Origin of the sequence: Cobetia sp. 29-18-1 (genome assembly GCF_029846405.1) — a bacterium.
Classification (GTDB): domain Bacteria; phylum Pseudomonadota; class Gammaproteobacteria; order Pseudomonadales; family Halomonadaceae; genus Cobetia; species Cobetia amphilecti.
On record NZ_JARWKS010000009.1, the window covers coordinates 57672 to 172638 of the forward strand.

Here is a 114967-nt window from a genome sequence, read left to right on the forward strand (position 1 = left end):
CTCCATCAGGCTGGCTTCGCGCTTGAGCGGCGAGCTGAGCTTGTCGCTCAACGGGGCCAGCTCCGGGCTCTTCGGCGTCAGCCAGGTGCTCTCGAGACGCGCGGTCTCGCGGGCGATGGCTTCACGCTTGCGATCGAAGGCTTCCCAGCGGGCGTCATCGATCAGGCCCAGCTCGCGACCCTTGGCGGTCAGACGCAGATCGGCATTGTCCTCACGCAGCAGCAGGCGATATTCGGCACGCGAGGTGAACATGCGGTACGGCTCGCGCGTGCCGAGGGTGATCAGGTCATCGACCATCACCCCGGTGTAGGCCTCGTCACGCAGCGGATGCCAGGACTCGTCGTCAGTGGCGCGCAAGGCGGCATTGACGCCCGCCAGCAGCCCCTGGGCACCGGCTTCTTCATAGCCGGTGGTGCCGTTGATCTGACCGGCGAAGTACAGGTTCTTGATGAAACGCGTCTCCAGGGAGTGATGCAGGTCCTGGGGATTGAAGAAATCGTACTCGATGGCGTAGCCGGGACGCGTGATGTGCGCGTTCTCCATGCCACGGATCGAGCGCACCACCTCGAGCTGCGTATCGAAGGGCAGTGAGGTGGAGATGCCGTTGGGATACAGCTCATGGGTATTCAGGCCTTCCGGCTCGATGAAGACCTGGTGGCTGTTCTTGTCGGCGAAGCGATGCACCTTGTCCTCGATGGACGGGCAGTAACGCGGCCCGATGCCATCGATGACGCCGGAGTACATCGGCGAGCGATCGAGATTGGCGAAGATGATCTCGTGAGTGCGCTCGTTGGTGTGCGTGATGTAGCAGTTGACCTGCTCCGGCTGCATCTCACGGCTGCCCATGTAGGACATCACCGGACGCGGAGTGTCGCCCGGCTGGGCTTCCATCTTGCTGAAGTCGACGCTCTTGGCATCGATGCGCGGCGGGGTGCCGGTCTTGAGGCGATCGACCCGGAACGGCAGTTCACGCAGACGAGATGCCAGGCCATTGGCGGGCGGATCACCGGCACGGCCACCGGCATGGTTGTCCAGACCGATGTGGATCACGCCACCGAGGAAGGTCCCGGTCGCCAGCACCACCGTGGTGGCGTGGAAGCGGATCCCGGTCTGGGTGACGACACCCCGCACGGTCTCGCCTTCGACGATCAGGTCTTCCGCACCCTGCTGGAACAGCGTCAGGTTCGGCTGGTTTTCCAGCACGTTGCGGATCGCGGCCTTGTACAGCGCCCGGTCAGCCTGTGCGCGAGTGGCACGCACTGCCGGCCCCTTGCGGGCATTCAGGGTACGGAACTGGATACCCGCCATGTCGGTGGCCAGGCCCATGGCACCGCCCAGCGCATCGATCTCCTTGACCAGATGGCTCTTGCCGATCCCGCCGATGGCGGGATTGCAGGACATCTGGCCCAGCGTCTCGATGTTATGGGTCAGCAGCAGGGTCTGACGGCCCATGCGGGCAGCAGCCAGTGCGGCTTCCGTACCGGCATGACCGCCGCCGATGACGATCACGTCAAAGCGGTTCGGGTAATCCACGTTGGCACCTCGGGGTATCACGAAACTTGGGTGAAGCGCTGTTCGCTGGTTGGCGAAGCAGGCAAATCGGCCAGACAGGGCGATGAATCGATGCCTGGATGAATCAAGAACTGCCAGACGGCATGGCGAATGATGTCCGTCGCCGAAGGCATGTGCTCGACCGGTGAGGGAGCTTGCAAGCCAGCAGGATGACGTCCGGGCCGCACAGTATAAACCGCCTGTGGGTAAGCGTCAGGAGTTTTCCACAGCGCCTTGCCCTGGCAGCCCATGAGCGAATGCCCGGGTTGTTTCTTCTGGGGCATCAATCCACGCCGCGGCGATTCACGAGTCTTGCGGATACGACGCGTCGATTTTCCGGCGAGGGATGCGCTACCCAGACAGCCGTTCGTTATCCCGAACACTTCGGATTCGGCGAGTTCACGTCAGGTCGATCGTGAGGTCTCGGTCCGTCCTTCGGGTTTCCGGATAACAAGATTATATAAAGAAAAGAAAAAGGGGTTCTGTTGATGTTGTAACTACTGTTGTGGACAAAATCAGTGGGAAATCGACTTTATCTGTTACAAATCAAAAGCTTACGATGTTGATATAGTTGGGGAGAAAATGCGGAGTACCTGAGGACGCCACCGGTCGCTTCCTGTGGATGAAATGCGCCCTTGTCCACAGCCCCGATTATCCCCTGATTCATACCGAGCTGGTACCCGACTTTTCTGCCCTGCTGTGCACAAGTGGCGTTGTTACCCACAACCCCTAGTGCTGCATGGCCTGACGGCAAGAAGGCCGCGGATAATGCCGGAAAATGTCCACAGAGGCAAATGTCGATTTCCTGCGCTGCCCAAGGCTGTAGACAGTCATGGGATAAGTGGTGCGTGAATGGCTACAGCCCTCGCCAATGGTGCCAATGACGCTACATGCCCCAGCCTGTGGATACTTTTTCGCATGTTTTGCCCGTGTCGGCCGCTGAGACTGCCTGAACGCTGTCCCAGCGGCTCACGGTGCACGTTATCCTCGTGTGGTTTTCCGGCTAGGCCCCTGATTTATCCCTGTTTTTCACACGCTAAAGCGACGCCTCAGCGAGGACTGCCAGGCGGGGAAAGCGTCATTCCTTCGAGCGCCAAGGCGTGTTTGCGTGACCTGGCAAGGGGGTGGCCGGGGCCAGAAAAATTCGTTTTTTTCTTCTCGAAATGCCGACAGATGGCGTGGAGGGAGAAGATTTTTCATCGTTTGGCGATCCGCAGGGCTCGCGAGGCTCTCTGAGGACAAAAAAATGCCCCGACCTGACGGTCGGGGCATGCCCGCTGCACGCATGGCAGCGGGTAGGGGCATCACGTGCTCAACGCTTGTCTGACCAGTGGCTCAGCGAGCCTTGTGGAAGGCGCTCAGCGGGACAGTACGCGGGCCAGGAAGCTCTGGGTGCGTGGATGTTGCGGCGTATCGAAGACCTGCTCTGGCGTGCCTTCCTCGACGATGCTGCCCTGATGGATGAACACCACCCGGTCTGCCACTTCACGGGCAAAACTCATTTCATGGGTGACGATCATCATCGTCATGCCTTCGCGGGCCAGCTTGCGCATGACATCTAGCACCTCGCCGATCATTTCCGGGTCCAGCGCCGAGGTGGGCTCATCGAACAGCATCAGGCGCGGTTCCATCGCCAGTGAGCGGGCAATGGCCACGCGTTGCTGCTGGCCGCCGGAGAGTTGCCCCGGGTACTTGTCGGCCTGCTCGAGGATATTGACCCGCTCGAGCAGCGTATCGGCTTGCTGCTCGGCCGCCGGTCGTGAGGTGCCGCGGACCTTGATGGGGGCCAGGCTGACGTTGTCACGCACGCTCATGTGCGGGAAGAGGTTGAACTGCTGGAAGACCATGCCGACTTCGGTGCGTATCGCCTTGAGCGCCCGGTGGCTCTTGCCGTGGGGGATCAGCGAATGCCCATCCACCTCGATGTTACCGTCCTGAAACTCCTCCAGGCCGTTCACGCAGCGAATCAGTGTCGACTTGCCGGAACCACTGGCGCCGATGATCACCACCACCTCCCCCTGGGCGACCTCGAGCTCGATGTCCTTGAGGACATGCAGGCTGCCGAAATGCTTGTTGAGCTTGTGCATCTTCACGATGGCAGTCATGGGGCGCTCCGAACCGGCGCTGCATGCCGGAAGGTCGTCAGAGAAATGAGATCAGGCAGAAGGAGAGATGGCGCGGCTTTATCCGTCGCGTGTGGGGGGGCAGAGAGACATCATTGGCCCACCAACCCGCGGCGCTCGAGCATCCGCAAGCCAAATGACAGGCTGAGGGTGATCACCAGATACAGCAGCGCGACCATGAAGTAGGTTTCCAGCGCATTGAAGGTCGTGGCGATGTAGATCTGCCCCTGACGCACCAGCTCACCGACGCCGATCACCGAGAACAGCGAGGTGTCCTTGATCGAGACGATGCCCTGGTTACCCAGCGCGGGAATCATGCGGCGCAGCGCCTGAGGCCAGATGACATAGCGGAAGGTCTGCGGGGTGGAAAGGCCGAGTGACAGGCCGGCTTCCCGCTGGCCACGAGCGATGGACTGCACGCCACCGCGCACGATTTCCGAGATATAGGCCGCCGAGTTCAAGGCGATCGCGGCGATGCCGGCGGTCAGGGCATCGATGGGGCCACCGATGATCTGCGGCAGGCCATAGAAGATGAAGAGCACCTGGACGAGCACCGGGGTGCCACGGAAGATCTCGATATAGGCGGTGGCGACCCAGCGCAGGATGCGGCTGGGAGACAGGCTCAGCAGTCCGAACAGGATGCCGAGCACGAAGCCGATGGCGAGGCCACCGAAGGAAATGGCGAGGGTCCAGGGAATGCCCTCGAGCAGGTAGGGCACCGAATTGAGGGCGGCCTGCCAATCAAACTGGAACTGAACGTCCACGGGGGGCTCCTTGGCACGAACCTCTCACGCGCCGCTGGGCGCGCCGGAGGTTCGAGACGACCGACATTCCGGCAGGCTGTCGCTGCCGAAATGTCGTGATGATGATCTGCACTACGCGACGTGGGGCGTCTGAGACGAGTCGAAAGCGGCTTACTGGCTGTCGCCGGGCATGGCGCCGAACCACTTCTGGTAGATCTCGGCATAGCTGCCATCGGACTTCATCTCGGCCAGCGCCTTGTTGGCGGCCTCGGTCCACTCGCTGCCTTCGGTGAAGGCGATGCCGTATTGCTGGCCTTCATAGAGCGGCCCCACCGTCTTGACGCGGCCATTGCCCTTGGTCTTGGCGAAGTAGCCGACGTTGGGGGCATCGTAGAAGACGGCATCGACGCTGCCGGACATCAGGGCCATGTACATGTCGGCGCTGCCCGGATAAGGCGTGATGGTGGAATCATCAAGGTTGGCGGTCAGATAGTCGTAACTGGTGGAGCCGATCTTGGTGCCGATCTTCTTGCCTTCCAGGCCCTCGATATCCTCGATGTCGCCGTTGTTGGCCGAGGTCAGGATCTGCAGGCCGGAGTCATAGTAGGGATCGGTGAAGTCGACGATCTTCTCGCGCGCCTCGGTGATGGTGATGCCGGCGATGGCGACATCGACACTACCGGTCTGCACGGCCGGGATGATGCCATTGAAGTCCATGGTCTTGAGGTCGATATCGAAGCCGGCACGCTCGCCGATGGCATTGAGGATGTCGATATCGAAGCCGACCATCTCGCCGCTTTCCTGGTCGAGCATCTCGAAGGGCACGAAGCTCGGGTCGGTCGCCGCCTTGAGGGTGACGGCATGGGCAGCGCTGGCCATGAAGGTGGCGGCCGCGAGGCCAGAGAGGGAGGCCAGCAGGTGAGATCTGCGCATTTTACATTCCTCTTTATATTTAGATTTTAGGATGTATAGCGTTTTTAGATTGACGAGCACACCGGACCCCGTCAAGTCTCCCGCTGCTGCCATGCGGCGAAGGGAAACTCGCAAGCCACTGAGATGACGAAAAAAAATCGCCCCCTACCGGTTCCCGGTAGGGGGCGATCAGGCGCCAGCAAGGCGCCAATGTCGTGCGCGGGCCTGTCAGCCCTGACGGTCAGACACACTCTGGTCAGACCCTCAATGATCAGACCATGAAGGAAGACCCGCAGCCACAGGTGCTGGTGGCATTGGGGTTCTGGATCATGAAGCGGGCGCCCGCCAGACCTTCCTCATAATCGATCGTCGAGCCGACCAGATACTGGTAGGACAGCGGGTCGATCACGATGGCGGCTTCGCCCAGCTCGACCACGGTGTCGTCATCGGCCAGATCGGTGGCGATATCGAAACCGTACTGGAAGCCGGAACAGCCGCCGCCAGTGACGTAGACCCTGAGACGCAGCTCCGGGTTGGCTTCTTCCGCGCGCAGCGCTGCAATCCGGGCACTGGCGCGCTCGGACAGGTACAACGGCGTGGGGATGAAGCTTTGTGCTTCGCTCATGCGGGCCTCCTGGAAGGAGTCGGAGGCCGGACGCTGGAGACAGCGCCCGGCACGGTATAGAGAACGGAATGACGCCTATTATCCCTATATCCGAGCAAAAGGGTCAACTTTGTCTGACGTGCTGCCTTGCGGGCGTACGCTGGCGGTTCAGGGCATCATCGCCGGCGCACCGATGCCCATCATCTCATCGAGACCGAACATCAGGTTGAGGTTCTGGATGGCCTGGCCTGACGCGCCCTTGACCAGGTTGTCGATCACCGACAGCACCACCAGGGTGTCGCCGTTGCCCGGACGATGCAGGGCGATGCGGCACAGGTTGGTGCCTCGCACGCTGCGCGTCTCCGGATGGCTGCCCAGCGGCATGACATCGACGGCGGGATGATCGGCGTAGCGCTGCTCGAACAGCGCCTGCAGATCTTCCAGCGTGCCGCTGAAGCCGCTCAGACGCGGATAGAGGGTGGAGTGGATGCCGCGGATCATCGGCGTCAGGTGCGGGACGAAGGTCAGACCGACCGCGCTGCCGGCTGCCAGGTCCAGCCCCTGGGTGATTTCCGGCAGGTGACGATGGCCGGAGGCGCCGTAGGCCTTCATGGACTCGCCGGCTTCACACAGCAGTGAGCCGACCTTGGCACCGCGACCCGCGCCGGAGACGGCGGACTTGCAGTCGGCGATGATGTTGTCGGTCTCGATCAGGCCGGCTTCCAGCAGCGGGATCAGGCCCAGCTGCACGGAGGTCGGGTAGCAACCCGGCACCGCGATCAGGCGCGCTTCGCGGATGGCATCGCGATTGACTTCCGGCAGGCCGTAGACGGCCTCGCCGAGCAGCTCCGGCGCGCCATGCGGCTGGCCATACCACTCGGCCCAGACGTCGGCGTCCTTGATGCGGAAGTCCGCGGACAGGTCGATGACACGCGTTCCGCGTTCCAGCAGATCGCCGGCCAGGGCGTGAGCGACACCGTGAGGCGTGGCGAAGAATACGGCGTCACAGGCGGCCAGCACCTCGGCATCCGGCTCGCTGAACGCGAGGGTGTCGTAGTGGCCGCGCAGATTGGGGTACATCTCGTCGACACGCACGCCCTTCTCGCTTCGCGAGGTGATCACGGTCACTTCCACCTGCGGGTGGCTGGCCAGGAGCCTGAGGAGTTCCACTCCGGTGTAACCGGTGCCGCCGACGATACCTACCTTGATCATGCTGCCTCCCCGCCTTCGGGCGGTGTCCTGTTGATGCGAGATGTAATCTTGTGTCCGATCTGCTGCTGCGACCTTTGGTGGCCTGTGCGCGAGACAGGCGTTGCGCCATGCTGTGCCGAGGTTGTCGGATTGCGCACGGTCGCGACGGTTCGCAATCGATATGATACACAGGTGTCAGGCGGGCAGTAATGCGCTGCCGACATGGATGTCCTCTGTCATTGCCAGTGCCTTCAAGGAGTCGTGAGTGTCACGCCTGACGCGTCCGCATCTGCCTCGTCCCAGTCTCGACAATTTTCGGCGCAAGCTGGCGGCGGTCGATGCACTCCCGCAACTGTGTCTGTTGGGGCTGGTGGCAGGGCTGCTGACCGGCTCATTGATGGTCGGCTTCCGCCTGCTGTTGAGCGCCGGTGCCCTGGGCTTCATGCCCGATGACAACCCGGAGAACTTCGAGGGACTTGCCCCCTGGGTGCGCGCCTCGCTGCCGCTGCTGGCGGTGCTGGTGATCGGCATCGTGCTGGGGCGACAGCATCCGGCGCAGCGCAAGCTGGGCATCGGTCATGTCATCGAGCGCCTGACCTACCATCAGGGCAAGATGCCGCTGCGTGCCTGGCTCAATCAGGTCGTGGTCGGGGTCGTGAGCGTGCTCGGCGGCCTGTCGGCCGGGCGTGAGGGCCCGGCGATCCACCTGGGGGCCGGCGCCTCGAGCTGGATCGGCGAGCGTCTCAAGCTGCCCAACAACAGTCTGCGCGTGCTGGTCGCCTGCGGCACGGCGGCGGGCATCTCTGCCTCCTTCAATACGCCGATCGCGGGAGTCATCTTCGCCATGGAAGTGGTGATGATGGAGTACACCCTGATGGGCTTCATGCCGGTGATTCTGGCCTCGACCACCGGCGCGGTGGTCACGCAGATGGTCTACGGCTCGGCGCCGGCCTTCGCGGTGCCGTCTCTGCTGCTGCATTCCCTGCTCGACCTGCCCTGGGTCATCGTCACGGCGCTGGTCATCGGCCTGCTGGCGGGGGGCTTCGTGCATCTGGCACGTCAGCAGGCGCGCGTGGCACACCTGTCATGGGGGATGCGCATGGCGCTGGTCGGGGTCTCGACGGCCGCCGTGGCGTGGTGGTATCCCCAGGTGCAAGGCATCGGCTATGACAGCCTGGCCCAGTTGCTCGACGGCCAGCTGGCGCTGGATATCCTGTTGGCGCTGGTGATCGGCAAGCTGGTGCTGTCGGCACTGTGCGTGGCCTGTGGCGTGCCGATCGGCATCATCGGCCCGGTGGTGGTGGCGGGTGCCGCTGCCGGGGCCTTGATGGGCATGCTGGGCGGCTGGCTGTTGCCGGATCAGGCCTCGGACATCGCGCTTTACGCCCTGCTCGGCATGGCGGCGATGATGGGCGCGGTGCTTCAGGCGCCACTGGCCGCCCTGATGGCACTGCTCGAATTGACGCATTCGCCGAATATCATCCTGCCCGGCATGCTGGCGGTGGTGGTGGCAGGCCTGACCTGTCGCCAGCTGTGTCACTGCCAGGGCTTCTTCATCTCGACGCTGACGGCGCAGGGCCTGCATCCGCTCCAGCAGCCATTGATGCAGGCGCTGTCGCGGGTGGCGGTGCCGGCGGTGATGGAACGCTCGCTGGTCAGCGTGCCGCGCCGCATCACGCGTGAGCGTGCTCGCGCCCTGCTCGACAGCAAGCCGGTCTGGCTGGTGGTCACGCGCTCGACGCCGGAAAAGCCGATGGTCGCGCTGCCGGCGGCGGATCTGGTGCGTGTGCTGATGGATGAGCACTGGCGGGAGCAGGAGGAGCTCGACCTGCTCGAGATCCCCGCTCAGCGTCTGGATCTCGCGCCCATCCACCTGCAGGCTACCTTGTCCGAGGCCTATGAGCGGCTGCTGCCCAGCGATGTCGATGCCCTCTATGTCGAGCACACCACGGCACCGATGATTCGCAAGATTTCAGGTATCATCACGCGGGATGCAATAGAGAGCTACTATCGCTATACGCCCTGAAGCGTGGCGTGGCACCTGCTTCTCAGGCGTGAATTCGCTCTGCGCGCGCCTGCCGCGACCGCATACCGCATGGGCCTTGGCGGTGTCACATGCCATCGTGGCGATCCGATTGCATCATCCGCGCGTCCACTTTCTGACCTTCCCGACCCTGACTGACGGAGCTCCCTCATGTATCTGTGGATCAAGGCTTTCCATCTGATTGCCGTAGTGTGCTGGTTTGCTGCCCTCTTCTATCTGCCGCGCCTGTACGTCTATCACGCCCAGGCGCGTGATGCCGGCGACCACAAGGCCATCGAGTACTTCAAGACCATGGAGCGCAAGCTCTATCGCGGCATCATGATGCCGTCGATGATAGCGACCCTGGTGCTGGGGATCTGGCTGCTGGCGCTGGTGCCGAGCTTCATGAGCATGGGCTGGATGCACCTCAAGCTGACCATGGTCGTGCTGCTGGTCGGCTATCACCATGCCTGCGGCCTGTATCTGAAGCAGTTCGCCGCCGATACCTGCAAGAGAACCTCGCGCTACTTCCGCTTCTTCAATGAAGTGCCGGTGCTGATGCTGGTGGTGATCGTCATCTGCGTCATCGTCAAACCGTTCTGAGGGATGGTTCAGCCATGACCGAGTGCTCAGCGCAACTGCCCTACGTGCTGGTATTGGCGGGGCATGATCCCAGTGGCGGCGCGGGTCTGGTCGCCGACAGCGAGGCGATCCGCGCCGGTGGCGGCTGGGCGCTGACGGTGCCGACGGCACTGACGGTGCAGAACTCCTGCAATGTGCAGGCGGTGATCCCGCAATCGGGCGAGTCGATGCTCGCCATGGCCCGCACCCTGTGTGAGGACTTCCGCCCGGGCGCGCTCAAGATCGGTCTGCTCGCCAGCGAAGCGGCGCTCACGGCCTGCGTGACTCTGATCGAGGAACTCCGGCAGCGCTGGCCGAGGCTACCCGTGGTATGGGACCCGGTGCTCAAGGCGGGCGGCGGGCTGGAGCTTTCCACCGAGTCGCTGATCCATCAGGCGCGTGAGAGCTTGCTGCCGCACGTGGATGTGCTCACGCCCAACCGCGCGGAGCTTGCGCGGCTGGCGGCCTGCCCCACGGGGGCGGGCGACGGCCGACTCGCCGAGTATCTGCTGGCGGCAGGCGCCGGGGCCGTGCTGGTCACCGGTACCGATCCTGTCGAGCGCGATGCTGATTCGCTGGGACACGGCGCTGATTCGCTGACTGAGCCGTCGGTGATCCATCGTCTGTATCGCCGTGACCACGCCACGCTCGCACTGGACTGCCCGCGACTGACAGGCAGCTTCCATGGCAGCGGCTGCACGCTGGCCTCGCACCTGGCGGTGCGTCTGGCACGCGGCATGACGTTGCCATCGGCATGGCAGGCTGCCCAGCAGGCCACCTGGCAGAGTCTCGTCGATGGCCAGCAGCGTGGGCGGAAAGGCGCGCTGCCCGAGGCCCAATTTCTGCCCTGGCGATAGCGCTATTGCCCCTTTCGATGCCGGCACCCCTTGCGCTCACGCGGCTGCAACTCACCCGTGAGTCGCGTTAAGCTGTCGCCATCGATGGCATTCGGGTTATCCACACCCCCTTGCCGCCCCGAGGCTGTCGGGCCGTTTCATCGGCTGTGGGCAAGCTGCATTCACGTTATCCACAGCGTCTTTATGTCTGATCACCCTTTTCTCCATTTTCGCGGCCGATGTGCCGCTCGCCGCTTATCAAGAGGTATGTCATGACCACGTCCGCTGCCCAGTTCGAACGCGCTAGCCGTCATATTCCCGGTGGCGTCAACTCGCCGGTCCGCGCCTTCAAGGGACTGCATCGTCCGCCGGTGTTCATCGACCATGCCAAGGGTGCGTATCTGTTCGATGTGGAGAACACGCGCTATATCGATTACGTCGGTTCCTGGGGCCCGATGATCACCGGTCACGCCGATGAAGATGTGCTCAGCGCCGTGCGCGAGCGTCTCGAAAGTGGCCTGTCCTTCGGCGCACCCACCGAGATCGAATCCGAGATGGCCGAGCTGATCTGCGAGATGCTGCCGAGCCTCGACATGGTGCGCATGACCAACTCCGGCACCGAAGCCACCATGTCGGCGATCCGCCTGGCGCGGGGCTTCGCCGGTCGCGACAAGATCGTCAAGTTCGAGGGCAACTATCACGGTCACTCCGACTCGCTGCTGGTCAAGGCCGGCTCCGGCGCGCTGACCCATGGCGAGCCCAGCTCCCCGGGCGTGCCGGCCTCGCTGGCCGAGCACACCATCACGCTGGACTACAACGACGCCGAGGGTGTGCGCCGTTGCTTCGCCGAGCTGGGTGACGAGATCGCCTGCATCATCGTCGAGCCGGTCGCCGGCAACATGAACTGCATTCCGCCGGTTCCGGGCTTCCTCGAAAGCCTGCGTGAAGTGTGCGATGCCCACGGCAGCGTGCTGATCCTCGATGAGGTGATGACGGGCTTCCGCGTCGCCCTGGGCGGCGCTCAGGCGCATTACGGCATCACGCCGGACCTGACCTGCCTGGGCAAGATCGTCGGCGGCGGCATGCCGGTGGGTGCTTTCGGCGGCAAGCGCGAGATCATGCACCACCTCTCGCCGCTGGGGCCGGTCTACCAGGCCGGGACGCTGGCAGGCAATCCGCTGGCGATGGCCGCTGGCGTCGCGCTGCTGCGCAAGCTCAAGGCGCCCGGCTTCCACGCCGAGCTTTCACGCAAGGTCGAGATGCTGTGTGAGGGTCTGGAAAGCCGTGCCAAGGCGGCAGGCATCCGTCTGATCACCCAGCATGCCGGTGGCATGTTCGGTGTCTTCTTCACCGATGACGCAGAGGTCAGCAATTTCGCCTCCGCCACGCGCTGTCGTCAGCAGGATTTCGTGACCTTCTTCAACGCGATGCTCGCCGAAGGCGTCTATCTGGCGCCGTCCGCCTATGAAGCCGGCTTCATGTCCGCGGCGCACACCGATGCTGATATCCAGGCCACGCTGGATGCGGCTGAGCGGGTCTTTGCGCAGATGTCCGCATCGAACTGAGTGAGACGCGAGACAGTACCTGAGTCCGCGGGTTGGCCAACGCAGACAGGAACCCGCTCGGCAGGCTGCCGGGCGGGCTGCCATCCGGTACACTTGTCGCCAACGATAGCGATTGCGCTAATGACCTTATAGCCAGCTTGCCTTAGCGGAGACGACCTTGAGCCAGGCCTTGATTCGAGCCCTTCACACAGCCGATTGCTTCGATCACCCCGTGAAGGATATCGAAGTGCACGAGACGCATATCTCGTGGATCGTGCTGACCGGCGACTACGCCTACAAGATCAAGAAGCCGCTGGATTTCGGCAGCTTCCTGGATTTCTCGACCCTTGAGCGCCGCAAGCTCCTGTGTGAACAGGAAGTGCGCCTCAACCGCCGTCTGGCACCGACGCTGTACCTGGATACCGTGGCGATCTCGGGCACGCCCGAAGCTCCGCGCATCGGAGACGACAGTGCTGTCTTCGAGTACGCGGTCAAGATGCGCCAGTTCTCTAATCGCCATCTGTTCAGTGCCCTGCAGGCCAGTGGCGAGCTGTCGCTGGAATTGCTGGACGATCTGGTCGACCAGCTGGTGGCCTTCCACGAGCAGGCCGAGCGCATCCAGGGCGATAGCGAGCTGGGTAGCCCGCAGATGGTCAGTCGTACCATCGACAACGAGTTCGAGCTGATTCGTCCGCGCCTCGGGGATGATGCCGAGGCCATCAAGCGACTCGCGCTGCTCAAGCAGTGGACCGAAGAGACCTTCCAGCGCCTCAATCCCGAGTTCGAGCGTCGCTGGCAGGAAGGCTTCGTGCGTGAGACTCACGGCGATATCCACTTGGGTAACGCCGTGCGCCATGAAGGCCGTGCCCTGTTGTTTGACGGCATCGAGTTCAATGAAGAGTTGCGCTGGAATGATGTCGGTTGTGATCTGGCCTTCCTGGTGATGGATCTCGAAGCGCGTGATGAGCAGGCCTTTGCCCATCATGCGCTCAACCGTTATCTCGAGCTCTCCGGCGATTACTCGCTGGTGCGCCTGCTGCCGTACTACAAGATCTATCGCGCACTGATCCGGGCCAAGGTGGCGATGATTCGCTATCACCAGCCGGACCTGTGTGAAGCGGATCGCGCCGATGTGCTGGCCGAGTACGAGCGCTATATCGGGCTGGCGGAGCGCTATAGCGAGATCCGCTTCCCTTACATGATCATCGGTGTGGGTGTCTCCGGCAGCGGCAAGAGTCGCTTCACCGAAGAGATGGTGCGCGAGCTGGGCGGTGTACGCATTCGCAGCGATGTCGAGCGCAAGCGCCTGTATGGCTTTGCGGCGGATGCCGATACCGAGTCCGGGCTCAATGGCGGCATCTATACCCCCCAGGCCACCCATGCGACCTACGAGCGACTCTCGAATCTGTCCGCCACGCTGCTGGAATCGGGTATCCCCGTCTGCATCGATGCCACCTGCCTGAAGAAGGTGCAGCGTGATCGCCTGCGTCATGAGGCAGAAGCCCGTGGCCTGCCGGTGCTGATGATCAGCTTCGAGGCCGATGACGAGACGCTGCGCAAGCGCATCATCAAGCGTAGTCAGCGCAGTGGCGAGGCTTCCGAAGCGGGTCTGGAAGTGCTCGACAAGCAATTGGCCAATCGCGAACCATTTGCGCCAGAAGAGCATGGTCAGCTGGTCCATATCGACACGACAGCGCCCAACGCCAATGTCACCTTGGCTCGCCTGATTCGTGAGCAGCTCAGGCTGCATTGAGACGAGCGATCGTTGTCATGGGGCATGGCGGAATGACCGCCATGCCCTTTTTTGTATTGCATAGTGCGCTCCCAAGTGAGCCTTGGCTTTGGTTGGGAAGCTATGCATCTGGAAAGGAAATATCATGCGCCAACAATGGGTAAATACCGCCGCCGCTGCCATCAGTCTGGCACTGCTCGCGGGCTGCTCCAGCCAGCCGACAACCGCTGATCTCATGCGCGGTCAGGCTGAGGAAGCCAAGGCCGTCGCCAAGGTGCGTGATCAGCTGGCCGATAATTGGGAGAGCGGCAAGTCTCTGGTGGCCGCGGGTGAGAAGCAGATCGTCAGTGGTGAGAATCTGGTCAATGATGGCGAATCCAATGTCGCCAAGGGCCAGGCACTGATCGACAAGGGCAATAGTCAGATCAAGAAGGGCAAGGCGCGGATCGCCAGCGGTAACAAGCAGGTCAGCAAGGGCCGCCAGATGGTGGATGAAAGCCTTGAGAGTTATCGCAAGTCCTTCCCGGAGAATTCCGTGACACCGCCAAAGAAGTAACTTGCCGCTGCGATAGACGTTTCGCAGCTGGTACTGGAAGGCCGCTGACAACCCTGTCAGCGGCCTTTTTCATGATATGGATCCACCGGGTGGAAAAACGAAAAACCCCGCTTGCGCGGGGTTCTGTAAGACATCTTGGCTGGGGCGTGATCAGTACTGCATCACGTTGGCTACGTTGCCACCGCCAGTCTGGGTCACGCTGGAGGTATTCATCGCACCTGACTGTGTCACGTGGGCACTATTGGTCGCGAAGCTCAGGAAGCCTCCACCCTGTTGGAGAATTTCTGAACGATGGCCACTGCCTGACTGAATGACGTGGGCATGATCATAGGCGCCGCTCTGGGTGATCAGAGAATCGCTGTTGCTGCCAGTTTGAACAACGATGGCCGCATTTTTATAGCCACTCTGAACATTAATGGCCAGGTTGTTTTCTCCGCTCTGACTGATATCGGAGTACTGCAGCATATCGGACTGTGTCACTAGTGCGGTGTTTTGCATCCCGCTCTGATTGATCAGAGAGTCGTGTGAGCTACCCTCCTGAGTCACACGTGCGACCTGTAAATCACCTGCTTGAGTAACGGTAGAGTCACTGCGCGAACCGGCCTGGTCGATGACGGCAATACCCATAGTGCCTGTCTGTGTCACGGTCGAGTTATGGAAGCGCCCATCCTGGGTGACACGAGCGCGGTTATATTCTCCTACCTGCAGGACATCAGAATCATGCTGGTAGCCTGTCTGAGTGACACGTGCGATGGCATGGCTGCCCTGCTGGGTAGCGCTGGATTTGTTGAACACGCCCTCTTGTGACACGACTAGCAAGTTTTCACGCCCAGCCGGCGAGCCACTGGCGCCCTGCCAAGAGGAAGATTTGTTTGCAAGGCCTTGCTGCGTGATACGCGCGGTATGCTTGTAACTTTTCTGGTTCATATCGACAGTGTTACGGATACCCTTTTGATCCACGATGCCAGTATTTGTGCTGCTATATTGGGTGGTTTTTGCGCGGTTTCCACCACCGACCTGATTGATGCGGATAACATGATTGACACCGTTCTGATAGGTCTTGGCCTTGTTGAAAGCACCTGTCTGATCGATATCACTGTTGTGGTTGCTATCGAGAGGCCCGCCATTACGTGATGTCTGGTCAACATTGGCCATGTTCATGAAGCCAGTCTGATCGACATCTGCGGTGTTGTTGTCTGCCATCGCCTGAGAGGTAAAAGCAATCGCGATAGCCAGCAAGCTCATTTGAATTTTCATGGTTTGTTCCCTTGTGTAGATCATTTTTTGAGTTGTGTTTTTATTATTGACTTGCTTCTGGTCATGCATCCCCTGACATGATGGCGGTCTGGTTTTCGTGATCCGCGACATCATGTTGTACTGCTACTGCTCTTTTATGGCCTTGCCAGAAGGTTGTATTCGTCATGCAGGACTCTTGACTACATGAAAGCGAGAACACCTCCTGGCTAAGCAAAACCCGTCTTGGTAATTCGACGAAAGCGGATATTCAGCCACCACCTTCACAAGCATCATCGTCATATAGCGATGTCATGTGAGCCATCGTGGTAAAGATCACTGTTGTATGACCTGGACACGCATATGGCCCCGTGAATATTGAGTGATACTTGCCGGTACCTGACTACTGGCCTGTTGTAGAAGCGTGGCGCTTCCCCCGATGCCTGTCTGCTGAATGCTGGCGCTTTGCCCAACGCCTTGCTGAATGATCAACGCATCATGATATTGGCCATGCTGAAGAATGCTTGCCTCATGCAGGGCACCCTCTTGCAGTGTGTATGCCATGTTTCCATTGCCATATTGGTCGACCCCTGCTTCATTCAGGACACCGCTCTGGTCAATCAATGAGGCGTTGCCATTGCCATGCTGAACGATCATCGCCGAGTTATAAGCGCCAGATTGCTCGATGACCGCCACTGAGTGGCTGCTCCCCAATTCGGAGGTGATCGCCAGGTCATTGGCCAACACCCACAAGCTGAGTGTCAGTGATGAAAAGAAAAGGCAGGCCTGTAGCATTCTTCTTTGTTGATGCTTTGCCGAAGCCATGGCGTGAGTCCATCCAGGTGACCGTCTAAGTGCACTAACTATTGGTCTTTATCGAGGCCATCACCATCAGTCCTTTTCGGGTTTATGAGGGCTAGAGATTGCTACTCATAATGTCTTGGCCAATAGCGGTGAGTAATGACAAAGGGTGGCCAGATTTTCAGCACCGTTCAGGGAGGTATTACTGTTGACGGTATTAGGCGCATGATATTTCATGCTTTGTTGTTTTATTTGTTTCTTATGTTTTGCGCAGACACGAAAAAAGCAGCCACCTCTTGTGAGGTGACTGCCTTTTAAGGAAGAGATAAACACCGCGAATACCACGATGCTCTCTACGGGGTCTTGAATGTGGGCTGGCTCTACAACATCGGGGTCGGGGCTTGCAGGTAATCCATCAGCTCTGATGTCTGAAGGCTGTCCGGATCCTGGAGAACCCAGAGCTGGCGTTCGACGCCTTGCGCAATCAAGTGAATCACGGCAGATTCGATGGCGGACATGACTGCCATCTGTACGGGTTCATTGCTGGTATACCCCGCCTCCATCTCCAGCAAGCGACTGAAATCGATGAAGCGATAGACGCCCGCCCTCAGCTCGCGTGAGTAGATCGTCTTGCTGGTATTGACGTTGGCGATGACCTGCCCCGTGGTGATATCGACAGCACGCAGATTGACCGTCACCTGGTCTACCTGATATTGACCAGAGGCGCCGATCCCGAAGTATTCCGCGCCCGCCCCGCCTGTTCTGACATTGGAGTCGAAGGCGATGATGCCACCCTCGAACAGCAGGTTGGCGGCTTGCAATGCGGCAAGATCATTCTGTCCCGTGCGTTCCATGTTGGCGCGGATGATCTTGCGCTCTGTCAGCAGGTTCTGCAGTCCCACGCGCTCGAGGGGGATGAACCAGCCGGAGTCCGACAATGCGGCGCTCAGCATGGCGGCGCCGCCCTGGGTGACCGCCGTAGAGAAGGTACTGGCAGGGGCAGGCCGGTACTGCCCCGTCTGGTCACGGAAGTCATAGATGGCGACCGGAATACGTCCGGCGGGAGGCGGCAGACTGATCAGATCCTGATAGGTGGCGGTTCTTGGCATCAAGGTGCTGGGCACCCCTTCAAGACCCTGGGTATTGGCGACCATCGGCGCACAGCCAGCAAGCGCCAGGCTGGCAACGGCCAGCATGGAGGTGAGTGTCTTCATTGAGCGAACCCTTCATCAGTAGCGGATCAGAATGTATTGCCTGATGTGCCGAGGTTGATGACGGTGGTTTCACCTGTGGCGCGGTCAAGCACCTGCATGGAGAAACCGCCATTGCCGTTACTGATGACTTCGACACGCAGCTGAGCGCTGTCGATCACGCTGGAACGGCCGGGCTCTGTGGAATCGACAGCATCGGTGATGGCATCGGATACCAGGCTATTGCGCAGGTCGCTGATGAAAAGTTCTGTTTCGGAAAGACTATCGAAGGAGTAGGCATCAGGATCCTCGTGGGTGTCCTGGGCCTGGGCCTTGCCAAGCAGGTAGCTGCCATTGAGAGGGTTGCCACCAAAACTCGGGTTGATGGGCTGATAGATGAGTTCACCGGCATATAGCGGCATCGCCGATAACAGCAACGACACCGCGAGTGTCTGATGCTTCATGATGTTCCCCTGTTCCCTTGCGTATTGTCAGGGTCTCCGTGTCCGGAGCCCATTTATTATGTCGGTCTTCAATACATCAGAATTCGTCACCGGCCATGTCCGGGTCATTGCGCAGGGCTTCCATCACCTTGCGACGCAGGAACTGGTCGGAGACGCTTGATACGGCGGCGCTGGCGTACATATCCACGTCATTCAGGCGCGGAGGGAGCGTCGCTTCATACAGAACGTTGTTGCCTTCGGTGATCCAGATGAGGCTGCCCCAGCGTGCTGAGGGGCGTTCATGGATGCTGAGGGATGTGTTGCGGATGGCTGGGCTATCGAGGCGTTGCTGGCTGAACTGGCGGAAGAAGGTCTTGCCGATCATGGTCATGGTGCGATCGATCATCACGCCGCTGAGACCGTCGGAGAGCGTGGGGCGCGCGCGCTGGATAGCGACCCCATCTTCCCCCTGACGGCGAGCCTGCTGCTCTTCACTGGCAACGGATACCTCGGGTCGCACCGCCTCCGGCGCGGATTGCGCGAAGGCGGGCGACAGACTGAAGCATGTCAGTCCCCAGGCGACCACCTGGCGGCTTGTCATGCCCCGACCGTTCACGACATCTGTGCTCTGCGAGCGATGCGTGGGGTGCGCGAGACAGGCATTGCCAGGTTCTGACGTGCCCAGTTCATGGCCTGAATGCGGTTATGCACCTTGATCTTGCGGAAGATGTTGTAGAGATGTGACTTGACCGTGTGTTCACTGACGAACAGCTGGTCAGCAATCTCGGTATTCGAGGCACCCGTGCCCAGCAAGCCGATGATTTCCACCTCACGCTGGGTCAGACCACAGACCGGGCGATAGGCGTTGAGCTGCTGACGGCGATAGAAATCCAGCAGGCGGGTCATCAGCGGTCGGGACATCCACATGTCGCCTTCCAGCAATTTCGCGATGCCCTTGCTGATCAGTGAGAGGCTGTCCTGTCGGTAGAACACGCCTTGAAGATGGGTGCTGACCAGCAGGCTGGCAGCTTCCTCTTCATCACTGATGTTGATAGCGGCCAGCTCTGCGCTGGCATCCTGGCTGGCATCTGCATCCCAGCGTTGCATCGTGCCTTCATCGACGTGGTCGGTGTCCAGCAGCACTATCGTTCTTTCTGCCTGCCCGGGTGTGTAATCCTCGTCGGGGCTTGCGGAAGCCACCTGACACTCAAGCTGCTGGCGAATGTAATCCATGAAAAGCGCTGACTGCGGATTGCAGTCAGTCACCAGCAGCACCATTGCGTTCCCTGTAATCATGGTGCGAGACCTCTGAGTTGTCGTACCGATTCTTCTTGGCGGAGCCATATCTGAAGTGTGGTTGGGTGAGTCGTGTAGCACTGCACTCATTCACGTCGGGCATTACGCGCTGAGCACCTTTATAGGATTGCGCGATAGTGGGGATAAGGCAACCTCTAATCAGTACTTGCTAAAATAACCAGTTTATCCTTCCCCTCCAGTCCTGATTAGACCCAGAAAAAGAATAGGAAAAACAGTACGTAAACCTGATGAAATTAGCGCTGGTCATGATGGCCCTTCTCGAGAGTGCAATGAAAACCAGACCTTTGCGCTTTTTTTACCAAGCTTTCCACTGGTTCAAAGGTACCATAGATCTAATGCTGGAAAGCTTCTCTTCAATGTCATTATGTAACCGGGGTTGTCTTTTTGTATCCCTGTATTCGAGGGGTGTCAGGAATGCGACGCAGTACTGCGCATGAGTCATTTCACTCTTGAAAAGTGAAGCGCTTACTACGCGTAGCCGGCGTGAGACATGCTCTGTCGCTATGGTGACATCACAGATCCACCTGCTGGAAGAGATGCTCGTCCAGCGTCACCTGAGCCTCAGGATTCCGGCTCCGTCGTGCGCTTGGGGATGTAAAGGTTGAGATGCTCGTGGGCCCATTGGATCGCCTGATGGCGGTTGTGGACTCTGATCTTGCGAAAGATGTTATATAAATGAGACTTCACGGTGTGCTGGCTCAACATCAATCTATGCGCGATATCTGCATTACTTTGCTGTGACGCAATGAGTGACAATATTTCCAGTTCCCGTTGTGTCAGTCCCATGACAGGCTGGAAGGCAATTTGTTGTTGTTGCCGATAATGACGAATCAATGTCTGCATGATATTGCGAGTCAGCCAGTTTTCATTCTCGAGTATCTTGCCGATACCCTTGCTGATTTGTTCAAGGCTGTCCTGGCGATAGAAGATTCCGCTGAAAGGAATATTCAGAAGTAGTGAGATGGCATCGTCTTCATGTTCGACATTGAAGGCAGCGATCTTGTCGATATGGCTCCATCGCATCATCTGGGCCAGACTGCACTGGGTGCTGTCAATCAGCACCAGGCAGGGAGATGACGGCAGTGGGGCTTCATGGTGGCAGGCCTCGACGACACATTTCAGTGTCTCTTGCAGGTACTCGACGAACAGTTCGGTCTGCGGTGAAGGGCTTGTCACGAACAGGACTCTGGTAGCAGTCATGGGGCGCTCCTGTCGCAAGCGTTTTGGGGGGCTCATCATCAGCAGGCTGAGGCGGAGACATGAATCCACGGTGATTCGATGGTTGTCTTGAAGTCTAGTCGAGTGACACCTTGGGGCTGGCGCTGCGCATAGTGTTAGATGGCATAACGCCCATTTCTTTTATTTCCCACTTAAAGGCTATACAAAACATCGGGTTACGGAATTTTTTCGGTTGATGTTTACTTGCTTGAGCCGCGAGGCACAGACAAATCCTGCACAGGCATTAGCCCGCGCTGAGGCAGATAGCCTGTATCGGCCTGTCAGTCATCAAGTTGAGCACATGAGTGACATCGGCCCATGACATCATGGATCTCAGTCGTGCCTGGCGCAGACCCGTCGCGTGTACGCACCGGACTCACGCGCTAGAATGGGGTGCTGCAAGCGCCTTGCCCGTGTGACTCACACGCGGCCGCATTCTCGTTGTTCCTATCCCGGAGATTCACATGTCCGCTTCTTCTCTCGTACTGGCCAGTGGCAATGCCGGCAAGCTACGTGAATTTTCCCACCTGCTCGCACCGCTGGGGATCGAACCGATGCCTCAAGGGCAGCTGGGAGTGAGTGACGCCGAAGAGACAGGGCTGACCTTCGTCGAGAATGCGTTGATCAAGGCGCGCCACGCCGCACAGGTCACCGGCCTGCCGGCATTGGCAGATGATTCCGGGATCGAAGTCGATGCGCTGGGCGGGGAGCCGGGCATCTATTCCGCACGCTTTGCCGCGCGGCGTCAGCAAGGTAGCGGTGATGGTGACAACAACGCCGCCCTGTTGGCAGCGCTTGAGGGCGTGCCTGAGCAAGCGCGTACGGCGCGCTACTGGTGCGTGCTCGTCTATCTGCGCCATGCGGCAGACCCGGTGCCGATCATCGTTCAGGCCAGTTGGGAGGGGCGTGTCCTTGACGCGCCTCAGGGCGAGGGTGGCTTCGGCTATGACCCGCTTTTCTGGCTGCCGGAACATGGCATGACCGCCGCGGCCCTGGAGGCCGAGACCAAGAACCGTCTCAGCCACCGGGGACGTGCGATGCAGCAGTTGCTCGAGGCGCTTGCCGCGCAGAGCGGTCAGGCGTGATGTCCGCCGCGAACCTGCCGCCTCTGTCGCTCTATATTCACGTGCCGTGGTGCGTGCGCAAGTGCCCCTACTGTGACTTCAACTCCCACGGGGTCGGGCGTGATGCCGGCTTGCCTGAAGAGGAGTACATCACGGCGCTGCTGGCCGATCTCGATCAGGACCTGCAGTTGTTGCAGGGTCAGCCCGAGCGTGAATTGCACAGCATCTTCATCGGCGGCGGCACGCCGAGTCTGCTGAGCGGGGCGGCTTACCAGCGACTGTTCGATGGCCTGCGGGCGCGCATGACGTTCTCTGCCGGCTGCGAGGTCACGCTGGAGGCCAATCCCGGCACGCTGGAGCAGGGCCGCTTTGCCGCCTATCGCGCCGCCGGCATCAATCGCTTGTCATTGGGCGTGCAGACCTTCCAGCCGGAGCAGCTCGAGGTGCTGGGGCGCATCCACTCCGCTGAAGAAGCCGGGCGCGCGGTGGCCAGCGCACGGGCGGCGGGCTTCGACAATTTCAATATCGATCTGATGCATGGCCTGCCGGGCCAGACATTGGAGACCGCGCTGGATGATATCCGGCGTGCCCTGGCACTCAAGCCGACCCATCTGTCCTGGTATCAATTGACGCTGGAGCCGAATACCGAGTTCTATTCGCGCCCGCCGGTACTGCCGGAAGATGATCTGCTGTGGGATATCCAGGATCACGGTCACGCCGAGCTGGAGGCTGCCGGTTTCCGTCGTTACGAGATTTCCGCCTATGCCCTTGAAGGGCGTAGCGCGCGTCATAATCTCAATTACTGGAAATTCGGTGATTACCTGGGCATCGGAGCGGGCGCGCACGGCAAGTTGACGTTGTTGAAGACCGACTCGGCAGGGAACTTGAACGGCGAGTTGCAACTCCAACGCCGTTGGAAAAGTCGTCAGCCTGAAGCGTACTTGCGCAGGATGCAGGACCCGCGCGGGTTCGTGGCGGGTCAGCAGGAAATTGACCGCGATGAGCTGGCGCTTGAGTTCATGATGAATGCACTGCGCTTGACCGGGGGTGTCAGCTTCGAGGATCTGCGCCGCACGACCGGGCTGGATCGCGAGGCATTGGAGCCGGGCCTGAGCCAGGCGCGCGCGCGCGGGCTCATCGTTGAGGATGACGTGCTGTTGCGCGCCACGCCCCAGGGCTTATTGTTCCTCAATGACCTGCTGGCCATGTTCGACACCTGATTGATCAGGCATTATCGGAGGTATGACGATTATTTGCGCAATTGTCGTCTTGCCTTTAATGAGTGTGTAGATAGGGAGCGTTACCATGAAGAAGTCTGTACTCCTGGCCCTGCCGTTGGCAGCCGCCGTCGCGATGGCGGGTTGTTCCACGACCAACCCGTATACCAATGAGCAGCAGACCTCCAGTGCGGCGAAGGGTGCCGGCATCGGTGCGGTCGTCGGCGCAATCGCCGGGGCGACCAAGAGTGGTAACCATCGTCTCGACAAGGCGCTGATCGGCGCCGCTGCGGGTGCCGCCGCGGGCGGTGGTATCGGCTATTACATGGATGTTCAGGAAGCCAAGCTGCGCGATCAGCTGCAGGGCACCGGTGTCAGCGTGACCCGTGTCGGCGACCAGATCATCCTCAACATGCCGTCCAACGTCACCTTCGGCTCCGACTCCAGCACCCTGTCCGGCCAGATTCAGCCGGTCATGGATGGCGTCATCACCGTGCTCAAGGAATACGACGAGACTCGCGTCAACATCGCGGGCTATACCGATTCCACCGGTGCCAGCAACTACAACCAGAACCTGTCCGAGCTGCGTGCCCAGGCTGTCGGCAACTATCTGGCCAGTGGTGGCATCGCCTTCAACCGTCTGAACATGCGCGGTTATGGTGAAGCCAGCCCGGTGGCATCCAACGACACCGCCTCCGGGCGCGCCCAGAACCGTCGCGTCGAGATCACGCTGACGCCGATGGAAAGCTGAGACCCATCAGCTGTCATGGCGACATGACGGTGAATGACCACGAGGCCTGCGCATTTGCGTGGGCCTCGTTGCTTGGCAAGCACGGCTTTTGGGGTGACAAGTGATCATCTCTGCTATCCTTCAGCCCCTTCGGTGGCCTTGTCTGGTTTTCCTCTCGTCGCCGCCCCCCGATTTCTATCTGCTGCCTCGCTGGATGTGGCAGATATCGCCGTATCAAGGAGGCGCTCTTGCTCGCCTATCAGCACGCCTATCACGCTGGCAATTTTGCCGACCTGCACAAGCACCTGCTCGCCACCACCCTGGCCGAGCAGTTATTACGTAAAGAATCTCCCGTTACGTTTATCGACACTCACGCCGGTCGTGGCTGGTATCCGCTGGCGGCCCGCGAGACGGAACAGCTGCGCGAATACGAGCAGGGCGTTCTGCCGTTGTGGCAGGTGCGTGATCGCTGGTTGACCGATGCAGGTGAGCCGAAGTCTCCGTCCGCTGACAAGCCGCTGGCTCGCTGGTTGGCACGTCTGGCGGACATGCAGCCGGATGCCGCCAAGGGCAGCGCCAGCGAGCTGAGCGTCTATCCCGGTTCGCCCTGGTGGCTGAGCCAGTCGCTGCGTCGCGGCGATCGCCTGTTGGCCTATGAGCTGCATCCGGGCGAGATCTACCACTTCGATCAGGCCCCGGTGCAGCGTGACAGCCTCGGCAAGGTCATGCGTCGTCAGCAGGATGGTCTGTCCGGTCTGTTGGCGGCCGTGCCGGTCACCACGCCGCGCGTCGCCGTGTTGATCGACCCCAGCTATGAGCTGAAGAATGATTATCGTGATGTCGCCGAGGTCGTGGTCGAGACCCTGCGCAAGTCACGTCATGCCACCATCATGATCTGGTATCCGCTGCTGCCGGCGGGTCGTCAGCATGATCTGCTCGAGCGCCTCAAGAAGCATTCGCCGGCACCGATGTGGCGCAGCGAGCTGACGATCGATTCGCCGGAAGGCGAGCACGGCATGTACGGCTCCGGCATGCTGGTGATCAATCCGCCGTGGCAGTTCGATCGTCAGTTCTCCACCGCCATGCAGGAAGTGGTCGAGGTGCTCAAGGGCGCGTTGCCGGCTCCGCAGTCGGTTGCCGTCGAGCACAAGGGCCTGTGGTGGCTGTCGGAGGAAGTCGCCCGCGAGCGCAACGAGCCCAAGCCGATGCCGCGTGAGCGCCTGCTGTCACTGCGCAAGCTCAACCAGAAGGTCAAGCGCGACAGCGATGTCGAGGTGACCCAGGCCAAGCCCAAGCGCGAGAAGCTCAAGCGCGGTGAAGGCTGGGCCAAGCCTCGCGTGCGCAATGACAGTGCGACGCCCAAGGCCAAGGGCAAGCGTCATTCCGCGACTGCCAAGCCCAAGACCAGCATCAAGGCGCAGGTCAAGGATGAGGTGCATGGGCATTCTGCGCCGAGCCAGAAGCGCGTCAGCGAGAAGCCTGCCGAGCGCAAGTCGACGGCCGCTGTCGAGCCGACTCGTCCGCGTGGCAAGGGTGAGACGGCTGGCAAGGGGGCGGGCAAGGACTCTGCCAGCTGGAGCGACTGGTCCTCCAGCGTGCCGGGCAAGGGCCGCCGCGAAGGTTCCACGCGGGTCAGCATGCGCAGCACTCCGGCGATCGGTCGTGATGGTCAGGTCAACCCGAACAGCACGACCAAACTGCCCAGAAAGTACGCGGCCAAGCAGCGACCCGAAGACAACAAGGATGTCGGCAAGCCGCTGGATGCGCGTGAAGCGCGTGCCCTGCGTGAGAAGCAGGAAAGCAATGCCATGAGAGGCAAGGTTGCCAAGGGCGGCGTCAGCAAGGAAAGCTCTGGCAAGTCAGCAGCTGGCAACGACAGCTCTGGCAAGTCAGCGGCTGGCAAGACAGCGCCTGGCAAGAAACAGAGCAACAAGCCACGCGGCCCGCGCAAGCCGTGATGACAGGTGTGAATGCAGAACGCTGAGCGCCATATCATGAGCTCGGATTGCAAACGCCCCCACAGGCCATGCCTGTGGGGGCGTTTGCATTGTGGGGCGTCTAGATTGTGGGGCGTCTAGATCGCGGGGCCGTTTGCATCGTGGGGCATTTGTATTGTCGAGGATGTTGGCCTGCCTGATCAGTGCGCGATGTCTTCCCGCCATAGCCGCCGATAGAGGCCGGGTTCTGCCATCAGGACATCGTGGGCCCCCAGCTGGGTGATGCGGCCCTGTTCCAGCACTAGCAGGCGGTCCGCATCGCGTACCGTGGCAAGTCGGTGTGCCACCACGATCAAGGTCACTTCGCCACGCAGCTCATGCAGTGCCTGCTGCAACAGGGCTTCTGTATGGCTATCGATGCTGGCGGTGGCCTCATCCAGCAACAGCACGCGTGGTGTCGTGACCAGTGCGCGTCCGAGCGCCAGCAATTGTCGCTCACCCGTGGAGAGACTGAGGCCGCGCTCGCCCAGCAAGGTGTCGAGCCCCAGCGGCAGACTATCGACCAGCGGCGCCAGATGCGCTTTGTGCAGAACCCGTGACAGGTGCTGCTGACTGATCTCACGACCCAGCAGCAGGTTGTCGCGCAGTGTCGTGGCGCGGATGAAGGGCTCCTGCGGGACGACGGCTATCGCGGTAGCGCGTTGTTGAGCCGACCACTCCATCAGCGGACGACCATCCAGCAGCAGCTGAGACGCCGGGGCAGGGCGCTGCCCGCTGAGCAGATCGAGCAGGGTGGACTTGCCGCTGCCCGTCGGGCCGACCACGCCGAGAAACTCACCGCTCTCGATGGCAAGCGTCAGGCCATTGAGGGCTGGACCCTCCGCACCCTGGTGGTGGAAGGTCAGCTGCTCGAGTTGATAGTGACCACTCGCTATCACGGTGTTGTCCGAGTGCCCACTTGTGGCTTTCCTCGCGGCGCGCGTGTCTGGCTCAGGCGTCTCGCGTGGCCGGTCCAGTACCTCTTCCAGCCGGCCTGTCGCCACCAGCGCCGACTGGAAGACCTGCAGTCGCTGCGTGATCTGGATCAGGGGCTCGCTGATGCGCCCCAACCAGGCGATGAACGCGTAGAGCACTCCCAGTTCCGCACCGCCTCCCAATTCGCGCAGCCCGAACACGGCGACCAGCGAGAGCGTGATCAGCATCGCCATCAGGTCGATGGCCGAACGCAACAGCAGCCCCGACACACGCACCGTGCGCATGCGCGCCTGATACTGGGAGACGTTGAGGTGGTGATAGCGCTGACTGAAGCGTTCGGTCTGGTCGCTTGCCTGCAGCACACTCATGCCGCCGATCGCCTCGGCGATTCTGGCATTCTGCAAGGCACGCAGGCGGCGCACCTCGCGCGCAGCGCGCCCGGAAAAGCGCTGATACAGCCAGATCATGCCGATGGAGAGCGGCACCAGCGCCGTCGCGATCATCGCCAGGGTGCCATCCATCAGGGCCATCGCCGACAGGATACCGATCAACAGCACCACATTGCCGATCAGTGTCGCCAGCACCCCGATATACAGCTCCTTGAGCGACTCGGTGTCGTTGGTCACACGGGCCACCAATTCACCGGCAGCGATATTGTCGAGGCTAGATAGTGGCTGATTCAGCAGGTGTGTGAAGACTCGCTCACGGATATCGCGCACGCTGGCGAGGGCCAGACGGGCAAAGCGCAGCTGCTGGAAATAGCGCCCGGCGGCGGCGCCCAGCTGGGTGATCACATAGATGGCCACCAAGCCTGCTAGGGCCTCGGGGGCGAGGTTGCCGGGAATCAGGTAGTCATCCAGATAGCGCTGGGTCAGCCATGGGCCGAGCACATCCAGTACGGTCGCCGCGATCAGGATCAACAGCGCGCGCAGGACCTCTGCGCGGCGCCTGCCCAGCGGTTGCCAGAGCAATGCCAGTCGCCGTCGGCTGAGCAGGCGAGTGCCGCTGAGGGTGTCGGGTCGTGTCGCGGCATCGTGGCTCATGAGCGCTTCGCCTTGGCATTGTCTTCGCGGTTGACCTGCTGGGCCTGCCATAGGCGCCAGTAGGCGCCGCGGGCGGCCAGCAGACTGGCGTGATCGCCCTGTTCCAGGATGCGCCCGTCCTCGAGCACCAGAATCTGCTGGCAGGCCTGCACGGCAGACAGACGATGGGAATTGATGATCAGCGTGCGCTTGAGGCCGTGGTGATCGGGTTGCTGCAGGCGCGCGAGTGTCTTCAGCAGGGTGCGTTCGGTGACCTGGTCGACCGCCGACAGGGTATCGTCCAGCAGCAGGATGGGCGCCTTGCTGAGCAGGCTGCGTGCCAATGCCAGCCGCTGACGCTGGCCGCCGGAGAGCGTGATGCCTCGCTCACCCACCAGCGTCTTCAACCCCTGGGGAAGGCGGCGCAGATCTTCCTCGAAGGCTGCCGCGCGCAGCGCCTCTCGAATTCGCTCGTCGGAGGCCTCGGGGCAGGCGAGGGCGACATTGTCGGCTACCGAGAGCGCAAACAGGAATGGGTCTTGGGGAACCAGTGAGAACTGCTGGCGCCAGACCGATAGTGTGTACTCACTCGCTTCTCTGCCGCCGAGCGTCAAGACCCCTTGCTCAGGTGTCAGAGGCCAACTGCGCGACAGCAGACGCAGCAAGGTGGACTTGCCACTGCCAGTCGCGCCGACGATCCCCAGGCTGCCCCCTGCCGCCACCTGCAGGGAGAGGGGCCCCAGAGCACGTTGCTGGCTGCCCGGGTAGTGGAATTCATTGATTTCAAGGCGTAGTGAATGGTCACTGACATTGTCCAGAGTGCCGCTGTCCTCAAGGGCTTGTGGCGCGGCGTGGAAGGTGGCCAGCCGCCGTGCGGCTGCCGCGCCGCGCTGCAGGATATTCAGGCACCAGCCAAGCGCGAACATCGGCCAGATCAGCTGCGCCAGATAGAGCGTGAAGCTGGTCAGTTGGCCCAGGGTGATGGCGTCATCCAGATAGCGCCAGCTCCCCACGCCCAGCGTCAGCAGCGTCGCCGCCGAGAGCGCAATGAACACCACCGGATCAAAGGCCGCCTCCAGCTTCTGGACGCGATAATCGACGGCTTCGGCGGCGGCGGCACGCTGCGAGAATCTTGCGCCTTCATCCTCCAGCAAGGCATGGCTTCTGAGCATGCGAATGCCGGCGAAGGCTTCCTGGGTCTGGTCATTCAGGTCCGAGAAGCGCTCCAGCGATTCGCGGAAACGCTCTCCGATCCGTCGCGAGATACGTGCGAAGGCCCAGGCCATGAAGGGGAAGGGCAACAGGGCGAGCAGCGTCAGTGGCACATCGATGGCGATCAGCATGATGCCGAGCACCAGCACGAAGGTCATGGCGCCATCGACGCTGGACAGCACGCCTTCCGCGGCGGCCATCTCCACGGCATCGATGTCCTGACTGGCGTGCGCCATCAGGTCTCCGGTGCGGTGGCGCTGATAGAAGCCGGGGTCCAGGCGCGTCAGCTTGGCATGAAAGGCATCACGCTGTTCCGTCCCCAGCTGATAGGCGGTGCCGAACAGCGTCACGCGCCAGGCATAGCGCAGCGCATAGAGCGCGAGCCCTGCGCCTACCAGCCACAACAGGCGGCTCAGCAAGGCGTCGTGGTCCAGGCTGCCATCACGCAACGCATCGATGGTGGCGCCGATCGCCCACGGCAACAGCAGATTCAGCCCCGCGACCCCGATCAGGAACGCGATGGCCAGCAGATAGCGGGGCCAATGGCGGGTGAAGAAGTCGAGCAGCAGGTGGCGCAACGGGGCCTCGGGGAGAGGCTCGGTGCTCAGTTCGGCGGCGGGGGCCGGCGGGGGAGAGGCGCTGGAGTCACGGGACTCGCGATGGGCATCCTGCGGTCTGTTCGATGTCGCGCGTCCCGCCATGTCGGCTCCCGGTCTGCCCCTGCCCGCCTCCGCCACTCGGAGGGGTCGGCAGAGGCAGTATAACGAGAGGGAGACAGCCAGACGCAAGCACTGTCGGCAAGAGAGACCGCCTGCGGGCGGGAGTCAGCTCGGCGCGATCACTTCGGTGTGATCACTTGCCGATGCAGAAGCTGCCGAAGATTTCCCCGAGCAGATCATCGGCGGAGAATTCGCCGGTGATCTCGGACAGCGCCATCTGGGCGGCACGCAGGTCTTCGGCCAGCAGCTCGCCGGCACCGGCGCCATGCAGCTGGGCGTCGCCGTTGTCGAGGGACTCGCCAGCGCGCTCCAGCGCATCCAGGTGGCGGCGGCGGGCGCTGAAGCGACCCTCTGCCGTGCCGGTGAAGCCCATGATGTCCTTGAGGTGATCGCGCAGCGCATCGAGGCCCTGATTGTCGCGCGCCGAGATGCGCACCACGCTGGCCTGGTGGCGTGCCAGCTCGGCATCACCATCCTGCGTTGCGGTGATGGCGGTCAGCCCCGGCGTCTCGCCGCTGGTGTCGATCTTGTTGCGGACCAGCGTCAGGCGGGACGGGTCCGGCAGGCGCGCGACGAAATCCGGCCAGATCTCCATCGGGTCCGTCGCCGAGGTGGTCGCGGCATCGACCAGCAGCAGGACGCGGTCCGCCTTCTCGATCTCGTCCCAGGCGCGCTGCACGCCGATGCGCTCGACGGCGTCCGGCGTGTCGCGCAGCCCGGCGGTATCGATGATATGCAGTGGCATGCCGTCGAGATGGATGTGCTCACGCAGCACGTCGCGGGTGGTGCCTTCGATATCGGTGACGATGGCGGTGTCCTGCTCGGTCAGCGCATTGAGCAGGCTCGACTTGCCGGCATTCGGGCGGCCGGCGATCACCACCGTCATGCCCTCGCGCATCAGGGCGCCCTGGTTGGCAGCGGCTCGCACGCCCACCAGCTCGGCCTTGACCTCATCGAGGCGCGCCGCGACATGGCCGTCGGCCAGGAAGTCGATTTCCTCTTCGGGGAAGTCGATGGCGGCCTCGACGTAGATGCGCAGCTCGATCAGGCGCTGCACCAGCGCGCTGACGCGCGTCGAGAACTCGCCCTTGAGCGAGCGCAGCGCATTCTCGGCCGCCGCGCGTGAGCTGGCGTCGATCAGGTCGGCGATGGCCTCGGCCTGGGCGAGGTCCAGCTTGTCGTTGAGGAAGGCGCGCTCGCTGAATTCACCGGGGCGCGCCAGGCGCGCGCCCAGCTGCACGCAGCGCTCCAGCAGCAGGTCCATGATCACCGGGCCGCCATGCCCTTGCAGCTCCAGCACGTCCTCGCCGGTGAAGGAATTCGGGCCCTGGAAGTAGAGCGCGATGCCTTCGTCGAGGGCGATGGGGTTGCCCTGGGTATCGAGTCCCATGAAGGGGCCATAGTGGGCGCGGCGTGCCGGCGGGCATTGGCCCAGCATGGCCTGGGCGATGGCCTGACAGGCCGGACCGGAGACACGGATGATGCCGACGCCACCACGGCCGGGCGGAGTGGCCAGGGCCGCGATGGAGTCAGGCTGGTAGGCGGTAGACATGCACAAACCTCGGGCGCGAAGCCGGAATGAAGATGAAGGAGATGGCCGCTATTGTCGCGGCTGGAGCCCCGTGACAGCAAGCGGGGTGACGGGAAAGGCGCCTTGCGGCGGGAGTGTCGGCGCAGCCCCCGGAATCAGGGCCCTGAAACGCCACGACCCCCGCCGAGGCGAGGGTCGTGGGTGAGTCATGTCAGGCGAACCTGAAAGGCATCATGCGCCTTTCTTGGTTGGCTCGGCATTCTCGATCTGACGGGTGATGACGTACTGCTGAGCGATCGACAGCGTGTTGTTGACGATCCAGTACAGCACCAGACCTGCCGGGAACCACAGGAAGAAGAAGGTGAAGACGATCGGCAGCATCTTCATGATTTTCGCCTGGGTGGGGTCCGGAGGCGTCGGGTTCAGCTGCTGCTGGATGAACATCGTCAGGCCCATGATGATCGGCAGGATGAACAGCGGGTCCTTCACTGACAGATCCTGGATCCACAGCATGAACGGCGCGTGGCGCAGTTCGACGGATTCCATCAGCATCCAGTACAGGGCGATGAAGACCGGCATCTGGATCACGATCGGCAGACAGCCCCCCAGCGGATTGATCTTCTCCGTCTGGTAGAACTTCATCATCTCCTGGGAGACCTTCTGGCGGTCGCTGCCGTACTTCTCCTTGATGCGCTGCATCTCGGGGCCCATCTTGCGCATCTTGGCCATCGAGCGGTACGCGGTCGCGGACAGCGGGAACAGCACGACCTTGACCAGAACGGTCAGCAGGATGATGGAGGCACCCCAGTTGCCGACCAGTGCGTGGATGTGCTCCAGCAGCCAGAACAGCGGGTTGGCCAGGAACCACAGCCAGCCGAAGTCGACGACCAGTTCCAGGTAGGGAGCGGTCGCTTCCAGCTGGTCCTGATCCTTCGGGCCGACGAACAGGGTCGCGCCGAGCTCAGCCTGCTGACCCGCGGCGATCTGGGTCGTCGGGCTCGCGAAGGCGGCGACATTGCGGTTCTGCTTGTCGACGTTGGCGTAGTAGAGGTTCTTCTGGTTGTCAGCCGGCACCCAGGCAGACACGAAGTAGTGCTGGATCATGGACACCCAGCCACCCTGGACGTCGACATTCTTGAAGCTGCCGTCCTGGATGTCTTCGAAATCGACCTTCTGGTAGTGGTTCTCTTCAGAAGAGAACGCCGCCCCCAGATAGGACTTCATGCCCATGCCGCCACCGGAGGTCGGGTCCGCGCTGTTGTCGCGGGCCAGCTGACCGATGAAGCGAGCATTGACCGGCTGCTGGGACTGGTTGTCCAGCAGGTAGTCGACCTTGATCTGGTAGCTGTCCTGGCTGACGGTGAAGCGCTTGATGACCGCAACACCATTGATGTCGGCCTTCAGGTCCACCTGCAGGTTGTCGTCACCCTCGGCAAGGGTGTAGCTGTTGCTGTCGGCAGAGAAGGCGATACGGCCCTTGTGGCCATCCAGCTGCAGGCCGGACTTGGCCACGTAGCTGCGTGACTGATTGTCGGACAGCAGCACGAAGGGCGACTCGGAAGCGTTGTTCTGCTTGTGCTCGAGCAGCGCTGCATAGACCACGTCACCGCCCTGCGGATCGATACGCAGGTCCAGCACGTCAGTCTTGACTTCAATCAGGTTGTTGCTCGGGGTGCTTGCTGCGCTATCCGGCGTGGAGAGGCCGGTATCGCCATTGGCAGTCGTGCTGCTGCTTGGGGCTTCAAGGCCTTGCGCAGTGGCATTGGCGGCCTGAGAGGCAACCTGGGGAGCCTGTGTTTCCGCAGCCGGCTGGTCGTAGTCCTTGTTCCACTGGACCACCATCAGATAGGCGACAACCGCAAGCGGAATCACGAGGAGTAATCGTTTGACGTCCATGGTGTATACCCGTTGGAGGGTGAATCAATCTGGCGGGGAGTCAGATGAGTCCGGTCACGAACGGTAGGGCGTATAACGAAAAAAACGCCACATGCCGGACGCACCGGGCAGGTGTCGCGTCAGGCAGGTGGCGTTGACTTGGCCGCTTTCTGGCGTCTGGCGTCCTTCTCCAGACGAGCCCACATGCCGTCCAGCTGGCGATGCAGAGTCTCGTTGTCCAGCTCGGTCACGCCTCGCTTGGCCAGTACGACGATGTCGACGGCCGGAAGGCGCTGCTGGCGGAGGCGAATGGATTCGCGCGTCAGACGTTTGAGGCGGTTGCGATCTACGGCACGGCGCACGTTCTTCTTGCTGAACACCAACCCCAGGCGGGCATGTCCCAGGTCATTCGGACACGCCAGGGCCAGAAGCCCCTTGCCGTGTACCTTGAGGGTGGTGTGATCGAAGACGTGCCGGTAATCCCCGGCAGTCAGCAAGCGAAGCTGCCGGGGAAATCCCTGACGGGACATCCGGGCCTCGATCAGGCGCTCAGACGCTTACGGCCTTTCGCACGACGACGCTGGATGACCTCACGGCCACCTTTGGTCGCCATACGAGCACGGAAACCGTGTGTGCGCTTGCGCTTCAGGACGCTCGGCTGAAATGTGCGTTTCATAGCTGCTTCTTCCCACGTGGTTGTTTGGAAAAGGTCAACGAATGTTGCCCTGTATCCACATGAGGACAGGGCAGATTGGTCAGGGGCAGGGATTCTAGTGAATCTGCAAGTGGCTTGCAATGTCGCGTTGGAAGTTGTCCACAGCCCGTTCGCGGCATTTGACGACAGATATCGTCTACGCCGCCCGCCATATGGCGCTTCGTGTCTCACGCGGATCACGTGCAAGACAGGCCTTCGGGCACAAAAAAATTCGATTTGGCGTCCTTGAGCCAACAGACACCGCTCGCCAGGCAAGCGATCAGCGCTTTTTCAGCGCTCAGTGGGGCTGAGTGAATGGCATCGCCCGCCATGGCGATGCACGGGAAGGCGCAAGTCCTGTGTTCGGTCGTGAGCCTCAAGGATTCGCGTTTCTGGCGAGTGGCTGTGCACTTTCGACCCTGGCGTGTCAGGCGCGCCGAAAAGTCGCAGTGGATAACCCGGGATTCTGCCGACGCGATCACAGCCCCTCGCACCTCGCGTGATTCGAATATCGCGGGGCTACTGTCATTACTACAGAGAAGTAGTTCTGAATAACCAATTACTATTAAGGAAGGCAGTTGCTGTGGATAACCTGTTTTTTCCTATCTTGCTCAATTGCATGTCGATAGGACAGCTCTGGCGATAAGTGGTGGGCAACCTGCGTTCAGCCTGTGCATGGCCATGTGCATAACTGTCGTCTTGTCCACAGTCGAAATCTTGTGCGCGGATACTCCCCAGCCTGTCCCGATGCGGATACTTGAAGAATACCGATGTTGTCCACAGTGCTTTTTGCGGCAGATGTCGTGTGGATAACTCGTGGCTTGGCCTATACAATGGCCGCCCCTTCGACAACTGGATGTGAGGTCGCGTGTCGCTCGCACTTTGGCAACAATGTCTTGACGCCCTGCAAGACGAGCTGAATTCACAGCAGTTCAATACCTGGGTTCGTCCCCTGCAGGCTGAGGAAGGCGACAGCGGAGAGCTGTGCCTGCTCGCCCCCAACCGCTTCGTGCGTGATTGGGTCAATGACAAGTACCTCAAACGAATTCACGAGCTGCTGCGTGAGCTGGCACCGGGCAAGCCGCCCAAGGTCGAGCTGAGCGTCGGTAGCCGCCGGACCGTCTCGAACCCGCGTCCGGAAGGTGCGGCTGCGTCGCCGGTATCTGCCCAGGCGCAAGCGCCGGGCCAGATGCCGAGCCCGCGTGCCCCTTCCGTGCATACGCCACCGCGGGGCAATTTCGCGGAAGAGCGTGAGATGGCCGGCGATGGCGCTCGGGAACAGGCACCGCGCCGCAACACGCGTCAGGTGCAGGTAGAAGGTAGCCTCAAGCATTCCAGTGGCCTGAATCCGAACTTCACCTTCGAAACCTTTGTCGAAGGCAAGTCCAACCAGCTGGCCCGCGCGGCCTCGCGTCAGGTCTCCGAGAATCCCGGCGGCGCCTACAACCCGCTGTTCCTGTATGGCGGCGTGGGTCTGGGCAAGACCCACCTGATGCACGCGGTGGGCAATCATCTGGCCAAGCAGGGCGGCGAGAATGCCAAGGTGGTCTACCTGCATTCCGAGCGTTTCGTGGCGGACATGGTCAAGGCGCTGCAGCTCAATGCCATCAATGACTTCAAGCGTTTCTACCGTTCGGTGGATGCGCTGCTGATCGATGACATCCAGTTCTTCGCTGGCAAGGAGCGCTCCCAGGAGGAGTTCTTCCACACCTTCAATGCGTTGCTCGAGGGTGGTCAGCAGATGATCCTGACCTCGGATCGCTATCCGAAGGAGATCAATGGGGTCGAGGAGCGTCTCAAGTCACGCTTCGGCTGGGGGCTGACCGTCGCCATCGAGCCGCCGGAGCTCGAGACGCGCGTCGCGATCCTGATGAAGAAGGCCGATCAGGCCAAGGTCGATCTGCCTCACGATGCCGCCTTCTTCATCGCGCAGAAGATCCGCTCCAACGTGCGCGAGCTGGAAGGGGCCTTGAAGAAGGTCATCGCCGACTCCCACTTCATGGGGCGCGCGATCAATCAGGACTTCATCCGTGAATCCCTGAAGGACCTGCTGGCACTGCAGGACAAGCAGGTGGGTGTGGACAATATCCAGCGCACCGTGGCCGAGTACTACAAGATCAAGATTTCCGATCTTCACTCCAAGCGCCGCTCGCGCTCCGTCGCCCGCCCGCGTCAGGTCGCGATGGCGCTCGCCAAGGAGCTGACCAACCACAGCCTGCCGGAAATCGGCGATGCCTTCGGTGGGCGAGACCACACCACGGTGCTGCATGCCTGTCGCAAGGTGGCCTCGCTGCGTGAAGAGAACGCCGATATCCGCGAGGACTACAAGAATCTGCTGCGTCTGTTGACCAGCTGATCGAATTGCAGCGGCAGGTCGGGTTGGCGACAATCACGCTATCGGCCTGCTGTGCTCCGGGCTTGCCTGTCGCGGCCCCGAATTTCTTTTGCGTGCGCGCTGCCTGTCAGCGAGCATTGCCCCGTTTCCAGAGAGTGGAGTCTCCATGAAATTTGCCATTTCGCGTGAAGCCCTGCTGCGCCCGCTGTCCCTGGTGGCGGGTGTCGTCGAGCGTCGCCAGACACTGCCGGTGCTGTCCAATGTGCTGCTTGAAGTGTCCGATCAGCAGCTGTCGCTGACCGGGACTGACCTTGAGGTCGAGCTGATCGGGCGCGTCGAGCCCAGCCGTGTCGATGAGCCGGGTTCCGCGACGGTGCCGGCGCGCAAGCTGATGGATATCTGCAAGTCACTGCCCGAAGGCAGCGAGATCATTCTCGCGCTGGAAGAAGGGCGTGCCATTCTGCGCAGCGGCCGTTCACGCTTCACCCTGTCGACCTTGCCGGTGGCCGAGTTCCCGAACATCGATGATGGTCAGGGCGATATCACCGTCAGCCTGCCGCGCGGCACCCTCAAGCATCTGATCGACGCGACCTCCTTCGCGATGGCGCAACAGGATGTCCGGTATTACCTCAACGGCATGCTGCTGGAACTGACCAGCAACCTGGTGCGTACCGTGGCGACCGATGGTCACCGCCTGGCCGTCTGCGAGCAGGCCGCTGACATCAGCGTGCCGGAAGCGCAGAAGCTGATCATTCCGCGCAAGGGTATCCTTGAGCTGACGCGCCTGCTCGACGGCAGCAACGAGCTGATGACATTGACGGTCAGCGGGACGCACGTGCGTGCCCAGACCGGCGACTTCACCTTCACCTCCAAACTGGTGGACGGCAAGTTCCCGGATTACGAGCGCGTTGTCCCGCGTGGCGGTGACAAGGTCATCGTGGCCGAGCGTGCCGAGCTGCGTCAGGTACTGTCGCGCACCGCGATCCTCTCCAACGAGAAGTACCGTGGCGTGCGCCTCTATCTGGAGGCAGGCAACCTGCGGGTGCTGGCCAACAACCCCGAGCAGGAAGAGGCCGAAGAGAATATTGCCCTTGATTATCAAGGGGCTGGCCTCGAGATCGGCTTCAATGTCGGTTACCTGATCGATGTGCTGGGAGTGCTGGATGCCGATCGTGTACAGCTGACGCTTTCCGATGCCAACAGCTCAGCACTGCTGGAAGAGCCGGGTGGTGGTGATGCGCGTTACGTAGTGATGCCGATGCGCCTGTAATATCGTAATTGTTATTTAAATCAGTATCTTGAATCGTAATTGTGACGCAATTGACGCGCGCAATCGCAGAATGAGCCTCGACAACACCCGCCATTTTCACTCCTGAATGGCGGGTGTTGTCGTATTTGAGCCCCGAAGGCGGGCCATGGCTCTTTCTCTCTATCGAATGAGGCCGTCATGGCGCTTGAACGACTCCAATTCCAGAATCTGCGCAACCTGGCGACAGTCGATATGGCGCCGGGAAAAGGGGTGAATCTGGTCAGTGGTGCCAATGGCAGTGGCAAGTCGAGCCTGCTGGAAGGTATCCATGTGCTGGGGCTGGCGCGCTCTTTCCGCACGCACAAGCTCAAGCATGCCATTGCGCATGACACGGCGGGAATGACGCTGTTTGGCCGCCTGGCAGGCGATCCGCCGCGCCCCCTGGGGGTAAGGCGTGATCAGGCGGCAGATGGGCTGGAGATGCGGCTGGATGGCGAGAAGGTCGAGCGAGTCGCCCAGCTGGCTCAGGCCTTGCCGTTGCAGCTGATCAACCCTGATGCCTTCCGGTTGCTGGAGGGTTCACCCTCTGCCCGACGTGAGTTCCTCGATTGGGGTGTGTTTCACGTGAAACACGACTTCTTCGACGTCTGGCGCCGCGTGCGTCGGGCGCTCAAACATCGGAACGCACTGCTCAGGCATGGTAAGATGGACGTTCAGGCACTTAACGTCTGGGATCGAGAGTTTGCTCACTGGAGCGAGCGTCTTGATGCCCTGCGCATGGAATATATGCAGGCGCTGGCGCCTCTGTTTCAAGCCACGCTTGCCGAGCTGATTGATTTACCCGAGCTGACTCTGCGCTATCAGCGCGGTTGGGATGCCAAGCGCCCTCTGGGCGACGTGCTGGCAGCAGGGCGCGACAGTGATAGCCATATGGGCTTTACCCAGACTGGCCCACAACGCGCCGACTTGCGTATTCGCCTGGGGCGACGCCCTGCAGTCGAGGTGTTGTCTCGCGGCCAGCAGAAGCTGGTGGTCAGCGCTCTCAAGCTGGCTCAGGGTCGCTTGCTCGAAGAAATGAACGGACGTACCTGTGTCTACCTGATCGACGATCTGCCGGCGGAACTGGATGGCGAGCATCGCCGTCTGTTCTGCCAGCTGTTGGCAGGCCTCGAGTGCCAGGTCTTCGTGACCTGCGTCGAACCCGAAACATTGGATCGGGTATGGTTGCCGAACACTGATGTCAGGATGTTTCACGTGGAACACGGGCGACTGCACACGGAATGATTTCACGACGGAGAAGCCAATGAGCGAACAGGCTTACGACTCATCAAGCATCAAGGTCCTCAAGGGCCTGGATGCCGTACGCAAGCGCCCCGGCATGTATATCGGTGATACCGATGACGGCACGGGGCTGCATCATATGGTGTTCGAGCTGGTGGATAACTCCATCGACGAGGCGCTGGCCGGTCACTGTAGCGAAGTCCGGGTCGTTATCCATGCCGACGAGTCAGTTTCCGTCAGCGACAACGGTCGTGGTGTGCCGACCGAGATCCATGAAGAGGAAGGCGTCAGCGCAGCGGAAGTCATCATGACCGTGCTGCACGCAGGCGGTAAATTCGATGACAACTCCTACAAGGTTTCCGGCGGTCTGCACGGTGTGGGTGTCTCGGTCGTCAACGCGCTATCCGAAGAGCTCAAGCTGACCATCTGGCGTCAGGGCAATGTCCACGAGCAGATCTATCGCCATGGCGAGCCGCAGTCGCCGCTGGGCATCGTGGGCCAGACCGAGAAGACCGGTACTCTGGTGCGCTTCAAGCCTTCCCCGCTGACCTTTGCCAATATCGAATTCCACTACGAGATTCTGGCCAAGCGTCTGCGCGAGCTGTCCTTCCTGAACTCCGGTGTCGCCATCCGTCTGATTGACGAGCGCAGCGGCAAGGAAGAGCTGTTCCATTACGAAGGTGGCCTCAAGGCGTTTGTTGACCATATCAACACCAACAAGGCGCCCTTGAATCCGGTGTTCCATTTCGAGATGGAGCGCGAGGATGGCATTGCCGTCGAAGTGGCAATGCAGTGGAATGAAGGCTTCGCCGAGAATATCTTCTGCTACACCAACAATATTCCTCAGCGCGATGGCGGGACTCACCTGGCCGGTTTCCGTGCGGCACTGACGCGTACGCTCAATAGCTATATTGAGGCGGAAGGTCTGCTCAAGAAATCCAAGGTCGGTACGACCGGGGATGATGCCCGCGAAGGTCTTACCGCGATCATCTCGGTCAAGGTACCTGACCCGAAGTTCTCCTCGCAGACCAAGGACAAGCTGGTCTCTTCCGAGGTCAAGACAGCCGTCGAGCAGGAAATGGGCCGTCTGTTCTCCGAGTATCTGATCGAGAAGCCCAACGAAGCCAAGGGCATCGTCAACAAGATGCTGGATGCGGCGCGGGCGCGTGAAGCCGCACGCAAGGCGCGTGATATGACGCGTCGCAAGGGCGCCCTGGATATCGCAGGCCTGCCGGGCAAGCTGGCTGACTGTCAGGAGAAGGACCCGAGCCTCTCCGAACTGTACCTGGTCGAGGGTGATTCCGCTGGTGGCTCCGCCAAGCAGGGGCGTGATCGTCGTACCCAGGCGATCCTGCCGCTGAAGGGCAAGATCCTCAACGTCGAGAAGGCGCGCTTCGACAAGATGCTGTCGTCTGCCGAGGTTGGCACGCTGATCACCGCGCTGGGTTGCGGTATCGGTCGTGAAGAGTTCAATCCCGACAAGCTGCGCTATCACTCCGTCATCATCATGACGGATGCCGACGTCGATGGTTCGCACATCCGTACGTTGTTGCTGACCTTCTTCTTCCGTCAGATGCCGGAGCTGATCGAGCGCGGTCATATCTTCATTGCCCAGCCGCCGCTCTACAAGATCAAGCGCGGCAAGCATGAGCAGTATCTGAAGGACGAGCAGGCGCTGCAGGACTATCTGACCGCTACGGCGCTGGACGGCGGCAAGCTGCATGTCAACGCCGATGCCCCGGGCATCGCCGGCGCTCAGCTGGAAGCACTGGTCAACCAGTATCGTGGCGTGATGAAGCGCATCGATCGTCTGGCGCGTGTCTATCCGTCTGCCGTGCTGCGCAAGATCGTGCACGCTCCGCATCTGGATGAGGCCGCACTCGCGGACCAGTCTCAGGTGCAAGGCTGGATCGATGGTCTCCAGAAGGAAATGGATGACCTGATTGCCTATGAGGGTGGCCCGCACTACAGCTTCACTCTCAGCCACGACGGCGAGCGCAATCTCTATCTGCCGGCGGTGACGCTGACGGCACATGGTGTCAGCAGCGATTACCTGTGGGATGTCGACTTCTTCAAGTCCGCCGACTACCGCGAGATGAGTGAGCTGGGCAACATGCTGGAAGGCCTGCTGGAAGCTGGCAGCTACGTCTCGCGCGGTGAGCGCAAGAAGGAAGTCGTCACCTTCTACGAAGCCCTGGACTGGCTGATGAAGGAAGCGGCACGTGGCTTCAGCATCCAGCGCTACAAGGGGCTGGGCGAGATGAACCCGGATCAGCTGTGGGAAACCACCATGGATCCGGAGTCCCGTCGCATGCTGCGTGTGACCGTCGAGGATGCGATCGGTGCCGATCAGATGTTCAACACCCTGATGGGTGATGAAGTCGAACCGCGCCGTGACTTCATCGAGCGCTTCGCGCTGGTGGCCAACCTCGACGTCTGATGGCGTTGAGCTAGCGCTTGGCAGATGTCTTGCCAAGCCGGGCTAGAAAAACGGCCCCTGATCTTCGATCAGGGGCCGTTTTTGCATGTGAGTGTTGCCGTAACCAGGGGCAAGGATAACAGCGAGGAGTAGGGCTCGGTCACGGCCGAGGGTGTCGTCTCAGCCGGTGCGTTGCTCGGCCAGCCAGGCGGTGATTCGCTCTGCCGTGATGAAGGACGTCGCAAGCCCCAGGTGATCAATTGTCTCGAGGACTTCCACCTGCGCCGCGGGGTGGTGGGGTTGCAGACATTGAGCAAGGCGCTCGGCATGAAACGCCTCGTCATGCTCGCCGATCAGCGCCAGCACTGGCAGCTGATGATGGGCGAGCGCCTTGAGGTCACTTTGATAGCCGCGAGGATTGAGGCCCGTCATCAAGCGCCACGAGTAGGCGTCGGTGGTATGTGCATCGCGGTACTCTGGCGGGATATTGAAGCCAAGGACCTCAATATGATCCAGGCGATGGATGCCGAGCCGATTCAGCAGCGCGCAGGCCAGCATTCGCGCGATGCGTGGCTGTGCCCAGCGTGAATCACGTCGCATGTTGGGCGCGAGATGATGCAGGTACGGTGCCAGCAGTATGGCGCCGTGCAGCGGAATGTTGGCACGCTGGCGCTGACAGACAGCGGCCGAGAAGCGCAGTGCCAGGCCGCCTCCGGCAGAGTGGCCAGCGACAATGACTCTGGCATCGGCTGGTAGCTCGAGCGACAGGATCAGGTCCTCGAGATCTTCCTCGAGCTGAAGCAGGTGGTCGATGTCGCCACGTCGCTGCGGGGCTGGGCCGTGGCCGCGCAAGTCCGGCGTATGCACATGATGACCAGCTTCAGCCAGGCGCGTTGCCAGCGATGCGAGATAACGGCTGTCAGCGCTGGAGCCATGCAGCAGGATGAGGTGTGAGCGGCTCCCTGACATGCCTGCTGCGGGATAATGGCGACAGCCCAGGCTGCTGTCATCGCGGCAGCGGTAGGGGACGAGTTCATTCGGCGCTGACCACGCTTCCTTGTCTGCCAGGAAGGTCGTGAAATCAAAGGCATGGCTGCTGGAATCTGGCATTGGCTACACTCGCTCGGATGTCACGTCATGAAAAAAGCCCGCTATCTGATCCGGTCAGATAGCGGGCTTTTTCGTTCAAGTGCTCGGCGCACTCGACAGGCTGATCAAGCCCGGTGCCTCAAGGCTCGATGTCTCAAGGCTTGCTGCCTCAAGGCTCAGTGCGCCTGATTGAGGAAGCCTTCATCCAGCTTCAGCTCGTCATTGCGGTTGACGCCGATATCGCGGGACAGGATGTTGCTGGCGATCTGCTTGGCTTCTTCCAGAGAGTGCATCTGTGCGGTGCCGCACTGATAGACGTTGAGCTCCGGGATCTCTTCCTGACGCGCCACGTTGAGCACGTCCTGCATGGCAGCAGACCAGGCAGCGGCAACGCGAGCTTCTTCCGGTTCACCGATCAGGCTCATGTAGAAACCGGTACGGCAACCCATCGGTGAGATATCGATGATCTCGACGTCATCACCGTTGAGGTGCTCGCGCATGAAGCCGGCGAACAGGTGCTCGAGGGTGTGAATGCCTTTCTCGGAGAGAATCTCTTCATTCGGCACGCAGAAGCGCAGGTCGAAGACGGTGATGTTGTCGCCTTTCGGGGTGCCCATCTTCTTGGCCACGCGCACGGCAGGCGCCTTCATGATGGTGTGATCGACAGTGAAACTATCCAGCAGTGGCATGTGAAGCCTCCAGCATGAGGAAGTGAGACAGGCAGGCAGTCGCCCGCCCGGATTCATGTCTGAAGGGTAGCATATCGCCGCTACTGATTAGAGAGGCAAGCGCGCCGTGCGCAGGGTTATCGCCGGGCAGACGCGCCTCACAGATAGCTTTCGGCAGCGGCTTCACAGCTGACGCAGCGGCGCTGGGACTTTCCCGGCTCACCATCCGATATAGGGTGATTGAGCTCACCATCGAGCAGGCGGTTGGTGAAGTCGGCCAGGTTGGCCACTACCAGCACGTCCTTGAGCCCCTCGCCATCTGCCAGCGTCTTCTGGCCCTTGCCGGTCATCACCAGCGCGGCGCGACAGCCGGCCTTCTGGCCCGCGATGAGGTCACGCAGGCTGTCGCCCAGCATCCAGGCCCCTTCGAAGTCGGGAATCTGCAGGGCATCCTGGATCTGATGGAGCAGACCGGGTTCCGGCTTGCGGCAATCGCAGCCGTCGTCCGGGCCATGCGGGCAGTAGGCAATGTGAGCGATATCGCCACCGGCTTCCTTCACCAGTTGCATCATCTTGGTGTGCATCTGGTCGAGTTCGCGGTGGCCGAAATGGCCACGGGCGATGCCGGACTGATTGGTCGCCACGGCCACGGTATAGCCAGCGCGGGTCAGACGGGCGATGGCCTGGATGGAAGTGGGGTATTCGATCCACTCCTCGGCGTTCTTGACGAAGGCATCGGAGTCTTCATTGATGACACCATCACGGTCGAGCACGATCAGTTTTTGCATGGTCAACTCTTCACTTCAGGGCAGTCAGGGGCGTCAGCCGGGCTGCTTGTCAGGGGTCGCCGCTTTGCCTGGAAAATTGTGAGCCGAGTCACAAGATGACGCTCGCACGTGGGGATGGGCAAATGGCGCCGAGTGGTCGAAGTGCGTGGTGCGACAGGCTGCCGCGCTTTTCGAACACTGTTTCTATACTGGAATACTAGTGCGACCTAGGTAGGGGATCAAGGCAGAAATTGTGACATCGCTGCCGTGTTGCGTGAAATCCTGTCACGCAACACGGCATTTCGGGACCCCGGATGCAAAAGAACCCCGCCGTGGCGGGGTTCTTTTGCAGAGACTGCGAGTTACCGATGTCAGGGACAGCGTGGATCGACAGTTCTTATTGGGTCAGCAGACTGATGTCGGCCACACCCATGAACAGGCCTTGCAGACTGGCCAGCATCGCCAGACGATTGGCGCGCACGGCGGCATCGTCGGCGTTGACCATCACCTGATCGAAGAAGGCATCGACCGGCTCGCGCAGGCTGGCCAGTGCATCGAGGGCCTCCTGGTAGCGCGCCGCGGCGAACAGCGGTGCCACTTCCGCGCCACGTGCCGTCAGGGCGTCTGCCAGTGCCTGCTCGGCCGGCTCGCTCAACAGGCTCGCATCCACCTCGGTGCGACCATCGTGCTCGGCCTTGGCGAGAATGTTGGAGACGCGCTTGTTGGCTGCAGCCAGGGCAGCGGCTTCCGGGCGTTCGCCGAAGGCGTGCACGGCACGCAGACGACGCGCGAAGTCCAGCGGGTTGCTGATCTTCAAGGTACGCACGGCCAGATACAGCTCGGCACCCATGCCTTCATCGCTAGCCCAGGCGCGGAAGCGATCGAGCATGTACTCGAGCACGTCCTCGACCAGTCCTTCGGCCTTGGGCAGATCACGATGCTGCTCGGCGCTGACGGTCAGCAGCTCGCGCAGGTCGAGGTCCAGCTCACCCTTGATCAGGATGTTGAGCACCCCGATGGTGGCGCGACGCAGTGCGAACGGGTCCTTGGCGCCGGTCGGACGCTGACCGATGCCGAAGATGCCGGTCAGGGTGTCGAGACGGTCGGCCAGGGCAATCGCCATGCCGGCCTTGGTCGTGGGGATCGCATCGCCGGCGAAGCGCGGCAGATACTGTTCTTCCAGCGCGAGAGCGACGGTGGCATCTTCGCCATCGTGACGGGCGTAGTAGTGGCCCATGATGCCCTGCAGTTCCGGGAACTCCAGCACCATCTCGGTGACCAGGTCGGTCTTGGCCAGCTGTGCGGCACGTGCGGCGTGGTCGACATCGGCACCGATGCGTTCCGCGATATGGCGTGCCACGGCTTCGCTGCGACGGGCCTTCTCGGCCATGCTGCCCAGCTTCTGCTGGAAGACGACGCTCTCGAGCTTCTCGCGACGCGATTCCAGCGTGCTGCGCAGGTCGGTCTCGTAGAAGAAGGCGGCATCGCCCAGACGCGGACGAATCACCTTCTCGTTACCGGAGATGACCTGTTGCGGGTCCTTGCTCTCGATATTGGAGACGGTGATGAAGGCCGGCTTGAGCTTGCCGTCGTTGTCCAGCAGGTGGAAGTACTTCTGGTTGGCCTTCATGGAGGAGATCAGACACTCCGCCGGCACTTCCAGGAAGCGCTCGTCGAAGGTGCCCGTCAGTGCCACCGGCCATTCCACGAGGCCGTTGACCTCGTTGAGCAGGGCTTCCTCGATGACGGCGTTGGCACCATAGACTTCCGCCTCGGCCTGGACCTGTTCGCGGATACGCTCACGGCGCACCTCACGGTTGGCCAGCACGCGGGCATCTTCCAGCGCGTCGAGGTAGTCCTCGGCGTGCGCCAGCGTGATGGCCTGCGGCGCATGGAAGCGGTGGCCGAAGGTGGTGCGACCGGAGTCGAGGCCGAGCACGCTGGCCTCGATCACTTCGCTGCCGTAGAGCGCGACCAGCCAATGCACCGGACGCGAGAACTCGATGCGTGAGGCACCCCAGCGCATGTTCTTCGGCACCGGCAGGCGAGCCACGACCTGCTCCAGCATGGCCGGCAGCAGGGCGGAGAGATGCTCGCCCGGCTGGGTGTGACGATAGCCGAGCCAGGTGCCCTTGTCGGTTTCCAGCTCGATCAGGTCACTGACTTCGACACCACAGGAGCGGGCGAAGCCCTGCACCGCACGGGTCGGTTCGCCATCCTTGAAGGCGGCGGCCTTGGCCGGCCCGCGCTTCTCGATCTCGCGGTCCGGCTGACGCTCGGCCAGGGATTCGATCATCACCGCCAGACGACGCGGTGTGGCGTAGGCACGTACCTGACCGAAGGCGACTTCGGCGTCGCGCAGGCCATCGGCGAGGCCGTTGGCGAGGCTGTCAGCGAGTGCGTCGATGGCGCCCGGCGGCAGTTCTTCGCAGCCCAGTTCGATCAGTAGGGTATTCACGGAGGCCATGCTTACGCGTCTCCCTCGGTAGTGGTGTCATCGGCGGCGAGCAGCTCATCACGCAGCGCCTGCGGGGCCAGCGGGAAGCCGGCGGCCTTGCGCGAATCGTAATAGGCGTGGGCCACATCACGGGCGAGAGTGCGCACGCGCAGGATGTAGCGCTGACGCTCGGTGACGGAGATGGCGTGACGCGCATCCAGCAGGTTGAAGGTATGTGATGCCTTCAGGACCTGCTCGTAGGCCGGCAGCGGCAGGTTGGCGGTCAGCAGCTTCTGGCACTCGCTCTCGCAGTGATCGAAGGCAGCGAACAGCTCCGGCACGGCAGCGTGCTCGAAGTTGTAGGCCGACTGCTCCTTCTCGTTCTGCAGGAAGACGTCGCCATAGGTCACGACGGAGCCGTCCGGCGCGGTGGTCCAGATCAGGTCGTAGACGCTGTCCACGTCCTGCAGGTACATCGCGATGCGCTCGAGGCCGTAGGTCAGCTCGCCGGTGACCGGGAAGCATTCGATGCCACCTGCCTGCTGGAAGTAGGTGAACTGGGTCACTTCCATGCCGTTGAGCCACATTTCCCAGCCGAGGCCCCAGGCGCCCAGCGTCGGAGATTCCCAGTTGTCCTCGACGAAACGGATGTCGTGGACCAGCGGGTCGATGCCCAGACGCTCCAGCGAGCCCAGATAGAGCTCCTGCAGGTTGGCCGGTGACGGCTTCATCACCACCTGGAACTGATAATAGTGCTGCAGGCGATTGGGGTTTTCGCCGTAGCGGCCGTCGGTGGGACGGCGGGAAGGCTGCACGTAGGCAGCGTTCCAGGTTTCAGGACCGATGGAGCGCAGGAAGGTCGCCGGGTGGAAAGTCCCCGCGCCAACCTCCATATCCAATGGTTGCAGGATGATGCAACCCTGTTCGGCCCAGTATTGCTGCAGGGCCAGAATCAGGCCCTGGAAGGTTTTCACGTCTGGCTGTGTCATTGGTGAAGCCCGTTGGCCCATGAATTCGAGAACTGCCGAGTATACAATCCCCGCTTATCGGGTTATAGGCCGCAGACGAAACCGAGTGCGTGCCATTTCCAAATTCTGATGTGTCGCGTTACTGAACGCGCGCGTTGCCTACAAGCCTCTAGAGGCTCTGGGAGCTCAAATGATCGTCGTTACCGGAGGCGCCGGCTTCATCGGTGCCAATATCGTCAAGGCACTCAATGACCGCGGCCGTACCGATATCCTGGTGGTGGATGACCTGAGTGACGGCACCAAGTTCGTCAATCTGGCGGACCTGACCATCGCCGATTACCTCGACAAGGACGACTTCCTGATTCGCGTCCAGTCGAGCCTGATGGGCGAGTATGCCGAGTTGCCGAAGATCGAGGCGATCTTCCACGAAGGCGCCTGCTCGGACACCACCGAGTGGGACGGCCAGTTCATGCTCGAGAACAACTTCGAGTACTCCAAGGTGCTGCTCAACTTCTGCGAAGCGAACCAGATTCCCTTCCTCTACGCGAGCTCCGCGGCGACCTACGGCGACAGCCAGGTCTTCAAGGAAACGCCGGAGTTCGAAGGTCCGCTCAACGTCTACGGCTACTCCAAGCTGCTGTTCGATCAGCACGTGCGTCAGCGCTGGGACAGCCTGACCACCCAGGTCGTCGGCTTCCGCTATTTCAATGTCTACGGCCCGCGTGAGCAGCACAAGGGCAAGATGGCCAGCGTTGCCTATCACCATCACACCCAGGTGAAGGCGGGCGAGAACCCCAAGCTGTTCGGCGCCTACGATGGCTACGATGCCGGCATGCAGAGCCGTGACTTCGTCTATGTCGGTGATGTGGTCGACGTGAACCTGTGGTTCCTCGATCACCCGGAAGCCTCCGGTATCTTCAATCTGGGTACCGGTCGCGCCGAGCCGTTCAAGGCGATCGCCGAGACCGTCATCGAGTACTACGAGAAGGGCGAGATCGAGTACATCGACTTCCCGGAAAACCTCAAGGGCCGCTACCAGAGCTTCACGCGTGCCGATATCGGCAAGCTGCGCAAGGCCGGCTGCAACGTCGAATTCAAGACCGTTGCCCAGGGCACGCGCGCCTATCTCGAATGGCTGAATCGCTGAGTCCGAGCACGTGTGGACCGAGCACGTGTGGATTGAGCGCGTGTAGATTGAGGGTGAGCGCCTGCCTCGCAAGGGCGATGGGGCAGGGCAAGCGCACCTGCAAGGAGGATTGGCCGTGAAGAGGAGCAAGGCATGAGTGAGCGCATTCTGGTGGTCGGGCCCAGCTGGGTCGGCGACATGGTGATGGCGCAGAGCCTGTTCATGACGCTGAAGCAGCGCTCGCCCGGCTGCCGGATCAGTGTGCTGGCGCCCGCCTGGTCGCAGCCGATCATCGAGCGCATGCCCGAGGTCGAGGAGGCACTGGCGTTGCCGGCGGGGCATGGTGATTTCGCCCTCAAGGCGCGCTGGCAGCTCGGGCGTTCGCTGCGTGGGCGCTTCGACCGCGCCATCGTGTTGCCGCGCTCGTGGAAGGCAGCGCTGGTGCCGTTCTTCGCGCGCATTCCGGTGCGGGTCGGCTTCACCGGTGAACAGCGCTATGGCCTGCTCACCGAGTGCCGCAAGCTCGACAAGTCGGTGCTCGATCAGACCGTCAAGCGCTTCACGTCGCTGGGCCTGCCCGTTGAGGAGGCCAATCCGCCGGTGGGCATCCCGGAGCCCGCTCTGGTCACTGACAGCGCCAATCAGCTGCGCTTGCGCGGCGAGTTGGGATTGGTGGCGCCGCCGGCGCCCATCATCGGCATGATGCCCGGGGCGGAATATGGCCCGGCCAAGCAGTGGCCGCTGGCGCACTTTCGCGCGCTTGCCGAGTCATTGACTCACCAGGGGGCCGAGGTGCGCATCTTCGGTGGCCCCAAGGATGTCGCGGCGGGGGAGGAGATCGCCCAGGGGCTTGCGGGCGTTCACAACCTGTGTGGCAAGACGCGGCTAGCGGATGCGGTGGACCTGATCGCCGAGTGTCGGGAAGTGGTCAGCAATGACTCCGGCCTGATGCATGTGGCGGCCGCGGTAGGGGCCCGTATCCAGGGCATCTACGGCTCCTCGTCGCCGCATTACACGCCGCCGCTGACGGCCAATCGCGAGATCCACTGGCTGGCGCTGGAGTGCTCACCCTGCTTCAAGCGCGTCTGCCCGCTGGGGCATACCAATTGTCTGAACCATATTGCTCCCGAGCGATTGTTGACGGCGATCTCGCTGGATGAGGATGCGCGGTGAACCTGCCGAGAAACCGTACGACGGATGATCTGATCCACCCGCGCATGCGCGGGGCCATGCAGCGTGCTCAGCGGATCGAGGCGCTGCGTGCCTGGTGCGAGCACCACCTGATACTGCCGTTCAGTCGTTGCTGGATGATGCGCTGGAAGCGCCAGCGTGCACGCCACCAGTCCCTTGAGCGCCGTGGTCTGCCGCGTCATGCGCTGGAAGACATGATGGGGCAGGAGGCGTTGACGGTCTGGGTCAATCCGCGTGAGTTGGTGCGCGACGTCAATTTCGGGCGTGACAAGCGCAACCGGCCATCCTCCAACGCCTTCATCTGGGATGGCGACTGGGACCTGCGGCGCGGCGCCTTCCGCTTCGGATCACGCTCGCGTCTGATGCGGGACCTGATCGAGCATGGCGATGACCTGACGGTGACGGAGCGCTATCAGCACTTGAAGGCCTTGCTGGAAGCGGGCAAGCCGTGGTCGTCACCGCGTGATGGGCTGTTGATGGATAGTGAGGAGCAGATTCTCGGCTATCTGCGCTGTTATCGCGGTTATCTGCAGGACATGGCCAGCAATGGCTTTCGTCAGGGGGTCACCAAGGACGAGATGGGCGTCGCGGTGACGCGTGAGGGTCGCCTGCTCAAGATCAACCGTGGTCTGCATCGTCTGGCCATGGCGCAACAGGTCGGTGTGCCCAGCGTGCCCGTCGTCATCAAGGCGGTACATCGGGAGTTCTGGGACAGGGTGACCGCTGGTGCCGAAGGCGATGAGGCCCTGCAGCGGCTGCAGTCTGCGCTGCGTGAGTGTCGCCCCGAAAGCGAACCAGGCCCGCTGGATCCCCGGGCCTATCCCGTGCTGGGTGTGGACGAGGGCTGGCCGGATCTGCGCGGCCTGGAGGACGCTGGTTCGCGCGCCTGAGTCGCTGACCTGCTGTTTGGAAAACGAAAAAAGCCCTGTTTCATTGTGATGTTTCACATGAAACAGGGCTTTTTTCGTTCTTTAGCCGAGCGATAGGTACCTGGACGATAGGTGCTTGTGGGCCAAGTACTGGGGCGATAAGCGTCCGAGAGGAAAGCGGACTAGCGTGCCAGCCGCTGATAAAGCCCCAGATAGGCCTCGCCCATGGCGCTGGGAGTGAAGCGTGCCAGATGCGCCCGCGCCCCCGCGACCAGCCGCTCCCGACGTGGTGCATCAGCGACGAGTGCCACGATGGTGGCAGCCAGTGCCTGTGCATCGCCGGTGGGCACCAGCACGCCGGTGCTGTCGTCATGCACGATATCGGGGATGCCATCCACATCGCTTGCGATGATCGGGACGCCGTGATCCATCACGTCGAGCAGAATCGAGCCGAGACCTTCGTTGCGCGACGGGAAGGCGAACAGATCGAAGGCTTCCAGATAGTCGCCGACATTGGTGTGGAAGCCTTCCCAGACCAGATTGTCGAGATCGGCACTTTCCGCCTTGAAGGCCGCTTCGTCCTCGCCGGCCCCCAGGCAGACGAACAGCAGCTGCGGGTGGCTGTCGCGCAGCCTGCGGGCCGCCTCGATCAGCACTCGCTGGCCCTTGTGTCGGTCCACCAGGGCGCCGACATGCCCGATGACGATGCGATCCCCTGCGGGAGTATTGCCGAAGCGCTGGCGTAGCTCGGCCACGGCTTGCTTGTCGCTGGGCAGGTGGGCGAGGGTGCTGGGGATCAACGCTGTCTCGCCCCATTGGCGCTCCCGCAGGTGAGATTCGATCACCGACGAAATCGCCACCCGGCAGGCGGCCGCGCGATAGGTCAGGCGATTGAACGGCTTGTCCTTCACCGGCTGGGGCACCCGGCGTGTCAGCAGGTAAGGCGTGCCGGTGAGGCGCTGATGCAGCCATGCCCAGTGCACGGCCTTGGCTTCGTGAGCATGCACGATATCGGCGCGGGGCTGGCCGAGATGGCCCTTGAAGCGTCCGCTGATCTCGATCACTTCCACCGTGATGGCAAGCTCGAGTGCCGCCAGTTCGCTGATCAAGGGCGAGCCCCGCAGGCACACCAGTGACTGGCGGATCGGCGCGCCGGCTTCGCCGTTCTCCCCCGGGCTTGCGCGTCGCGCCAGGTCCGCGATCAGGTTGAGCGTCTGGCGCTCCCCGCCGCGAAAGCCGCGTGCCAGATTGACATGGCGTACGTGAAGCGGGCGCGTCACACCTCGCGCGGCAGTCGGCTCACAGCTAGAGGTCATGGTCACCATACCTTGTTGAAATCTTCGGCCTCACGCACCTTGGCGTCGCGTTGGAATTCCAGCAGCTTGGCGTATTTCAGGTAGGCATTGACGCTGGCCGACAGCGCCACCGAGAAGCCATCGACGCCATCACGGAAGCCAGCCTGGAAGACGAACTTGCGCATGAAGGCATTGCTGGCATGCAGGAAGGGAGTGAAGGCGTTGGCGCGTTTTCCCTTCTGATACATGATCTTGGCGGCGCGGTTCGAGAAACGGCCACTGGCCTTGACGAACAGTTCACCGAGATTGGCGAAGCTGTAATGCTCGAGATCGGCGTCCAGCTCGCAGGGATGGTTGGCCTGCACCGAGCTGTGCTGACGCGAATCGCGGAAGGCGAGTTTCTCGCGGTCATACAGGCGCAGGCAGTAATCGGGATACCAGCCGGCATGTCGCACCCAGCGCGAGCCGATGAAGTTGCGACGGCGTAGCGCGAAGCCATCATGGGGCGTGCTGTCGAGTGCCAGTTCCCGGATGGCGCTGACGGCACCGTCGGTCAGGCGCTCATCGGCATCCAGAGACAGCACCCAGCGGTGGCTGGCATGGCTCGGCCCGACATTCTTCTGCGGCCCGTCGCCCAGGTAGGGTTGATCGATCACCACGGCGCCCATGTTGCGCGCCAGCTCGCAGGTGGCATCGGTGGAGCCGGAATCGACCACGATCAGCTCATCGCAGACCTGGGCCAGCGAGCGCAGGCAGTCCTCGATGTTGTGGGCTTCATTGAGGGTGATGACACAGCCGGTGATGGGCACCGCGGTGCGCAGCTTGCCATCGGGTGAAGGGGCGGCCGAGGCCTCGTCGCTCGTGTTCATGACGGTCTCTGTCTGAAGAGCGCCTGCAGCACGACGGGGTGGGGCAGGCGCCGATGGGACTCAGTGGCAGGCTCAGTTCGCGTAGAAGCGGCGCATGGCCTCCATCACTTTCATGACGGGGTTGGCGCCTTCGCCGAGCGCCTGCCGACGATTCATGTCGCCATCGTACACTGCATAGCCGCCGGTGCCTTCCAGTGCGTAGATGCGATCGCGCTGAATGATACCGAAGTCCTGATAGCTACCGGAGAGCACCCATTCGTTGTCGACCTCTGGTTGATGGTCGAGAGTGCGCAGCAGGTCATGGCCCATGCTGTAGTCGCTGGGGGGATTGCTGATGCCCATCACATGGCGTAGCAGTGTCGGGACGACATCATAATGCGCGGTGACGGGCGGCAGGGGCAGCTGGCTTCCATAGTGGCCGGCAGGAATGCCGGGGCCGCGCAGAATCAGCGGTACCTGGGTCTGGTAGCGAGTGAAGTTGCCATTGTGTCCCCAGAAATTCTTGCCGCTGTCATTGAACTCCTGAGCATGGTCACCGGTGACGACCAGCACCGTATTGTCCCACTCGCCGTGCTCTTTCAGGTCCTGAATCACGCGCGCCAATTGCCTGTCCAGATGATACAGCGAGTTCAGATACAGGTTGCGCACAGGCATCGGGTCGGTGTTGGGACCCAGTGTCAGATAGTCCATGCCGGTGGCGCTGGGCTGGAAGGGAGTACTGGCGCCTCTGGGTAGCGAGTATCCATGCGGAGCATCGTAGAACAGCACGCCCAGCCACGGTTTCAGCGCATGAGCGTCCTGCTGCAGCGCTGTCTGGCGGCGCTGGGCCTGCCAGGCGAGCCAGTCGGTCGTCATCACGCGGTCCCGCATGGCGGGGCTATCGCCCAGGGTGCGCAAGCGCAGATCTGGCACTTTCGGGAAGAGGCTGCGGTCCAGGCCGACACCATTGAAGCTTGCCGAGGAGAATAGCCCCAGCGGCCACTGGCGCTGCAGTGCCTGATTGACCAGCACGCTGCCCAGGCCGTCATTCTCCATCGGGGTGACGTAATTGGCGGTCAGGCCGGATAGCAGGCTGAAGAAACCGGTGCGGGTGCTGTTGCCGCCGGAGATGTGATCCGGGAAGTGCAGACCATCCGCCAGGGCGGCGTGCAAGTGGGGCATCGCCTCGGCAGTGAAGCTATCGGCGCGCCAGGAGTCGATCACCAGAAACAGGATGTTTGCAGGCTGGCCGTCGACACCTCTGCTGGTGATGACATCGTCATCCTGTTCAAGCGGTACGGCAGGATAGGCCAGCGAACCCGCCCCGAAATTCTGGATATGCACCTTGGCCGCTTCTGCAGTCCGGGCATCCAGCCACCCGTGGTCTTCCATGAAGTCGCGCGCTGTGGCGGGGAACAGCAGCGGGAAGGCGGGCGCTTCGCGTGTCACCTGCAGGTTGTGATGGGCATCCGACACGATGTGCTGGATGTGGCTTGCCAGCAGCATGAGGAACAGCAAGGCGTGCAGCTTGCCTGTCGGCAAACGGTGAGCGCGCTTGACTGCCGCAGGTCCACTCAGTCGATAAGCCAGCCCGCAGCAGAGCGCGATCAAGCCGAGCAGGGTGCAGGCTCCCAGTAACCAGGTCGTGGCATCGAACTCGAAGATTTCACCGTTGCTGTCATTGAGGAACATCGACAGCATGAAGCCGTTGAGATGGAAGCGGTACTGGGCATAGACGAGGCTGTCGATGATCAGTGCGCTCAATGCACTGCCGGCCAGAATGCCCGCAGGGAGCCACAGCCAGCGGCGAGCGCTGCGCGCGGGCAATATCATGCCGAGCAGGCCAAGTGGCAGCCACAGTAGCTGGGCAAGCAGTCCGTAGTGACCCAGCCAGGTGGTGGCCAGGTAGGCCCAACCGCTCAGGCTGGCGGCACTCACTCCTTGCGGGAGTGGGGTAAAGGGCAGATAGCGGGTCGCGACCAGCCAGATCAACACCAGGATGGCGAGAGAGAAGGTGGCGCTGTCGCGAAGATAGCGGCGGCGGCTATCACGAGGTCGGGCGTTGGCGGGCGCAGGCGAGTCAGGGGTCTTTGCGGTCATCGGTCATATCCGGCGGATAGGAAAAAGCGCGATAACCCATCAAGCGTGGGGAGCGGCAAGATAGTTATCATGCATAATATATTGTTAGCATGATATCTTGTTTTGCGCGCCGGATGACCACTTTGTCAGTAATAGAGTTGAACGGAGCGTCAGCAAAGAGTGGAACGGAGCGGGCGCCTACCCGTGATAGGCGCTGCGGATGCGGGTCAGGCACGCCGCATGATGTGTCGGGGTGAAGCGGGCCAACGAACGGCCCAGGCGGGAGAGATTGCTCTCGCGCCAGCGTGCATCCGTGGGAGCCTCGGCATGCAGCTGGCAGCGATCGAGATCGATCACGTAGACGCGTTCGCTTTCATCGATCAGCAGGTTGCGTGCGTTGAGGTCGACATGCTCGAGCCCGGCGTCATGCACGGCGCGGATGGCGTGACCTGTCGCGTCGAGCAGGCGAAGCAGGGCTTCGGGCAGCTCGGCCCCGTCATGCAGGTGCTGTGCTTCGAGGGCGATCAGGTCATCGGCGAAGGCGCGTGCGCCGGGAATCAGCACCGTGATCAGGGCGGCCTCGTAGGTCAGGCCATGCCGCCACACGCAGGCACCGACGGGCTCTGGCACCGGCAGCCCCTGGCGATACAGACGCTCCGTCAGGCGCAGTTCAGCGAAGGCACGGGTGCGCTCAAGGCCGGTGTAGAGGTAGCGCTGACTGGCGAGCTTCGCGATCAGGCCGCCGCGACGATAGGGGCGCAGTGCCCAGCGGCGAGCCGGTGTCGCGGTGGTATTGGCGGGTTGCAGTTCGGCGGGCAAACGACGGACATCGAGGAACAGACTCGCCCCGCGCCCCGGCGCTTCGCCGGTCACGGCGTCGTGTTCACGCCAGAACGATGGCATGAACCAGTCCGGCGTCATTTGTGGCGCTGTTTCGCCATCATATAGAATGTGGGCATTCTCATTTCGGAAAACTGCCATCCGCATGAAGCATCCTCTCCCTGCCCAGCCCGCACATATCTGCGTGCTCCGGCTCTCCGCTCTCGGCGATGTCTGCAATCTTGTGCCAACGGTACGCGCCTTGCAGCGTCAGTGGCCTGAGGCCCGCATTACCTGGATCGTCGGCAAGGGGGAGCACAGTCTACTGTCCGGCCTGACCGGGGTCGAGTTCGTGGTCTATGACAAGTCCACCGGTCTTGCGGGCATGCGCGCCATCTGGCGACAGCTCAAGGACACGCACTTCGATGTGCTGCTGCACATGCAGCAGGCACTGCGTGCCAGTGCGCTGTCGCTGGGCCTCAAGGCCAAGGTGCGCATCGGTTACGACCGTGCGCGTGCCAAGGACTGGCAGTACCTCTTTACCTCCCATCAGCTGGCCCCGCGAGAGCGCGCCCACGTGCTGGAGTCGTTCATGGACTTCGCGCGTACGCTGGGTGTCGAGGACTGCCGCCTCGACTGGCGCCTCGATGTGCCGCCCGAGGCTTACACCGAAGCCGCACGCGTCACCGGTGAGGCGCCGTATCTGATCATCAGTCCGTGTGCCAATCCGCGACTGCGCAACTTCCGCAACTGGTCGCCGGAAGGCTATGCGGCGGTCGTCGATCATGCCTGGCAGCAATATGGCATCCGCAGCGTGATGACCGGTGGCGGCAGCCCGCAGGAACGTGAAATGGGCGCGCGCATCAAGGCGCTGGTCAGCGAAGGCGCGGTCATCGATGCCATCGGTGGCACCTCGCTCAAGGGCCTGCTGGCGATGATCGATCGCGCCGTGGCGGTGATCGCGCCGGATTCCGGCCCGGTGCACATGGGCAATGCGCTCAACACGCCGGTGATCGGTCTGTACGCCACCACCAATCCCGAGCGCGCGGCACCGTACTGCTGGCAGCATCTGGTGGTCAATCGCTATCCGGACGCCGTGAAGACCTATCTTCACAAGCAGATGGACGAGATCAACTGGGGTCAGCGCGTGCGCCATCAGGACGCCATGAGCCTGATTCGCGCCGAGGATGTCATCGCGCGCCTCGCTGAGTTGCTGGCGGACACCGATGGCGTCATTCGCGGCCAGAGCTGCGAACGTCTGCCGGTCGCGGCTGTCTCCTCTACGGATACCTCTTCTTCCCAATCCCCCTCTGCACGCGGAGACGCCTGATGAAGCTTGATCTGACTGCGCTTGAACAGGCTCGCCTGCTGGTCGTGGGTGATGTGATGCTCGACCGCTACTGGCACGGTGGCACCTCACGCATCTCGCCGGAAGCGCCGGTACCGGTGGTACGAGTCGGCGAGAGCGAAGACCGCCCCGGCGGTGCCGCCAACGTCGCGCTCAACATCGCCTCGCTCGGCGCACACGCCACCCTCGCGGGCGTGGTCGGTGAGGATGACAACGCCGCCATCCTTACCCGCGCGCTGGAAAACGCCAATGTCATCACGCGCTTCCAGGCCAGTGACAGCGTGCCGACCATCACCAAGCTGCGCGTGATGAGCCGCAATCAGCAGCTGCTGCGCCTCGATTTCGAGGAGCCGCTGCACGAGGTGGATACCAGCGCGCTGGTGAGCCAGGTCGAGGCTGAGCTGGGCGCCAGTGGCGTGATGATTCTCTCCGACTACGGCAAGGGCTCGCTGAATCAGGTCGAGGCGCTGATCGCCGCTGCGCGTGCGGCGGGCAAGCGTGTGCTGGTCGACCCCAAGGGCAGTGATTTCTCGCGCTATCGCGGCGCCAGCATCATCACCCCCAACCTGACCGAATTCGAGACCATCGTCGGGCCGTGCCGCAGCGATGAGGAACTGGCCGAGAAGGGCGAGGCACTGCGTGCCGAGCTCGAGCTGGAAGCCCTGCTGGTGACGCGCAGCGAGAAGGGTATGACCCTGATCCGCGAGGGCTATCAGCCGCTGCACCTGCCGACGCATGCGCGTGAGGTCTACGACGTCACCGGTGCCGGCGATACGGTGATCGGCGTGCTGGGCCTGGCGCTGGCGGCCGGTCACGCCTTCCCGGAAGCCGTGATGCTGGCCAACCTGGCCGCGGGTCTGGTGGTCGCCAAGCCGGGTACCGCGACCCTGTCGGTGGCGGAGCTCTACACCGCGCTGCACGGCGACAAGCTGGCAGAATTCGGCGTGATCCAGGAGTCCGCGCTCATCCCGGCAGTGAAGGCCGCCCAGGCACGCGGCGAGCGTGTGGTGATGACCAATGGCTGCTTCGACATCCTGCACGCCGGTCACGTGGCCTACCTGCAGGAAGCGGCACGCCACGGCGACCGCCTGATCGTGGCCGTCAATGACGACGACTCGGTGGCACGCCTCAAGGGGCCGACACGCCCGATCAACCCGGTGCTGCGCCGCATGCAGGTGCTGGCGGGCCTCGGTGCAGTCGCCTGGGTGGTGCCCTTCAGCGAGGACACCCCGGCACGCCTGATCGAGGCCGTGTTGCCGGATGTGCTGGTCAAGGGCGGCGACTATCGTCCCGAAGAAATCGCCGGGGGAGAGGCAGTGATCGCCAATGGCGGTGAAGTCCGCGTGCTCGGTTTCGAGGACGGCGTGTCCACCACCGCGATGATCGCCACCATTCTCGATCGCGAGGACTAGGCGTGAGCCTTGCCCGCGGCCTCTACAGCACCGCGCTGACCCTGCTGTCGCCCCTCATCTGGCAGCGGGTCTGGCGCGAGCACGATGCCCAGCACCCGCGGATGGAGCGGCTGGGTATCATCCCCTCCACGCCGAACACCACGCCCGACAGTGAGCGCCCCATCTGGCTGCACGCCGCCTCGCTGGGCGAGGTGGTGATGGTGGCGAGTCTTGTCGAGGCACTGCGTCAGCGCTACCCACGGCGCCCGCTGGTGCTGACGACCATGACAGCCACCGGCGCTGCACAGGCTGCACGTCTGCTGCATACGCCGCAGGGCTCGCCCGAGCTTGCCGCAGCCCGTCATCATTATCTGCCGCTGGATTTTCCGCTGAGCGCGCGGCGCTTTGTTCGTCGGCTGCGTCCGGCGCTGGCGATCATGGTGGAAACCGAGCTGTGGCCCAATCTGATGGCCGCCTGCGCGCGGGATGACATTGCGCTGTGTGTCATCAATGGCCGCCTGTCACCGCGCGCCTTCCAGCGCTATCGCAGGATCGGCGCCCTGATGCGCGACAGTCTTGCTCACGTCAATGGTCTGTCGGCCAAGTCGCAGCAGGATCTGGAGCGTTTCATGGCGCTTGGCCTGCCGCCAGCGCGTGGCACGGCCGTCGGCTCGCTCAAGTTCGAACTGGAGATTGCTGAACAGGTCATTGCCGATGGCCAGGCGCTGCGCCAATCATTCGCGCAGCGGCCGGTATGGATCGCCGCCTCGACGCATGACGGCGAGGATGGCCAGATACTCGCGGCGCATGCCGCGGTACGTGACCAGCACCCTCAGGCCTTGCTGCTGTTGGTGCCACGCCATCCACAACGCTTCGAGGCAGTGGCCGCTCAGGCGGCGCAGTGGTGTCAGGCGCGCGGCGAGAGCAGCCTGCGGCGCAGTGCCATGTCAGAAAGCGGCACCGAGGTGGCTGACGCCGCATCGGTGCTGGTCGGTGACAGTCTCGGGGAATTGCTGACGCTGTATGCGGCCAGTGATATCGCCTTCATCGGCGGCAGTCTGGTGCCCATCGGCGGGCACAACCTGCTCGAGCCCGCTGCGTTGGGGCTGCCACTGCTGAGTGGCCCATCGCTGGACAACTTCAGCGAGATTGCCGAGGTGATGACCGCGGAAGGCGCGCTTCAGGTCATCGCGGATGACGCGGCATTGGCGGAGGCGGTGAATACTTTGCTCTCGGATCAGGCCGCGCAGCAGATGGCAGGCCAGGCGGCCAGCCAGGTCGTGGAGCGCAATCGTGGCGCGCTGAGTGGCACCTTGGCGATGCTCGAGCACCACCTGCCACTGTGACGCCCCCGCGCACGCAAAGTGTGCATTGACTGTCTGGTCAAACAGAAAACGCCGCACAATCGTGCGGCGTTTTCTGTTTGTCAGTAGTCTGGCGCTGCGAGTGGCCTGACTCCTTCCTGTGAAGCAATCGATAGGCTCAGCAGTCGACAAGCTCGGCCGTCACGCCCATTTCTGCCTCCAGCGCCCCCAGACAATCACGTGCGGCGGGGCTGGCATTGCTGATCACCACATCAAAGTCACTCAGCGGGGCGATGAAGGCGGGGCGCACCATCTCGAACTTGCGCGCATCGACGATCAAGAAGCGCTGCATTGCGCTTTCCAGAGCGGCCTGCTTGGCCGCGACCTCATGGAAATGGAAGCAGCTGACGCCTCGCTCGGCATGCACTCCGCCCGCCGAGAGAAAGGCCTTGTTGATGCCGAGACGGCGGATGGCCTCCGGCATGTCGGTGGCGGTGAATGACTGGGTGGCCGGGTGAAATAGCCCCCCCAGCATCACTAGCCGCACCCCGGGCAGATGGCCGACTGCATTGGCCACGTTCAGGGCGCAGGTCACCAGGGTCAGCGTCTGCTGGCGGTCGATGGCGGCCGCCAGATGGACCAGCGTGGTGCCGCAATCCACGTACAGGGTGTCGCCGTCCTCGATATGACTGGCCAGCTGCTGGCACAGCGCTTGCTTGATCGGGGCGCTGGCGTCGATCTCGCGATCCAGGCGATAGACGCTGCCGGCGGATGAATCGACCAGCAACAGGCGGCCACCCAGAATTTCCAGCAGTCCGTTGCTGTGCGCCACGTCGCGACGAATGGTCATCTCCGAGACGGCGCATAGCTGTGCGGCGTCGCTCAGTTGCAGAGGGCTGCCTTCGCGCAGAATGGCCTGCAGGCGGTCGAGTCGGGCGGCGCTGTGATTGTTCATGCGGCTTTTGTCCTTTGGTGCCGGTTCCGATGAGGGAGCGTTGGCGAAAAACTGGGCGGAAGCGCCACGTCCCACGTCAGAAGCAGATGATAAACCACTGACACACAGGGAGAACCTCAAAAATGCCCCTGACACTGCCAGTCTGGCACTGGAAGACAAGTGGGCGTGAGGTAAAACGGACGTATTGACTATTTGGTCAGGCTGTGACTTTTTGAACATGGTGAGAATGCAGGATAACACTGCACGACGTTGAGAACGGGTCGTCGCAGCCCTGCACGCAGCACCCATAACAACCACAAGAACCCTCAGGATCTTCCCAATGAATCCCCTCATGAGTCTCGTCGGGATGGCTTCGCTCATCCTCATTGCCGTGGCGCTGTCGTCGAATCGACGCGCCATTCGCCTGCGCACCGTGGGTGGTGCCTTTGCCATCCAGCTGGCCATCGGCGCCTTCGTGCTCTACACCTCCTTCGGCCAGGGAGTGCTGGCCGGTGTCTCCGGTGCCGTCAGTCAGGTGGTCAACTATGCCGATCAGGGCATCAACTTCCTGTTTGGCAGCCTGGCCAATCCGGGCAGTGGTGTCGGCTTCATCTTCGCGGTCAAGGTGTTGCCGATCATCATCTTCTTCTCGTCGCTGATCGCGGTGCTCTACTACCTCGGCATCATGCAGTGGGTGATTCGCCTGCTGGGTGGCGGCCTGCAGCGTGTGCTGGGCACGTCGCGTACCGAGTCGCTCTCGGCCACGGCCAACATCTTTGTCGGTCAGACCGAGGCGCCGCTGGTGGTCAAGCCGTATCTGGCCAGCATGACGCGCTCCGAGCTGTTCGCGGTGATGTGCGGTGGCCTGGCCTCCGTCGCCGGTTCGGTGCTGGGCGGCTATGCGGCGCTGGGCATTCCGATGGAGTACCTGGTGGCGGCATCGTTCATGGCCGCGCCCGGCGGGCTGCTGTTCGCCAAGCTGCTGTTCCCGGAGACGGAGAAGCCGGACGACTCGATCGCCCTCGCCGATGCTGCCCTCAAGGATGAGGATGCGCCCTCCAATGTGCTGGACGCTGCGGCCTCCGGTGCGTCTTCCGGCCTCAAGCTGGCGGCCAATGTCGGGGCGATGCTGCTGGCCTTCATCGCGCTGATCGGCCTGATCAACGGTATTCTCGGCGGCGTGGGTGGCTGGTTCGGCATGGACACGCTGAGTCTCGACATGATTCTCGGCTGGTTGTTCGCGCCGCTGGCCTTCCTGCTGGGCGTGCCGTGGAGCGAGGCGACCCTGGCGGGTTCCTTCATCGGCCAGAAGCTGGTGGTGAACGAGTTCGTCGCCTACATCAATCTGGCGCCCTACCTCAGCGGTGACAGCATCGTCGCGGCCACCGGCGCGGTGATGACGCCCTACACCATGGCAGTGCTGTCCTTCGCGCTGTGCGGCTTCGCCAATCTGTCGTCGATCGCCATCCTGCTGGGGGGGCTGGGCAGCCTGGCACCGACACGCCGTCATGAGATCGCAAGCCTGGGGCTCAAGGCGGTACTCGCCGGCACGCTGTCCAATCTGATGTCGGCGGCGATTGCCGGTTTCTTCCTGGCGCTGGCGGCCTGATGCATTCCTCGCTCTCCGCCCGGTCAGTCGACGGGAGACATCCTGCCGGCATGCGCCGGGCGGCAAGCGAGGAGGCATCGGGATGTCAGCTCGGGGAAGCCGGGGGTGACAAGGTGCCTGGCGAGAGTGTGAAAAGGTTCACATTGTCGTCGAAGGCACGTTGATCACCCCCGAAATGTTGCTCTGTCGTTTTTGCGAGGAAGTGCTAACATCGCCGCCTTTCCAGACTGGGCCCCGTGCGAGTTTCACTCCCGCGCCTTCGTCGGACTTCATAGCGACAAGACCCGCTCAGCGGGCAAGACCACAAGAATTCGAACAGTCTCAACATTCAGGACAGGATCGTTACGCGATGACCATGCTCAAGACCCTCGCGGCCAGCACTCTGGCTGCCACCACGCTGCTGACCGCTGCAGCACCGGCGCAGGCTACTGACTTCAATGGCGATATCCACGCCAATGATTACAAGTGGCTGACCTTCAACCTGATGCGCAGTGAAGACAACCGCCTGCCGTTCCGCAACAGCGAAGATACCTACCTGGAGATGGAGTTCGGCGGCCGCTCGGGCATCGTCGATCTCTACGGGTATGTCGACTTCTTCGACCTGCTGGACGACAGCTCCGATGACCTGAACGACGGCGACAACTTCTTCGCCAAGCTGGCGCCGCGCTTCTCGCTGGACGCCATGACCGGTTACGACCTGTCCTTCGGCCCGGTGGATGAGCTCTACATCGCCACCGTCACCAACATCGGTGACAACGGCGCATTCGGCGGTCTGTGGGAGCACTACGTCGGTCTGGGCAGCGATGTGCAGGTGCCGTGGTTCGGCAAGATGGGCTTCAACCTCTACGCGCGTTACGTGCGTGAGAACTACGGCGGCGAAGACGAGAGCAAGTGGGACGGCTACATGGCCTCCACCAACTGGTTCAAGCCGTTCGTCAACTTCGATGATGGCAGCTTCATCGCCTATCATGGCTACCTGGACTACAAGTTCGATGCCGACGAAGTGGGCAGCCAGGCGGGCCGCAGCGTCAACAGCATGGAGTGGTTCAACGGTATCTACTACCACACCCAGCGCTATGCGATCGGCTATGGCCTGAAGTACTACAACAACATGGCGTTCTTCACCGATGGCTCCACTGCCACCGGCGTTCGCCAGGACACCACCGGCTTCGGCAACTACTTCAGCATCAACTACAAGTTCTGATCACCGCTTCGCTCTCGCTGAGCGACCGGCGTTAAAACAGAAACGGGAAGCCCCTCAGGGCTTCCCGTTTTTCGTCTGGCTGCTGTGGCATCTGACGCCTGGAAGCTGGCATCCGGCATCCGGTGATCAGCGGAACTCCACCTCGGTGACTTCCACGCGCACCAGCTGGCGTGACCACTCGCCCTCCGGCAGCGAGACGCGTACCTCGCGGCTATCGCGTGTCTGGCCGGGACGCAGGTAGGTCTGGGGCAGGCGATATTCCCCGACCCACAGTGGCACCTCACGCGTCGCGAGCAGATGGCCATCATCGGCATACAGGCGCAGTCTGGCCTGCACGCCGATGACACTCTGGCCGGCCGTGTTGTCGAGACTGAACTGCAGAAGCGCCTCGTCATCCTCTTCGCTCACCGAGGACAGACGCGCGACCAGACCATCGCGGTGGCCTTCACTCAACAGCCGCGGATTGGCCAGCGCGCTGCGGTTGAGGCGTGACGCGCTGTCAGGCGCTGCGTTGCTTGCACTGGTAGAGGCCACGCCGGCTGATGGTGAGGTCGAGTCGCCAGCCGGAGCGACCGCCGCCGTCACCGGCACGGCCGTCGAGGTCGGCACCAGCGCGCTGCCAGCGCCAGTTTCCACGGACGGTCGTGTGGCCGGGGCGGAAGCGGCCTGTACCTCATCCAGCTGATATTCCCAGCTGTGGTCCGGCTTGAGCAGGATCTTGACGCCACTGTCGAGCGTCACGGTGACTGGCTGGCTGATCGGCAGGCTATCGGCCAGCGCCAGCGGACTTGCGCTGGCTGCCAGCAGCAGTGCGGTCGCCAGGCGCAGTCGTGGGCGCAGATTCGTCGTCATGCCAGCTCCTCAGGCAGTGATGCGTTCGACGCCACTTTCGCGTCCCACCAGCAGCACATCGGCACCGCGTGCCGCGAACAGGCCATTGGTGACGACACCGACGATGGCATTGATGCGCGCTTCCATGGCGATCGGGTCCTCGATCAGGAAATTGTAGCAATCGAGGATACGGTTGCCGTTGTCGGTCAGCACGCCATCGCGGTAGACCGGGTCGGCGCCCAGCTTGACCAGCTCACGTGCGACATAGGAGCGCGCCATCGGAATGACTTCCACCGGCAGCGGGAAGCCGCCGAGAATATCCACCTGCTTGGAGCCATCGGCGATGCACACGAAGCGCTCGGCGCAGGCCGCGACGATCTTCTCGCGGGTCAGCGCGGCGCCGCCGCCCTTGATCATCGCCAGGCGCGGGTCGATCTCGTCGGCACCGTCCACGTAGACCGGCACGGTGCCGACATGGTTGAGTTCGAAGACGTCGATGCCATGGCCCTTGAGGCGCTCGGCAGTGGCTTCGGAGCTGGCGACGGCGCCGGCGAAGTCGTGGCGCACTTCCGCCAGCGCATCGATGAACAGATTGGCCGTCGAGCCGGTGCCGACGCCGATGATGGTGTCGCGGCTCAGCAGTGGGCGAATCTCGTCAAGGGCGGCGCGGGCCACGGCCTGCTTCAGCTCATCCTGGGTCATGTGATACCTCGGGTCGGTGGGGCGGTGGTGAAAGTGGGCATTGGCGCGGTCTTCCCCGCGTGGCCAGCAGTTTACCGCCGGCAGGCACTGGAAAACGGCTTGACGTGAAGCGCAACGCCGGAAAACGCCACATTATAACGGCAAACCCGGCGATGGCGCTGGACGCTCTCGCCAGCGGTCTGATAACAATGGGGGTTCGGTCGCGCTCATGCGGCCCGCGCTGTGACACATCAGGACATTCCTATAATGCTCGAACATTACGTCAAGAAAATCCTGTCGGCTCGTGTCTACGAAGCCGCCCATGAAACTCCGCTCTCGCCGGCACCCTTGTTGTCGCGTCGTTTCGGCAATCACATCTTCATCAAGCGTGAAGACCTGCAGCCTGTCTATTCCTTCAAGATTCGCGGCGCCTACAACAAGATGGCCCAGCTGACGGATGAACAGAAGGCGTGTGGCGTGATTGCGGCCTCGGCCGGCAATCATGCGCAGGGCCTGGCGATGGCGGCCAAGCTGATGGGCGTCAAGGCAGTGATCGTGATGCCGCGCATTACGCCGGAAATCAAGGTGCAGGCCGTGCGCGAGCGCGGCGCGCGGGTGATTCTCAAGGGCGACGCCTTCCCCGAGGCACTGGCCCACGCGCGTACCCTGATGGATGAGCACGGCTATACCTTCATCCCGCCCTATGACGACCCGGATGTCATTGCCGGTCAGGGCACTGTCGGCATGGAAATCCTGCGTCAGCATCCCGGCAAGATCGATGCGATCTTCGTGCCGGTCGGGGGCGGTGGCCTGATCGCCGGTGTCGCGGCCTACGTGAAGTACCTGCGCCCCGAGATCCGCGTCATCGGGGTCGAGGCGGAAGATGCCGCCTGCCTCAAGGCCGCCATGGAAGCCGGCGAACGCGTGGTGCTGGACCAGGTCGGCGTGTTCGCCGAGGGCGTGGCGGTCGCGCAGATCGGCGCGGCACCGTTCGAGCTCATCCAGCACACCGTCGATGAGGTCATCACCGTCAATACCGACGAGATGTGTGCAGCGGTCAAGGATATCTTCGAGGATACGCGCGCCGTCTCCGAAACCAGTGGCGCACTGTCACTGGCGGGCCTCAAGAAATACGTCCAGCAGTCAGGCGCGGAAGGGGAGACGCTGGTGTGCATCAACTCCGGCGCCAACACCAACTTCGATCGCCTGCAGCACATTGCCGAGCGCACCGAGCTGGGTGAGCAGCGTGAGGCGATTCTGGCCGTGACGCTGCCGGAGCGCCCGGGGGCCTACAAGCAGTTCTGCAAGGTGATCGGCAAGCGCATGGTCACCGAGTTCAACTATCGCTATGCCAACCCGGAGGAAGCGCATGTCTTCGTCGGCGTGCAGGTCAAGCCGGGCGGTGAAGACCGCGCCGCTGTGGTCGAGAAGCTGCGTGAGGCGGGCTATGCGGTGGAAGACCTGACCGACAACGAACTGGCCAAGCTGCACACGCGTCATCTGGTCGGTGGACGCACGACCAGCGATCTCGAGGAAGAGGTCTATCGTTTCGAGTTCCCGGAGCGCCCGGGCGCCCTGATGAATTTCCTCACCCACCTGCCGGCGGACTGGAACATCTCGCTGTTCCACTACCGAAACCACGGCGCGTCGCATGGGCGGGTGTTGATCGGCATGCAGATCCCCAATGGCGACCGCGCGCGGGTCGAGGAATATTTCAATGAGATCGGCTATCGCTTCTGGAAAGAGAGCGACAATCCCGCCTACCGCCTGTTTCTGTCCTGAGCGAGGCAAGCGATGGGGCGATGATGGCTATATGAGTCATTGGCGTTGAAGGCGGCGAGCTGAGGCGCAGCTCATCATGCTTCATTGGTCATATTCGTGGAAGGAAAAGCCCCGGCCTTCGCGTGGAAGGTCGGGGCTTTTTCATGCGTATCCGGCGGGCATGCCGCAGGAAATTCCACATTTCATGCCAAGCGCGAAAAAGAACGGTGTTTTTGACGGAAGCCCTTGTCGGCTGGGGCGAGCAGACATCAAAAGCTGCGTGGAAAAGCGTCCATTCAAACGATTGCATGGTGATTGTCATACAGAAGTCAGATGCCTATCATCTGGTCACTGTCAGGAAGACAGTCATCGACAACCGTCACGCGAAAGCCACTGACGATATAAGAAGAAGCCCGCTCTCATGAAACGTAAGCCCGATCTGGTCATGGCCCTGGTATTCATCTTCGGGATTGGTGTAGTGGCAACCGGCTACGCCCAGACCGTAATGGGTTCCTGAATCCTGCGCTGCTGCCCTCACCGGCGGTAGCGGTGCTGCTGGCGTCAGTCTCTCTGGCGCCACGCACCCATGCCATGACCCTCCTGCCAGGCTTTCCAGCGTTTCTGCTTCCAGCTCCCCGACTCCCCCCTCAGCTTGACCCCTCGTCTGGCTTCACTGCGTTGCTGCTTCGCCTCTTCACAGATAGCCCCTTTCTGCCTGCTTTCACCCTCGACATCTCGCGGTCGTGCCATCGATCTCGTCATAAAGCCCAGCGGCTCATTCAGGGCGGGCAGGGCGCACGACTTCGCGATCACTGACGATGGCGTCCAGCGGGACATCCCAGGGCTGTACCGGCAGGGCGGGGACCTTCTGACAGTGATGGGCGAGGCCGATCAACAGTGGCCGTGGGCCGGGACGGCGGGTAAAGGCGAAGCTGCGATCGTAGAAGCCACCACCCATGCCGATGCGAGCCCCGCGCCCATCGAAGCCGACCAGTGGCATCAAGACGACATCCAGCGCCCAGGCAGGCAGGCGCCGTGCCTTGGAAGCCCCATGACGGGTGTCCGGTTCGGCGATGCCGAAGCGGTTGCTGACCAGGGGTGTCTGATCGTCGTAGCGCACGAACCATAGCGAATTGGCCGCGAACGGGCGCAGTACCGGCAGATAGACCTTCGCCCCTCGTCGCTGCAGCCAATCGCACAGACGCGTGGCATCGATCTCGCCATCGTAGGGCAGATACAGGGCGACGTGGCGGGCGCGCAACAGTTCCGGCAGTCGTTTCAGCTGACGCAGGAGCGCATCTTCGGCTTGCAGGCGAATGGCAGGTGGTAGCTGACGGCGGCGTTGGCGCAGCAGACGGCGAAGCGCACGGCGGTCGGCCTGAGGGTGATCGAGCTCTCTGGGCAGCGCCCAGAGCGTGGTGTCGAGTGCTGCAGAAGGGAGTGGCGAGCGTGGGCTCGCGGGTGCGGCATAGACCGCGGGGGGCTTGCGCATGCCTGACAATCTCCGTCAGACAGGGTTCTCCAAGGTGCCGGTGTTACCGGGGGCCCTTGAACCCAGCGGTTCAAGGTGGGTAGTCCCGCGCAGCGCATCAGGCGTTCCGACGCACGGACATGCACACAGCACTGCGCAGTGGACTCCCTGGGAATAGCTTATAAGCTCGAGGGACATCGGCAACTGTCGTACACCCCAGAGAACTCATTCAGTCTACCAAACCCCGCCTGCCTGCCCAAGGGCTAATCCTGTCGGGAACAATCTGTTGCCTGAATGTATCAGTTGTTTGATTCTGAAGCGTTTTTACGCTCAGCAGCGCGCGCCTTCGCCTGATCGGCATAGTCGGCTGGCAGCTGACTGAGCGCGGCATCCAGTTGACGGTCCAGCGCGGTGAGGCGAGTCTCGAAGTCGCGCTGCAGGGCGCGCTCGCTGTCACGGCTGTTGATCAACTCATGCGAGATATTGAGCGCTGCCATCAGGGCGACCTTGTCGGCGCTGATGGTGTTGCCGCGCTGCTGGATGCCTTGCATGGCGAGATCCAGATAAGCCGCCGCACGGGTCAGGCCATCTTCCTCGCCGGGCTGACAGCTGACGGTATAGCTGCGGCCGAGCAGGCTGATCTCGGTGGTATTGCGTGGGGTGGCGGAATCGCTCATGTAGATCCTCTCGGGCCTTGTCCGGCGTCATCCAGATTGATGCCGACGTCCTGCTGTCAGTGCGTCACCGTCGCAGTCAGGACGGCAAGCCAGAAGGAGGGCCAGTGCGGTAAGATGGGGGCATTCTCGAGCCACTATAGAGAGCCGCTTCTGGAGGGTCAACGCGCCGCGCGGCGCGGCTGCCTTGTGCTGCAGCACATCCTTCAGATGCCATTCTCCCGCTACAGAACCACTTCTCACTGACTCAAAGGGGCCGCATCATGGCGATCATCAACGATACCTTCGATTTCTCGCTCGTCGCAGACCACTTCCTGGCTCACGGCAGCCTCAACAATCCCTCCTTCCTCGATGGTCAGCTGGTGGCCGCACTGGCGCTGGATGACATCAGTGCCGAGGATTGGCTGGCGCGCGTCTGCGCCTCGCTGGGGGTCGAGCAACCGGCCACGCGTGAGGCCGGTGAAGTCTTCCTCACCTGGCGCACGCGCAATCAGGAGCGTCTGGCCGCCAGCGAGATGAGCTTCGAGCCGCTGCTGCCGGATGACATGTTCTCGCTGGCCGAACGCGGTCAGAGCCTGCGCGAATGGACGCTGGGCTTCCAGGAAGAGCTGGCCGGTGCCGATGACGATGTCCGCAGTGGCTGGAGTCAGGCGCTCAAGGATGCCCTGAGCGATGTCGAAGCCATCTCGAGCGGCCTCGCCAATGCCGAAGATCTCGACGACGACAACGCCGAGGACGAGGCCGATCTGTTCGCGCTGGCTGACCATGTGCGCATGGCGGCCTTGCTGCTTTACACCGAGCAGCACCCGGGCAACCCGGACGTCGAGAAGCCCAGCGATGACCAGCTGCCGGAAGGCGGTCTCGAGGGCAGCCTCGGCGTCAGCTCGCGTACCGATACCCACTGAAACGATGGTCACCCACCGCTTGCGCCGCGTCTGACGCAAGGCTGGTACAAGAGGGCGGGTGACCCCATCTACAGCATCACGCCTGTTTGTCACTCGAACGCGCCATGCCCGGCGGGTTCTCGACGGAGATTGCCATGACTGCCCCAGCCATCCTGCCCGCACCTGCTGCCCTGACGGCAGAGGATTTTCGTGCACGCCGCCAGCGCCTGATCGCGCAGCTGCCGCAGGGGGCTGCCGCATTGGTGGTCTCGTCGGGCCTGGCCCAGCGCAACCGCGACAGTGAATACAGCTTCCGTCAGAACAGCGACTTCCACTATCTGACCGGCTGGCCGGAACCCGAGGCCGCCTTGCTGTTGCTGCCCGGGCGCGCCGAAGGGGAGAGCGTGCTGTTCTGTCAGGAGAAGGACCCGCTGGCCGAAGCCTGGACCGGCATCCGCATCGGCGCCGAGGGTGCCGTCGCCACGGCAGGCTTCGATCAGGCCTTCACCAATGAGGCCCGTGATGAGGTGATGGCCAGCCTGCTGGATGGCCGCGAGCGTCTCTATGTGCTGTTCGAGGATGACGAAGCCCTGGCGCTGGCTCAAGCGCTGCGCGATGAGCTGGCCGCCGCGGTGCGTCGCGGAGCACGGCCGCCGGCCGCCTTCGAGGATCTCGCGCCGCTGCTGCATGAGCAGCGCCTGATCAAGGATGAGCGTGAGCTGGCACTGATGCGCCACGCCGCCGAGATTTCCGCGCGCGCGCATGTGCGTGCGATGCAGATCAGCCGTCCCGGCCTGCACGAGTATCATCTGCAGGCTGAGATCGAGCATGAATTCCAGTGGCAGGGGGCGCCGGCTCCGGCCTACACCAGCATCGTCGGGGCGGGTGTGAATGCCTGTGTGCTGCACTACATCGAGAATCGCGCGCCGCTGGAGGATGGTCAGCTGGTGCTGATCGATGCCGGCGCCGAGTACGCCCTCTATGCCGGCGACATCACGCGTACCTTCCCGGTCAATGGCCGCTTCAGTGAGCCGCAGCGCCGTCTGTACGAGATCGTGCTCAAGGCGCAGGAGCGTGCGGTGGCCGCCGTGGTACCGGGTGCAACGTTGGTGGGCATTCACCAACAGGTGGTGCATGACCTGACCACGGGGCTGGTCGAGCTGGGCCTGTTGCAGGGCGAGGTCGAGGAATTGATCAGCAGCGATGCCTACCGTCGCTTCTATCTGCACTCCACCTCGCATTGGCTGGGGCTGGATGTGCACGACGTGGGCAGCTATCGCGAAGCGGGTGAGCCGCGTCCGCTGGTGCCGGGCATGGTGCTGACCATCGAGCCGGGCCTCTACATTCCGCAGGACGGCGACATTCCTGTCGAATATCGCGGCATCGGCATTCGCATCGAGGACGACGTCGCGGTGACTGCCGCGGGCCACGAGGTGTTGAGTCATGGCGTGCCCAAGTCCGTCGAGGCCATCGAGGCGCTGATGCGCGCGGAGGCCTGACGCCATGAGTGAGCCTGAAGCCATGAGCGGGCGTGATGCCGAACACTTCGACATCGTGATCATCGGCGGCGGTCTGGTGGGCGCCAGCCTGGCCTGTGCGCTGGCGCCGCTGATGGCGCGTGTGGCCGACGAGAAGGGCCGTGAGGCTGCAGCGTTGCGTGTCGCCGTGATCGAGGCCAATGAGCTGCCCGCGGCGTCAGCAGACGCCCGGCGCTTCCAGCCCAGTTTCGATGCACGTGCCAGCGCCATCGCGGCGGGCTCACGCCAGCGGTTCACCGCCTTCGGGGTCTGGGAGGCAATGTGCGAGCACGCCACGCCGATTCGCACCATCCATGTCAGTGAGCGCGGCCACCTGGGCGCGACCCGCATGCGGGCCTCCGAACTCGAGGTAGCCGCGCTCGGCCACGTGATTCCCAATGCCTGGATGGGCCAGGTACTACATCGCCAGCTGGCCGAGCTGCCGCTGGCCTGGTATTGCCCGGCGCGGGTGGCAGAAATCGCCGTCACGGCGCAAGGCCATCGCCTCACGCTCGAGGATGGTCGTCTGATCGAGGCTGAGCTGACCGTGCTGGCGGATGGCGGTCGTTCCGGACTCAAGGAGCGCCTCGGCATCCACAGTGCGGCGCAGGACTATGAGCAGCATGCCTTGATCGCCACGGTGGAGATGAGCCAGCCTCACCAGGGAGTCGCCTACGAGCGCTTCACCAGTGAAGGCCCGATGGCGCTGCTGCCGCTGGCCGGCAAGCGCATGGAGCTGGTCTGGACGCGCTCCCCCGCTGACACGGAAAGCCTGATGACGCTGCCCGACAGCGACTTCCTGCAGGCGCTGCAGCGCGCCTTCGGTGAACGCGCCGGACGCTTTCGCCGCGTCGGGCAACGCCACGCCTATCCGCTGTCGTTGGTGCGTGCCAGCGAAGGCACGCGCCCCGGCCTTGCGGTGCTCGGCAACGCCGCCCACGCCCTGCATCCGGTGGCAGGGCAGGGCTTCAATCTGGCACTGCGCGGCGTGACCGATCTGGTCGCGGCCATCGAGGCGGGCCTGACGCGTGGCGAGTCGCCGGGGGCCACCAGCGTGCTGAGTGACTTCGAGGAGCGGCGCGGCGCGGATCGCGACAATGTGGTGCTGTTCAGCGATGGCTTGATCCGCCTGTTCGGGGTCGAGAGTCGCTGGCTGGGGCATGCACGGGCAGCGGGCCTGATCGGGCTCAATCTGGTCTCGCCGCTCAAGCGCCTGTTGGCCAGACGCTCGATGGGCATTGAGCGCTGAGGTTGGTGGGTACTCGCTGACCTGGCTCGTGGACAGAGCCTCGCAGGCAGGGCGTCACTGACAGGGCCTCACTGACAGCGCCTTGGTGTCGAGCCACGCGACGGGGCTTCGAAATCAGGGCACGAGATTGGTCTTCGAGATCAGGCCACGAGACAGAACTACGAGACAGAACTTCGAGACAGGGAGCAGGCATGAAGGACGGTCGATCAGCAGGTAGCGCACATGACGCCGATGTCGCCATCGTCGGTGCCGGTATCGTCGGTGCCACCCTGGCACTGCTGCTGGGGCAGGCGGGACTGCGGGTCATGCTGGTCGAGGGGCGTGAGTCCGCGACCCGCTGGCAGCCAGATAGCGCCCCCGAGCCACGGGTGAGTGCATTGACGCCGGTCTCTCAGCAGCTGTTGAGCGGTCTGGGCGTGTGGCCGACGATCGCCGCCAGTCGCCTGATGCCCTATACCGGCATGCAGGTGTGGGACGCAGAGGGCAATGGCGAGATTCAGTTCAGCGCCGAGGACAGCGGTGTGCCGGTACTGGGGCATATCGTCGAGAACCGGGTCACGCTCGCCGCGCTGGAGCAGGCCATCGATGCCTGCCCGGAGATCACGCGCTGCTTCGGGGCGCGTGTGGCAGGCATGGCACTCCCACGCTCGGGCGCTACATCAGTAGTGAATGCTTACCAACTCGATGAGGCGGAAGCGACCAGCCTGACGCTGACCGATGGCCGGACAGTCACCGCGGCGCTGGTGGTCGCGGCGGATGGTGCGCGCTCACGGCTGCGCGAGCTGGCCGGGATCGCCACGCGGGAACACGACACCGGCCAGGTCGCGCTGGTGGCCACGGTGCGCACCGAACTCGCGCATCAGGCCGTCGCGCGTCAGCGCTTCCTGCCGACCGGGCCGCTGGCCTTCCTGCCACTGGCCGTCAATGACGCCCTGGCTCAGCCGGCCGAGGGAGCCTCGGCTGCAGAGCGGCATTGCTCCATCGTGTGGTCGACTACGCCAGAAGAGGCCGAGCGTCTGCTGGCACTGTCAGCGGCGGCATTCTGCGGCGAGCTGGAAGACGCCTTTGAAGGTCAGCTCGGCGCCATCGAATGGGCGAGTGAGCGCTTCAGTTTCCCGCTGCATCAGCGCCACGCCGAAGACTATGTGCTGCCGGGGCTGGCGCTGGTGGGGGATGCTGCGCATGCCATTCACCCGCTGGCAGGCCAGGGCGTCAATCTGGGCTTGATGGATGTGGCGGTGTTGGCAGACGAGCTGCTGGCAGGACATCGCCGCGGGGTGGCGCTTGGCGACGAGCGCTGGCTGGCGCGCTATCGCCGCCGGCGTCGCAGCGACAATGCCATGATGCTCAAGATGATGGATGGCTTCCGGCTGTTGTTCGGCAGCCGTCAGCCGGGCGTGCGTCTGCTGCGCAACTTCGGGCTTGGTTTCGTCGACGGCCAGGGCGAGCTGAAGCGTATCCTGATGCGTCAGGCGATGGGTCAGCGGGGTGAGTTGCCCACCAGCTGCAAGCCGTAACAACAGTGAAGGTGGTGTAATTCCTGCGCCATCGGGTATGTGAGCGCCTACTATCATCGCTTGGGCACAGGTGGTCACAGGATGGCCGATCGCTGCCACACATGCCGCTGCATGTTCCTATACAAGTGCGCATGTCATGCCCCCTGCAACGACAAGGCCCCGCCAGATGGCGGGGCCTTGTCGTTGTGGCCTGATGATCTGGCGATCATGGCGTGATGCTTACTCGTCGCTTGTGGGCACGGTGGCCTTGAGCGCCGCGCTGCGCCCCAGCACGTTCATGCCCTTGAGCAGATTGAGCGCCTCACCCAGCTGATAGTCGCTTTCCGCCACTACCGGGCTGTCGGGTGCCTTGCTGCTGGCGGACTCGCTGGCGGCGTTGGCATTGTCGAGGCGCCCCTCGAGGTCTGCCTCGCGCACGCTGAAGTCACGCCGCGTGTCGCGCTCGAGGCGGCCTCGCACGACCTCGACATCCGGGCGGATGCCCTCGGCCTGGATCGAACGTCCGCTGGGCGTGAAGTAGAGCGCGGTGGTCAGCTTGAGCCCATCGCCATTGCCCAGCGGCATCACCGTCTGGACCGAGCCCTTGCCGAAGCTGTCGGTGCCCATGATGATGGCGCGGTGCTGATCCTGCAGTGCGCCGGACACGATTTCCGCGGCCGAGGCCGTGCCGCCATTGATCAGCACCACCAGCGGGGTATCGCCTGCCGGGGTGTCGGGCTTGGCCGAGAAGGACAGCTCGCTGTCGGGCAGGCGGCCTTCGGTGTAGACGATACGGCCGCTGGACAGGAACAGGTCACTGATCTCGACGGCGGCCGAGAGAAGCCCGCCGGGGTTGTTGCGCAGATCCAGCACCAGCCCCTTGAGCGGCTCGCCATCGTTGTCTTCCCGCAGTCTGGCCAGCGCCGTGTGGGCCTCGTCACCGGTCGCGCTCTGGAACTGGCTGATGCGCAGATAGCCATAGCCCGGGTCCAGCAGGCGCTGACTGACGCTGCTGCTCTTGATGATGGCCCGCTCCAGCACCACTTCGCGCGGCATGTCGGCGCCCTCGGACAGAATCAGCAGCCGAATGCGTGAGCCTGCCTCACCGCGCATCAATTTGACCGACTCCGACATCGACAGGCCGTCCAGCGGCGTATTGTCGATCTTGAGGATGACGTCTCGCGGCTGCAGGCCCGCGCGCGCCGCCGGGGTGTCGTCGATGGGGGCGATGACGGTCAGCTGGCCATCGTCGCCGGTGCCGACCTCGATACCGATGCCGCCAAACTCGCCATCGGTATTCTCGCGCAGGTCCTGCCAGTCTTCCTGATCCAGATAGGCGGAGTGCGGGTCCAGCCCTTCGAGCATGCCGCGCATGGCATTCTTGAGCAGCGTGCGGTCATCGACCTGATCGACGTAGGTGCGCTTGATGCGCTCGAAGACCTCGGCAAAGGTGCGCAGCTCAACCAGCGGCAGGTCCGTGCCCTGACGGGCATCCTGAGCGCTGTCGGCCGGCGAGGCGACATCTTCTGCACTGGCCGGCAGTCCGCCACCCAGCAGGGCAAGGCTCAGCGGCACGCTGACCGCCAGCTGACGCAGGCGGCGCGGGGCAGGACGGAACGGCGACATTGCAGACATGCGATTTCCTTCTCGACGGATACTGACTCGACTGGTACCGAAATGCGCTGAGCGCCGGGGCCGGATGTCGAGGCATGGCAGGGGGGAACACCGCCCAGCATGCTCGCAGTCACAGGCTACTGCGAGCATATCCCGCGCGAGTGCCTGGCGACTAGCCCGCCGGGTAGCGGTGGCATTCAGCGCTGGCTGACTATCAGACGATGCGCGAGGTGCCGCTGCCAGGCACTTGAGCGGCGCGAGAGCCAGCGACTCGGGTCTGTCGGCTGACCGCTGCGGCGCACTTCGAAGTAGAGCGCCGGGCCATCACGCCCGCCGCTGCTGCCGACACTGCCCAGCTGCTGGCCGCGTGACAGGCTGTCGCCCGGGCCCACGCTGAAGCTTGCCAGGTGGGCGTAGAGCGTCAGCACATTGTCACCGTGATCGAGTATCAGCAGGTTGCCATAGCCGCGCATCCAGTCCGCGAAGACCACGCGACCGGCGTGCGGCGCCGTGACGGCGGTGCCCTGCGTCGCGCGAATCAACACGCCATCACGGTTGACGCCCTCGCCACGCCCATAGGCGGAGATCACCTTGCCCGGCGCCGGCCAATCCATCTTGCCCATCGCACGCGTGATGCGGGTCTTGGGTGGCGGTGCGCTCTTGATCGACTTGAGGCGCTTCTCGAGGGTCTGGATCAGCTGATTGGCATGCGCGCGGTCCTGGTCCAGTTCGGCGATCTTCGCCTCATGGCTGGCATAGCGCGCATCCAGCTTGCGCAGCAGGGCGGCGCGTTCATTCTGTTGCGCGATCAGCTGACTGGCCTGCCGCTTGAGTCCTGCCTGCACGTCATCCAGGCGTGTCTGGCGGGCCAGCAGTTGCGCGCGGGTGTCGGCCAGTGACTGGTTCAGCTCGGCCAGGCGCTCCAGCGCCGCACGCCGTGATTCACTCAGGTGGTTCAGATAGACCTGCAGGCGCTCAAGACGTGCGGGATCATCCTGATTGAGCAGCAATTTCAGTTCAGGCTGACGACCGAGGCGATAGAGGGCGGCCATCTCTTCGGCGACCGCCGCCTTCTGGGCCGTCTGCTGCTGACTGAGGGCTTCACGCTTGCGCGTCAGTGCCACCAGCTGCTGCTTGATGTCATCGCGCTCATCCTCGAGCTTGCCGGTCTGCTGGCGCGTGGCATTGAGCTGGCGCTCGATCTTCTCCAGCCCGTTGCGCGTGTCGCTGCGCCGCGCTGCCGTGGCCTTGAGCTCGCCCTGCATCGCCTGGATCTCGCGCTTGAGGCGCTTGAGGTCTTCCTGGGAGGCCTGCTTCTTCTGGGTCAGGGTGGCGGTGTCGTCAGCGGCCTGCGCGGTGGTCGCCACCACGGGGCCGAGTGCCAGCGGGGCGAGACTCAGCAGCCAGGCAGACAGCACAACGCCGGAGACTCGGCTCCGGCGCTTGAAGATTCGGGGGCGGTCGCCCTGCCCGAGCGGCTTGCTCGGGCAGGGCGAGAGGCATGACGCACCGAAGGGTGCGCCATGCAGCCTGCTATCAGGCCTCGGCATAATCGACCAGCACCTTGCCATCCATCTCTTCCGGCACCGACTGGCCCATCATGGTCAGCAGGGTCGGGGCGAGATCGCACAGACGCCCGTCGGCGGCCAGCTTGGCATCGCGCTGCGTCACGTAGATCAGCGGCACCTCGAAGGTAGTGTGCGCGGTCTGCGGGTTGCCGGTTTCCGGGTGCACCATCTGCTCGGCGTTACCGTGGTCGGCGGTGATCAGGCATTCGCCTCCGACCTTCTCCAGCGCCTCGACCACGCGTGCCACGCACTTGTCGAGGAACTCGACGGCCTGGACGGCGGCGTCGAACTTGCCGGTGTGGCCGACCATGTCACCGTTGGCGTAGTTGCAGACGATGAGGTCGTAGCCGCCGGACTCGATGGCTTCCACCAGCTTGTCGGTGACTTCGCCGGCGCTCATTTCCGGTTTCTCGTCGTAGGTCTTCACGTCCTGCGGGGACGGCACGAGGATGCGCGTCTCGCCGGGGTATTCCTCTTCGCGGCCACCGGAGAAGAAGAAGGTGACGTGTGCGTACTTCTCGGTCTCGGCGATGCGCAGCTGGGTCAGGCCACGGTCGGACACGACCTCGCCCAGGGTGTTGTGCAGTTCGGACGGCGGGAAGGCTGCCGGCGCCGGGATGTCGGCGGCGTACTGGGTCATCATCACCAGGCCGTCGTGGGCCAGCTTGGGCGGCGTGCGCTCGAAGCCTGCGAAGTCCGGCTCGACGAAGGCGCGGGTCAGCTCGCGGGCACGGTCGGCGCGGAAGTTCATGAAGATGGCCGCATCGCCTTCCTGCATGGCGACGGAATCGCCGATGCGGGTGGCGGTGACGAATTCATCGGTCTCGTCGCGCTCGTAGGCGGCAGCCAGACCGGCGACCCCGGTGGCGGCTTCATGTTCGGCTTCGCCGTTGGCGATCAGGCGGTAGGCCTGCTCGACGCGGTCCCAGCGGTTGTCGCGGTCCAGTGCGAAGTAGCGACCGACCAGCGTGGCGACACGGCCGTCTTCCAGGCCCAGGCCCGCGAGGTGCTCATCGGCACGCGCGATGGAGGCCTCGGCGCTCTTGGGCGCGGTGTCACGGCCATCGGTGATGGCGTGGATATAGATGCGCTTGGCGCCCCGCTCGGCGGCCAGGTCGGCCATGGCCAGGGTGTGGTCTTCGTGGGAATGCACACCACCCGGAGACAGCAGGCCGATCAGGTGCACGGCACGCCCGGCCTTGACGGCGGCATCGATGGGCGCGGTCAGGATGTCATTGTCCTTGAGGGCATTCTCACGCACCGCCTTGGTGATGCGCGTGAAGTCCTGATAGACGATGCGACCGGCACCGAGGTTCATGTGGCCGACTTCGGAGTTGCCCATCTGGCCGTCCGGCAGGCCGACGAAGCCACCATCGGTGTGAATCAGTTCGCTGGGATATTCACGACGCAGGCGGTCCATCACCGGCGTGTCGGCGGCGAGGATGGCGTTGTCCTTCTCCTCTTCGCTGTGACCGTAGCCGTCCAGGATGATTAGGGCGACGGGACGCGGACCTTGTGCTTGAGCTGCCATGACTTCCTCGCTGTGATGACGAATGATCTGGGGTGAGCAGGGGCCGGGATGACAGGATGATGTTCGACGGGTGACGCATCATGCAGCTGTCATGTCCTGCGGCCATGCTGTGGCGCATCCGCGAGACAGAACCCTCGGCGGAAACGACATGTAGTGATAAAACTACCTGCTCGTTCTGCCCTCTATTAGAGGGGTGGTAAGGTGCCGAGTGCAAGTGCCGCAAGTGTATCGCCGGCATTGGGTTGCGCTATCGGTGGATCGCCCCGACCCGGCTGAGCTGACAGCAGCCGGCGCATCGCCCGGCTACGCCTTTTTGATGCCATGCAGCGGCATTCATGCTTGGGCCTGTCATGTATAATGCTGGCTCCGTTACCTCAGGTAGCGGTCTATTTCCTTTGCCGCGTACGCGTCGGCATGCACGTCACAGCGGAGTTAGCCCGTCTCATGATCGAACAGCTGCTTCAGTTCGCGCAGAATCATCCCTTGCTGGTCGGCGCCTTCGTCGCCCTGCTGGTCGCCCTCATTGTCATGGAAACCATGCGTGGCAACCACGGCGTCAGCGTCAGCGAGGCCACGCGACTGGTCAATCGCGAAGAGGGTGTCTTCATCGACATCCGCGACAGCAAGGAATTCAAGGCCGGTCATATCGCCGGTGCCGTCAACGTTCCCAGCAGTCAGCTGACCAGCGAGACCACTCCGCTGGCCAAGTACAAGGAACGCCCGGTGATCATCGTCTGCAAGCACGGCCAGACGGCGGGACCGCTGGTGGCGCGCCTCGAGAAGGATGGCTTCAAGCAGGCCGTCAAGCTCAAGGGCGGCATGGGCCAGTGGGAAGCCGACAGCCTGCCGGTCGTGACTCGCTGAGTCGCAGACTCGCGCGTCGCGTGTCTGCCAGCTGTCATTGCCCCGCTGGCTGGGCAAGTTTGCGGGTCTGCTGGAGGCAGGCTCGCAACCAAGAATAAATCTCCGAACCCTCAAGGATATGTCTCATGGCTGAAGAACAGAACGCACAGGCTGCAGCAGGCGCAGAACAGGCTCAGGATCAGCTCCAGTTTGCCCTGCAGCGCATCTACGTGAAGGACGTGTCCTTCGAAGCCCCGAATTCTCCGGCGGTCTTCTCCCTGCCGTTCCAGCCGAAGGTTGCGCTGGAGCTGGATACCGAGCACCAGCAGGTCGGTGAGGAGCTGTTCGAAGTCTCCATCAAGGTCACCGCTCAGGTCACCAATGGCGAAGACAAGACCACAGCCTTCCTGGCGGAAGTCGAGCAGGCTGGCCTGTTCCGTATCGCGGGCCTGTCTGCCGAGCAGCTGGACCACACCCTGGGCGCCTTCTGCCCGAACGTGCTGTTCCCGTATGCGCGTGAAGCCATCGACAACCTGGTCAACCGTGGCAGCTTCCCTCCGCTGATGCTGGCTCCGGTCAACTTCGAGGCCATGTACGCGCAGCGCAAGCAGCGTGAAGCCCAGGGCGCCGCCGAGGCGACCGCTCACTGATCAGTGAGCCGGCCTTGATTGGCCACATGACAGGTACGACCAGCGACGGGCCCCAGTGGCCCGTCGCTGCGTTTTTGGGCGACAATAGCCGCCGCCTTGCCTGCGATGCTATATCGACTCATCGCGGCCCACTTTCACTGCTTCTTAGTCCGCGAGACCCCGTCCATGGCCATCCGTCTGCACTGCCCCGATCTTGATCTCAATGTCAGCGCCGGGGCGTCCTTCGCGCTCCCCGAGGGGCCTGCACGCCACCTCGGACTGGTGTTGCGTGCCAAGGTCGGCAGTGAGGCGCAGCTGTTCGATGGCCGTGGGCAGGAGGTACGCGTGTTGCTGGAGGAGGTGACCCGCAAGGGCGTCAGCGTGCAGGTGATCGAGGCGGTGCCCAATGACCGCGAGGCGCCGCTGGCGGTGCATCTGGGGCAGGCGATCTCCAAGGGCGATCGCATGGATTACGCCATCCAGAAGGCCTGTGAGATGGGCGTGGCTGCCATCACGCCACTCTATACCGCGCGGGGCGACGTCAAGCTCAAGGGCGAGCGCGCCGACAAGAAGCTGGCGCACTGGCAGGGCGTGGCGGCCAGCGCCTGCGAGCAGTGCGGAAGAAGCGTCGTGCCGGTCGTGCATGCCCCGGTGGCGATGACGCAGTGGCTGGCCGAGCGTGATGAGCCGCTGCGCCTGATTCTGCAGCCGGGCGGCGCCGAGGCGCTGAACGTGGCCGAGGCCGAGGGCGGCGTGACCCGCGCCAGCCTTCTGATCGGCCCGGAAGGCGGCTTCACGCAGGAAGAGGTGGCAGAAGCGGCTGCCGCCGGTTGTGAGGTACTCGGCCTGGGGCCGCGTATCCTGCGCACCGAGACGGCGCCAGTGGTGGCGCTGACCTTGCTGCAGCAGCGATTTGGTGACCTGCCGCGCTGATCTCCCATCATCTGGCACCCGGGCGGAATTGTTGATCTGACGGCAACACAGCGTGAGCCGGCAAGGGCGTTTCGCCAGTGGTGAGCAGCACGGCGCTGCTGCATACTTGTCCCATCGCTCCCGCGCCATGGTGTCATGTCGCGACGGGAGTCTCCGTTATCCCCGCTGCCGGCCGCGTGCCGGGCTGGCAGTGTCGTCACAAGGTTGCCTCAATGACTGCTCGTAAGCTCAAGATCGGCGTGGTGATGGACCCGATGTCCAGCGTCGCCTACAAGAAGGACACCACTCTGGCCATGTTGTGGGCCGCCAGCCAGCGTGGCTGGTCGCTGCACTATCTCGAGCAGGAAGACCTCTATCTCGAGAATGGTCGCGCCATGGGCCGGATGCGTGATCTGGAGGTCTACCACGACCCGGACAACTTCTATCAGCTGGGCGAGGTCGTCGCGACTCCGCTGGCCGAGCTTGACGTGATCCTGATGCGCAAGGATCCGCCCGTCGACGAACACTTCCTGAATGCCGTTCACCTGCTGGGCTTTGCCGAGCGGGAAGGCGTGCTGGTGATCAATCCGACGGCCGCGCTGCAGACCTGCAACGAGAAGCTCTTCGCTCAGCAGTTCCCGCAGTGCATCCCGCCGACCACCGTGTCGGCCAACGACAAGGTGCTGCGCGCCTTCCACGCCGAGCATGGCAACGTGATCTTCAAGCCGCTGGATGGCATGGGGGGCAGTGGCATCTTCCACGTCGCCGAAGACGGCCGCAATCTCGGTTCGGTGATCGAGCAGCTGACGCTGCGGGGCACCCGTCAGATCATGGCCCAGCGTTATGTGCCGGAAATCAGTGCCGGCGATACGCGCATTCTGCTGGTGGATGGCGAGCCGGTGCCGTTCGGCCTGGCGCGCATTCCCAGCGCCGGCGAGACGCGCGGCAACCTGGCGGCTGGCGGACGTGGTGAATCGCGTGAGCTGACCGACCGCGATTACTGGCTGATCGAGCAGGTCAAGCCGGTGGTGAAATCATTGGGGCTGATGTTCGTCGGCCTGGACGTGATCGGCGACTACATCACCGAGATCAACGTCACCAGCCCGACCTGCGTGCGCGAGATCGATACCCAGCGTGGCACTGATATCGCCGGTCTGTTGATGGATGCCATCGAAGCGCGTCTGGCGGCGCAGCCCTCCGCCTGATCAACGTCGCGGTGAGGTCGGCACCAGTTGGCTGACCCGCGATGGATTCGCAGTAAACGGCAAGGAAGCCGAAGCTGCCAATGAGGTTCCGTGGACAGGGAGTGGGGTATGGCAGCACCCGTCGAATGGTGGGCAGGCAATCATAGCGTCACCGACCCGATCACCTATGTACCGGTGACGCGGGTGCATCGCCGTGTGGTGGCATGGGGGGCGGCACTGGCCGTCCATGCTGTCATCGGCTGGTGGTTGCTGGGCAGCGGCCTGCTGACGCCGCCCGAGGTGCCGCCGATGCCCAAGCCGGTGATGCTCGATGTGACGCTGGTCAGTCAGGCCAGCACCACTGCCGTCGACTCGCAGGTGGTGGCCGAGCAGGACCAGCAGGCCAGTGGCAGCGGGCGCGAGGCGGCGGTGCAGGCCGGGCCAACCAATCAGGCGCCCCCGCAGCCGGGTGAGCAGAGTGCGTCCGAGGCCAGTGAGCCGGCCGTGGCAGAAGCCCAGGCCCCGGCCACGCAGGCGCTGGTACTGCCCGAGCGCATCCCCGAGGTCATCGCGACCCAGCAGGCGTCGTCACAGCAGGTGACGCGATCCGAACTGCTGCCGGATACGCCGGACAACGAACAGCAGGCCAGCGAGCAGGACGTTCAGCGAATCCAGGCCTCCGGCCAGTCGCGTGAGGTGGTGGGTGACACCGCCTCACGCAAGGCGGCGCGTGCCTCGGCCCGCGCGCGCTATATCAATGATTGGACCGGCACGGTGCAAGCGTTCGGCAATCAGCACTATCCGGCGCCTGCCCATCTGAGCGGCGAGCTGCGGATTCGTGCCGTCGTGCTGCCCAGCGGTCAGCTTGAGTTCGCGGAAGTGTTACAATCCTCGGGACATGCTGAACTCGACCAGGCGGCTCTGGATACGGTCTACGGCGCGGCTCCTTATGCGCCCTTTGATGAAAGTCTCAAGGGGATGAGCCAGCTGACCATCACCCGCATCTGGCGATTCGGCCCCGGCAACGATTCTGGCGCGCCCTGACGCCTCGGGAGGACCATGCAAAGTCTGCGAGACTATTTCCTGCTGGCGATGCCGCATCTCGATGATGACAATTTTTCCGGCTCGCTCAGTTACCTCTGTGATCATGATGACAAGGGCACCCTCGGTGTCATCGTCAACAAGCCGATCAAGCTGACCATGCGCGGTCTGTTCGAGCAGCTCGAGATCGCTGCCGACAGCTGTGAACGCCTCGATGAGGTGGTCTATTACGGCGGTCCCGTCCACAAGGACCGCGGCTTCATCCTGCATCGTGGCAAGGCCAGCGAGTGGGATTCCAGCCTGCAGGTGACCGACGAGCTGGCGCTGACCACCTCGTTGGACATCCTGAAGGCGATAGCCGGCAACGAAGGCCCTGATGACTTCATGGTCTGCCTCGGCTGCGCTGGCTGGGAGCCGGACCAGCTCACCAACGAGCTGAAGGAAAACAGCTGGCTGATCGTCGAAGGCGACAGCGGCATCCTCTTCGATGCCGACAGCGAGTCCCGTCTCGAAGCGGCTGCCAGCAAGCTGGGCGTCGACATGAATCTGATGTCGCGGGAGATCGGGCATGGCTGAGCGGCAAGTCAGCCGTACGGCGCTGGCGTTCGATTTCGGCACGCGCCGCATCGGTGTCGCGGTGGGTACCGAGATGCTCGGCACCGCGACGCCTCTGGTGCCGCTGCATGTGCGGGACGGCATTCCGGACTGGAATGTCGTCAATCGCCTGATCGAGGAATGGCAGCCCGACCTGTTCGTGGTCGGCCTGCCGCTCGAGCTGGACGGCAGCGAGACACTGATGTGCAGCCGAGCCCGCAAGTTCGGCAAGCGCCTGTATGGCCGCTACGGCAAGCCGCTGGAAATGTGGGATGAGCGTGGCTCCACCAAGGCGGCCAAGGGCTTGGCGCGCGAGCGCGGCCACCGCGGCAATTATCGCGATGATGGCGTGGACGGCCTCGCCGCTCAGCTGATTCTCGAGAGCTGGTTTGCAAGCCAGCGAGGCGAGGGCGACCTTGTCGGTTACTGAATACTCCACCCGCTTCCTTTCCGGAAGCGGGTTTTTTTTGTCTGTTTGCCGCCATCCGGCAGGGAAGATAGGAAGCGATATCCATGCAAGAGTCTGAGATGCACGAAGAACATGAGGCACTGCCAGAGGTCGAGGCACTGCTCGAGGCCATGACCGAGGAGCTCGAATTGCTGTTCGAGCGCCGTGAACTTGATCGTGAACGTCTGATTCCGGTCGGCATTCATACCGGCGGTGTCTGGGTCGCCCAGGCACTGCGTGAGCGGCTGGGGCTGGAAGAGCCCCTCGCGACACTGGATATCGGTTTCTGGCGCGACGACTTCGGCCATAAGGGCCTGCCGGATGGCGGCCAGGGGTCACAGCTGCCGGATATCGAGAACCGCGATCTGCTGCTGGTGGACGATGTGCTGATGAGCGGACGTACCGTGCGCGCGGCGCTCAATGAGTTGTTCGACTATGGACGTCCGCGCCGCGTGCTGCTGGCCTGCCTGGTAGAGCTGCCGGGGCGTGAGCTGCCGGTGCAGCCGGACGCCCTGGGCGCCAACCTGGCGCTGGCGCCCGGCAAGCGCATTAAGCTGGAAGGCCCCGACAACCTGCGCCTGACACTGGTCGATACCGGCGAGGTGACGGCATGAACCTGTTTGATCTCTCGCAGGCCAGCGCGGATGTGCGGGCTGCCTCGCCGGCACAGGTCCAGCTGGATGAGCAGGGCCGGCTGCGTCACTTTCTGGATATCGAAGGCCTGCCGCGCAGCGTGCTGACCGAGATTCTCGACACCGCCGATCACTTCCGTGGCATCGGCGATGCCGAGGTCAAGAAGGTGCCGTTGCTGCGCGGACGTACGGTGGCCAACCTGTTCTTCGAGAACTCGACCCGCACGCGTGCCACCTTCGAACTGGCTGCCAAGCGTCTGTCGGCGGATGTGCTCAATCTGGACATCAAGACCTCGTCGGCCGCCAAGGGCGAGTCGCTGATGGATACCCTGGTCAATCTCGAGGCCATGCAGGCGGATGCCTTCGTGGTGCGTCATGGCGACTCCGGTGCGGCGCACTTCATCGCCAGCCAGATCACGCCGCATGTGGCGATCATCAATGCCGGCGACGGTCGTCATGCGCACCCGACCCAGGCGATGCTCGACATGCTGACCATCCGCCGCCACAAGGGCGAGTTCGCCAATCTGCGCGTCGCGATCGTCGGTGACATCCTGCATTCACGCGTCGCTCGCTCGCAGATTCAGGCGCTCAATACGCTGGGCGCAGCGGAGGTGCGTGTGGTCGCGCCGCAGACGCTGCTGCCCATCGGGGTCGAGACGCTGGGCTGCCAAGTTTTTACTGAGCTGGCAGCAGGGCTGAAGGATGTTGATGTCGTCATCATGCTGCGCCTGCAGAAGGAGCGAATGGATGGCGCACTGCTGCCCTCGGAATCGGAATACTACCGCCGCTATGGCCTGACCCGCGAAAGCCTGGCACACGCGCACCCTGACGCCGTGGTGATGCATCCGGGGCCGATCAACCGGGGTGTCGAGATCGAATCCGCCGTCGCGGATGGCCCGCGTTCGCTGATACTCGATCAGGTCACCAACGGCATCGCGGTGCGCATGGCGGTGCTGTCGATGGCGGTCTCCGGACAGATGAAGGCGCGCGCCGAGCGCAGGGGTGAACGTTCACGAGGAGCTGGCGCATGAAACGCAGCCTGATCAATGCACGGGTGATCGACCCGACCAACGGCCGCGATGGCCAGTACGACCTGCACCTCGACGGCGGTCGCCTGATCGCGATCGGCGAAGCGCCGGCGGATTTCAGTGCCGAGCAGCGCGATGATCTGGCGGGCAAGCTGGTCACGCCGGCCTTCATCGATCTTGGCGCGCACCTGCGCGACCCGGGCCCGCGCTACAAGGGCAGTCTGGTCAGTGAGTCGTCCGCCGCACTGGCGGGTGGCTACGCGACTATCCTGCCGCGCCCCGACACCAGTCCGGTGCTCGACAGCGCCTCGCATATTCGTACGCTGCTGGACCGCGCGCGTGATGTGGCGGGGGTGCGTCTTGCGCCGCTGGGGGCACTGACGCAGGGGCTGGAAGGTGATCTGCTCGCCAATATGGCCGCGCTCAAGTCCGCAGGCTGCGTGGCGCTGACCAACCTGCGCCAGCCGATACGCGATCTCGGCGTACTGCGCCGCTGTCTGGAATACGCGCGGACCTTTGATATCACCGTCGTATTCCAGGCCCAGGAGGCCGCCTTGGCCGGGCAGGGCTGCGCCCATGAGGGCGCCATTGCCTCACGTCTCGGGCTGGCCGGCATTCCGGAATCAGCCGAGACGGTCGCCCTGACCCAGTGGCTGCTGTTGATCGAGCAGACCGGCGTACGGGCGCATGTGTCGCTGCTCTCCAGTGCACGGGCCGTCGAGCTGGTACGTGATGCCAAGGCCAGAGGGCTGGATATCAGCGCGGATGTGTCGATGGCGCAACTGCACTGGACCGATGAGCAGCTGGAAGGCTTCAACGCCAACTTCCATCTGGAGCCGCCACTGCGCAGCGCGGCAGACCGTGATGCGCTGCGGGCCGGTGTGGTCGATGGCACCATCGACGCCATCGTCAGTGATCATCTGCCCCATGAAGCCGCAGCCAAGAGCGCGCCCTTCGCAGTATCCGAGCCCGGCATGACCAGCCTGGAAACCATGCTGCCGCTGGGGCTGGCGCTGGTGGAGGCCGAGCTGCTCAGCCTGCCTCGCCTGATCGAGACATTGACGTTCAGTGCCAGACGCTTCGGACTCAAGGGCGGCATGCTGGAAGTGGGCGAGTACTGTGATCTGGCGGTGATCGATATGGAACAGGAATGGCGTGTCTCAAGCGAGACGCTGGTCAGTGCCGGCCATAACACGCCGCTGCTTGGCATGCTGTTGAACGGTCGCGTCGAAGAGGTGCTGCTGGGTGATTCCTGCTACGCCTAAGCAGTGTTTCACGTGGAACATGATGCTTGTGATATTTGGCTAAAGCGCGCCAACAGACTGATAGCCAGGCGATTTTTTGAATGACGTATGGAGAGAATTGGCTGCTTTTTCGTAAAGCAGCCAATTTCTTTACCAGCCTATGCCGCAGACTGACATCGCTGGGCTGCGCTCTTTGCTGCCGGCAGATGTTTCACGTGGAACATTGTCCGCAGCGTCATAAGGCGGCTGTGGCAATAGCGAGTCGAGGCTGGCCAGGCACACGCTAAAAAAGATCTGAACAACAAGGAGAGAAAACCATGCCAATGATTCGTGCAGAATTTCTGACGGGCAAGACACAGGAACAGAAGCGGGAGCTGGTGGAGGCGTTGACTCGCGAGACGGCTCGCGTGCTGGGTGTGCGTGAGCAGTCCGTCTGGGTGGTGTTGCAGGAAGTGGAGCCGGAAAACTGGGCCGTCGCTGGCACGCCATTGTCAGAGCGCTAAGAGAAGAAGTTTCAACTGGGCACCTGTTCTCAACTATCTGATTCAGAGGGTGTTTTACGAGGAATCAAGATGTTCCACGTGAAACACGCCCCTGGTCTTGGCCCGGCTTTGCCAGTCTATGGGGAACCGGCTGAGGCATGACGGAGGCATGACAGAGGGGAGTGGGACGCAAGGCACGGGACGAGCAACGCGCCTGGTAATCCGGTACAAAAAAACGCCGCAGCCATTTCTGGCTGCGGCGTTTTCATTTGCCTGCCCTCTGCTCCACGGCCATGAAGCAGAGCACGGACTCAGTTCTCGAAATCAGCTTCCGAGTAAAGGGTCCGGATACGCAGGGTATGGTCGACGGTCTTGAGCGCTTCGAGCGCTTTCTTGCCGTAGGCCTTGTCGACATCGATGACCACATAGCCGACCGTGTTGTTGGTCTGCAGGTACTGGCCAGAGATGTTGATGCCTTCCTCGGACAGCACCTGGTTGATGCGTGACAGCACGCCCGGGACGTTGTCGTGGATATGCAGCAGACGGTGCTTTTCCGGGTGCGCCGGCAGGGCGACTTCCGGGAAGTTGACCGAGCCGATGGTGGTGCCGTTGTCGGAGTAGGTCACCAGCTTCTCGGCGACTTCGACACCGATGTTTTCCTGGGCTTCCATGGTGGAGCCACCGACGTGCGGCGTCAGGATGACATTGTCGAACTCGCGCAGCGGAGACACGAACTCTTCGCCGTTGCCTTTCGGCTCTACCGGGAAGACGTCGATGGCGGCGCCCAGCAGCTTGCCGCTGGAGAGGGCTTCGGCCAGGTCTTCGATGACGACGGTGGTGCCGCGTGCCGCATTGATGAAGACGCTGTTCTGCTTCATCAGCGCGAACTGCTGCTTGCCCATCATCCACTTGGTGGAGGGGATTTCCGGCACATGCAGCGTGACGATGTCAGCGCGCGCCAGCAGTTCTTCCAGGCTTGCCACCTGACGGGCATTGCCCATGCCGAGCTTGGTGACGGCATCGTAGTAGATGACGTCCAGGCCCAGGGATTCGCTGAGCACGGACAGCTGGGAACCGATGCTGCCGTAGCCCACGATGCCCAGCGTCTTGCCGCGGACTTCATGGCTGTTCTTGGCGGATTTCATCCACTGGCCACGATGTGCCTTGGCGCTCTTCTCCGGCACGCCGCGCATCAGCATGATGGCTTCGGCCAGTACCAGCTCGGCGACCGAGCGAGTGTTGGAGTAGGGCGCGTTGAACACGGGAATGCCGCGCTTCAGTGCGGCTTCCAGGTCGACCTGGTTGGTGCCGATACAGAAGCAGCCGATGGCGGTGAGCTTCTCGGCAGCGGAGATCACGCGCTCGTTGAGCTGAGTGCGGGAACGAATGCCGATGAAGTGCACATCGCGGATCTTCTCGATCAGTTCTTCCTCGGCCAGCGAGGTCTGAAGCAGTTCGATGTTGGTGTAACCCGCGTTGAGGAAATTATCCACGGCGGATTGGTGGACACCCTCGAGCAATAGAATCTTGATCTTGCTCTTGTCCAGGGACGTCTTGGCCATTGTCGGATCAACCCTCTCGCCGGTCATGCCGGCGTTTCTGTTCGTTTGGTCTTTTTCATGACCTGCTGGCGTGTCACACCTCAAGAAAATGCCAGAGAAACAGCGGGGCGTGCTGTCAACAGGGGAGCAAAGAATATCACAGCCGACGGGGCCTCCGGATGAAATGTCCGCGTGCCGGGCATGAAAAATTCACAGCACAGCCGTTTGATGTGACTCTTCCTCCGTGCGCAGGGGGTGGGCAGCGTCGTGAAGCCCTTCGGGTTATACTGGCGCTCCACACAGAGACACCGGGCCCGCCCGGTCGGATGAGCGAGAGCACCCATGGCCGAAAAGGAAGTGCCACAGGATTTCGCCGCCACCCTGGCCCGTCTTGAAGGGTTGGTGACGCGGCTCGAGGCTGGCGACATGTCGCTGGAAGCGTCACTGGGCGCTTTTGAAGAGGGCGTGAGTCTGGCGCGCGAGGCGCAGCAGCGGCTCGACAGCGCCGAGTTGCGCCTGCAGGCATTGGTGGAAGGCCCGGAGGGGACGCTGACGCCCACGGCGTTTACGGCGCCCGATGCCGCAGGCAGCATGGCGGGTGAAGCGGACGAGGAGAAGGACTGGTGATGTCAGGTGGATTGAATACGCAAGTCACGCCGACTGCATCGCAGGCCAGCGAGCTGATCCGCTCTGGACAGGCGCGCAGTGAGGCCGTGCTTGAGGCGTTGTTGACTCCCGGCAGTGCGGCGGTGAGTGAGCGTCTCGAGGACGCCATGCGCTACAGCGTGCTGGGTGGCGGCAAGCGTCTGCGCCCCGTGCTGCTGTATGCGGTGGGTCGTGCCCTGGGCTGCGATGAAGAGGCCGCTGACCGCGCTGCGCTGGACGCGGCGGCAGCGGCGCTTGAATTGGTGCATGCCTATTCGCTGGTCCATGATGACCTGCCGGCCATGGACGATGACGACCTGCGTCGTGGCCGTCCCACCGTGCATCGCGCCTTCGATGAGGCGACCGCCATTCTCGCGGGCGATGCCCTGTTGACGCTCTCCTTCGAAGTGATGGCGACGACCGGCCATGTACGGACACCTGCCCTGGTGCGTACCCTGGCCGAGGCCTCCGGGCGGCGCGGGATGGTGGCCGGTCAGGCGCTGGATCTTGAGGCGGTCGGCCAGTTCCGCGAGGTAGAGGCGCTGTCACGCATGCATGCCTACAAGACCGGCGCGCTGATTCGCGCCGCGGTCCGTCTGGGCGGATTGGTGGCAGTCGACGAGCAGGATTCGCGTCTGGCCGCCCTGGAGCGCTACGCTTCGGCTATCGGCCTGGCCTTCCAGATCCAGGATGACATCCTGGACGTGACGGGCGACACCGCAACGCTTGGCAAGACGGCCGGTGCTGACGCTGCGCGCGACAAGCCGACCTACCCCTCGCTGCTTGGACTCGAAGGTGCTCAAGAGCGAGCAGGTCAGCTACTGCAAGAGGCCCTGGATGCCCTGGCACCGTTGGGAGAGGCCGCAGAGCCACTCGCGGTGCTGGCGCGCTACATGATCGAGCGAGACCACTGATTCCTGACGCCTATGAAGCTGTTTGACGAGATACCTCAGGCGCGCCCCGCGACGCCACTGCTCGATGCGGTCGAGACACCTCAAGCGCTGCGCGCCATGAGCGCGGCACAGCTGCGCCAATTGGCTGACGAACTGCGCGCCTACCTGCTGTACAGCGTCGGCTGTACCGGCGGGCACTTCGGTGCCGGGCTCGGTGTGGTCGAGCTGACCGTGGCCCTCCACCATGCGCTGGAAACGCCTCATGACCGTCTGGTGTGGGACGTGGGTCATCAGGCCTATCCGCACAAGATTCTGACCGGCCGTCGTGAAGCCATGTACAGCATGCGCCAGTACAACGGCCTGTCTGCCTTCCCCAAGCGTGCCGAGAGCGAGTTCGACACCTTCGGGGTGGGCCATTCCAGCACCTCGATCAGTGCGGCGCTGGGCATGGCGCTCGGCGCCCGCACAGCGGGTGAGTCACGGCGCGCCTGTGCGGTGATCGGCGATGGTGCCCTGACGGCTGGCATGGCGTTCGAGGCACTGGCGCATGCCGGGCACGTGAAGGCCAATATGCTGGTCGTGCTCAACGACAACGAGATGTCGATCTCCGAGAACGTCGGCGGCCTGGCAAGCTATCTGGCACGTATTCTGGCCAGCAAGCCGTATACCCAGATGCGCGCCAACGGCAAGCGACTGCTGTCGCCCTTGCCGGGTGCGCTGGAGCTTGCCAAGCGTACCGAAGAGCACATGAAGGGCTTCATCAGCCCGGCGACGCTGTTCGAGGAGATGGGCTTCAACTACATCGGCCCCATCGACGGCCATGACCTGCCGGCGCTGGTGCAGACGTTGCGCAACATGCGTGATCTGGATGGCCCGCAGTTCCTGCATGTGGTGACGCGCAAGGGCAAGGGCTTCCTGCCGGCGGAGCGTGACCCGATCGGTTATCACGCCATCACCAAGCTCGAGAAGGCCGCGCCTCAGGCAGCCGAGCAGGCGCCTGCCGTCACCGACGCACCGGCTCCCAAGCCGCAGAAATACTGCAGCGTCTTCGGCAACTGGCTGTGTGATGCCGCCGCCGCGGATGCGCGCGTCATCGGCATCACGCCGGCCATGCGGGAAGGCTCGGATCTGGTGCGTTTCTCGAAGGAATATCCTGATCGCTACTACGATGTCGCCATCGCGGAGCAGCACGCGGTAACAGTAGCAGCGGGCATGGCCTGTGAAGGCATGAAGCCGGTGGTGGCGATCTATTCCACCTTCCTGCAGCGTGGCTATGATCAGCTGATCCACGATGTCGCGGTGCAGAAACTGGACGTGACCTTTGCCATCGATCGTGCCGGTCTGGTCGGCGAAGACGGCCCGACGCATCACGGCAGCCTGGACATGTCGTTCCTGCGCTGCGTGCCGGAGCTGGTGCTGATGGCGCCGGCCGATGAAGCCGAGTGCCGTGGCATGCTGAGCGCGGCACTGGCCCACTCCGGGCCTGCCGCAGTGCGCTATCCGCGCGGTACCGGGCCGGGGGTGGCCACCGATGCCGACCTGACGCCAATGGCCATCGGTCAGGGGGAATACCGTCGTCGTATCAGCGGCAGCCCCGAGGTGCGTGTCGCCATCGTCGCCGTGGGCAGCATGAACACGCCGGTGGAGGAAGTCGCCGAGGCGCTGGACGCGACCCACTTCAATCTGCGCTCCATCAAGCCGCTGGACCGTGAGGCATTGCTCGAGATCGCCGCGGAGCACGACCTGGTCGTGACCGTCGAAGAGAATGCCATCGCGGGTGGCGCGGGAGCCGGCGTGGCCGAGCTCTACCTGAACGCGGGACTGGCTCAGCCCATGTTGCTGCTGGGGCTGCCGGATGGCTTCGTCGAGCATGGCAAGCCGGTCGAGCTGCTGCGTGACTGCGGTCTGGATGCCGCCGGCATCCGCGCAAGTATCGAGGCTCGCCTCGGCGGCTGATCCTGGTGGCATGCAATACCGAAACGCCTGTGGATGACTCGAGAGTTCGAGTTGTCCACAGGCGTTTTTCGTTGCGTGACTGCCTGCGCCGAGACGGCGAATGATGCATGGAAACTCAGCGACTTCCCGCCCATGCTGGATGACCATCAAGCCCTCTGCTCAAGCAGCCAGGGCCTGACTGGCGCGAAAGCTTTCACCTGCGCCAGTCACCACCGCAACGCCACGGAGTGCGCCCGACCATGTTGACTCTCTACAGCTACCCGAATTCCCGCTCGCTGCGGGTCGCCTGGACGCTCGAGGAGCTGGGGCTCGATTACCGGATTCATAGTCTGGATCTGAAGGCCGGTGAGGGGCACAGCCCTGAATACCTGGCCATTCATCCCGATGGCAAGGCGCCAGCCCTGGTGGATGGTGAGCTGGCCCTGTTCGAGTCCAGTGCCATCTGTCGCTACCTGGCGGCGCGAGAAGGGCGCCTGCTGCCACAATCGCTGGCCGGGCAGGCACAGATGGATCAATGGCTCAGTTTCCTGACCACCGAGCTTGAGCAGCCGCTGTGGACATTGGCCAAGCACACCTTCGCGCTGCCGGAGGACCAGCGCTGTGATGCCATCAAGCAGACAGCCCAATGGGAATTCCAGCGTGCTCTCAAGGCACTTCAGCGCCGCTTCGATGGCCAGGGCTGGCTGGTGGCCGATGAATTCAGTGTCGCCGATATCTTCCTCGCCCAGACCCTCAGCTGGGCGCAGATGGCCGGGCAACCTCTGCCGGCCGTGCTTGAGCAATGGGGCGAAGAGGTGCGGGTGCGTCCTGCTTACGAGCGGGCCCGTCAGCGCGAGCAACAGGCCGCCGAGGAGCGTCAGCAACACTGAGCCCTGTTGCCGGCAACGTCATCGAACGCCGCCACAGGCCAAGCTGACGGGCTGATCTGGCCTGCATGTACTGCAATGACGTCATGAAAGCGCGCTGAGAGCGCGCACACGCCACGAGGCGCCATCCTGATATCAGGGTGGCGCCTTTTGCGTTTCTGGGCCTCAGAGGCGCTTGCAGGGCGCCTGACGAGGTTGAGAGGTCGCCTTGCTCGTTCAGCGGCGTCAACCGTCTGGGGCGCGCCCCAGGCTGTCTGGTGGCGGGCTGACTCAGGTCGGTTCGAGACAGGTCGATTCGAGACAGGGCGGTGGGCCAGGGCGGCGCGAGGCAGGCCATCGATCGAGGATGGGTTTTAGCCATCAGGCGCTGAATGATGCGCTGTTGAGTATTTTGCGTATCTTCTCATGATTCGGTAATTGGTTGTTTTCGTCATGATGGTCAACTATTGATCTTGATGAGGTCGAGGGCAGCACTCATGCGATGTGAGTGGCGACATATCCGATGGAAATCATGGGGTTGAGAGGTTTATTAGATTTTCATGACATGATATTGATCAAAGCAAAAGCGATGAGCGCATCCTGTCTGTTTTGCGCATCATTAATTGATTCGATATGTGGTTTATTGCGGATCTTTTTGATAAGATGTTAGTGAAAACCTCAATGGGAATAACAACTTATGTGGATCTGGCAGCAGCCTGACTGGCCACGGGGGCGGTTGGAGGTCATGCCCTTGATGGGGCAGTTGGCGGCGACCCAGGCGGTGATGTCGCCGCTGGTCGCTCAGGGGCAGAATCTCTATCCCCGACAACGCCTGCGTCTCGAGGCGACGCTCCTCAGCGAAGAGATGGAAGCCAGTGCCCAGCTGTCCGGCGTGGTGCTCGGGCGGGCGGCGTTGCGTGATGCGCTGTATCAGGCGCTGGGGCTGGAGTCCGGCCATCAGGAGTCACCGCGCGGGCCGGCGCCTGGCGTCGACGTCTTCGTGGATGTGACGCTGGAAGTCGTGCGCACGGCATTCCAGCCGCTGACCCGCCAACAGGTGCTCGAGTGGCATCGGCGTCTGGGGCCTTTCCTGCCGCGCAGCAGTGGTCAGCCACTCGGTGCATGGCGCGAGGCGCGCTACGAAGCGGTCAGCGGTCGTTACGGTCTCAAGCGCTTGCGTTATCGCGCTCCGGCGGAGAACCCCGATGCGCTGGACCGGGAGCTGGATGTCTTCTGGCAGCGTCTGGCGACGGAAGAGCCGGATGTGGATAACTCAGGGGTGTTGAATGCCCTGCAGCTGCATGCGCACTGGCAGGCGCTCGCACCGCTGGCCTTGGGCAACGGCTTGATCGGGCGCTTGCTGCTGATGCGCTGGCTGACACGAATCGATGCCCTGGCCGCGTTGCAGCAGCAGGGCGAGTTTGTCGGCAAGGCCGCCGAGCGCTGGGAGCCGGAAGCGCTGGAGCAACTCTGCTGGCGCCGCCAGGCGCTGTTCTCGGTGGTGCTCGAGCATCAGGATGAATTGCGCGAGCTGGAGCAGCGTTATCTCGGCAAGCCCCAGACCTCGGCCAGCGGCCATCAGCTGCCGCCGCAGCTGGATCGCGCGCTCAATGGTGAGGTGGAGGATGCAGCGCCCGGTGACATGAATGTCTGGGCCGAGTGGTGGCTTTTGCGTCTGCGCGACGCCGGTCGTCGGACGGCCTTCCATTACCAGCGCGTCCAGCGTGCCGAGCGACTGTGGCTGGAGCACGCGCGTACGCCGCTGAATGCCCGCCAGCGCGAGCTGGTACTGACATTGTTGGAGCGAGATGACGAAGAGGGCGTGGGGCGCGCCGAATACCGCGCCCTGGTCGATACCTCCGACCCTACCGCCGCCCGCGATCTCGCCGATCTGACCGCCAAGCAGGTACTGGAAAGCTACGGTGTCGGGCGTGGTACCCGGTATCGTTTGCCGGTCTTTGCCCCTCAGGGAGATAGCCCTGTGAGAGACGAGCCCTGAAGCGTCAAAAAATCGCGAAAAAAAGCGGGAAGGGTCATGACGACCCTTCCCGCTTTTTTGAGGTGGCTTGCCCGTGTTCTCAGTGCCGTGTTCTCAAACCTGTGCTTTCAAGCCGGTGTGCTCAAGAGCACCGGCCAGCGTGGCGGCCTCGATCACGTCATACGGAATACGGCAGCACTGCGGTATAGATGGCGAAGAAGTGGCAGGTACTGCCGCCAAGCACGAACAGGTGCCAGATGGCGTGGTGATAGCGCAGGCGCGTCATCAGAAAGAAGATCACGCCCAGGGTATAGGTGATGCCACCGGCGACCAGCAGGATGAGCCCCGTCTCGGAGAGCTTCTCGACCAGTATCGGCGAGGCGAACACGATCAACCAGCCCATCAGCAGATAGACGCTCACGCGCAGGGCGCTGAAGCGTTCAGGCCAGCGCAGCTTGAGGAAGATGCCGCCCAGCGCGAGCGACCAGATGATGGCGAACAGTGTCCAGCCGGTCGGGCCGCGAAGATTGACCAGCAGGAAAGGCGTATAGGTGCCGGCGATCAGTAGATAGATGGCGCAGTGATCCAGCAGCTGGAAGGCATATTTCAGGCGTGGATGACGGATACCGTGATAGAGCGTCGAGGCCGCATACAGCACCACCAGGGTCAGGCCGTAGAGGCTGACGCTGACGATCTTCCAGGGGTCGACTTCGGCAGCGAGGCTGGTCATCACGATCAGCACGATCATGCCGACGAGGCCCATGACGGCACCGATGCCGTGGCTGGCGCTGTGCAGCCATTCCTCCAGCTGGGTATAGAGAGCAGGTGTCGCGGAGGTGTCGCGTGAATCCGCGTCATCGACAGGCGATGCGCTGGAAGAGGGGGATGCCTGAGGAGGTGTCGAGGCGGGCTGTGTTGACGAAGGCTGTGATGACTGAGGTTGCGATGAAGAAGGCTGTGATGATGCAGCCGTTGAGTCTTTGCGCATGGCGATGTCTCCGGCGCGGGTTCGACTCCAGCCTACTCCCTGGCGGGTGACGTCGTCATGTCACGCTCGCTGCGCCAGCCAGTCAATTTGCCTATATAAGGAAGGGGGAACCAATCAGGCTCCCCCTGCGCGCGGCTACTCGCTGCGCTCGATATCCACGTCGCTTGCCTGGGTGAAATCATCCAGTGCCATCATGTGGCCCAGCTTGCCCGCCTTGGTCGAGAGATAGTGCTCGTTGTGCGGATTCAGGCCGGTGGTGATCGGCTGGCGCTCACTGATGGTGACACCATCACGGGTCAGGGCATCGACCTTGCGCGGGTTGTTGGTCATCAGCTTGAGAGTGCTGACGCCGAGATGCTCCAGCATCGGCACACAGATATCGTAGCGGCGCATGTCAGCCCCGAAGCCGAGGCGCTCATTGGCTTCGACGGTATCGGCGCCGCCATCCTGCAGCTCATAGGCGCGAATCTTGTTGAGCAGGCCGATGCCGCGGCCTTCCTGACGCAGATAGAGCAGCACGCCGCGGCCTTCGGCGGCAATGCGCTTGAGCGCTTCCTGCAGCTGATAGCCGCAGTCACAGCGCATCGAGAAGAGGGCGTCGCCGGTCAGGCACTCGGAATGCACGCGGCCCAGCACCGGCGCGCCGTCATCGATGTCGCCCAGAGTCAGAGCGATGTGGTCCTTGCCGGTGGTCTCATCCTCGAAACCGTGCATGGTGAAGGTCGCCCAGGGCGTTGGCAGCCGCGAGGCGGCGATGAATCGAATGGTCACTGTTCACCTCGAACGCCCGGACAATCGCCGGGCTGAAAAAGCGCGGGCATGCGGTGGTCCGGCAATGTCTCGATGAGTCGCTCGAGATACCGGCGGCCAGCATGCAGTCATGTGGCGAGTTTACCAGTCTGTGGCCGATGACTCATCGCTCTGTATGGAAAAGCGTTGTTGCCGCCACCACCACAATGGCCGGATGACGCCAGCAAAGGGACTATAAAGGCGGGGCGATTTGCCAATGCATTTGTTGCATCGCCACGATGGGCGGGATTTTTCTCAGGCTCTGATAGAATGCCGAGACATTCCCCGAGCTGATGTGTGATTCCGATGACCTTGAAGAATGATCGCTTCCTGCGCGCGCTGGCCCGTCAGCCGGTCGACCGTACTCCCGTCTGGATGATGCGCCAGGCTGGCCGCTATCTGCCGGAATATCGCGAAGTCCGCGGTCAGGCCGGTGGCTTCATGGACCTGTGCATGGACACCGCGCGTGCCTGCGAGGTGACGCTGCAGCCGCTGGAGCGCTTCCCGCTGGATGCCGCCATCCTGTTCTCCGACATCCTGACCATCCCGGATGCCATGGGGCTGGGCCTTTACTTCGAGACTGGCGAAGGCCCGAAATTCCGCAAGACAGTGCGGACTGCCGAGGAAATCGCGGCGCTGAGCGTGCCGAATGTCGAGCGTGATCTCGATTACGTCATGCGTGCCGTGTCCACCATCCGCCGTGAGCTGAACGGTCGCGTGCCGCTGATCGGTTTCTCCGGCAGCCCGTGGACATTGGCCACTTATATGGTCGAGGGCGGTTCCAGCAAGGACTTCCGTCACGTGAAAGGCCTGATGTATTCCAATCCGGAAGCCATGCATCAGTTGCTCGACACCCTGGCGCAGGCCGTTACCGACTACCTGAACGCCCAGGTTGCCGCGGGTGCTCAGGCGGTGCAGATCTTCGATACCTGGGGCGGCACCCTGTCCACGCCGGCCTACCTCGAGTTCTCGCTGCGCTACATGGAGCAGATCGTCGCTGGCCTCAAGCCGGACAGCGAAGGCAACCGTGTACCGGTGATCCTGTTCACCAAGAATGGTGGCCAATGGCTCGAACACATCGCCGCCACCGGCTGTGATGCCGTCGGCCTCGACTGGACCACCGAGATGTCCAATGCGCGTGAGCGTGTCGGCCATCGTGTGGCCCTGCAGGGCAACCTGGACCCGAATGCGCTGTTCGGCACGCCGGCCGCCATTCGTGCCGAAGTCGGGCGTATCCTCGACAGCTACGGCCAGGGCCCGGGCCACATCTTCAACCTGGGGCACGGCATCAGCCAGTTCACCGACCCGGGCAACGTCAATGCCCTGATGGACGCGCTGCACGAGCTGAGCCCGGCCTACCATCAGGATGACGCCGCCAATGCGACACCGGTCGCCCGCGGCTGATGGGAGAGCCCATCATGGTCTTCTCTGCTGTCACCCCTGTTGCTGCCTATAGAAGGTGGCAAGCAGCAGGGCAGCAAGCAGAAGGGCGCCGGCCAGCGGGGGTGTCAGCATGACGCCGGTCGAGCAGCGTCTCATCCCGCGCCGCGGTTGGGCATTCGTGGCTCTGCTGTGCCTGTTGCTGATCCTGTTCGGCACGCTCTCCCCGGGCGTGCCGCATCCGGAGCAGACCTTCCCCTGGGACAAGCTGCAGCATTTCTCCGCCTTCGCGTTGCTGGCGCTGACCACACGGCTGGCGGGCTTGACCAGCTTGATCATCCTGCCGCTCCTGCTGTTGCTGGGCGTCGCCATCGAATGTCTGCAGCTGGCGATTCCCTATCGCGGCGCTGAGGTGCTGGATGCGCTGGCGGACCTCGCCGGCATCCTCATCGGGCTGGGAGTGTTTCAGTGCGTCAGGCTGATTCTCCATCTGGTCCGCCTCGGGCCGGCCTCTCGTTGAGCCTCTCCCCCGGGCCGCGTGTCATCGATACGCGGCCTGTCTGAAATTGTCATGCATCAACACTTTCCACTCCGGCCGTCTTTGGCTATGGTGCAGCGCCTGCGCCATGTTGGCGCTTGCCCGGCATGTCGCGTATCACGACATCACGCCGCGTGGTCGTCATGCGGGCCGTGAACTGCCGGCCTGATGCTGGCGCAGTGCTGATTGGCGCAATTTCCGATGGCCATCGTGCCGTCTCTATCCATACCTTGATATCCCGTCTGTGATATCCAATGCGAGGGTCCCCCATGACCGAACGTCTCGATGGCTCCTGGTTTACCGAAATCTTCGATCGCCACGGCAGCGCCTTCTCGCTCAAGGTCAGCCACAAGCTGCATGACGAGCAGACCCCTTATCAGCACCTCGAAGTCTATGCCACCGAGACCTACGGCAACCTGATGGTGCTGGACGGCTGCGTGATGCTGACTGACCGTGACAACTTCCTCTATCACGAGATGATGTCGCATCCGGCGCTGTTCGCTCATGCAGACCCCAAGCGTGTCGTCATCATCGGCGGTGGCGATTGCGGCACTCTGCGTGAGGTGCTCAAGCACCCGGGCGTGGAGAAGGTCACCCAGATCGATATCGATCCGGCGGTCACGCGTGCCTCCGAGCAATTCTTCCCGGCGCTGGTCGAGTCCAATGACGACCCGCGCGCCGAGCTGCTGTTCGAGGATGGCGTCAAGTGGGTCGACAACTGCCCGGACGAGAGCATCGATGTGCTGATCGTCGATTCCACCGACCCGGTCGGCCCGGCGGAAGGTCTGTTCAAGACCGACTTCCTCAAGCGCTGCCATCGTATCCTCAAGCAGGGCGGCCTGATGGTGCAGCAGAGCGAGTCCCCGCTCTATCACACCGATTCCATCATCAAGGACCTGCGCAACGACATGGGCGAAGCGGGCTTTGATAGCGTCGCGACCTTGCCGTTCCCGCAGCCGGTGTATCCGTCCGGCTGGTGGAGCTGCACCCTGGCGGGCAAGAGCTGTGACGTGAAGTCATTCCGCGAGGAAGATGCCGCTGCCGCCACCTTCGCGCGTGACTTCTATACCGTCGAAGGCCATCGCGCCGCCCTGGTGCTGCCGCCCTTCATGCAGCGCCTGCTGGAGAAGTGATCCGCATGCACCTTGCGGTGGCAAGGGAGTCCCATCAGGCACGAAAACGTGCCTGATGGGATGAACAAGCGTTGAGTCAGGCAGACCGAGACATTGGTCGCAATCTGCCACTCGCGCCACATCGCTGCACCGCCAACGGCCGTTTCGCAATGAAACGGCCGTTTTTATTTTGCACCGATATGAGGCGAACTGGTCTCGCCATGAGCCTAACTGCGCGGCAATCGCGCGGAATGATCCGCCGCCCCACTCCGAGGCTTTGGCCTATATCACTGGGTTTTAGCGCTTTTTTCAGCGTTGAACGCAGCGGATCACGCGATAGGCGGAAATTGGAACGCGGCTTGCTATTGTCGGTAGGTGCCATGCAATGCATTGCACCACTTCTGACTCGAGGCTGATCGAGCGGACTCCAGACTTTCGCGAGGGAATCACGATGCATAACAACAAGAAGCCACTGCTGATCGCTAGCGCCGCTGTCCTGGCCGCCTCCATGGCGACAGGCGCCAGTGCCGCGACCCTGGATAGCGTCAAGGAAAAGGGCTTTGTCCAGTGTGGCGTCAGCACCGGCTTGCCGGGCTTCTCGGCACCGGATGACGCCGGTAACTGGCAGGGCCTCGATGTCGATGTCTGCCGCGGCGTCGCCGCCGCCGTGCTGGGCGATGCCAGCAAGGTGCGCTATGTACCGCTGACGGCCAAGGAGCGTTTCACCGCGCTGCAGTCCGGCGAGATTGATGTCCTGTCCCGCAACACCACCTGGACGGCGACCCGTGACACATCACTGGGCCTCAACTTCGCTGGCGTGAACTATTACGACGGCCAGGGCTTCATGGTCAGCAAGGACCTGGGCGTCTCCAGTGCCAAGGAGCTGGACGGGGCAGCCGTCTGCATCCAGTCCGGCACCACCACCGAGCTCAACCTGGCGGACTACTTCCGCCTGAACGACATGTCCTTCGAGCCGGTCGTCTTCGATACCTCCGACCAGACCGTCAAGGGTTTCGAAGCCGGTCGTTGTGACGTCCTGACCTCCGACCAATCCCAGCTCTACGCGCTGCGTATCAAGCTCTCCGATCCGGCGTCCGCGATGGTGCTGCCGGAAGTCATCTCCAAGGAACCGCTGGGCCCCGTCGTCCGTCAGGGCGATGACCAGTGGTTCAACATCGTCAAATGGACCCTGTTCGCGCAGATCAACGCCGAAGAGATGGGGCTGAGCTCCGACAACATCGAAGAGAAGAAGTCGGACACCAACCCGAACGTCGCGCGCCTGGTCGGTGCCGATGGCAACTACGGGGAAGCCATGGGGCTGCCGGCTGACTGGGCCTACCAGGTCATCAAGCAGGTCGGTAACTACGGCCAGATGTTCGAGCGCAACGTCGGTACCGGCTCCGCACTGGGTATCGAGCGCGGCTTGAACGCACTGTGGACCGATGGCGGCGTCCAGTACGCCCCGCCGGTTCGCTGATGCGCGGGCTCGCCCTGTACTGCGGGTGGGCCTTGCCCCTCATGACAGGCTGAGCAAGGACGCTGGCCAGAGGAAGTGAGCGTCTTGCTCCACTTCCTCTGGCCAGCGTCATGTGGGCCCCGGTTAATGAGCCCCAGCCTGTACCTCGTGACCCATTCATCGAGTGCCGAGAGATAACTGATCTGCCGTTCGATAGGACGGCAGGCGGAAGTCGCATAGCTTTCCGGCGGAGATTGCCTGTATGACACAACCTGCTTCTCGCCCGCCGGCCACGGTCAAGCCGCCATTCTGGCGTGACCCGGCCAAGCGGGCACTGATCTTCCAGCTATTGATGCTGGCAGGCGTGTTCGGTGTGTTGGCGATCATCGTCAGCAATACCCTGACCAACCTCGAAAGCCGTGGCATCACCACCGGCTTTGCCTTTCTGGACAACACCGCAGGCTTTGGCATCCTGCAGAGCCTGATCGACTATTCCGAGCAATCCACCTATGGCGATACCTTCATCGTCGGCCTGCTCAATACCTTGTTGATATCCGCGCTGGGTGTCATCGCCGCGACCGTGATCGGCTTCGTCATGGGGGTCGCGCGTCTGTCCCCCAACTGGCTGATCTCGCGGCTGGCGGCGGTCTATATCGAAGTCTTCCGCAACATCCCGTTGCTGCTGCAGATCTTCTTCTGGTATTTCGCCGTCCTGAGAACCCTGCCAAGTCCGCGTGGCTCGCTGTCGCTGGGCGAGGCGTTCTTCCTCAACGTGCGCGGTCTGTTCGTGCCGGCTCCCATCACCTCCAGCGGTTTCTCGGTGGTGATTGCGGTGTTCGTGCTGGCCGTCGTCGCCAGCGGCATCTTCAGCTACTGGAACCGACAGCGTCAGGCGCGTACCGGACAGCGCCTGCCGGCGGGCTGGATCTCGCTCGGCCTGATCATCGTGGCGCCATTGCTGGCTTACTTCGCGATGGGCATGCCGCTGAGCTGGGAGCTGCCGGAACTCAAGGGCTTCAACTTCCATGGCGGTATCACGGTCGTCCCCGAGTTCCTCGCCCTGTGGGTCGCGCTGTCGGTCTATACCGCAGCCTTCATCGCCGAGATCGTGCGTTCCGGCATCGAAGCGGTACCGCACGGCCAGACCGAAGCGTCACGGGCGCTGTCGCTGTCCGGTGGCATGACACTGCGTCTGGTGGTGGTGCCGCAGGCGCTGCGCGTCATCATCCCGCCGCTGACTAGCCAGTACCTGAACCTGATCAAGAACTCGTCGCTGGCCACGGCCATCGGCTACCCCGATCTGGTCTCGGTCTTCGCGGGTACCACGCTCAACCAGACCGGTCAGGCCATCGAGGTGATCGCCATGACGATGCTGGTCTATCTGACCATCAGTCTGCTGGTCTCCATGTTCATGAACTGGTTCAACGCCCGCATGGCGTTGGTCGAGCGCTGAGGGTCTGCCCATGTCGATTGAAAAGACCCTGTCACGGGTCACCGAGAAGATGATCGATTCCCGTCCGGCGCCGAGCGACAGCATCGGCGCGGTGGCCTGGTTGCGCAGCAATCTGTTCGCCGGACCGATCAATACGTTGTTCACGCTGTTCGCGCTGTATCTGGTCTATCTGCTGGTGGTGCCCAGCCTGCAGTGGGCGCTGATCGATGCCAGCTGGAGCGGCACCTCACGAGAGGACTGCACGGGGGAGGGCGCCTGCTGGGTCTTCATCAGTGCGCGTCTCGATCAGTTCATCTACGGCTTCTACCCGAGCGAGGAAACCTGGCGGGTCGATATCGTCTTCGCCGTCTTTGCGGCCCTGATCGCCTGGCTGGCGATTCCGAAGCTGCCGGCCAAGGGCTGGGTCGCCATCGTCAGCCTGGCGGTGTTCCCCTTCATCGCCTACTTCCTGCTGCATGGCGGCAGCTTCGGCCTCGAGATCGTCGGTACCCACGAGTGGGGCGGTCTGATGCTGACACTGGTGCTGGCGGTGGTGGGTATCGTGGCGGCACTGCCGCTGGGGATCCTGCTGGCGCTGGGGCGTCGCTCCGAGATGCCGATCGTGAAGAGCATCTGCGTGGTGTTCATCGAGTTCTGGCGCGGCGTGCCGCTCATCACGGTGCTGTTCATGGCCTCGGTGATGCTGCCGCTGTTCGTGCCTGGCGAGGTCAACCTCGACAAGCTGGTGCGCGCGCTGATCGGCATCACCCTGTTCCAGAGTGCCTACATGGCGGAAGTGGTGCGTGGTGGCCTGCAGGCGATCCCGAAGGGGCAGACCGAGGCCGGCATGGCGCTGGGGCTGGGCTACTGGCGCAACATGGGGCTGATCGTGCTGCCCCAGGCGCTCAAGCTGATGATTCCCGGCATCGTGAACACCTTCATCGCCCTGTTCAAGGACACCTCGCTGGTACTGATCATCGGGCTCTTCGATCTGCTCGCCATCGTGCAGGCCGGTCTCGCCGACCCCAAATGGCTGGGCTACTCCATCGAGGGCTACGCCTTCGTGGCGCTGGTCTTCTGGGTCTTCTGCTTCAGCATGTCGCGCTACAGCCAGTATCTCGAGCGCCTGCTGCATACCGGTCACAAGAAGCGCTGATCACGGCGCCAAGGAATCTTCATCATGACAACGACAACATCCGCCTCGCAGGGCAACACCGGCGCCGATGAGCGCCCGATGATCGAGCTCAAGGGCCTCAACAAGTGGTACGGCGACTTCCACGTGCTGCGCGACATCAACCTGAGCGTGCGCAAGGGCGAACGTATTGTCATCTGTGGCCCTTCGGGGTCCGGCAAGTCGACGATGATCCGCTGCATCAATCATCTCGAGGAGCATCAGGAAGGCGATATCGTGGTCAACGGCATGCCGCTGACCCAGGACATCAAGCAGATCGAGGCGATCCGTCGCAACGTCGGCATGGTGTTCCAGCACTTCAACCTGTTCCCGCATCTGACGGTGCTCGAGAACTGCTGTCTGGCGCCGATCTGGGTGCAGAAGCGGCCGCGCCGCGAGGCGGAAGCCGAAGCCATGAAGTACCTAGAGCGCGTGCGCATCGCCGATCAGGCCCACAAGTTCCCCGGTCAGCTGTCCGGCGGCCAGCAGCAGCGTGTCGCGATCGCGCGCTCGCTGTGTCTGAGCCCGGAGGTGATGCTGTTCGATGAGCCGACCTCGGCGCTGGACCCGGAGATGATCAAGGAAGTGCTGGATGTCATGGTCGAACTGGCCAATGAGGGCATGACCATGCTGTGCGTGACCCACGAGATGGGCTTCGCCAAGACCGTCGCCGACCGCGTCATCTTCATGGATCAGGGCCAGATCATCGAAGAGAACGCGCCGGAGCCGTTCTTCAACAATCCGCAGTCCGAGCGGACCCAGCTGTTCCTCAGCCAGATTCTGGGACATTGAGGCCACGGACCGATCGGATGCTGTAAGCCGTAAAAAGACAACGCCCCGCGTGATTTCCATCACGCGGGGCGTTTTCGTGTGTGAGTCGCAAGGCAATAAGTGGGCGCTCACTATGATCTCGCGCCTCTGGATAAAGAGGCTCGTTTAGAGGCTGGGCTCGGTGCGGCGTACTTCGCTGCTGTTGGTGTCTGGCAGCTCTTCATCGCTGCCCAGGCTTGGCTCCTGCGGCTTGGCTGCGGCCTTGGGCGATGCAGCGGCAGGTGTATCGGCAGATGTCGCCGTCGCCGCTGTGGCAGCGGGGGCTTCTTCGCCTTCGCGCGGCCAGGTGACGCTGCGCGGCTTGCCGACCCAGCTGTCGTCATTGTCGTGCACCGCCGGGCGGCGCGAGATGGAGCGCGTCACAAGCGCCGCGGCATCCAGGGTGTGATTGCCCCCGCGAATGCTCAGCAGGTGATGCGGCGCCATCAGCAACTCGAACAGCAGGCGCGTCATCACGAAGGCCAGCAGGAAACCGCCGACACCCTGCGCCAGTACCGGCCACTGCGCGACCAGCGAATTGTCAGGCCCGATGGGCGTCAAGTGCTGCAGCGTCCAGCCGCTGGCAGCCGCCAGCAATCCCAGCTGCAGCATCAGGTGAGCGGTGACCAGCACGCGCCGGGGCAGCGGGCGGCGCATCAGGAGCAGATTGCGCATCGAAACTTCTCCGAGAAAAGACCACAGGATGAGGGGAGCGGTGGCAGACGGGCAGGCGGCACCCCGCGTTGGGCGGATGTTAGCACGCACTTCGCCATCGACGTCATGTCCGGGAGTCGCGACGCCAGTGTCGGTTCCGGCGACGATGGAGGAGCGTTGCATGTGGCTGGCGGGGTAAAGGAAAGGCCGGGCATGCCGATACAGAGGGCGGCACGTACCGATGATGACGCCGGTACACCGCATGCCTGCATGCCTTGCCACCGAGGGGCAGACCGACGCGCTCTGCGCTGGCGCCCCCGGCCCCCTTCCCGATGGATTTGAACCAAGGAGTGGCGATGTTTGCCTCGTTACGTGCGCGCATCACGTTAGCCTGTGTGGCGATAGTGCTGGTGGCGCTGGTGGTCGTCAGCAGCCTGAATGCCTGGACCAAGTTCCGCAATACGCATGCCGATGAGAGCGACTACCAGCAACAGTTGCTGAGATCGAACGCCGCCCAGCTGAGCCAGTGGTTCAGCGTGCATATCAACGCGGTGAGCGGCATCGCGGCCAGTAGCCTCGAGAACTTCCCCGATGCCGCCTTGACCCAGGCGATGAAGCAGGGCGACTTCAGCAAGACCTATGTCGGCTTCCCGGATGGTCGTTTCCGTTACTTCGATGGGCGCCCGGGGCGGGCAGGTTATGACCCGCGCCAACGTGGCTGGTATCAGGCGGCGGTGGCGACCGGCAAGCCCGTCATCACGGCGCCCTATGTCGGTGCCACCAGTGGCGAACTGGAAATCAGCGTGGCGGCGCCGGTCTATCGCGGCTCACGGCTGGTCGCCGTGGTCAGTGGTGATCTGCCGCTGGCGTTCATCACCCGCACGGTCGCCGAACTCTCGCCGACGCCCAACAGCTTCGCCTTCCTGATCGACGATACCGGCACGCTGATCGCCCACCCGGATGATGCCCTGGTGCTCAAGCCGATGAGTGCTCTCGCATCGGCGCTGACGCCCGAGACCCTGGCCAGCAGCAATCGCCTGGTGGCCGCTGGCCAGTCGGCACTGGTGGTCGATATCCAGCAGCGTGATTACCGCATGTTCAGTGCCGAGCTGGATTCGGCAGGGCTGGGAGACACCGGTTGGCGTCTGGCGCTGGCCCTGGATGTGGCCGACTCGGATGCACCGCTTTATGCCCAACTGTGGACCACACTGGCCATGACGCTGCTGGTATTGCTGGGGGCGGCCGCCGTGATGTCGTGGATCGCCAGCCGCAGTCTGCGCGGCCTGGCGCTGGTGCGTGATGCGCTGGTGGATATCGCTGCAGGCGAGGGCGATCTCACGCGGCGCATTCAGGTCAGCGGGCGTGATGAAGTCGCCGAGATCGGCAATGCCTTCAATCGCTTCGTCTCGACCCTCAATGGCGTGCTCAGCGAGATTCGTCTCGCCAGTGGCGCGGTGCAGACCGCCGCCGCCGAGATCAGCCAGGGCAGTCAGGATCTGTCGTCACGTACCGAGCAGGCGGCGGCCAATCTGCAGGAAACCTCGGCCTCGATGGAGCAGATTTCCGGCACCGTCGCCCAGTCCGCCGACTCCGCACATGAAGCTGACGGACTGGCCAAGTCGGCCAGTGAGGTCGCGCGTCGCGGTGGCGAGGTGATCGGAGAGGTCGTCACCACCATGCAGGGCATCGATGACGACTCGCGCAAGATCACCGAGATCGTCAGTGTCATGGACTCCATCGCCTTCCAGACCAATCTGCTGGCATTGAATGCCTCCGTCGAGGCGGCACGCGCCGGTGAGCAGGGGCGTGGCTTCGCGGTGGTGGCCGGTGAGGTGCGTACCCTCGCCCAGCGCTCTTCCGAGGCCTCGCGGGAAATCGCCACGCTGATCAGCTCCGCCAACGAGCGCACGCGCAATGGTGCCGAACAGGTCAGGGTGGCCGGCAGCACCATGAACGAGATCGTCGCCAGCGTCATGCGTGTCAGTGAGGTGATCGGCGAGATCAGCCATGCCACCCAGGAGCAGAATCACGGTGTCGGACAGGTCTCCAGCGCCGTGGCCGAGCTGGACCAGGTGACACAGCAGAATGCGGCACTGGTGGAGGAATCCGCCGCGGCAGCGGATGCGCTTTCTGAGCAGTCGGCGCGTCTGGCCGAGATGGTGGGCCGCTTCCGTCTGGATGGCCCTGCGCAGCCGCCCGCAATGGCGCCGCGCAGCGCAGGCACCCTGCCCGCACAGGGCTCCAGTCCCCGCGCTGCCAGACCCGTCGCATCGGAGGAACTGGATTGGCAAGCCTGGTAAGGCCGTCAACATGCGAGCCTGTCAGTCGCCAGTGACAGGCATCAGACGCCAGGGCCGCCCTTCGGGGCGGCCCTGGCGTTTTTGGTTATCCGCTTGCCTGTCGACCTTCAGGCGTCGGGCTGGCGGGGCGGTGTACGGGAAATGAGCGGCAAGGGTTGAATGTGCGCAAGGGTGCCAGCATGTAGTCAATTGAAAGCGAAGCGATGATCGTCATTCTTCATCAACGACGCCTCACGAGAGACAGGGAGTGTGTAAATGGTTACTTACATCGTTGCTGCCGACGCCGCACGTGCACGTATCTTTGCCCGTGCCGCTGGCAAGGTCACCGAAGTGGAAAGCCTCGTACATCCTGAAAGCCGCCAGCATACCGGTGACCTGAGAACCGGTGGCAAGGGTGAATCCAGCGGCGGGCACGGCAGCCTGCATCAGACTGGCGATGATGGCGCGACCTCTGACAAGCATCAGGACTTCTTCGCCAAGGAAGTCGCGCAATACCTCAAGCAGACGGCCAATGACGGCAAGTTCGATCAGCTAATCATCGCCGCCGCGCCCAAGTTCCTGGGGGCGCTGCGCGACAAGCTCGACAAGCCGGTCGCCAAGCTGGTGACGGAAACCGTCGACAAGGACCTCTCCCACGAGAGCGCTGATGAGATCAAGGCGCGTTTCACCGGCCTGACTCACTGATCACCCCCCGTCATGCAGAGATCAGGACGCCGCCAGCGGAAACGCTGGCGGCGTCTGTGTGTGAGTGGTCACTATTATTATGATTCCCGTGACAAGAGGGATGGTGTCATCAGGGGTTGGTGTCTTGATGCTCTGTGCCATCAGGCTCGATTGCTGAAGGCCGAGCGTGTGCGAATCACGGCACCTGCGGCAGGATGATCTCGTCACTGCGTGAGGCGCTGCCGCTCAGGTTGCGGCAACCGGCGACGAATTCGCGCATCGCCTGGGTGATGAAGCGATCACGATGGTGGACGAAGCGATAGGCGCGCGTCAGCTCCAGCCATGGAGTGGGCAGCTCGACGAGGCTGCCGCGCCGAAAGGCATCTCTCAGCGCGAGGCGCGAGATGCAGCCGATGCCGAGCCCCGCTTCCACGGCGCGCTTGATGGCTTCGGTATGTTCCAGCTCCAGCATGATGTCGAGGCGCTGGGAGACGCTGGTCGAAGGTCCGTCCAGATGTGGGCGCAATGCCTGCTCGAAGGTGCCGCGTGTGCCGGAGCCACGCTCGCGCATGATCCAGCGAGCCGCCAGCAGGCGCTCAAGCGTGACCTCGCCCTGTGCCAGCGGGTGTGACGGCGCACAGAAGATGCTCAGCCGATCACTGACCCAGTGGGTCGCCTCCAGCAGCGGGTGCTCCACCTCGCCTTCCACCAGCCCGATGTCCAGTTCGAAGTGCACCAGCTTGTCGATCAGCTGATGGGTGTTGTGCACGTGCAACTCGACGCGGCTGGCGGGGTGATGATGCAGAAAGTCACCGATGATCTGTGGCGCCAGATAGTTGCCGATGGTCAGCGTCGCGCCGATCTCCAGCGAGCCGGTGGCGTCCTGCTGACCGAGCAGCTGCTCCAGCTCCTCGGCCTGGTCCAGCAGCGCGATCGCCTTGGGCAGCAGCTCACGCCCCAGGCCATTGAGCCGCAGGCGCTTGCCATGGCGATCGAACAGCCGGCAATCGAACTGACGCTCCAGCTCGGCCAGTGCCGTGCTGGCCGCTGATTGCGACATGGCCAGACTGTCGGCGGCCAGCGAGACATTGTCATGCCGCGCGACCGCCACGAAGACGGCCAGCTGGCGAAGGCTGTAGCGCATTCGACCTCCCGGGGTATGCAGTGAAGGGGCAGAGATGAGGAGGCGAAAGTGAACGCAACGCAGGATTCGCCGTCAGAGCGGGCGAATCCTGCACGATCGAGGTTGAAATGCGATTCATTCGCAACCAATATTGGTAAACTAGATAACCTATATCCAGATAAACCATTTAACGCATAACCCTGCAGTGACTACAATCGCTGCATAGTTCATTGGGTCATAAGCTGTTATTTGTTTATGCCAATAGGGAATATCGAATTCGAGGGGCCACGCCCCGGGAGGCCATCAGGTGAGCAGTCTGACCACAACCGAAGTCATCGACGTCCATCACTGGAACGATTCGCTGTTCAGCTTCCGCACTCAGCGTGAAGACAGCCTGCGCTTCAAGAACGGCCAGTTCGTGATGATCGGCCTGGAAGTCGAAGGCAAGCCGCTGATGCGCGCCTACTCGATCGCCAGCCCGAACTACGAGGAGCACCTCGAGTTCTTCTCCATCAAGGTGCAGGATGGCCCGCTGACCTCACGCCTGCAGCACCTGCAGCCGGGCGATCAGATCATGGTCTCTCGCAAGCCGACAGGCACGCTGGTACTGGACGACCTGCTGCCGGGCGAGAACCTTTACCTGTTCTCCACCGGCACTGGCCTGGCGCCGTTCCTGAGCGTCATCCAGGACCCGGAAACCTATGAGCGCTATGACAAGATCATCCTGATGCACGGCGTGCGCCATGTCTCCGAACTGGCCTATGCCGACATGATCGCGGAAGAGCTGCCCAAGCACGAGTATCTGGGCGAAGAGATCGCCGAGAAGCTGATCTACTACCCGACCGTGACGCGCGAGGAGTTCCGCAACCAGGGCCGCATCACGGACCTGGTCGAGAACGGCAAGCTGTTCGAGGACATCGGCCTGCCGCCGCTGGACCCGAAGCGTGACCGCGCCATGATCTGTGGCAGCCCGGCGATGCTCGACGACATCAGCGCCATGCTGGATGCGCGCGGCTTCGCCATCTCGCCGAAGATGGGCGTGCCGGGTGACTACGTGATCGAGCGTGCCTTCGTCGAGAAGTGATCCACGCGCATCACGCATGAGCGACAAGCGCTGAAACGAAAAAACCGCAGGCCGATGGCCTGCGGTTTTTTTGTGCTCATGTCACCCGTCGGGGCAGCACGTCAGTGCCAGGGGCTTGTGCCAGAGGCTCAGACGGCGTCCTTGCCGGTCTCGCCGGTACGGATGCGAATGACCTGCTCCAGCGGCGAGACGAAGATCTTGCCGTCGCCGATCTTGCCGGTGTTGGCGACATTGGTGATCGCCTCGATCACGGAATCGATCATGGCGTCATCCACCGCGACTTCCAGCTTCACCTTGGGAAGGAAGTCGACCACGTACTCGGCACCCCGATACAGCTCGGTGTGGCCCTTCTGGCGGCCGAATCCCTTGACCTCGGTCACGGTGATACCCTGCACGCCAATCTCCGACAGGGATTCGCGCACGTCGTCGAGCTTGAATGGCTTGATGATGGCAGTGACCAGTTTCATCGTGTCTCTCCTTGGGTGATGGTGCGGGTAACGAGGCCTGCTCGTCACGCCGGTCTCTGACTCAAGCATACACCGCTTATCCAGTCAGGAAAAAAGACTCCCGCCAGGTGGCGGGAGTCTTGATGCTGCAGGTGCTGTCGCGTCCAGGCTTACTTGCGGCTGGAGGTGAATTCCGGATAGGCCTCCATACCACATTCGGCCAGATCCACACCTTCGTACTCTTCTTCCTCGCTGACGCGAATCCCCATGATGGCCTTGATGATCAGCCACACCACGAAGCTTGCGATGAACACCCAGGCGAAGATGGAGGCGGCGCCCAGCAGCTGTGCGGAGAAGGTGGCATCGTCATTGGTCAGCGGCACGGCCAGCAGGCCCCAGAGACCGACCACACCGTGCACGGAGATGGCGCCGACCGGATCATCGATCTTCAGCTTGTCGAGACCTACGATGGAGAACACGACCAGCAGACCGCCGACGGCGCCGATCAGGGTGGCAGCACCGACGCTCGGTGCCAGCGGACCCGCAGTGATGGCGACCAGGCCAGCCAGCGCGCCGTTGAGGGCCATGGTCAGGTCAGCCTTGCGGAACCACAGACGGGCGAGGATCAGCGCGGCGATGACACCACCACAGGCAGCGGCATTGGTGTTGACGAAGACCTGAGCGACCGCGTTGGCCTCATCGATGTTGGACAGCACCAGCTCGGAGCCGCCGTTGAAGCCCAACCATCCCAGCCACAGGATGAAGGTACCCAGCGTGGCCAGCGGCAGGTTGGCGCCCGGGATGGCATTGATCTCGCCATTCTTGCCGTACTTGCCCTTGCGAGCGCCCAGCAGCAGCACGCCTGCCAGTGCGGCGGAAGCGCCGGCCATGTGCACGATGCCGGAACCGGCGAAGTCACTGAAGCCCGCTGCGCTCAGGAAGCCGCCACCCCAGGTCCAGTAACCCTGCACCGGATAGATGACGCCGGTCATGACCACGGCGAAGGCCAGGAAGGCCCACAGCTTCATGCGCTCGGCGACCGCACCGGAGACGATGGACATGGCGGTAGCCACGAACACCACCTGGAAGAAGAAGTCGGAACGTGCGCTGTAGTAGATGTCGCCACCGGAAGCGAGCGCTTCCTCAGCGGTATTCTCGGCACCGATCAGGAAGCCCAGGCTCGGCAGGAAGCCGCCTTCGGCGCTCGAGTACATGATGTGGTAACCGACGACCATGTACATGGTGCAGGCGATGGCGAACAGCGCCACGTTCTTGGTCAGGATCTCGGTGGTGTTCTTGGCGCGGACCAGACCGGCCTCGAGCATGGCAAAGCCGGCTGCCATCCATAGCACCAGGGCGCCACAGACCAGGAAGTAGAAGGTATCAAGTGCGTACTTGACCTCGATGATCTCGTTCATGCGGGGTTCTCCTTGTTATTGTGCGCGGGGCTCAGACAGCGTCGGCGCCGCGTTCACCGGTGCGGATACGGATGACATCGTCCAGCGGAGTGACGAACAGCTTGCCGTCGCCGATCTTGCCGCTGTTGGCCGCCTGGGTGATGGCGTCCAGTACCGATTCCACACTGCTGTCATCGACAGCCACTTCAATCTTGACCTTGGGAAGGAAGTCGACGACGTACTCTGCACCGCGATACAGCTCGGTATGCCCCTTCTGACGTCCGAAGCCCTTCACTTCGGTGACGGTAATCCCCTGCACGCCGTTGTCGGCCAGTGCTTCTCGCACGTCGTCCAACTTGAAGGGTTTGATGATGGCGGTGATCAGTTTCATGTGCTGCCCCCGTTCGCTACCGGAATGATCATTCTTGTTAAGCATGGCCAGTCAGATGAGCTGGCGGCCTGTTCCTGACAAGTGCATCGCACGAGATGTGCCATGCGGCTGAAAATCCTTGTAACTCATCTGGTTATCGCAGGATGGCTGACAGTCTTTCGGCCTGTGCAAAGATGGCTGAATCCGAAGGTCACCTGGCATGCACCGTAATGGTGCTGTTTCTGCGCCTTTGGGTGTGGGGGCAAGTGCTAATGTGGTGCAGGTGTGTGCCTGCCGATGAGGATTGTCTGGTGCAGGACGATGCGGGGCATGCACCCGACTCCAGGGTTGCGTATCCTTGCAGCAGGACACGACGGCCCCATGTACAGGGGTGTCATCATTTTCTGACCGGCAGTCCGCACGACGCGGCCGCCGGCCCGCAACGGCTGAGGTGCAGCATGTTCAAGAATGACGTCATCGGGCGTATGGCCCAGCAGATCGGTGAGCGCCTGCAGGATGCCTCGCATGGCCCGGAAGAGCTGCAGAAGTCCGTGCAAGGGGTGATGCGCGGTGCCTTCGACCGCATGGAACTGGTCTCGCGTGAAGACTTCGACATCATGATGGATGTGCTGACGCGTACGCGCAGCCGCGTCGAGTCGCTGGAAAAGCAGGTCATCGCCCTTGAGGCACTGCTGGAGAAGCAGGGGCTGGTAGCGGGCAATGCACCGGCTGCCGAGCCCGCCACGCCAGTGGATGACGAGGGGGAAGCCGCGGTGGCGAAGCGTGAAGCCGCCAGTCACGCCGCGGAGATCGAGCGCCAGCGCGACGCCTGATTCCGTCAGGTGACGGCTGAACCAAAACCGCCACGCCCTTTCGGGGCGTGGCGGTTTTTTGCGTCATGGGCGCCGCTGATTCTGAGGGGCGGCCTCAGGCAGTCTGGGGGCGAGTGCCCAGCATCCAGCGCACCAGACCTACCACTGAGGCGATGATCCAGAAAATCTCGATCACGAAGCTGGCGAGGTTGAAATTGATGCACAGGCTGATCAACAGCAGGATCGCCCCGCTCAGATTCATCAGGTTGTAGGTCAGGCTGCGGGCATCGAGTCTGCCGATCTGCAGCAGGAAGAAGGCGCCGACGACCAGAGTGGTGCCTAGCATGCCGATCACATCCGCCAGGGATGCCAGCGGGGCAAGCATGTCTTGCATGGGTAGTGCTCCTGAAACAAGCCGAAGTCGTCCTGAATGGCTGGCCCTTTCCGTGGGTTGGACGATTCTCTGCCGCGCAGCGGCGGCGTTCCGTGAGACAGCTTGGCGGTCCTCCCGGCAAGGCCGGGACAACCGATCAAATATACAGCAGTCCCCGTCCGGCGGCACTCTTGTGGCTCTCTCGAGGGCGCTATCGCCCCTGTATGAGCACTTTCTTGGTGCAGGCAGGTATCGAGTCGGCCTCACACCATGCCCATGTGGCGAATGGTGGCGCTGAAATGCGCCAAAACAGGCGCTTTTACGTGGAAAGTGCTGCCAAAACCGCTACTTTTAACTCGCCGCGAGCGTTTGTCGGCAATGCTGGCAGCGTAAGCATCATGCCGGTGAGCGATCCGCAGCGTCAGCACCCGGGCGCGTCGCGGCGCGTGAAGCTGAAATGGCAGCCGCAGCCGCAGCCGCAGCCGCAGCCGCAGCCGCAGCCGCAGCCGCAGCCGCAGATGCAGTTGCAGGGCGCCAGACGCTCTCTATCACCAGGCAGCAATAAGCCGTCACCCAGCGCCAGGCCCTCAGGCGCCAACCCCCGGCATCAACGACCCGATGCTCGTGCAAATTCCTCGAACGCAACGCATGCGCCGTCGCTGATCTCTCCCTGACAGGCGCCTCATGAGCTCCTCTGGCTCACTCTGATCTCTGACATGGCTTTCATCACTCGACTGAGTCGATCGTCCAAGCACCCTGCCTGCAGTTATTGAGTTTAATTTCTGTTGGTTGGTGCTTGTGAGTTGAGATCGGGCTGTGGGTGTCCTGGTCCGACGTTGGCTCGCTTGATCATCGATGGCACCAGTGCCTCGAATGATGAAGTTTTGAGCGCTCAAAAAATGTCCACACGCAATAATTATGTAATGTTATCCACAGCCTGTCTGTTTGTTACGTATTCAGTAATTGCGGGAGTCTGGGGCGTAAAGAAATTTACGTTATAGACGCGAGAGCCGTCACCTGAACACGCATTTTCAGGTGACGCATGGCAGTGTC

100 protein-coding genes and 1 other RNA gene (1 of these 101 running past the window's edge) are annotated in these 114967 nt (G+C 62.7%); 54 read left to right on the forward strand and 47 right to left on the reverse strand.

All coding sequences use genetic code 11. From position 1 onward, the window contains the following. The 7 genes from mnmG to argC all read right to left on the reverse strand — a co-directional run. Positions 1-1533, reverse strand: the 5' portion of a protein-coding gene (gene mnmG, locus QD208_RS08955; protein ID WP_153636725.1) for a tRNA uridine-5-carboxymethylaminomethyl(34) synthesis enzyme MnmG. Its footprint begins 390 nt before the window's first position; the window shows 1533 of its 1923 coding nt (coding positions 1-1533); the start codon lies at positions 1531-1533; its stop codon lies off the left edge, out of view. 17 nt (positions 1534-1550) lie between these two features. Beyond that, the gene (locus QD208_RS08960; RefSeq protein ID WP_216061099.1) at positions 1551-1835 is read right to left on the reverse strand and encodes a hypothetical protein; all 285 of its coding nucleotides are present in this window, start codon (positions 1833-1835) and stop codon (positions 1551-1553) included. Between the two features lie 1074 nt (positions 1836-2909). Further along, positions 2910-3656, reverse strand: a complete 747-nt coding sequence (locus tag QD208_RS08965) for an amino acid ABC transporter ATP-binding protein (protein ID WP_279836538.1) — start codon at positions 3654-3656, stop codon at positions 2910-2912. Positions 3657-3766: 110 nt separating this feature from the next. After that, entirely contained in the window at positions 3767-4438 is a 672-nt protein-coding gene (locus QD208_RS08970) for an amino acid ABC transporter permease (RefSeq protein ID WP_043331697.1), read from the reverse strand. Positions 4439-4588: 150 nt separating this feature from the next. Further along, positions 4589-5296 (reverse strand): transporter substrate-binding domain-containing protein, encoded by a 708-nt coding sequence (locus QD208_RS08975; RefSeq protein WP_279836641.1) that lies wholly within the window; start codon positions 5294-5296, stop codon positions 4589-4591. A gap of 304 nt (positions 5297-5600) precedes the next feature. Beyond that, positions 5601-5954, reverse strand: coding sequence for an iron-sulfur cluster insertion protein ErpA (gene erpA / locus QD208_RS08980; RefSeq protein WP_043331693.1), 354 nt, complete (start codon positions 5952-5954; stop codon positions 5601-5603). 147 nt (positions 5955-6101) lie between these two features. Then, positions 6102-7145 (reverse strand): N-acetyl-gamma-glutamyl-phosphate reductase, encoded by a 1044-nt coding sequence (gene argC / locus QD208_RS08985; RefSeq protein ID WP_279836539.1) that lies wholly within the window; start codon positions 7143-7145, stop codon positions 6102-6104. A 253-nt stretch (positions 7146-7398) separates the two neighbouring features. Between argC and QD208_RS08990 the strand changes: the two genes are divergently transcribed. The 6 genes from QD208_RS08990 (at position 7399) to QD208_RS09015 (ending at position 14436) form a co-directional block, all read left to right on the forward strand. Beyond that, a complete protein-coding gene (locus QD208_RS08990; RefSeq protein ID WP_131432849.1) occupies positions 7399-9150 on the forward strand; it encodes a chloride channel protein in 1752 nt (583 codons plus the stop codon). A 168-nt stretch (positions 9151-9318) separates the two neighbouring features. Further along, positions 9319-9750, forward strand: a complete 432-nt coding sequence (gene hemJ / locus QD208_RS08995; protein ID WP_043331686.1) for a protoporphyrinogen oxidase HemJ — start codon at positions 9319-9321, stop codon at positions 9748-9750. Positions 9751-9764: 14 nt separating this feature from the next. Then, a complete protein-coding gene (locus QD208_RS09000) occupies positions 9765-10625 on the forward strand; it encodes a hydroxymethylpyrimidine/phosphomethylpyrimidine kinase (protein ID WP_279836540.1) in 861 nt (286 codons plus the stop codon). 251 nt (positions 10626-10876) lie between these two features. Next, a complete protein-coding gene (gene hemL / locus QD208_RS09005; protein ID WP_279836541.1) occupies positions 10877-12169 on the forward strand; it encodes a glutamate-1-semialdehyde 2,1-aminomutase in 1293 nt (430 codons plus the stop codon). Between the two features lie 211 nt (positions 12170-12380). Then, positions 12381-13901, forward strand: a complete 1521-nt coding sequence (locus QD208_RS09010; protein WP_225347450.1) for a bifunctional aminoglycoside phosphotransferase/ATP-binding protein — start codon at positions 12381-12383, stop codon at positions 13899-13901. Between the two features lie 124 nt (positions 13902-14025). Further along, positions 14026-14436 (forward strand): hypothetical protein, encoded by a 411-nt coding sequence (locus tag QD208_RS09015; RefSeq protein ID WP_279836542.1) that lies wholly within the window; start codon positions 14026-14028, stop codon positions 14434-14436. A 150-nt stretch (positions 14437-14586) separates the two neighbouring features. Here QD208_RS09015 and QD208_RS09020 read toward each other — a convergent pair whose 3' ends face one another. From QD208_RS09020 to QD208_RS09050, 7 genes are all read right to left on the reverse strand, one after another. Next, entirely contained in the window at positions 14587-15693 is a 1107-nt protein-coding gene (locus QD208_RS09020) for a hypothetical protein (protein WP_279836543.1), read from the reverse strand. 312 nt (positions 15694-16005) lie between these two features. After that, positions 16006-16494, reverse strand: coding sequence for a hypothetical protein (locus tag QD208_RS09025; RefSeq protein WP_279836544.1), 489 nt, complete (start codon positions 16492-16494; stop codon positions 16006-16008). 356 nt (positions 16495-16850) lie between these two features. Then, on the reverse strand, positions 16851-17684 hold the full coding sequence (locus tag QD208_RS09030) for a CsgG/HfaB family protein (protein WP_054556370.1): 834 nt from the start codon (positions 17682-17684) through the stop codon (positions 16851-16853). Positions 17685-17710: 26 nt separating this feature from the next. Then, positions 17711-18124, reverse strand: coding sequence for a curli assembly protein CsgF (locus QD208_RS09035; RefSeq protein ID WP_054556371.1), 414 nt, complete (start codon positions 18122-18124; stop codon positions 17711-17713). Between the two features lie 76 nt (positions 18125-18200). Beyond that, positions 18201-18704, reverse strand: a complete 504-nt coding sequence (locus QD208_RS09040; protein ID WP_192839021.1) for a CsgE family curli-type amyloid fiber assembly protein — start codon at positions 18702-18704, stop codon at positions 18201-18203. Positions 18705-18715: 11 nt separating this feature from the next. After that, a complete protein-coding gene (locus QD208_RS09045) occupies positions 18716-19399 on the reverse strand; it encodes a LuxR C-terminal-related transcriptional regulator (RefSeq protein ID WP_043331668.1) in 684 nt (227 codons plus the stop codon). A gap of 582 nt (positions 19400-19981) precedes the next feature. Further along, complete coding sequence (locus tag QD208_RS09050) at positions 19982-20620, reverse strand: LuxR C-terminal-related transcriptional regulator (protein ID WP_052384307.1); 639 nt, start codon at positions 20618-20620, stop codon at positions 19982-19984. A 482-nt stretch (positions 20621-21102) separates the two neighbouring features. On the opposite strand from QD208_RS09050, the gene rdgB reads away from it, so the two are divergent. The 4 genes from rdgB to rlmJ all read left to right on the forward strand — a co-directional run bounded on the left by rdgB (position 21103) and on the right by rlmJ (position 25607). Continuing rightward, positions 21103-21723, forward strand: a complete 621-nt coding sequence (gene rdgB / locus QD208_RS09055) for an RdgB/HAM1 family non-canonical purine NTP pyrophosphatase (protein WP_192839022.1) — start codon at positions 21103-21105, stop codon at positions 21721-21723. After that, positions 21723-22922: a radical SAM family heme chaperone HemW gene (gene hemW / locus QD208_RS09060; RefSeq protein WP_279836545.1), complete on the forward strand. Its 1200-nt coding sequence runs from the start codon at positions 21723-21725 to the stop codon at positions 22920-22922. Before rdgB ends, hemW begins: the two co-directional genes overlap by 1 nt. Positions 22923-23007: 85 nt before the next feature. Next, a complete protein-coding gene (locus QD208_RS09065; RefSeq protein WP_043331663.1) occupies positions 23008-23670 on the forward strand; it encodes an OmpA family protein in 663 nt (220 codons plus the stop codon). Positions 23671-23897: 227 nt separating this feature from the next. Further along, positions 23898-25607, forward strand: a complete 1710-nt coding sequence (gene rlmJ, locus QD208_RS09070; protein WP_279836546.1) for a 23S rRNA (adenine(2030)-N(6))-methyltransferase RlmJ — start codon at positions 23898-23900, stop codon at positions 25605-25607. 179 nt (positions 25608-25786) lie between these two features. Here rlmJ and QD208_RS09075 read toward each other — a convergent pair whose 3' ends face one another. From QD208_RS09075 to rpmH, 6 genes are all read right to left on the reverse strand, one after another. After that, a complete protein-coding gene (locus tag QD208_RS09075) occupies positions 25787-27604 on the reverse strand; it encodes an ABC transporter transmembrane domain-containing protein (RefSeq protein ID WP_279836547.1) in 1818 nt (605 codons plus the stop codon). After that, complete coding sequence (locus tag QD208_RS09080; RefSeq protein WP_279836548.1) at positions 27601-29496, reverse strand: ABC transporter transmembrane domain-containing protein; 1896 nt, start codon at positions 29494-29496, stop codon at positions 27601-27603. Before QD208_RS09080 ends, QD208_RS09075 begins: the two co-directional genes overlap by 4 nt. Positions 29497-29647: 151 nt before the next feature. Continuing rightward, a complete protein-coding gene (mnmE, locus tag QD208_RS09085) occupies positions 29648-31066 on the reverse strand; it encodes a tRNA uridine-5-carboxymethylaminomethyl(34) synthesis GTPase MnmE (protein WP_279836549.1) in 1419 nt (472 codons plus the stop codon). Between the two features lie 210 nt (positions 31067-31276). Beyond that, positions 31277-32941, reverse strand: a complete 1665-nt coding sequence (gene yidC / locus QD208_RS09090) for a membrane protein insertase YidC (RefSeq protein WP_279836550.1) — start codon at positions 32939-32941, stop codon at positions 31277-31279. A gap of 119 nt (positions 32942-33060) precedes the next feature. Continuing rightward, a complete protein-coding gene (rnpA, locus tag QD208_RS09095; protein WP_052384306.1) occupies positions 33061-33450 on the reverse strand; it encodes a ribonuclease P protein component in 390 nt (129 codons plus the stop codon). Positions 33451-33461: 11 nt separating this feature from the next. Next, a complete protein-coding gene (gene rpmH / locus QD208_RS09100) occupies positions 33462-33596 on the reverse strand; it encodes a 50S ribosomal protein L34 (RefSeq protein ID WP_043331656.1) in 135 nt (44 codons plus the stop codon). A gap of 886 nt (positions 33597-34482) precedes the next feature. On the opposite strand from rpmH, the gene dnaA reads away from it, so the two are divergent. The 4 genes from dnaA (at position 34483) to gyrB (ending at position 40919) form a co-directional block, all read left to right on the forward strand. Next, on the forward strand, positions 34483-35970 hold the full coding sequence (gene dnaA, locus QD208_RS09105; RefSeq protein ID WP_043331654.1) for a chromosomal replication initiator protein DnaA: 1488 nt from the start codon (positions 34483-34485) through the stop codon (positions 35968-35970). A 145-nt stretch (positions 35971-36115) separates the two neighbouring features. Next, on the forward strand, positions 36116-37219 hold the full coding sequence (gene dnaN, locus QD208_RS09110; protein ID WP_043331653.1) for a DNA polymerase III subunit beta: 1104 nt from the start codon (positions 36116-36118) through the stop codon (positions 37217-37219). 177 nt (positions 37220-37396) lie between these two features. Next, on the forward strand, positions 37397-38482 hold the full coding sequence (recF, locus tag QD208_RS09115; RefSeq protein ID WP_153636738.1) for a DNA replication/repair protein RecF: 1086 nt from the start codon (positions 37397-37399) through the stop codon (positions 38480-38482). A 19-nt stretch (positions 38483-38501) separates the two neighbouring features. Continuing rightward, positions 38502-40919: a DNA topoisomerase (ATP-hydrolyzing) subunit B gene (gene gyrB, locus QD208_RS09120; RefSeq protein WP_153634997.1), complete on the forward strand. Its 2418-nt coding sequence runs from the start codon at positions 38502-38504 to the stop codon at positions 40917-40919. A gap of 159 nt (positions 40920-41078) precedes the next feature. On the opposite strand, the gene QD208_RS09125 is transcribed toward gyrB, so the two are convergent. From QD208_RS09125 to glyQ, 5 genes are all read right to left on the reverse strand, one after another. Then, positions 41079-42008: an alpha/beta fold hydrolase gene (locus QD208_RS09125; RefSeq protein WP_279836551.1), complete on the reverse strand. Its 930-nt coding sequence runs from the start codon at positions 42006-42008 to the stop codon at positions 41079-41081. Positions 42009-42163: 155 nt separating this feature from the next. Beyond that, positions 42164-42676: an S-ribosylhomocysteine lyase gene (gene luxS / locus QD208_RS09130; RefSeq protein ID WP_043331647.1), complete on the reverse strand. Its 513-nt coding sequence runs from the start codon at positions 42674-42676 to the stop codon at positions 42164-42166. 137 nt (positions 42677-42813) lie between these two features. Next, positions 42814-43443: a D-glycero-beta-D-manno-heptose 1,7-bisphosphate 7-phosphatase gene (gene gmhB, locus QD208_RS09135; RefSeq protein ID WP_064503225.1), complete on the reverse strand. Its 630-nt coding sequence runs from the start codon at positions 43441-43443 to the stop codon at positions 42814-42816. Positions 43444-43819: 376 nt separating this feature from the next. Beyond that, the gene (gene glyS, locus QD208_RS09140) at positions 43820-45889 is read right to left on the reverse strand and encodes a glycine--tRNA ligase subunit beta (RefSeq protein ID WP_279836552.1); all 2070 of its coding nucleotides are present in this window, start codon (positions 45887-45889) and stop codon (positions 43820-43822) included. Positions 45890-45891: 2 nt separating this feature from the next. Next, a complete protein-coding gene (glyQ, locus tag QD208_RS09145) occupies positions 45892-46848 on the reverse strand; it encodes a glycine--tRNA ligase subunit alpha (protein WP_107335756.1) in 957 nt (318 codons plus the stop codon). 169 nt (positions 46849-47017) lie between these two features. On the opposite strand from glyQ, the gene rfaD reads away from it, so the two are divergent. The 3 genes from rfaD to QD208_RS09160 all read left to right on the forward strand — a co-directional run bounded on the left by rfaD (position 47018) and on the right by QD208_RS09160 (position 50034). Further along, a complete protein-coding gene (gene rfaD, locus QD208_RS09150) occupies positions 47018-47974 on the forward strand; it encodes an ADP-glyceromanno-heptose 6-epimerase (protein ID WP_054556380.1) in 957 nt (318 codons plus the stop codon). A gap of 132 nt (positions 47975-48106) precedes the next feature. Next, a complete protein-coding gene (waaF, locus tag QD208_RS09155; RefSeq protein ID WP_279836555.1) occupies positions 48107-49126 on the forward strand; it encodes a lipopolysaccharide heptosyltransferase II in 1020 nt (339 codons plus the stop codon). Further along, positions 49123-50034: a hypothetical protein gene (locus QD208_RS09160; RefSeq protein ID WP_279836557.1), complete on the forward strand. Its 912-nt coding sequence runs from the start codon at positions 49123-49125 to the stop codon at positions 50032-50034. The genes waaF and QD208_RS09160 overlap by 4 nt, the downstream gene beginning before the upstream one ends. 161 nt (positions 50035-50195) lie before the next feature. Here QD208_RS09160 and QD208_RS09165 read toward each other — a convergent pair whose 3' ends face one another. From QD208_RS09165 to QD208_RS09180, 4 genes are all read right to left on the reverse strand, one after another. After that, positions 50196-51329, reverse strand: a complete 1134-nt coding sequence (locus QD208_RS09165; RefSeq protein WP_279836558.1) for a glycosyltransferase family 4 protein — start codon at positions 51327-51329, stop codon at positions 50196-50198. A 2-nt stretch (positions 51330-51331) separates the two neighbouring features. Continuing rightward, positions 51332-52177 carry a glycosyltransferase family 2 protein gene (locus tag QD208_RS09170; RefSeq protein WP_082388690.1) on the reverse strand — a complete coding sequence of 282 codons (846 nt, stop codon included), beginning with the start codon at positions 52175-52177 and terminating at the stop codon, positions 51332-51334. A gap of 72 nt (positions 52178-52249) precedes the next feature. Next, positions 52250-54256, reverse strand: coding sequence for a DUF3413 domain-containing protein (locus QD208_RS09175; RefSeq protein ID WP_279836561.1), 2007 nt, complete (start codon positions 54254-54256; stop codon positions 52250-52252). A 177-nt stretch (positions 54257-54433) separates the two neighbouring features. Next, positions 54434-55222, reverse strand: a complete 789-nt coding sequence (locus tag QD208_RS09180) for a 3-deoxy-D-manno-octulosonic acid kinase (RefSeq protein ID WP_279836562.1) — start codon at positions 55220-55222, stop codon at positions 54434-54436. Between QD208_RS09180 and QD208_RS09185 the strand changes: the two genes are divergently transcribed. From QD208_RS09185 to waaA, 3 genes are read left to right on the forward strand one after another with little or no spacing between them, the layout of a single operon-like run. After that, entirely contained in the window at positions 55221-56384 is a 1164-nt protein-coding gene (locus tag QD208_RS09185; protein WP_153635005.1) for a glycosyltransferase family 9 protein, read from the forward strand. The genes QD208_RS09180 and QD208_RS09185 overlap by 2 nt on opposite strands. Next, positions 56384-57814 carry a bifunctional D-glycero-beta-D-manno-heptose-7-phosphate kinase/D-glycero-beta-D-manno-heptose 1-phosphate adenylyltransferase HldE gene (gene hldE, locus QD208_RS09190; protein ID WP_043331637.1) on the forward strand — a complete coding sequence of 477 codons (1431 nt, stop codon included), beginning with the start codon at positions 56384-56386 and terminating at the stop codon, positions 57812-57814. Before QD208_RS09185 ends, hldE begins: the two co-directional genes overlap by 1 nt. 2 nt (positions 57815-57816) lie before the next feature. Then, complete coding sequence (gene waaA, locus QD208_RS09195) at positions 57817-59139, forward strand: lipid IV(A) 3-deoxy-D-manno-octulosonic acid transferase (protein ID WP_279836564.1); 1323 nt, start codon at positions 57817-57819, stop codon at positions 59137-59139. Positions 59140-59275: 136 nt separating this feature from the next. Here the strand turns inward: waaA and QD208_RS09200 are convergent, their stop codons facing one another. Beyond that, positions 59276-60052: a DeoR/GlpR family DNA-binding transcription regulator gene (locus QD208_RS09200; RefSeq protein ID WP_054556386.1), complete on the reverse strand. Its 777-nt coding sequence runs from the start codon at positions 60050-60052 to the stop codon at positions 59276-59278. A 319-nt stretch (positions 60053-60371) separates the two neighbouring features. Between QD208_RS09200 and QD208_RS09205 the strand changes: the two genes are divergently transcribed. Continuing rightward, positions 60372-61640, forward strand: coding sequence for a NupC/NupG family nucleoside CNT transporter (locus QD208_RS09205; RefSeq protein ID WP_279836566.1), 1269 nt, complete (start codon positions 60372-60374; stop codon positions 61638-61640). 349 nt (positions 61641-61989) lie between these two features. After that, a complete protein-coding gene (locus QD208_RS09210) occupies positions 61990-62844 on the forward strand; it encodes an outer membrane protein OmpK (protein ID WP_279836568.1) in 855 nt (284 codons plus the stop codon). A gap of 126 nt (positions 62845-62970) precedes the next feature. Here QD208_RS09210 and QD208_RS09215 read toward each other — a convergent pair whose 3' ends face one another. Further along, positions 62971-63696, reverse strand: coding sequence for a DUF3157 family protein (locus tag QD208_RS09215; RefSeq protein WP_279836570.1), 726 nt, complete (start codon positions 63694-63696; stop codon positions 62971-62973). 9 nt (positions 63697-63705) lie between these two features. Next, positions 63706-64377, reverse strand: coding sequence for a ribose-5-phosphate isomerase RpiA (rpiA, locus tag QD208_RS09220; protein ID WP_054556388.1), 672 nt, complete (start codon positions 64375-64377; stop codon positions 63706-63708). Between the two features lie 237 nt (positions 64378-64614). Here rpiA and ilvA point away from each other — a divergent pair, with 237 nt between their 5' ends. After that, complete coding sequence (ilvA, locus tag QD208_RS09225) at positions 64615-66138, forward strand: threonine ammonia-lyase, biosynthetic (protein ID WP_263643043.1); 1524 nt, start codon at positions 64615-64617, stop codon at positions 66136-66138. Between the two features lie 754 nt (positions 66139-66892). On the opposite strand, the gene QD208_RS09230 is transcribed toward ilvA, so the two are convergent. From QD208_RS09230 to QD208_RS09240, 3 genes are all read right to left on the reverse strand, one after another. After that, positions 66893-67609 (reverse strand): 5-formyltetrahydrofolate cyclo-ligase, encoded by a 717-nt coding sequence (locus tag QD208_RS09230; protein WP_279836572.1) that lies wholly within the window; start codon positions 67607-67609, stop codon positions 66893-66895. Positions 67610-67631: 22 nt separating this feature from the next. Continuing rightward, a non-coding RNA gene (gene ssrS / locus QD208_RS09235) (6S RNA) lies at positions 67632-67814 on the reverse strand. Positions 67815-67887: 73 nt separating this feature from the next. Next, positions 67888-68265, reverse strand: coding sequence for a cell division protein ZapA (locus QD208_RS09240; RefSeq protein WP_064503224.1), 378 nt, complete (start codon positions 68263-68265; stop codon positions 67888-67890). Positions 68266-68525: 260 nt separating this feature from the next. On the opposite strand from QD208_RS09240, the gene QD208_RS09245 reads away from it, so the two are divergent. From QD208_RS09245 to QD208_RS09260, 4 genes are all read left to right on the forward strand, one after another. After that, positions 68526-69167, forward strand: coding sequence for a UPF0149 family protein (locus QD208_RS09245; protein ID WP_064503223.1), 642 nt, complete (start codon positions 68526-68528; stop codon positions 69165-69167). A gap of 134 nt (positions 69168-69301) precedes the next feature. Next, a complete protein-coding gene (pepP, locus tag QD208_RS09250) occupies positions 69302-70645 on the forward strand; it encodes a Xaa-Pro aminopeptidase (RefSeq protein ID WP_279836574.1) in 1344 nt (447 codons plus the stop codon). A 4-nt stretch (positions 70646-70649) separates the two neighbouring features. Beyond that, the gene (ubiH, locus tag QD208_RS09255; RefSeq protein WP_279836576.1) at positions 70650-71912 is read left to right on the forward strand and encodes a 2-octaprenyl-6-methoxyphenyl hydroxylase; all 1263 of its coding nucleotides are present in this window, start codon (positions 70650-70652) and stop codon (positions 71910-71912) included. A 191-nt stretch (positions 71913-72103) separates the two neighbouring features. Next, positions 72104-73429 (forward strand): UbiH/UbiF/VisC/COQ6 family ubiquinone biosynthesis hydroxylase, encoded by a 1326-nt coding sequence (locus QD208_RS09260; RefSeq protein WP_279836577.1) that lies wholly within the window; start codon positions 72104-72106, stop codon positions 73427-73429. A 219-nt stretch (positions 73430-73648) separates the two neighbouring features. Here QD208_RS09260 and QD208_RS09265 read toward each other — a convergent pair whose 3' ends face one another. The 3 genes from QD208_RS09265 to gpmI all read right to left on the reverse strand — a co-directional run bounded on the left by QD208_RS09265 (position 73649) and on the right by gpmI (position 78121). After that, the gene (locus tag QD208_RS09265) at positions 73649-75043 is read right to left on the reverse strand and encodes a S41 family peptidase (RefSeq protein ID WP_279836579.1); all 1395 of its coding nucleotides are present in this window, start codon (positions 75041-75043) and stop codon (positions 73649-73651) included. 176 nt (positions 75044-75219) lie between these two features. Beyond that, on the reverse strand, positions 75220-76440 hold the full coding sequence (locus QD208_RS09270) for a peptidoglycan DD-metalloendopeptidase family protein (RefSeq protein ID WP_279836581.1): 1221 nt from the start codon (positions 76438-76440) through the stop codon (positions 75220-75222). A gap of 118 nt (positions 76441-76558) precedes the next feature. Beyond that, on the reverse strand, positions 76559-78121 hold the full coding sequence (gene gpmI / locus QD208_RS09275; RefSeq protein WP_043331623.1) for a 2,3-bisphosphoglycerate-independent phosphoglycerate mutase: 1563 nt from the start codon (positions 78119-78121) through the stop codon (positions 76559-76561). 444 nt (positions 78122-78565) lie between these two features. On the opposite strand from gpmI, the gene QD208_RS09280 reads away from it, so the two are divergent. The 11 genes from QD208_RS09280 to QD208_RS09330 all read left to right on the forward strand — a co-directional run bounded on the left by QD208_RS09280 (position 78566) and on the right by QD208_RS09330 (position 87179). Next, complete coding sequence (locus QD208_RS09280; RefSeq protein WP_043331622.1) at positions 78566-78985, forward strand: rhodanese-like domain-containing protein; 420 nt, start codon at positions 78566-78568, stop codon at positions 78983-78985. A gap of 125 nt (positions 78986-79110) precedes the next feature. Next, positions 79111-79614 (forward strand): protein-export chaperone SecB, encoded by a 504-nt coding sequence (gene secB / locus QD208_RS09285; RefSeq protein ID WP_279836583.1) that lies wholly within the window; start codon positions 79111-79113, stop codon positions 79612-79614. A 165-nt stretch (positions 79615-79779) separates the two neighbouring features. Continuing rightward, entirely contained in the window at positions 79780-80526 is a 747-nt protein-coding gene (locus tag QD208_RS09290) for a 16S rRNA (uracil(1498)-N(3))-methyltransferase (protein WP_084589228.1), read from the forward strand. A 212-nt stretch (positions 80527-80738) separates the two neighbouring features. Then, a complete protein-coding gene (gene gshB / locus QD208_RS09295; RefSeq protein WP_279836585.1) occupies positions 80739-81710 on the forward strand; it encodes a glutathione synthase in 972 nt (323 codons plus the stop codon). Between the two features lie 108 nt (positions 81711-81818). Then, the gene (locus QD208_RS09300) at positions 81819-82733 is read left to right on the forward strand and encodes a TonB family protein (RefSeq protein WP_131431099.1); all 915 of its coding nucleotides are present in this window, start codon (positions 81819-81821) and stop codon (positions 82731-82733) included. A gap of 15 nt (positions 82734-82748) precedes the next feature. Then, positions 82749-83306, forward strand: coding sequence for a YqgE/AlgH family protein (locus tag QD208_RS09305; RefSeq protein ID WP_043331610.1), 558 nt, complete (start codon positions 82749-82751; stop codon positions 83304-83306). Then, positions 83299-83754 (forward strand): Holliday junction resolvase RuvX, encoded by a 456-nt coding sequence (gene ruvX, locus QD208_RS09310; protein ID WP_054556397.1) that lies wholly within the window; start codon positions 83299-83301, stop codon positions 83752-83754. Before QD208_RS09305 ends, ruvX begins: the two co-directional genes overlap by 8 nt. 98 nt (positions 83755-83852) lie before the next feature. Continuing rightward, the gene (gene pyrR / locus QD208_RS09315) at positions 83853-84386 is read left to right on the forward strand and encodes a bifunctional pyr operon transcriptional regulator/uracil phosphoribosyltransferase PyrR (protein ID WP_192839044.1); all 534 of its coding nucleotides are present in this window, start codon (positions 83853-83855) and stop codon (positions 84384-84386) included. Continuing rightward, positions 84383-85435: an aspartate carbamoyltransferase catalytic subunit gene (locus tag QD208_RS09320; RefSeq protein WP_052384301.1), complete on the forward strand. Its 1053-nt coding sequence runs from the start codon at positions 84383-84385 to the stop codon at positions 85433-85435. Before pyrR ends, QD208_RS09320 begins: the two co-directional genes overlap by 4 nt. Next, on the forward strand, positions 85432-86697 hold the full coding sequence (locus tag QD208_RS09325) for a dihydroorotase (RefSeq protein ID WP_279836588.1): 1266 nt from the start codon (positions 85432-85434) through the stop codon (positions 86695-86697). The genes QD208_RS09320 and QD208_RS09325 overlap by 4 nt, the downstream gene beginning before the upstream one ends. Positions 86698-86993: 296 nt before the next feature. Next, positions 86994-87179 (forward strand): tautomerase family protein, encoded by a 186-nt coding sequence (locus QD208_RS09330; RefSeq protein ID WP_043331603.1) that lies wholly within the window; start codon positions 86994-86996, stop codon positions 87177-87179. Positions 87180-87469: 290 nt separating this feature from the next. On the opposite strand, the gene serA is transcribed toward QD208_RS09330, so the two are convergent. Continuing rightward, a complete protein-coding gene (serA, locus tag QD208_RS09335; RefSeq protein WP_043331602.1) occupies positions 87470-88720 on the reverse strand; it encodes a phosphoglycerate dehydrogenase in 1251 nt (416 codons plus the stop codon). Between the two features lie 321 nt (positions 88721-89041). Here serA and xseB point away from each other — a divergent pair, with 321 nt between their 5' ends. From xseB to QD208_RS09360, 5 genes are all read left to right on the forward strand, one after another. Continuing rightward, positions 89042-89326 carry an exodeoxyribonuclease VII small subunit gene (gene xseB / locus QD208_RS09340; protein ID WP_279836590.1) on the forward strand — a complete coding sequence of 95 codons (285 nt, stop codon included), beginning with the start codon at positions 89042-89044 and terminating at the stop codon, positions 89324-89326. Beyond that, positions 89326-90258 carry a farnesyl diphosphate synthase gene (locus tag QD208_RS09345; protein ID WP_054556401.1) on the forward strand — a complete coding sequence of 311 codons (933 nt, stop codon included), beginning with the start codon at positions 89326-89328 and terminating at the stop codon, positions 90256-90258. Before xseB ends, QD208_RS09345 begins: the two co-directional genes overlap by 1 nt. 12 nt (positions 90259-90270) lie before the next feature. Then, positions 90271-92193 (forward strand): 1-deoxy-D-xylulose-5-phosphate synthase, encoded by a 1923-nt coding sequence (dxs, locus tag QD208_RS09350; RefSeq protein WP_279836591.1) that lies wholly within the window; start codon positions 90271-90273, stop codon positions 92191-92193. A 239-nt stretch (positions 92194-92432) separates the two neighbouring features. Then, positions 92433-93062, forward strand: a complete 630-nt coding sequence (locus QD208_RS09355; RefSeq protein ID WP_279836594.1) for a glutathione S-transferase family protein — start codon at positions 92433-92435, stop codon at positions 93060-93062. 673 nt (positions 93063-93735) lie between these two features. Beyond that, positions 93736-95037, forward strand: a complete 1302-nt coding sequence (locus QD208_RS09360) for a DUF4172 domain-containing protein (RefSeq protein WP_279836595.1) — start codon at positions 93736-93738, stop codon at positions 95035-95037. Positions 95038-95194: 157 nt separating this feature from the next. Here the strand turns inward: QD208_RS09360 and QD208_RS09365 are convergent, their stop codons facing one another. Beyond that, positions 95195-96004, reverse strand: a complete 810-nt coding sequence (locus QD208_RS09365) for a hemolysin III family protein (protein WP_279836596.1) — start codon at positions 96002-96004, stop codon at positions 95195-95197. A gap of 135 nt (positions 96005-96139) precedes the next feature. Further along, the gene (gene ribA / locus QD208_RS09370; protein ID WP_043331593.1) at positions 96140-96775 is read right to left on the reverse strand and encodes a GTP cyclohydrolase II; all 636 of its coding nucleotides are present in this window, start codon (positions 96773-96775) and stop codon (positions 96140-96142) included. Positions 96776-97099: 324 nt separating this feature from the next. Here ribA and hemE point away from each other — a divergent pair, with 324 nt between their 5' ends. The 7 genes from hemE to QD208_RS09405 all read left to right on the forward strand — a co-directional run bounded on the left by hemE (position 97100) and on the right by QD208_RS09405 (position 104674). After that, positions 97100-98197, forward strand: coding sequence for a uroporphyrinogen decarboxylase (hemE, locus tag QD208_RS09375; RefSeq protein WP_279836597.1), 1098 nt, complete (start codon positions 97100-97102; stop codon positions 98195-98197). 109 nt (positions 98198-98306) lie between these two features. Further along, entirely contained in the window at positions 98307-98693 is a 387-nt protein-coding gene (locus QD208_RS09380) for a VanZ family protein (RefSeq protein WP_215823670.1), read from the forward strand. A 287-nt stretch (positions 98694-98980) separates the two neighbouring features. Continuing rightward, a complete protein-coding gene (gene speE / locus QD208_RS09385) occupies positions 98981-99844 on the forward strand; it encodes a polyamine aminopropyltransferase (protein WP_153635023.1) in 864 nt (287 codons plus the stop codon). Positions 99845-100274: 430 nt separating this feature from the next. Next, positions 100275-101300 (forward strand): amino acid ABC transporter substrate-binding protein, encoded by a 1026-nt coding sequence (locus tag QD208_RS09390; protein ID WP_153635024.1) that lies wholly within the window; start codon positions 100275-100277, stop codon positions 101298-101300. 241 nt (positions 101301-101541) lie between these two features. Beyond that, the gene (locus QD208_RS09395; protein ID WP_279836600.1) at positions 101542-102732 is read left to right on the forward strand and encodes an amino acid ABC transporter permease; all 1191 of its coding nucleotides are present in this window, start codon (positions 101542-101544) and stop codon (positions 102730-102732) included. A gap of 10 nt (positions 102733-102742) precedes the next feature. Next, positions 102743-103867 carry an amino acid ABC transporter permease gene (locus QD208_RS09400; protein WP_043331588.1) on the forward strand — a complete coding sequence of 375 codons (1125 nt, stop codon included), beginning with the start codon at positions 102743-102745 and terminating at the stop codon, positions 103865-103867. A 78-nt stretch (positions 103868-103945) separates the two neighbouring features. Next, entirely contained in the window at positions 103946-104674 is a 729-nt protein-coding gene (locus tag QD208_RS09405; RefSeq protein ID WP_043331784.1) for an amino acid ABC transporter ATP-binding protein, read from the forward strand. Between the two features lie 144 nt (positions 104675-104818). Here QD208_RS09405 and QD208_RS09410 read toward each other — a convergent pair whose 3' ends face one another. Beyond that, a complete protein-coding gene (locus tag QD208_RS09410; RefSeq protein ID WP_225347462.1) occupies positions 104819-105367 on the reverse strand; it encodes a hypothetical protein in 549 nt (182 codons plus the stop codon). A gap of 335 nt (positions 105368-105702) precedes the next feature. Between QD208_RS09410 and QD208_RS09415 the strand changes: the two genes are divergently transcribed. Next, a complete protein-coding gene (locus QD208_RS09415; RefSeq protein WP_279836603.1) occupies positions 105703-107646 on the forward strand; it encodes a methyl-accepting chemotaxis protein in 1944 nt (647 codons plus the stop codon). Positions 107647-107901: 255 nt separating this feature from the next. Continuing rightward, positions 107902-108330 (forward strand): host attachment protein, encoded by a 429-nt coding sequence (locus QD208_RS09420; RefSeq protein ID WP_043331587.1) that lies wholly within the window; start codon positions 107902-107904, stop codon positions 108328-108330. Positions 108331-108505: 175 nt separating this feature from the next. On the opposite strand, the gene QD208_RS09425 is transcribed toward QD208_RS09420, so the two are convergent. After that, on the reverse strand, positions 108506-109453 hold the full coding sequence (locus tag QD208_RS09425; RefSeq protein WP_107335730.1) for a LysR family transcriptional regulator: 948 nt from the start codon (positions 109451-109453) through the stop codon (positions 108506-108508). Between the two features lie 286 nt (positions 109454-109739). On the opposite strand from QD208_RS09425, the gene QD208_RS09430 reads away from it, so the two are divergent. Further along, positions 109740-110516, forward strand: a complete 777-nt coding sequence (locus QD208_RS09430; RefSeq protein ID WP_043331585.1) for a ferredoxin--NADP reductase — start codon at positions 109740-109742, stop codon at positions 110514-110516. A 128-nt stretch (positions 110517-110644) separates the two neighbouring features. Here the strand turns inward: QD208_RS09430 and glnK are convergent, their stop codons facing one another. The 3 genes from glnK to QD208_RS09445 form a co-directional block, all read right to left on the reverse strand. Next, positions 110645-110983, reverse strand: a complete 339-nt coding sequence (gene glnK / locus QD208_RS09435; protein WP_024951507.1) for a P-II family nitrogen regulator — start codon at positions 110981-110983, stop codon at positions 110645-110647. Positions 110984-111132: 149 nt separating this feature from the next. Next, positions 111133-112380: an ammonium transporter gene (locus QD208_RS09440; protein ID WP_043331583.1), complete on the reverse strand. Its 1248-nt coding sequence runs from the start codon at positions 112378-112380 to the stop codon at positions 111133-111135. Positions 112381-112411: 31 nt separating this feature from the next. After that, the gene (locus QD208_RS09445; protein WP_043331582.1) at positions 112412-112750 is read right to left on the reverse strand and encodes a P-II family nitrogen regulator; all 339 of its coding nucleotides are present in this window, start codon (positions 112748-112750) and stop codon (positions 112412-112414) included. Between the two features lie 437 nt (positions 112751-113187). On the opposite strand from QD208_RS09445, the gene QD208_RS09450 reads away from it, so the two are divergent. Beyond that, positions 113188-113562 (forward strand): accessory factor UbiK family protein, encoded by a 375-nt coding sequence (locus QD208_RS09450; protein WP_192839057.1) that lies wholly within the window; start codon positions 113188-113190, stop codon positions 113560-113562. Positions 113563-113656: 94 nt separating this feature from the next. Here the strand turns inward: QD208_RS09450 and QD208_RS09455 are convergent, their stop codons facing one another. Continuing rightward, positions 113657-113935: a hypothetical protein gene (locus tag QD208_RS09455; protein WP_043331581.1), complete on the reverse strand. Its 279-nt coding sequence runs from the start codon at positions 113933-113935 to the stop codon at positions 113657-113659. Positions 113936-114967: the final 1032 nt, after the last annotated feature.

Excerpts from the sequence above, each read along its gene's own strand:
- QD208_RS08960 (WP_216061099.1), bottom strand. The coding sequence starts at position 1,835 with ATGCCCCAGAAGAAACAACCCGGGCATTCGCTCATGGGCTGCCAGGGC.
- QD208_RS08965 (WP_279836538.1), bottom strand. The coding sequence starts at position 3,656 with ATGACTGCCATCGTGAAGATGCACAAGCTCAACAAGCATTTCGGCAGC.
- QD208_RS08975 (WP_279836641.1), bottom strand. The coding sequence starts at position 5,296 with ATGGCCAGCGCTGCCCATGCCGTCACCCTCAAGGCGGCGACCGACCCG.
- erpA (WP_043331693.1), bottom strand. The coding sequence starts at position 5,954 with ATGAGCGAAGCACAAAGCTTCATCCCCACGCCGTTGTACCTGTCCGAG.
- argC (WP_279836539.1), bottom strand. The coding sequence starts at position 7,145 with ATGATCAAGGTAGGTATCGTCGGCGGCACCGGTTACACCGGAGTGGAA.
- hemJ (WP_043331686.1), top strand. The coding sequence starts at position 9,319 with ATGTATCTGTGGATCAAGGCTTTCCATCTGATTGCCGTAGTGTGCTGG.
- QD208_RS09000 (WP_279836540.1), top strand. The coding sequence starts at position 9,765 with ATGACCGAGTGCTCAGCGCAACTGCCCTACGTGCTGGTATTGGCGGGG.
- hemL (WP_279836541.1), top strand. The coding sequence starts at position 10,877 with ATGACCACGTCCGCTGCCCAGTTCGAACGCGCTAGCCGTCATATTCCC.
- QD208_RS09015 (WP_279836542.1), top strand. The coding sequence starts at position 14,026 with ATGCGCCAACAATGGGTAAATACCGCCGCCGCTGCCATCAGTCTGGCA.
- QD208_RS09020 (WP_279836543.1), bottom strand. The coding sequence starts at position 15,693 with ATGAAAATTCAAATGAGCTTGCTGGCTATCGCGATTGCTTTTACCTCT.
- QD208_RS09025 (WP_279836544.1), bottom strand. The coding sequence starts at position 16,494 with ATGGCTTCGGCAAAGCATCAACAAAGAAGAATGCTACAGGCCTGCCTT.
- QD208_RS09030 (WP_054556370.1), bottom strand. The coding sequence starts at position 17,684 with ATGAAGACACTCACCTCCATGCTGGCCGTTGCCAGCCTGGCGCTTGCT.
- QD208_RS09035 (WP_054556371.1), bottom strand. The coding sequence starts at position 18,124 with ATGAAGCATCAGACACTCGCGGTGTCGTTGCTGTTATCGGCGATGCCG.
- QD208_RS09040 (WP_192839021.1), bottom strand. The coding sequence starts at position 18,704 with ATGACAAGCCGCCAGGTGGTCGCCTGGGGACTGACATGCTTCAGTCTG.
- QD208_RS09045 (WP_043331668.1), bottom strand. The coding sequence starts at position 19,399 with ATGATTACAGGGAACGCAATGGTGCTGCTGGTGACTGACTGCAATCCG.
- QD208_RS09050 (WP_052384307.1), bottom strand. The coding sequence starts at position 20,620 with ATGACTGCTACCAGAGTCCTGTTCGTGACAAGCCCTTCACCGCAGACC.
- rdgB (WP_192839022.1), top strand. The coding sequence starts at position 21,103 with ATGTCCGCTTCTTCTCTCGTACTGGCCAGTGGCAATGCCGGCAAGCTA.
- hemW (WP_279836545.1), top strand. The coding sequence starts at position 21,723 with ATGTCCGCCGCGAACCTGCCGCCTCTGTCGCTCTATATTCACGTGCCG.
- QD208_RS09065 (WP_043331663.1), top strand. The coding sequence starts at position 23,008 with ATGAAGAAGTCTGTACTCCTGGCCCTGCCGTTGGCAGCCGCCGTCGCG.
- QD208_RS09075 (WP_279836547.1), bottom strand. The coding sequence starts at position 27,604 with ATGAGCCACGATGCCGCGACACGACCCGACACCCTCAGCGGCACTCGC.
- QD208_RS09080 (WP_279836548.1), bottom strand. The coding sequence starts at position 29,496 with ATGGCGGGACGCGCGACATCGAACAGACCGCAGGATGCCCATCGCGAG.
- mnmE (WP_279836549.1), bottom strand. The coding sequence starts at position 31,066 with ATGTCTACCGCCTACCAGCCTGACTCCATCGCGGCCCTGGCCACTCCG.
- yidC (WP_279836550.1), bottom strand. The coding sequence starts at position 32,941 with ATGGACGTCAAACGATTACTCCTCGTGATTCCGCTTGCGGTTGTCGCC.
- rnpA (WP_052384306.1), bottom strand. The coding sequence starts at position 33,450 with ATGTCCCGTCAGGGATTTCCCCGGCAGCTTCGCTTGCTGACTGCCGGG.
- rpmH (WP_043331656.1), bottom strand. The coding sequence starts at position 33,596 with ATGAAACGCACATTTCAGCCGAGCGTCCTGAAGCGCAAGCGCACACAC.
- dnaN (WP_043331653.1), top strand. The coding sequence starts at position 36,116 with ATGAAATTTGCCATTTCGCGTGAAGCCCTGCTGCGCCCGCTGTCCCTG.
- recF (WP_153636738.1), top strand. The coding sequence starts at position 37,397 with ATGGCGCTTGAACGACTCCAATTCCAGAATCTGCGCAACCTGGCGACA.
- gyrB (WP_153634997.1), top strand. The coding sequence starts at position 38,502 with ATGAGCGAACAGGCTTACGACTCATCAAGCATCAAGGTCCTCAAGGGC.
- QD208_RS09125 (WP_279836551.1), bottom strand. The coding sequence starts at position 42,008 with ATGCCAGATTCCAGCAGCCATGCCTTTGATTTCACGACCTTCCTGGCA.
- luxS (WP_043331647.1), bottom strand. The coding sequence starts at position 42,676 with ATGCCACTGCTGGATAGTTTCACTGTCGATCACACCATCATGAAGGCG.
- gmhB (WP_064503225.1), bottom strand. The coding sequence starts at position 43,443 with ATGCAAAAACTGATCGTGCTCGACCGTGATGGTGTCATCAATGAAGAC.
- glyS (WP_279836552.1), bottom strand. The coding sequence starts at position 45,889 with ATGGCCTCCGTGAATACCCTACTGATCGAACTGGGCTGCGAAGAACTG.
- glyQ (WP_107335756.1), bottom strand. The coding sequence starts at position 46,848 with ATGACACAGCCAGACGTGAAAACCTTCCAGGGCCTGATTCTGGCCCTG.
- rfaD (WP_054556380.1), top strand. The coding sequence starts at position 47,018 with ATGATCGTCGTTACCGGAGGCGCCGGCTTCATCGGTGCCAATATCGTC.
- waaF (WP_279836555.1), top strand. The coding sequence starts at position 48,107 with ATGAGTGAGCGCATTCTGGTGGTCGGGCCCAGCTGGGTCGGCGACATG.
- QD208_RS09165 (WP_279836558.1), bottom strand. The coding sequence starts at position 51,329 with ATGACCTCTAGCTGTGAGCCGACTGCCGCGCGAGGTGTGACGCGCCCG.
- QD208_RS09170 (WP_082388690.1), bottom strand. The coding sequence starts at position 52,177 with ATGAACACGAGCGACGAGGCCTCGGCCGCCCCTTCACCCGATGGCAAG.
- QD208_RS09175 (WP_279836561.1), bottom strand. The coding sequence starts at position 54,256 with ATGACCGCAAAGACCCCTGACTCGCCTGCGCCCGCCAACGCCCGACCT.
- QD208_RS09185 (WP_153635005.1), top strand. The coding sequence starts at position 55,221 with ATGAAGCATCCTCTCCCTGCCCAGCCCGCACATATCTGCGTGCTCCGG.
- QD208_RS09180 (WP_279836562.1), bottom strand. The coding sequence starts at position 55,222 with ATGCGGATGGCAGTTTTCCGAAATGAGAATGCCCACATTCTATATGAT.
- hldE (WP_043331637.1), top strand. The coding sequence starts at position 56,384 with ATGAAGCTTGATCTGACTGCGCTTGAACAGGCTCGCCTGCTGGTCGTG.
- QD208_RS09200 (WP_054556386.1), bottom strand. The coding sequence starts at position 60,052 with ATGAACAATCACAGCGCCGCCCGACTCGACCGCCTGCAGGCCATTCTG.
- QD208_RS09205 (WP_279836566.1), top strand. The coding sequence starts at position 60,372 with ATGAATCCCCTCATGAGTCTCGTCGGGATGGCTTCGCTCATCCTCATT.
- QD208_RS09210 (WP_279836568.1), top strand. The coding sequence starts at position 61,990 with ATGACCATGCTCAAGACCCTCGCGGCCAGCACTCTGGCTGCCACCACG.
- QD208_RS09215 (WP_279836570.1), bottom strand. The coding sequence starts at position 63,696 with ATGACGACGAATCTGCGCCCACGACTGCGCCTGGCGACCGCACTGCTG.
- rpiA (WP_054556388.1), bottom strand. The coding sequence starts at position 64,377 with ATGACCCAGGATGAGCTGAAGCAGGCCGTGGCCCGCGCCGCCCTTGAC.
- QD208_RS09230 (WP_279836572.1), bottom strand. The coding sequence starts at position 67,609 with ATGCGCAAGCCCCCCGCGGTCTATGCCGCACCCGCGAGCCCACGCTCG.
- QD208_RS09240 (WP_064503224.1), bottom strand. The coding sequence starts at position 68,265 with ATGAGCGATTCCGCCACCCCACGCAATACCACCGAGATCAGCCTGCTC.
- QD208_RS09245 (WP_064503223.1), top strand. The coding sequence starts at position 68,526 with ATGGCGATCATCAACGATACCTTCGATTTCTCGCTCGTCGCAGACCAC.
- pepP (WP_279836574.1), top strand. The coding sequence starts at position 69,302 with ATGACTGCCCCAGCCATCCTGCCCGCACCTGCTGCCCTGACGGCAGAG.
- ubiH (WP_279836576.1), top strand. The coding sequence starts at position 70,650 with ATGAGTGAGCCTGAAGCCATGAGCGGGCGTGATGCCGAACACTTCGAC.
- QD208_RS09260 (WP_279836577.1), top strand. The coding sequence starts at position 72,104 with ATGAAGGACGGTCGATCAGCAGGTAGCGCACATGACGCCGATGTCGCC.
- QD208_RS09265 (WP_279836579.1), bottom strand. The coding sequence starts at position 75,043 with ATGTCTGCAATGTCGCCGTTCCGTCCTGCCCCGCGCCGCCTGCGTCAG.
- gpmI (WP_043331623.1), bottom strand. The coding sequence starts at position 78,121 with ATGGCAGCTCAAGCACAAGGTCCGCGTCCCGTCGCCCTAATCATCCTG.
- QD208_RS09280 (WP_043331622.1), top strand. The coding sequence starts at position 78,566 with ATGATCGAACAGCTGCTTCAGTTCGCGCAGAATCATCCCTTGCTGGTC.
- secB (WP_279836583.1), top strand. The coding sequence starts at position 79,111 with ATGGCTGAAGAACAGAACGCACAGGCTGCAGCAGGCGCAGAACAGGCT.
- QD208_RS09290 (WP_084589228.1), top strand. The coding sequence starts at position 79,780 with ATGGCCATCCGTCTGCACTGCCCCGATCTTGATCTCAATGTCAGCGCC.
- gshB (WP_279836585.1), top strand. The coding sequence starts at position 80,739 with ATGACTGCTCGTAAGCTCAAGATCGGCGTGGTGATGGACCCGATGTCC.
- QD208_RS09300 (WP_131431099.1), top strand. The coding sequence starts at position 81,819 with ATGGCAGCACCCGTCGAATGGTGGGCAGGCAATCATAGCGTCACCGAC.
- QD208_RS09305 (WP_043331610.1), top strand. The coding sequence starts at position 82,749 with ATGCAAAGTCTGCGAGACTATTTCCTGCTGGCGATGCCGCATCTCGAT.
- ruvX (WP_054556397.1), top strand. The coding sequence starts at position 83,299 with ATGGCTGAGCGGCAAGTCAGCCGTACGGCGCTGGCGTTCGATTTCGGC.
- pyrR (WP_192839044.1), top strand. The coding sequence starts at position 83,853 with ATGCACGAAGAACATGAGGCACTGCCAGAGGTCGAGGCACTGCTCGAG.
- QD208_RS09320 (WP_052384301.1), top strand. The coding sequence starts at position 84,383 with ATGAACCTGTTTGATCTCTCGCAGGCCAGCGCGGATGTGCGGGCTGCC.
- QD208_RS09325 (WP_279836588.1), top strand. The coding sequence starts at position 85,432 with ATGAAACGCAGCCTGATCAATGCACGGGTGATCGACCCGACCAACGGC.
- QD208_RS09330 (WP_043331603.1), top strand. The coding sequence starts at position 86,994 with ATGCCAATGATTCGTGCAGAATTTCTGACGGGCAAGACACAGGAACAG.
- serA (WP_043331602.1), bottom strand. The coding sequence starts at position 88,720 with ATGGCCAAGACGTCCCTGGACAAGAGCAAGATCAAGATTCTATTGCTC.
- xseB (WP_279836590.1), top strand. The coding sequence starts at position 89,042 with ATGGCCGAAAAGGAAGTGCCACAGGATTTCGCCGCCACCCTGGCCCGT.
- QD208_RS09345 (WP_054556401.1), top strand. The coding sequence starts at position 89,326 with ATGTCAGGTGGATTGAATACGCAAGTCACGCCGACTGCATCGCAGGCC.
- dxs (WP_279836591.1), top strand. The coding sequence starts at position 90,271 with ATGAAGCTGTTTGACGAGATACCTCAGGCGCGCCCCGCGACGCCACTG.
- QD208_RS09355 (WP_279836594.1), top strand. The coding sequence starts at position 92,433 with ATGTTGACTCTCTACAGCTACCCGAATTCCCGCTCGCTGCGGGTCGCC.
- QD208_RS09360 (WP_279836595.1), top strand. The coding sequence starts at position 93,736 with ATGTGGATCTGGCAGCAGCCTGACTGGCCACGGGGGCGGTTGGAGGTC.
- QD208_RS09365 (WP_279836596.1), bottom strand. The coding sequence starts at position 96,004 with ATGCGCAAAGACTCAACGGCTGCATCATCACAGCCTTCTTCATCGCAA.
- hemE (WP_279836597.1), top strand. The coding sequence starts at position 97,100 with ATGACCTTGAAGAATGATCGCTTCCTGCGCGCGCTGGCCCGTCAGCCG.
- QD208_RS09380 (WP_215823670.1), top strand. The coding sequence starts at position 98,307 with ATGACGCCGGTCGAGCAGCGTCTCATCCCGCGCCGCGGTTGGGCATTC.
- speE (WP_153635023.1), top strand. The coding sequence starts at position 98,981 with ATGACCGAACGTCTCGATGGCTCCTGGTTTACCGAAATCTTCGATCGC.
- QD208_RS09390 (WP_153635024.1), top strand. The coding sequence starts at position 100,275 with ATGCATAACAACAAGAAGCCACTGCTGATCGCTAGCGCCGCTGTCCTG.
- QD208_RS09395 (WP_279836600.1), top strand. The coding sequence starts at position 101,542 with ATGACACAACCTGCTTCTCGCCCGCCGGCCACGGTCAAGCCGCCATTC.
- QD208_RS09400 (WP_043331588.1), top strand. The coding sequence starts at position 102,743 with ATGTCGATTGAAAAGACCCTGTCACGGGTCACCGAGAAGATGATCGAT.
- QD208_RS09405 (WP_043331784.1), top strand. The coding sequence starts at position 103,946 with ATGATCGAGCTCAAGGGCCTCAACAAGTGGTACGGCGACTTCCACGTG.
- QD208_RS09410 (WP_225347462.1), bottom strand. The coding sequence starts at position 105,367 with ATGCGCAATCTGCTCCTGATGCGCCGCCCGCTGCCCCGGCGCGTGCTG.
- QD208_RS09415 (WP_279836603.1), top strand. The coding sequence starts at position 105,703 with ATGTTTGCCTCGTTACGTGCGCGCATCACGTTAGCCTGTGTGGCGATA.
- QD208_RS09420 (WP_043331587.1), top strand. The coding sequence starts at position 107,902 with ATGGTTACTTACATCGTTGCTGCCGACGCCGCACGTGCACGTATCTTT.
- QD208_RS09425 (WP_107335730.1), bottom strand. The coding sequence starts at position 109,453 with ATGCGCTACAGCCTTCGCCAGCTGGCCGTCTTCGTGGCGGTCGCGCGG.
- glnK (WP_024951507.1), bottom strand. The coding sequence starts at position 110,983 with ATGAAACTGGTCACTGCCATCATCAAGCCATTCAAGCTCGACGACGTG.
- QD208_RS09440 (WP_043331583.1), bottom strand. The coding sequence starts at position 112,380 with ATGAACGAGATCATCGAGGTCAAGTACGCACTTGATACCTTCTACTTC.
- QD208_RS09445 (WP_043331582.1), bottom strand. The coding sequence starts at position 112,750 with ATGAAACTGATCACCGCCATCATCAAACCCTTCAAGTTGGACGACGTG.
- QD208_RS09450 (WP_192839057.1), top strand. The coding sequence starts at position 113,188 with ATGTTCAAGAATGACGTCATCGGGCGTATGGCCCAGCAGATCGGTGAG.
- QD208_RS09455 (WP_043331581.1), bottom strand. The coding sequence starts at position 113,935 with ATGCAAGACATGCTTGCCCCGCTGGCATCCCTGGCGGATGTGATCGGC.